Annotated in this window: 106 protein-coding genes, 2 tRNA genes and 5 pseudogenes (1 of these 113 running past the window's edge); 70 read left to right on the forward strand and 43 right to left on the reverse strand. The window is 57.7% G+C overall.

The window, feature by feature from the left end; genetic code table 11:
* Positions 1-833: pseudogene (locus THISIDRAFT_RS14760) on the forward strand (ATP-binding protein); the annotation flags it as partial.
* A gap of 70 nt (positions 834-903) precedes the next feature.
* On the opposite strand, the gene THISIDRAFT_RS06400 reads toward THISIDRAFT_RS14760, so the two are convergent.
* Positions 904-2,523, reverse strand: a complete 1,620-nt coding sequence (locus THISIDRAFT_RS06400; protein WP_006787413.1) for a bifunctional GNAT family N-acetyltransferase/carbon-nitrogen hydrolase family protein — start codon at positions 2,521-2,523, stop codon at positions 904-906.
* A gap of 145 nt (positions 2,524-2,668) precedes the next feature.
* Here THISIDRAFT_RS06400 and THISIDRAFT_RS06405 point away from each other — a divergent pair, with 145 nt between their 5' ends.
* The 3 genes from THISIDRAFT_RS06405 (at position 2,669) to THISIDRAFT_RS06415 (ending at position 5,079) form a co-directional block, all read left to right on the forward strand.
* The gene (locus tag THISIDRAFT_RS06405; protein WP_006787414.1) at positions 2,669-3,568 is read left to right on the forward strand and encodes a transglutaminase family protein; all 900 of its coding nucleotides are present in this window, start codon (positions 2,669-2,671) and stop codon (positions 3,566-3,568) included.
* A gap of 165 nt (positions 3,569-3,733) precedes the next feature.
* A tRNA-Arg gene (locus tag THISIDRAFT_RS06410) sits at positions 3,734-3,810 on the forward strand.
* Between the two features lie 75 nt (positions 3,811-3,885).
* Complete coding sequence (locus tag THISIDRAFT_RS06415) at positions 3,886-5,079, forward strand: O-succinylhomoserine sulfhydrylase (RefSeq protein WP_006787415.1); 1,194 nt, start codon at positions 3,886-3,888, stop codon at positions 5,077-5,079.
* Here THISIDRAFT_RS06415 and THISIDRAFT_RS06420 read toward each other — a convergent pair.
* On the reverse strand, positions 5,076-5,609 hold the full coding sequence (locus THISIDRAFT_RS06420) for an FKBP-type peptidyl-prolyl cis-trans isomerase (RefSeq protein WP_006787416.1): 534 nt from the start codon (positions 5,607-5,609) through the stop codon (positions 5,076-5,078). The genes THISIDRAFT_RS06415 and THISIDRAFT_RS06420 overlap by 4 nt on opposite strands.
* A 9-nt stretch (positions 5,610-5,618) precedes the next feature.
* Positions 5,619-6,275: a histidinol-phosphatase gene (locus THISIDRAFT_RS06425; protein ID WP_006787417.1), complete on the reverse strand. Its 657-nt coding sequence runs from the start codon at positions 6,273-6,275 to the stop codon at positions 5,619-5,621.
* 854 nt (positions 6,276-7,129) lie between these two features.
* Here THISIDRAFT_RS06425 and THISIDRAFT_RS06430 point away from each other — a divergent pair.
* The 10 genes from THISIDRAFT_RS06430 to THISIDRAFT_RS06475 all read left to right on the forward strand — a co-directional run bounded on the left by THISIDRAFT_RS06430 (position 7,130) and on the right by THISIDRAFT_RS06475 (position 20,723).
* Positions 7,130-7,552, forward strand: a complete 423-nt coding sequence (locus THISIDRAFT_RS06430; protein ID WP_006787418.1) for a type 2 periplasmic-binding domain-containing protein — start codon at positions 7,130-7,132, stop codon at positions 7,550-7,552.
* A complete protein-coding gene (locus tag THISIDRAFT_RS06435) occupies positions 7,549-8,781 on the forward strand; it encodes a TonB-dependent receptor (RefSeq protein ID WP_006787419.1) in 1,233 nt (410 codons plus the stop codon). Before THISIDRAFT_RS06430 ends, THISIDRAFT_RS06435 begins: the two co-directional genes overlap by 4 nt.
* Positions 8,782-11,700, forward strand: a complete 2,919-nt coding sequence (locus tag THISIDRAFT_RS06440; RefSeq protein ID WP_050984885.1) for a bifunctional diguanylate cyclase/phosphodiesterase — start codon at positions 8,782-8,784, stop codon at positions 11,698-11,700.
* A 438-nt stretch (positions 11,701-12,138) separates the two neighbouring features.
* Positions 12,139-12,780 (forward strand): 1-acyl-sn-glycerol-3-phosphate acyltransferase, encoded by a 642-nt coding sequence (locus THISIDRAFT_RS06445; protein ID WP_040852245.1) that lies wholly within the window; start codon positions 12,139-12,141, stop codon positions 12,778-12,780.
* A 209-nt stretch (positions 12,781-12,989) separates the two neighbouring features.
* Positions 12,990-14,579: a methyl-accepting chemotaxis protein gene (locus THISIDRAFT_RS06450; RefSeq protein ID WP_006787422.1), complete on the forward strand. Its 1,590-nt coding sequence runs from the start codon at positions 12,990-12,992 to the stop codon at positions 14,577-14,579.
* Positions 14,580-14,891: 312 nt separating this feature from the next.
* A complete protein-coding gene (locus THISIDRAFT_RS14765) occupies positions 14,892-17,078 on the forward strand; it encodes a methyl-accepting chemotaxis protein (RefSeq protein WP_006787423.1) in 2,187 nt (728 codons plus the stop codon).
* Positions 17,059-17,367, forward strand: a complete 309-nt coding sequence (locus tag THISIDRAFT_RS06460) for an STAS domain-containing protein (protein ID WP_006787424.1) — start codon at positions 17,059-17,061, stop codon at positions 17,365-17,367. Before THISIDRAFT_RS14765 ends, THISIDRAFT_RS06460 begins: the two co-directional genes overlap by 20 nt.
* Before the next feature lie 43 nt (positions 17,368-17,410).
* A complete protein-coding gene (locus tag THISIDRAFT_RS06465; protein ID WP_006787425.1) occupies positions 17,411-17,773 on the forward strand; it encodes a response regulator in 363 nt (120 codons plus the stop codon).
* Positions 17,774-17,843: 70 nt separating this feature from the next.
* Positions 17,844-20,180, forward strand: a complete 2,337-nt coding sequence (locus tag THISIDRAFT_RS06470) for a chemotaxis protein CheA (protein ID WP_040852247.1) — start codon at positions 17,844-17,846, stop codon at positions 20,178-20,180.
* Between the two features lie 15 nt (positions 20,181-20,195).
* On the forward strand, positions 20,196-20,723 hold the full coding sequence (locus THISIDRAFT_RS06475; protein WP_006787427.1) for a chemotaxis protein CheW: 528 nt from the start codon (positions 20,196-20,198) through the stop codon (positions 20,721-20,723).
* A gap of 41 nt (positions 20,724-20,764) precedes the next feature.
* On the opposite strand, the gene recD is transcribed toward THISIDRAFT_RS06475, so the two are convergent.
* Genes recD through rep form a run of 3 tightly spaced genes read right to left on the reverse strand, consistent with a single transcriptional unit; the run spans position 20,765 to position 25,477 of the window.
* Positions 20,765-22,777, reverse strand: coding sequence for an exodeoxyribonuclease V subunit alpha (gene recD / locus THISIDRAFT_RS06480; protein WP_006787428.1), 2,013 nt, complete (start codon positions 22,775-22,777; stop codon positions 20,765-20,767).
* Positions 22,778-22,787: 10 nt separating this feature from the next.
* Entirely contained in the window at positions 22,788-23,375 is a 588-nt protein-coding gene (gene plsY, locus THISIDRAFT_RS06485) for a glycerol-3-phosphate 1-O-acyltransferase PlsY (RefSeq protein ID WP_040852272.1), read from the reverse strand.
* A gap of 17 nt (positions 23,376-23,392) precedes the next feature.
* Positions 23,393-25,477, reverse strand: coding sequence for a DNA helicase Rep (rep, locus tag THISIDRAFT_RS06490; protein WP_083824607.1), 2,085 nt, complete (start codon positions 25,475-25,477; stop codon positions 23,393-23,395).
* 167 nt (positions 25,478-25,644) lie between these two features.
* On the opposite strand from rep, the gene gatC reads away from it, so the two are divergent.
* Genes gatC through THISIDRAFT_RS06505 form a run of 3 tightly spaced genes read left to right on the forward strand, consistent with a single transcriptional unit; the run spans position 25,645 to position 28,086 of the window.
* On the forward strand, positions 25,645-25,932 hold the full coding sequence (gene gatC, locus THISIDRAFT_RS06495; RefSeq protein WP_006787431.1) for an Asp-tRNA(Asn)/Glu-tRNA(Gln) amidotransferase subunit GatC: 288 nt from the start codon (positions 25,645-25,647) through the stop codon (positions 25,930-25,932).
* A 33-nt stretch (positions 25,933-25,965) separates the two neighbouring features.
* A complete protein-coding gene (locus THISIDRAFT_RS06500; RefSeq protein WP_006787432.1) occupies positions 25,966-27,072 on the forward strand; it encodes a hypothetical protein in 1,107 nt (368 codons plus the stop codon).
* Between the two features lie 6 nt (positions 27,073-27,078).
* Positions 27,079-28,086: a peptidoglycan -binding protein gene (locus tag THISIDRAFT_RS06505; protein ID WP_006787433.1), complete on the forward strand. Its 1,008-nt coding sequence runs from the start codon at positions 27,079-27,081 to the stop codon at positions 28,084-28,086.
* Between the two features lie 40 nt (positions 28,087-28,126).
* Here the strand turns inward: THISIDRAFT_RS06505 and dsbD are convergent, their stop codons facing one another.
* The 9 genes from dsbD to THISIDRAFT_RS06550 form a co-directional block, all read right to left on the reverse strand.
* Positions 28,127-29,938 (reverse strand): protein-disulfide reductase DsbD, encoded by a 1,812-nt coding sequence (gene dsbD / locus THISIDRAFT_RS06510; protein ID WP_006787434.1) that lies wholly within the window; start codon positions 29,936-29,938, stop codon positions 28,127-28,129.
* 141 nt (positions 29,939-30,079) lie between these two features.
* Complete coding sequence (locus tag THISIDRAFT_RS06515; RefSeq protein ID WP_006787435.1) at positions 30,080-30,784, reverse strand: DUF484 family protein; 705 nt, start codon at positions 30,782-30,784, stop codon at positions 30,080-30,082.
* Positions 30,778-31,614, reverse strand: coding sequence for a diaminopimelate epimerase (dapF, locus tag THISIDRAFT_RS06520; RefSeq protein ID WP_006787436.1), 837 nt, complete (start codon positions 31,612-31,614; stop codon positions 30,778-30,780). Before dapF ends, THISIDRAFT_RS06515 begins: the two co-directional genes overlap by 7 nt.
* Positions 31,615-31,640: 26 nt before the next feature.
* Positions 31,641-32,312, reverse strand: coding sequence for a class I SAM-dependent methyltransferase (locus THISIDRAFT_RS06525; protein WP_006787437.1), 672 nt, complete (start codon positions 32,310-32,312; stop codon positions 31,641-31,643).
* Positions 32,290-33,579, reverse strand: coding sequence for a diaminopimelate decarboxylase (gene lysA / locus THISIDRAFT_RS06530; protein WP_006787438.1), 1,290 nt, complete (start codon positions 33,577-33,579; stop codon positions 32,290-32,292). Before lysA ends, THISIDRAFT_RS06525 begins: the two co-directional genes overlap by 23 nt.
* Before the next feature lie 3 nt (positions 33,580-33,582).
* The gene (gene lptM / locus THISIDRAFT_RS14770; protein ID WP_006787439.1) at positions 33,583-33,717 is read right to left on the reverse strand and encodes an LPS translocon maturation chaperone LptM; all 135 of its coding nucleotides are present in this window, start codon (positions 33,715-33,717) and stop codon (positions 33,583-33,585) included.
* A 42-nt stretch (positions 33,718-33,759) separates the two neighbouring features.
* Positions 33,760-34,026: a glutaredoxin 3 gene (grxC, locus tag THISIDRAFT_RS06540; protein ID WP_006787440.1), complete on the reverse strand. Its 267-nt coding sequence runs from the start codon at positions 34,024-34,026 to the stop codon at positions 33,760-33,762.
* Between the two features lie 66 nt (positions 34,027-34,092).
* Positions 34,093-34,518: a rhodanese-like domain-containing protein gene (locus THISIDRAFT_RS06545; protein WP_006787441.1), complete on the reverse strand. Its 426-nt coding sequence runs from the start codon at positions 34,516-34,518 to the stop codon at positions 34,093-34,095.
* Positions 34,519-34,618: 100 nt separating this feature from the next.
* Entirely contained in the window at positions 34,619-34,909 is a 291-nt protein-coding gene (locus THISIDRAFT_RS06550) for an ArsR/SmtB family transcription factor (protein ID WP_174269470.1), read from the reverse strand.
* A gap of 260 nt (positions 34,910-35,169) precedes the next feature.
* Here THISIDRAFT_RS06550 and THISIDRAFT_RS06555 point away from each other — a divergent pair, with 260 nt between their 5' ends.
* The 7 genes from THISIDRAFT_RS06555 to THISIDRAFT_RS06585 all read left to right on the forward strand — a co-directional run bounded on the left by THISIDRAFT_RS06555 (position 35,170) and on the right by THISIDRAFT_RS06585 (position 44,185).
* The gene (locus THISIDRAFT_RS06555; RefSeq protein WP_006787443.1) at positions 35,170-36,327 is read left to right on the forward strand and encodes a murein hydrolase activator EnvC family protein; all 1,158 of its coding nucleotides are present in this window, start codon (positions 35,170-35,172) and stop codon (positions 36,325-36,327) included.
* 117 nt (positions 36,328-36,444) lie between these two features.
* The gene (locus tag THISIDRAFT_RS06560) at positions 36,445-37,746 is read left to right on the forward strand and encodes a S41 family peptidase (protein ID WP_006787444.1); all 1,302 of its coding nucleotides are present in this window, start codon (positions 36,445-36,447) and stop codon (positions 37,744-37,746) included.
* 691 nt (positions 37,747-38,437) lie between these two features.
* Positions 38,438-38,974, forward strand: coding sequence for an inorganic diphosphatase (gene ppa / locus THISIDRAFT_RS06565; protein ID WP_006787445.1), 537 nt, complete (start codon positions 38,438-38,440; stop codon positions 38,972-38,974).
* A gap of 345 nt (positions 38,975-39,319) precedes the next feature.
* Entirely contained in the window at positions 39,320-41,170 is a 1,851-nt protein-coding gene (gene mrdA, locus THISIDRAFT_RS06570) for a penicillin-binding protein 2 (RefSeq protein WP_006787446.1), read from the forward strand.
* A 2-nt stretch (positions 41,171-41,172) separates the two neighbouring features.
* The gene (gene rodA, locus THISIDRAFT_RS06575) at positions 41,173-42,270 is read left to right on the forward strand and encodes a rod shape-determining protein RodA (RefSeq protein WP_006787447.1); all 1,098 of its coding nucleotides are present in this window, start codon (positions 41,173-41,175) and stop codon (positions 42,268-42,270) included.
* Entirely contained in the window at positions 42,267-43,325 is a 1,059-nt protein-coding gene (gene mltB / locus THISIDRAFT_RS06580; protein ID WP_006787448.1) for a lytic murein transglycosylase B, read from the forward strand. Before rodA ends, mltB begins: the two co-directional genes overlap by 4 nt.
* Positions 43,326-43,345: 20 nt before the next feature.
* Complete coding sequence (locus THISIDRAFT_RS06585) at positions 43,346-44,185, forward strand: septal ring lytic transglycosylase RlpA family protein (protein WP_006787449.1); 840 nt, start codon at positions 43,346-43,348, stop codon at positions 44,183-44,185.
* Position 44,186: 1 nt separating this feature from the next.
* On the opposite strand, the gene THISIDRAFT_RS06590 is transcribed toward THISIDRAFT_RS06585, so the two are convergent.
* The gene (locus tag THISIDRAFT_RS06590; protein ID WP_006787450.1) at positions 44,187-44,945 is read right to left on the reverse strand and encodes a hypothetical protein; all 759 of its coding nucleotides are present in this window, start codon (positions 44,943-44,945) and stop codon (positions 44,187-44,189) included.
* Complete coding sequence (msrB, locus tag THISIDRAFT_RS06595) at positions 44,938-45,342, reverse strand: peptide-methionine (R)-S-oxide reductase MsrB (protein WP_006787451.1); 405 nt, start codon at positions 45,340-45,342, stop codon at positions 44,938-44,940. Before msrB ends, THISIDRAFT_RS06590 begins: the two co-directional genes overlap by 8 nt.
* A gap of 873 nt (positions 45,343-46,215) precedes the next feature.
* Between msrB and pufB (THISIDRAFT_RS06600) the strand changes: the two genes are divergently transcribed.
* The 16 genes from pufB (THISIDRAFT_RS06600) to THISIDRAFT_RS06675 all read left to right on the forward strand — a co-directional run bounded on the left by pufB (THISIDRAFT_RS06600) (position 46,216) and on the right by THISIDRAFT_RS06675 (position 52,729).
* Positions 46,216-46,365, forward strand: a complete 150-nt coding sequence (gene pufB / locus THISIDRAFT_RS06600; protein ID WP_006787452.1) for a light-harvesting antenna LH1, beta subunit — start codon at positions 46,216-46,218, stop codon at positions 46,363-46,365.
* A 77-nt stretch (positions 46,366-46,442) separates the two neighbouring features.
* Positions 46,443-46,613: a light-harvesting antenna LH1, alpha subunit gene (gene pufA / locus THISIDRAFT_RS06605; RefSeq protein ID WP_006787453.1), complete on the forward strand. Its 171-nt coding sequence runs from the start codon at positions 46,443-46,445 to the stop codon at positions 46,611-46,613.
* Between the two features lie 55 nt (positions 46,614-46,668).
* Positions 46,669-46,809: a light-harvesting antenna LH1, beta subunit gene (gene pufB, locus THISIDRAFT_RS06610; protein WP_006787454.1), complete on the forward strand. Its 141-nt coding sequence runs from the start codon at positions 46,669-46,671 to the stop codon at positions 46,807-46,809.
* 59 nt (positions 46,810-46,868) lie between these two features.
* Complete coding sequence (gene pufA / locus THISIDRAFT_RS06615) at positions 46,869-47,045, forward strand: light-harvesting antenna LH1, alpha subunit (protein ID WP_006787455.1); 177 nt, start codon at positions 46,869-46,871, stop codon at positions 47,043-47,045.
* Positions 47,046-47,101: 56 nt separating this feature from the next.
* Complete coding sequence (pufB, locus tag THISIDRAFT_RS06620) at positions 47,102-47,266, forward strand: light-harvesting antenna LH1, beta subunit (RefSeq protein ID WP_221913968.1); 165 nt, start codon at positions 47,102-47,104, stop codon at positions 47,264-47,266.
* Between the two features lie 35 nt (positions 47,267-47,301).
* Entirely contained in the window at positions 47,302-47,478 is a 177-nt protein-coding gene (gene pufA / locus THISIDRAFT_RS06625; RefSeq protein ID WP_006787931.1) for a light-harvesting antenna LH1, alpha subunit, read from the forward strand.
* Positions 47,479-47,534: 56 nt separating this feature from the next.
* Positions 47,535-47,675 (forward strand): light-harvesting antenna LH1, beta subunit, encoded by a 141-nt coding sequence (gene pufB, locus THISIDRAFT_RS06630; RefSeq protein ID WP_006787454.1) that lies wholly within the window; start codon positions 47,535-47,537, stop codon positions 47,673-47,675.
* A 59-nt stretch (positions 47,676-47,734) separates the two neighbouring features.
* Positions 47,735-47,905 (forward strand): light-harvesting antenna LH1, alpha subunit, encoded by a 171-nt coding sequence (gene pufA, locus THISIDRAFT_RS06635; RefSeq protein ID WP_006787932.1) that lies wholly within the window; start codon positions 47,735-47,737, stop codon positions 47,903-47,905.
* Positions 47,906-47,978: 73 nt separating this feature from the next.
* Complete coding sequence (gene pufB / locus THISIDRAFT_RS06640) at positions 47,979-48,119, forward strand: light-harvesting antenna LH1, beta subunit (protein ID WP_006787933.1); 141 nt, start codon at positions 47,979-47,981, stop codon at positions 48,117-48,119.
* A 51-nt stretch (positions 48,120-48,170) separates the two neighbouring features.
* Positions 48,171-48,356: a light-harvesting antenna LH1, alpha subunit gene (gene pufA, locus THISIDRAFT_RS06645; protein ID WP_006787934.1), complete on the forward strand. Its 186-nt coding sequence runs from the start codon at positions 48,171-48,173 to the stop codon at positions 48,354-48,356.
* Between the two features lie 214 nt (positions 48,357-48,570).
* A complete protein-coding gene (gene gspG / locus THISIDRAFT_RS06650; protein ID WP_006787935.1) occupies positions 48,571-49,023 on the forward strand; it encodes a type II secretion system major pseudopilin GspG in 453 nt (150 codons plus the stop codon).
* A gap of 15 nt (positions 49,024-49,038) precedes the next feature.
* Positions 49,039-49,605, forward strand: a complete 567-nt coding sequence (gene gspH / locus THISIDRAFT_RS06655) for a type II secretion system minor pseudopilin GspH (RefSeq protein ID WP_159098527.1) — start codon at positions 49,039-49,041, stop codon at positions 49,603-49,605.
* A gap of 90 nt (positions 49,606-49,695) precedes the next feature.
* A complete protein-coding gene (gspI, locus tag THISIDRAFT_RS06660; protein WP_006787937.1) occupies positions 49,696-50,097 on the forward strand; it encodes a type II secretion system minor pseudopilin GspI in 402 nt (133 codons plus the stop codon).
* Entirely contained in the window at positions 50,094-50,738 is a 645-nt protein-coding gene (gspJ, locus tag THISIDRAFT_RS06665; protein ID WP_006787938.1) for a type II secretion system minor pseudopilin GspJ, read from the forward strand. The genes gspI and gspJ overlap by 4 nt, the downstream gene beginning before the upstream one ends.
* Positions 50,739-50,745: 7 nt before the next feature.
* A complete protein-coding gene (locus THISIDRAFT_RS06670; RefSeq protein WP_006787939.1) occupies positions 50,746-51,792 on the forward strand; it encodes a sensor histidine kinase in 1,047 nt (348 codons plus the stop codon).
* A gap of 283 nt (positions 51,793-52,075) precedes the next feature.
* Entirely contained in the window at positions 52,076-52,729 is a 654-nt protein-coding gene (locus THISIDRAFT_RS06675; protein ID WP_006787940.1) for an alpha/beta hydrolase, read from the forward strand.
* 6 nt (positions 52,730-52,735) lie between these two features.
* Here THISIDRAFT_RS06675 and THISIDRAFT_RS06680 read toward each other — a convergent pair whose 3' ends face one another.
* On the reverse strand, positions 52,736-54,085 hold the full coding sequence (locus tag THISIDRAFT_RS06680) for an adenosylmethionine--8-amino-7-oxononanoate transaminase (protein WP_006787941.1): 1,350 nt from the start codon (positions 54,083-54,085) through the stop codon (positions 52,736-52,738).
* Between the two features lie 26 nt (positions 54,086-54,111).
* On the opposite strand from THISIDRAFT_RS06680, the gene THISIDRAFT_RS06685 reads away from it, so the two are divergent.
* The gene (locus THISIDRAFT_RS06685) at positions 54,112-54,870 is read left to right on the forward strand and encodes a glycosyltransferase (protein ID WP_006787942.1); all 759 of its coding nucleotides are present in this window, start codon (positions 54,112-54,114) and stop codon (positions 54,868-54,870) included.
* A 101-nt stretch (positions 54,871-54,971) separates the two neighbouring features.
* On the opposite strand, the gene THISIDRAFT_RS06690 is transcribed toward THISIDRAFT_RS06685, so the two are convergent.
* The 12 genes and pseudogenes from THISIDRAFT_RS06690 to THISIDRAFT_RS06750 form a co-directional block, all read right to left on the reverse strand.
* A tRNA-Leu gene (locus tag THISIDRAFT_RS06690) sits at positions 54,972-55,058 on the reverse strand.
* Positions 55,059-55,313: 255 nt separating this feature from the next.
* Complete coding sequence (gene ppsA / locus THISIDRAFT_RS14775; protein ID WP_006787943.1) at positions 55,314-58,898, reverse strand: phosphoenolpyruvate synthase; 3,585 nt, start codon at positions 58,896-58,898, stop codon at positions 55,314-55,316.
* Positions 58,899-59,055: 157 nt separating this feature from the next.
* Entirely contained in the window at positions 59,056-59,235 is a 180-nt protein-coding gene (locus THISIDRAFT_RS06705; protein ID WP_006787944.1) for a hypothetical protein, read from the reverse strand.
* On the reverse strand, positions 59,235-59,822 hold the full coding sequence (locus THISIDRAFT_RS06710; RefSeq protein ID WP_006787945.1) for an electron transport complex protein RnfA: 588 nt from the start codon (positions 59,820-59,822) through the stop codon (positions 59,235-59,237). Before THISIDRAFT_RS06710 ends, THISIDRAFT_RS06705 begins: the two co-directional genes overlap by 1 nt.
* Positions 59,822-60,478, reverse strand: coding sequence for an electron transport complex subunit RsxE (rsxE, locus tag THISIDRAFT_RS06715; protein ID WP_006787946.1), 657 nt, complete (start codon positions 60,476-60,478; stop codon positions 59,822-59,824). The genes THISIDRAFT_RS06710 and rsxE overlap by 1 nt, the downstream gene beginning before the upstream one ends.
* 34 nt (positions 60,479-60,512) lie before the next feature.
* Entirely contained in the window at positions 60,513-61,565 is a 1,053-nt protein-coding gene (locus tag THISIDRAFT_RS06720) for an RNA-guided endonuclease InsQ/TnpB family protein (protein WP_246585341.1), read from the reverse strand.
* Between the two features lie 55 nt (positions 61,566-61,620).
* Positions 61,621-62,169 (reverse strand): annotated as a pseudogene (locus tag THISIDRAFT_RS06725) (IS607 family transposase); the annotation flags it as partial.
* A gap of 44 nt (positions 62,170-62,213) precedes the next feature.
* Positions 62,214-63,041 carry an RnfABCDGE type electron transport complex subunit G gene (locus THISIDRAFT_RS06730; RefSeq protein ID WP_006787949.1) on the reverse strand — a complete coding sequence of 276 codons (828 nt, stop codon included), beginning with the start codon at positions 63,039-63,041 and terminating at the stop codon, positions 62,214-62,216.
* A complete protein-coding gene (locus tag THISIDRAFT_RS06735; RefSeq protein WP_006787950.1) occupies positions 63,038-64,135 on the reverse strand; it encodes an RnfABCDGE type electron transport complex subunit D in 1,098 nt (365 codons plus the stop codon). Before THISIDRAFT_RS06735 ends, THISIDRAFT_RS06730 begins: the two co-directional genes overlap by 4 nt.
* Before the next feature lie 102 nt (positions 64,136-64,237).
* On the reverse strand, positions 64,238-65,584 hold the full coding sequence (gene rsxC, locus THISIDRAFT_RS06740; protein WP_006787951.1) for an electron transport complex subunit RsxC: 1,347 nt from the start codon (positions 65,582-65,584) through the stop codon (positions 64,238-64,240).
* A gap of 154 nt (positions 65,585-65,738) precedes the next feature.
* Entirely contained in the window at positions 65,739-70,679 is a 4,941-nt protein-coding gene (locus THISIDRAFT_RS06745) for a 2-oxoacid:acceptor oxidoreductase family protein (protein WP_006787952.1), read from the reverse strand.
* Between the two features lie 140 nt (positions 70,680-70,819).
* A complete protein-coding gene (locus THISIDRAFT_RS06750) occupies positions 70,820-71,713 on the reverse strand; it encodes an RnfABCDGE type electron transport complex subunit B (protein ID WP_006787953.1) in 894 nt (297 codons plus the stop codon).
* Positions 71,714-72,140: 427 nt separating this feature from the next.
* Here THISIDRAFT_RS06750 and THISIDRAFT_RS06755 point away from each other — a divergent pair, with 427 nt between their 5' ends.
* The 3 genes from THISIDRAFT_RS06755 (at position 72,141) to THISIDRAFT_RS15325 (ending at position 76,691) form a co-directional block, all read left to right on the forward strand.
* Positions 72,141-73,139, forward strand: a complete 999-nt coding sequence (locus THISIDRAFT_RS06755; protein WP_006787954.1) for a TAXI family TRAP transporter solute-binding subunit — start codon at positions 72,141-72,143, stop codon at positions 73,137-73,139.
* A gap of 131 nt (positions 73,140-73,270) precedes the next feature.
* Positions 73,271-75,424, forward strand: coding sequence for a TRAP transporter permease (locus THISIDRAFT_RS06760; protein WP_006787955.1), 2,154 nt, complete (start codon positions 73,271-73,273; stop codon positions 75,422-75,424).
* 1,000 nt (positions 75,425-76,424) lie between these two features.
* Positions 76,425-76,691 carry an IS1/IS1595 family N-terminal zinc-binding domain-containing protein gene (locus THISIDRAFT_RS15325; RefSeq protein ID WP_418896125.1) on the forward strand — a complete coding sequence of 89 codons (267 nt, stop codon included), beginning with the start codon at positions 76,425-76,427 and terminating at the stop codon, positions 76,689-76,691.
* Here THISIDRAFT_RS15325 and THISIDRAFT_RS15330 read toward each other — a convergent pair.
* From THISIDRAFT_RS15330 to prmB, 6 genes and pseudogenes are all read right to left on the reverse strand, one after another.
* A pseudogene (locus tag THISIDRAFT_RS15330) lies at positions 76,619-77,182 on the reverse strand (transposase family protein); the annotation flags it as partial. The gene THISIDRAFT_RS15325 and the pseudogene THISIDRAFT_RS15330 overlap by 73 nt on opposite strands.
* Positions 77,183-77,191: 9 nt before the next feature.
* A protein-coding gene (locus tag THISIDRAFT_RS06775; RefSeq protein WP_221913969.1) for an IS5 family transposase occupies positions 77,192-77,969 on the reverse strand; the annotation gives its coding sequence in 2 pieces (ribosomal slippage) (positions 77,192-77,738 and positions 77,737-77,969; 780 coding nt in all).
* Positions 77,970-78,011: 42 nt separating this feature from the next.
* Complete coding sequence (locus THISIDRAFT_RS06780) at positions 78,012-78,233, reverse strand: DUF2835 domain-containing protein (RefSeq protein ID WP_006787795.1); 222 nt, start codon at positions 78,231-78,233, stop codon at positions 78,012-78,014.
* 17 nt (positions 78,234-78,250) lie between these two features.
* On the reverse strand, positions 78,251-80,317 hold the full coding sequence (gene ligA / locus THISIDRAFT_RS06785) for an NAD-dependent DNA ligase LigA (RefSeq protein ID WP_083824628.1): 2,067 nt from the start codon (positions 80,315-80,317) through the stop codon (positions 78,251-78,253).
* A 75-nt stretch (positions 80,318-80,392) separates the two neighbouring features.
* Complete coding sequence (locus THISIDRAFT_RS06790; protein ID WP_006787793.1) at positions 80,393-81,130, reverse strand: YebC/PmpR family DNA-binding transcriptional regulator; 738 nt, start codon at positions 81,128-81,130, stop codon at positions 80,393-80,395.
* A gap of 49 nt (positions 81,131-81,179) precedes the next feature.
* Positions 81,180-82,088: a 50S ribosomal protein L3 N(5)-glutamine methyltransferase gene (gene prmB, locus THISIDRAFT_RS06795; protein WP_006787792.1), complete on the reverse strand. Its 909-nt coding sequence runs from the start codon at positions 82,086-82,088 to the stop codon at positions 81,180-81,182.
* Between the two features lie 136 nt (positions 82,089-82,224).
* Here prmB and asd point away from each other — a divergent pair, with 136 nt between their 5' ends.
* The 3 genes from asd (at position 82,225) to THISIDRAFT_RS06810 (ending at position 85,166) form a co-directional block, all read left to right on the forward strand.
* Positions 82,225-83,100, forward strand: a complete 876-nt coding sequence (gene asd / locus THISIDRAFT_RS06800) for an archaetidylserine decarboxylase (RefSeq protein ID WP_006787791.1) — start codon at positions 82,225-82,227, stop codon at positions 83,098-83,100.
* A gap of 31 nt (positions 83,101-83,131) precedes the next feature.
* A complete protein-coding gene (locus THISIDRAFT_RS06805; RefSeq protein ID WP_006787790.1) occupies positions 83,132-83,731 on the forward strand; it encodes a TlpA family protein disulfide reductase in 600 nt (199 codons plus the stop codon).
* 73 nt (positions 83,732-83,804) lie between these two features.
* The gene (locus tag THISIDRAFT_RS06810; protein WP_006787789.1) at positions 83,805-85,166 is read left to right on the forward strand and encodes a sigma-54-dependent transcriptional regulator; all 1,362 of its coding nucleotides are present in this window, start codon (positions 83,805-83,807) and stop codon (positions 85,164-85,166) included.
* Between the two features lie 13 nt (positions 85,167-85,179).
* Here THISIDRAFT_RS06810 and THISIDRAFT_RS06815 read toward each other — a convergent pair whose 3' ends face one another.
* Together THISIDRAFT_RS06815 and THISIDRAFT_RS06820 are read right to left on the reverse strand one after the other, a co-directional pair.
* Entirely contained in the window at positions 85,180-85,617 is a 438-nt protein-coding gene (locus tag THISIDRAFT_RS06815) for an SEL1-like repeat protein (protein ID WP_006787788.1), read from the reverse strand.
* A gap of 43 nt (positions 85,618-85,660) precedes the next feature.
* Positions 85,661-86,971, reverse strand: coding sequence for a M48 family metalloprotease (locus tag THISIDRAFT_RS06820; RefSeq protein ID WP_246585342.1), 1,311 nt, complete (start codon positions 86,969-86,971; stop codon positions 85,661-85,663).
* 308 nt (positions 86,972-87,279) lie between these two features.
* Between THISIDRAFT_RS06820 and THISIDRAFT_RS06825 the strand changes: the two genes are divergently transcribed.
* The 11 genes from THISIDRAFT_RS06825 to THISIDRAFT_RS06875 all read left to right on the forward strand — a co-directional run bounded on the left by THISIDRAFT_RS06825 (position 87,280) and on the right by THISIDRAFT_RS06875 (position 98,279).
* Positions 87,280-88,062: an inositol monophosphatase family protein gene (locus THISIDRAFT_RS06825; protein ID WP_006787786.1), complete on the forward strand. Its 783-nt coding sequence runs from the start codon at positions 87,280-87,282 to the stop codon at positions 88,060-88,062.
* Positions 88,063-88,089: 27 nt separating this feature from the next.
* Positions 88,090-89,055 carry a LysR family transcriptional regulator gene (locus THISIDRAFT_RS06830; RefSeq protein WP_006787785.1) on the forward strand — a complete coding sequence of 322 codons (966 nt, stop codon included), beginning with the start codon at positions 88,090-88,092 and terminating at the stop codon, positions 89,053-89,055.
* Positions 89,056-89,126: 71 nt separating this feature from the next.
* Entirely contained in the window at positions 89,127-91,166 is a 2,040-nt protein-coding gene (metG, locus tag THISIDRAFT_RS06835) for a methionine--tRNA ligase (protein WP_006787784.1), read from the forward strand.
* A gap of 111 nt (positions 91,167-91,277) precedes the next feature.
* Entirely contained in the window at positions 91,278-92,249 is a 972-nt protein-coding gene (gene cysB, locus THISIDRAFT_RS06840; RefSeq protein WP_006787783.1) for an HTH-type transcriptional regulator CysB, read from the forward strand.
* A 10-nt stretch (positions 92,250-92,259) separates the two neighbouring features.
* On the forward strand, positions 92,260-92,943 hold the full coding sequence (gene mtnC, locus THISIDRAFT_RS06845) for an acireductone synthase (protein WP_006787782.1): 684 nt from the start codon (positions 92,260-92,262) through the stop codon (positions 92,941-92,943).
* Between the two features lie 45 nt (positions 92,944-92,988).
* Positions 92,989-94,005 (forward strand): CAF17-like 4Fe-4S cluster assembly/insertion protein YgfZ, encoded by a 1,017-nt coding sequence (gene ygfZ, locus THISIDRAFT_RS06850; RefSeq protein ID WP_006787781.1) that lies wholly within the window; start codon positions 92,989-92,991, stop codon positions 94,003-94,005.
* Positions 94,006-94,258: 253 nt separating this feature from the next.
* Positions 94,259-94,972 (forward strand): metal-dependent hydrolase, encoded by a 714-nt coding sequence (locus THISIDRAFT_RS06855; RefSeq protein ID WP_006787779.1) that lies wholly within the window; start codon positions 94,259-94,261, stop codon positions 94,970-94,972.
* A gap of 40 nt (positions 94,973-95,012) precedes the next feature.
* Entirely contained in the window at positions 95,013-96,113 is a 1,101-nt protein-coding gene (locus THISIDRAFT_RS06860; RefSeq protein ID WP_006787778.1) for a RuBisCO large subunit C-terminal-like domain-containing protein, read from the forward strand.
* Positions 96,114-96,158: 45 nt separating this feature from the next.
* Positions 96,159-96,668 carry a cupin domain-containing protein gene (locus tag THISIDRAFT_RS06865; protein ID WP_006787777.1) on the forward strand — a complete coding sequence of 170 codons (510 nt, stop codon included), beginning with the start codon at positions 96,159-96,161 and terminating at the stop codon, positions 96,666-96,668.
* A gap of 36 nt (positions 96,669-96,704) precedes the next feature.
* On the forward strand, positions 96,705-97,727 hold the full coding sequence (locus THISIDRAFT_RS06870; protein ID WP_006787776.1) for a GGDEF domain-containing protein: 1,023 nt from the start codon (positions 96,705-96,707) through the stop codon (positions 97,725-97,727).
* A gap of 45 nt (positions 97,728-97,772) precedes the next feature.
* Complete coding sequence (locus THISIDRAFT_RS06875; protein WP_006787775.1) at positions 97,773-98,279, forward strand: CIA30 family protein; 507 nt, start codon at positions 97,773-97,775, stop codon at positions 98,277-98,279.
* A gap of 269 nt (positions 98,280-98,548) precedes the next feature.
* On the opposite strand, the gene katG is transcribed toward THISIDRAFT_RS06875, so the two are convergent.
* On the reverse strand, positions 98,549-100,729 hold the full coding sequence (katG, locus tag THISIDRAFT_RS06880) for a catalase/peroxidase HPI (RefSeq protein ID WP_006787774.1): 2,181 nt from the start codon (positions 100,727-100,729) through the stop codon (positions 98,549-98,551).
* A 225-nt stretch (positions 100,730-100,954) separates the two neighbouring features.
* Between katG and THISIDRAFT_RS06885 the strand changes: the two genes are divergently transcribed.
* Complete coding sequence (locus THISIDRAFT_RS06885) at positions 100,955-101,653, forward strand: endonuclease III domain-containing protein (protein ID WP_006787772.1); 699 nt, start codon at positions 100,955-100,957, stop codon at positions 101,651-101,653.
* Between the two features lie 322 nt (positions 101,654-101,975).
* The gene (locus tag THISIDRAFT_RS06890; RefSeq protein WP_006787771.1) at positions 101,976-102,599 is read left to right on the forward strand and encodes a hypothetical protein; all 624 of its coding nucleotides are present in this window, start codon (positions 101,976-101,978) and stop codon (positions 102,597-102,599) included.
* A 31-nt stretch (positions 102,600-102,630) separates the two neighbouring features.
* Here THISIDRAFT_RS06890 and mpl read toward each other — a convergent pair whose 3' ends face one another.
* From mpl to THISIDRAFT_RS15340, 4 genes and pseudogenes are all read right to left on the reverse strand, one after another.
* Positions 102,631-104,019 carry a UDP-N-acetylmuramate:L-alanyl-gamma-D-glutamyl-meso-diaminopimelate ligase gene (mpl, locus tag THISIDRAFT_RS06895; protein WP_006787770.1) on the reverse strand — a complete coding sequence of 463 codons (1,389 nt, stop codon included), beginning with the start codon at positions 104,017-104,019 and terminating at the stop codon, positions 102,631-102,633.
* A complete protein-coding gene (locus THISIDRAFT_RS06900; RefSeq protein ID WP_006787769.1) occupies positions 104,019-104,546 on the reverse strand; it encodes a hypothetical protein in 528 nt (175 codons plus the stop codon). The genes mpl and THISIDRAFT_RS06900 overlap by 1 nt, the downstream gene beginning before the upstream one ends.
* Positions 104,547-104,666: 120 nt before the next feature.
* Entirely contained in the window at positions 104,667-104,861 is a 195-nt protein-coding gene (locus THISIDRAFT_RS15335) for a hypothetical protein (RefSeq protein WP_418896128.1), read from the reverse strand.
* A 13-nt stretch (positions 104,862-104,874) separates the two neighbouring features.
* Positions 104,875-105,145, reverse strand: a pseudogene (locus THISIDRAFT_RS15340) (transposase); the annotation flags it as partial.
* A gap of 462 nt (positions 105,146-105,607) precedes the next feature.
* On the opposite strand from THISIDRAFT_RS15340, the pseudogene THISIDRAFT_RS15345 reads away from it, so the two are divergent.
* From THISIDRAFT_RS15345 to der, 10 genes and pseudogenes are all read left to right on the forward strand, one after another.
* Positions 105,608-106,670 (forward strand): annotated as a pseudogene (locus tag THISIDRAFT_RS15345) (ISAs1 family transposase).
* 162 nt (positions 106,671-106,832) lie between these two features.
* Positions 106,833-107,882 (forward strand): ISAs1 family transposase, encoded by a 1,050-nt coding sequence (locus THISIDRAFT_RS06920; RefSeq protein ID WP_246585343.1) that lies wholly within the window; start codon positions 106,833-106,835, stop codon positions 107,880-107,882.
* 177 nt (positions 107,883-108,059) lie between these two features.
* Entirely contained in the window at positions 108,060-108,491 is a 432-nt protein-coding gene (gene ndk / locus THISIDRAFT_RS06925; protein WP_006786761.1) for a nucleoside-diphosphate kinase, read from the forward strand.
* Between the two features lie 54 nt (positions 108,492-108,545).
* Positions 108,546-109,685, forward strand: a complete 1,140-nt coding sequence (gene rlmN, locus THISIDRAFT_RS06930) for a dual-specificity RNA methyltransferase RlmN (protein ID WP_418896141.1) — start codon at positions 108,546-108,548, stop codon at positions 109,683-109,685.
* Positions 109,686-110,453: a type IV pilus biogenesis/stability protein PilW gene (pilW, locus tag THISIDRAFT_RS06935; protein WP_006786763.1), complete on the forward strand. Its 768-nt coding sequence runs from the start codon at positions 109,686-109,688 to the stop codon at positions 110,451-110,453. It abuts the gene before it with no gap.
* Positions 110,443-111,483: a helix-turn-helix domain-containing protein gene (locus THISIDRAFT_RS06940; protein WP_006786765.1), complete on the forward strand. Its 1,041-nt coding sequence runs from the start codon at positions 110,443-110,445 to the stop codon at positions 111,481-111,483. Before pilW ends, THISIDRAFT_RS06940 begins: the two co-directional genes overlap by 11 nt.
* A 3-nt stretch (positions 111,484-111,486) precedes the next feature.
* A complete protein-coding gene (gene hisS, locus THISIDRAFT_RS06945; RefSeq protein WP_006786767.1) occupies positions 111,487-112,758 on the forward strand; it encodes a histidine--tRNA ligase in 1,272 nt (423 codons plus the stop codon).
* A 62-nt stretch (positions 112,759-112,820) separates the two neighbouring features.
* Complete coding sequence (locus THISIDRAFT_RS06950; RefSeq protein WP_246585344.1) at positions 112,821-113,573, forward strand: YfgM family protein; 753 nt, start codon at positions 112,821-112,823, stop codon at positions 113,571-113,573.
* Between the two features lie 6 nt (positions 113,574-113,579).
* Positions 113,580-114,737 (forward strand): outer membrane protein assembly factor BamB, encoded by a 1,158-nt coding sequence (gene bamB / locus THISIDRAFT_RS06955; RefSeq protein ID WP_006786771.1) that lies wholly within the window; start codon positions 113,580-113,582, stop codon positions 114,735-114,737.
* Between the two features lie 378 nt (positions 114,738-115,115).
* Positions 115,116-115,343, forward strand: partial view of a ribosome biogenesis GTPase Der gene (gene der / locus THISIDRAFT_RS06960; RefSeq protein WP_006786773.1) — the start only. Its footprint extends 1,176 nt past the window's final position; only the first 228 of its 1,404 coding nucleotides appear in the window; the start codon lies at positions 115,116-115,118; its stop codon lies off the right edge, out of view.

The following is a 115,343-nucleotide window of genomic DNA, read 5'->3' on the forward strand; positions in this document are numbered from 1 at the left end:
CCCAAGGCCAGCCGTGGCTGGTCAATGCTCTGGCCTATCGGGCCACCTTTAAGATTCGTGCCGGGCGGGATCGCGCACAGCCCATCACCGTGGAACGGATTGAGCAGGCCAAGGAGGCCATGATTGTGGAACGGGTGACCCATTTGGATCAACTGGCGCATAAACTCCAGGAACCCAGGGTGCGCCGGGTGATTGAGCCGATGCTGGCGGGAACGGCGTTGGGCAACGTCCCCGAAGATGATATCCAGTATCTGCTGGATTTAGGCTTGTTGCGCCGGGATCGTAGCGGGGGCATGAATGTGGCCAACCCGATTTATCGGGAAGTGTTGCCACGGGCGCTGGCATTTACGCCGGAAGCTGGACTGCCGCAAATCCAGCCCAGCTGGCTGAACAGCGATCACAGCCTTAACCCAGAAAAACTGCTGGCGGCTTTTCTCAGTTTCTGGCGACAACACGGTGAACCGATGTTGAAAAGCGCGCCCTATCATGAAATCGCCCCCCATCTGGTGTTGATGGCCTTTTTGCATCGGGTGGTCAATGGCGGTGGGAGTTTGGAGCGCGAATATGCCATTGGCTCAGGGCGGATGGATTTGTGTCTGCGCTATGGGGATGTGACCTTAGGCATTGAGCTTAAAGTCTGGCGCGATACCCGCCCTGATCCTTTGATGGAAGGCTTGGAACAACTGGATGGGTATCTCTCGGGCTTGGGCCTGGACAGCGGCTGGCTGGTGATTTTTGATCGCCGCTCAGATCAGCCCGCCATTGAAACCCGCACCTCCTGTGAAACCCATACCAGCCCGCAGGGGCGGGCTGTGCAGGTGGTGCGGGCGTGAATTTGGGAACACTTCCCGGGAGCGCGCTGCTTGGCCTTATTGATGGTTGCTTTTAAAAAATGCATGACGACTATTTACCCATCCATTTGACCTGGTACAGGTCGTGGCGGCGGTCGCGCAGGTTTTGCACGGTGCCACTGCTGCGCGCCATCATCAGCGTTTCGGGGCGTAAATCGGCAATTGCGACGGTTTCGACATTCGGCGTGGTGTCTGCGGCGACGCCATCGCGGGCGAAGGGGAAGTCACAGGGAGTAAGGATGCAGCTTTGTGCGTATTGAATGTCCATATTTGAGACATTGGGCAGATTGCCGACATTGCCAGACATCACCACATAAAACTGATTTTCCACCGCCCGCGCCTGACAGCAATAGCGCACCCGTAAATACGACTGGCGTTCATCGGTGCAAAAAGGCACAAACAGGATATGAATCCCCTGATCTGCCAGATGGCGGGTCAGCTCCGGAAATTCCGAGTCATAGCAGATCAAGACCCCAATCGGCCCACAGTCGGTATCAATCGCGCTTAAGGTGCTGCCGCCTTCAATGTTCCACCAGTAGACCTCATTGGGGGTCGGGTGGATTTTAGGCTGCTCATGCACACTGCCGTCGCGCAGGAAGATATGGGCGATATTTTCCACGCGCCCGTTGGGCATACGCGTAGGATGCGAGCCGCCGATGATATTGATGTTATAGCGCAAAGCCATATCGCGCAGCGCCTCACGAAAGCGCGGAGTATATTTGGTCAAAGCCTCGATGGATTGCGCCGGGGAGAGCTGCTGATCTTCAATGGAGAGCAGTTGCAGGGTGAACATCTCGGGAAATACCACAAAATCCCCGCGATAATCGGCCACCACATCGACAAAATATTCCACAATCCCCAAAAATTCCTCAAAAGTGCGCACCCGCCGCTGCATATATTGCACCGTGCCCACGCGGATGGTATCCGTCAGGCGCCCGCCATAGCGCTTGGTTTTGCTTTGATCTTCTTTTTGTGGGAGCTTGGGGTTGTACCAGCGCAGATGCACCCCGTAGCCCAGAGATTCGCGATCGGCGGGCAGATAGTCCGGGATAATCCCCTGAATCTCAAAGCCATTGCGCAACTGAAACGACAATACCGGGTCACGTTCCTTTTTTTGCTGAATCTGCTCCACATAGGCTTGCGCGCTGGGATAACGCTTGATGCGTCGCGCCAGCGTCGGCAGACGGCCGGCAAAGACAATGCCTTTGAGGCCCAGCGACTGACACAGGCGCTTGCGTTCGTTATACAGGCGCTGGCCGATGCGATAGCCACGCAGCTCAGGATCGACACAGACCTCCATGCCATATAACCATTCGCCATTGGGATCATGGCGGCTGGCGTAACCATTGCCGGTGATCTCATTCCAGCTATGCGGCCTGTCGATCAAATCCTCCGTGATTCGGAATGTAGCGCAGTAGCCGACAATGCGCTTATCCACCGTGGCGACAAATTGACCTTCCGGAAAATGATTGATCTGGCCATTGAGATTGCCCTCGGTATAGCCGTGCATCCCGGTTCCCTGATAGGCCCGGGCAGTCAATGCCATCAACGCGGGCACATCGGCATGGGTGGCATTGCGCACCTCCAGACGGCTGCGCGGATGACTCAGGGCGTGGGGTTGTTCTGAGGCAGAATTGGTCTTTGACGATGAAGCAGGGTTGGTTGAATTCACAATAATCCTTCGACGCAAGCGGTTAGATACAGGATCGGGCGATGGGTTGACGGATGGATTTGCACAAAGTATAGCAACATGCCACGCTTGCTGCGCAGCCCGTGTGGTTTTATCCTTGCGGCTTAAAATCCCAAAACCATTCGCCATGCGCTATCACGTCCGCCATCTGACCACATATCACTACAGTACGCCGGTATCGTTATGCCATAACGAATTGCATCTGATGCCGCGCAGCCATGCCGGGCAACGCTGTCTACATAGCGCACTGCATATCCAGCCTGCTCCCCGCTACCGCCAGGATCGTCATGATTTTTTCGGTAATCCGGTGAGCTTTGTCACCATTGAACAGACGCACAGCCGTTTGGAGCTGGTCGTTGAAGCCACGCTTGAACGCATCACCCATGAAAACCCGTCTGCATGGGGGCAGGCGCCGTGGGAACAGGCGGTGCTGAAACAGCGCCATGAGCTCGACGCACAGTGGCCACTGGCACATCAATTCTGCTATCCCTCACCGCTAATCCCGCCGCTGTCCGCCTTGCGCGACTATGTTCAAGGCTTTTTCCCGCCCGGACGCGATTTATACACAGCGGTAAGCGCCTTGATGGAAGGCATTTATACGCAGTTTCAATACACGCCGGGCTTTACCACCGTCAGCACCCCGCTCAGTGAGGTACTGGCGCATCAGCGCGGCGTGTGTCAAGACTTCGCCCATCTGGCCATCGGATGCCTGCGCGCCCTGGGGCTGGCGGCGCGCTATGTCAGTGGCTATCTGGAAACGCTCCCGCCCCCTGGTCAGACCCGGCTACAAGGGGCCGATGCCTCACATGCCTGGTTTGCCGTGCTTGATCCGGCCGCCGGCTGGCTGGATTTTGATCCGACCAATAATCTCAGCCCCGGATCTTCGCATCTGACCTTGGCCTGGGGGCGGGATTACAGCGATGTCACCCCGCTCAAAGGCGTGGTCTTTGGTGGCGGCGAACACCAGCTCAGTGTCTCGGTTGATGTCATCCGCGAAACTGCGCCATCGACCCTACCGACACGCTAAAACGTGGCGATGCCTGGCCCTTCGAGCAGGCTTTGTGCCGATGGGTCAGGTGAAACTCGGCGCGCCATCAATCATGCTTAATCGAAGCGGGAAGCAGCATCTGGACGGTAGGAATGCGTCTGGGCAGGGTGTGGATTCTTTGCTATCATCAAGGGCATGCGCCCTGCCCCGGTAGCTCAGATGGATAGAGCGTCCCCCTCCTAAGGGGAAGGTCCCACGTTCGAATCGTGGTCGGGGCACCACACATTTCATCGCCCGGCTCAAGCACCGCTGACGCGCCGTGGATCAGATCGATCAACCTTTTACCCCCGCAGCCCATGACTGACACTGATACCCATCCTGATGATTACGCCTTTGCAACCCTGGCAGTGCGCTCCGGGCAGCGCCGTTTTGGCGAGATGGAACACGCCGAGCCGATTTTCACCACCTCAAGCTTTGTCTTTGCCAATGCCGCCCAGGCTGCCGCCCGTTTTGCGGGAACGGAGGAGGGCAACATCTACAGCCGCTTTACCAATCCCACGGTGCGCACCTTTCAGGAACGCCTGGCAGCCCTGGAGGGGGCGCAGGCCTGTGTGGCAACAGCCTCGGGGATGTCGGCCATTTTGTCGGTGTGTCTGGCGCTGCTCAAGGCGGGTGAGCATGTTCTGGCCTCGCGCTCGGTCTTTGGTTCGACCACGGCACTGTTTGATAACTATCTGACGCGCTTTGGGATTCAGGTCAGCCATGTGCCGTTGCATGATCTGGATGCCTGGGAAGCGGCGATTCGCCCGAACACCCGCTTTTTATTTGCGGAAACGCCCTCCAACCCGCTCACCGAGCTGGTCGATCTGCAGGCGTTAGCCGCTCTGGCGCATCGACATGATTGCCTGCTGGTGGTGGATAACTGTTTTTGTACCCCGGCCTTGATGCGCCCCTTGGAATTAGGCGCCGATATCGTGGTGCATTCAGCGACCAAATATCTGGACGGTCAGGGGCGGTGTGTGGGGGGGGCGGTACTGGGCAGTGAGGCGCTGGTGGGCAAGGAGGTGTTTGGCTTTTTGCGCACCGCCGGGCCGACCATGAGCCCCTTCAATGCGTGGGTATTTCTCAAAGGACTGGAGACCTTGAAGCTGCGGATGCGGGCACATAGCGAATCGGCCCTGCAACTGGCGCAGTGGCTGGAACAGCAGCCCGGCGTGTTGCGGGTTCACTATCCGGGCCTGCCCTCCCACCCCCAACATGCCCTGGCCGCCCGGCAACAACGCCACTTCGGCGGCATTCTCGCCTTTGAAGTGGACGGCGGACGCGAGGCCGCCTGGCGGGTCATTGATGCCACACGGCTATTGTCCATCACCGCCAATCTGGGCGATGCCAAGACCACCATTACCCATCCAGCCACCACCACGCATGGACGCCTAAAGCCCGAACAGCGCGAGCAGCAAGGCATTCGCGAGGGGTTGATTCGCATTGCCGTAGGGCTTGAGGATATTGCCGATATTCAGGCCGATCTGGCGCGGGGTCTGCGGGTTTAGAAGTCAGACACCGCCGGCACCGGCTGCGGCGGGGCTTCGATATTTAATAATTCCAGCTCAAATACCAGCGTTTCCGCCGGACCAATGGTTTTTCCCGCCCCAGCCTCGCCATAGGCCAGCCAATAGGGCAAGACCAGGCGCACGATAGAGCCTTCCGGCATCATCATCAGCGCCTCGCGCCAGCCGGGAATGGTCATACGCACCGGCACGGTGGCGGCCTCGCCGCGCCGGTAAGAGTTTTCAAACTCGCGCCCATCCAGATGAAAGCCGCGATAATGCACCCGCACCATCGTATCCTCAGCGGGAATCTGCCCCTCACCGACCTGAAGCAGCTCCAATTGCAAACCGCTGGGCAGGGTGAGCACGCCTTCCCGCCGGGCCTGTTGATCACGAAATTGCTCGCCCGCCTCGCGATTAAGCTCCGCCAGCAGCAAGCGATCCTGCACCGCCTGGGAATCCGGGCCGCAGCGATTCAGCAATATCACCACCAGCAGCAAAGCCAGCAAACTCAATCCAATGACACGCAGCATGTTGGTCTCTTAGCGCAGCGACAGCGTGCGCCAGCCCATGTGCTGGGCGTGTGCTAACAAGGTTGGATCCGCATCCACCACAACGGGATGCGCCACCTCAGAGAGCAGGGGCAGATCATTGTGCGAATCGCTATAAAACCAGCTGCCCCGCAGATCATGCGCCGGATGTTGTGCCAGCCACTGCTGCAGGCGCTGCACCTTGCCGTGCTGAAAACAGGGAATCCCATCCAGCTCACCGGTATAGCGCCCGTCTTTAATCTCTGGCTCGGTGGCCAGCAGATGATCGACGCCCAGTTTGGCCGCAATCGGCTCGGTGACAAAGCGGTTGGTCGCGGTGATAATCAACAAGGTATCACCCCGCGCCCGATGTTGCGCCAATAAATCATCCGCTGCGGGTAAAAGCAAAGGCTCGATGTGTTTTTGCACAAAACGCGCCCGCCAGGCTAATAAGGTAGGCAACTCATGCGCAGCCAACACCGCAAAACTGAAGCGGCAAAACTCCGCAATGTCCAGCGTACCTTCTCGATATTGCTGATAAAAGCGTTCATTTGCGGCCTCATAGACTGAGGCATCGACAATGCCCTGCTGTATCAGAAAGCGCCCCCATTCATGGTCGCTATCTCCACCGATCAAGGTGTTATCTAAATCGAAAATCGCCAAGGCCACGCCTAAAAATCTCCTTTAACCATGCATCATCAATGCAAAAGTGGGCAGTTTAGAGTGTAAGTCTTTACAGGGCAATGACAGTAACGCCATCGTGGAATACGCCAAGCGTCAAGGCATGCAAATTATGATTATCCCGCGCAAGTAGGATAGACTGGACGGCGCGGGAATCCCCTTGCGGGGATTTGCATGGCGCCGCTATACTGGCCACGTTCCTGGAACCTGCGGTCGAGTGGGCCTTAGCTGACGCCTGTCAGAGCAAAAAAAAGTTCTTGATTTTTCTTCATTGTGTATCAGAATTCTCCATTGTAGATAGGTTATCTACAAGCGCGAAGGTTTCGCGTTCTATGGTCGGGGTCGAAGTCGAATCGCAAAGTTGTTCTCTGTTCAGGATGAACGCCGAGGCCACTTTTATGGCGCAAGCTGGGTTTCGACGGCTGAAACCGCCCATGTTGCCGGTGTTGACCGGCCATTCGGTTGGGACTGCTCAACCAGGACTCCAGTTGCTCGCCCGCAAGGGTGTTATCAACGGAGAGCGAAGTGCCTAAAAATCGCATAAGCAACTTTGCTTAGGTTTTTAGGAGCAGACGAAAGATGTGAGTCCCAGGGCGCATGGGTGGGTTCACTGCCGTAAACGCTCCGCGATAGGCCGTCTTTTGATCGTGTGTTAATACGTTGCCAATGTTCACCTGCTATCCTTTGGGGTGGGTTTCCCGCAAATTGATAAAAGACCGGAGAGCCTGCTCTACCAATCCGGCCCAAGTGACTTAAACCAAATGCCGATGGATCAGCCGTTATCCTCGCAGCACAGACACCGTCCACCTCGCCGCGCGGTTTTTGCAAGCGTCTGCCGGTGGATGCTTCCTGCATTACTTCCCCCACTGTTTTGGCTTTGGGCCAGCCTGTTTAGCAGCGTGCATGCGCAGGTGGTGATCATGCACTATGAGACGACGCAATGGACTATCTCGCGTGACAGCCTGCGTGCCATCTTCAGTATGCGTTTGCAAAATCTGGAGCCCCGCATCCCGTTGACGGTGTTTGTGCTGCACAGTGGTCATCCCGTGCATGATGAATTCAGTAAAAATGTTTTGGGGGTTTTTCCGTATCAATTACAGCGTTCCTGGGATCGCGGCGTGTTTTCCGGCACGGGGCGCGCGCCGATTGTGGTGCGCTCGGAAGAAGAGATGCTGCAACGGGTAGCGCAAACGCCGGGAGCGATTGGCTATGTATCCAGTGTGAATGAGTATGCCGGCATTCGCGTCGTGGAATTGCTGCCATGAGCGTGTTCGTGGCGTACAAGGGACGGCAGCTGGTCTTTTGGCTGGCACTGATCGCCTATCCCATCACGGCGAGCGGTATCGAGTTTCTCGGCCCGGATACCCAGCTCAATGGTTTTGTCAGTCAGGCCTTTATTCAATCCGAACACCATAATTTTTATGGCAACAGCACCCAGGGCAGTTTTGGCCTGACAGAAATCGGGGCCAATGTACACCATCGTTTTCATCCGCAGCTTAGCGGTTCGGTGCAGGTCATCAGCCGGCGTGCTGGGGAGATGGACGATGGCACGCCGCGTCTGGACTATGCCTTGCTGGATTATCGCTATCATTCCACCATGAACGGCTTTGCCGGAATCCGTCTGGGGCGGGTTAAATTACCGGTCGGCTTATACAACGACACCCGTGATGTGGCCATTACCCGTCCGGGCATCATGGTGCCACAATCGGTGTATCTGGAAGGGCTGGCGCTGCGTGATTTTTTTCTCTCCGCCGATGGTGCGCTGGCTTATGCGCACTGGTTTGGGGCCAGCAATCACGCGCTGCAAATAGAAGGCGGGCTGGCGGTGCCCACGCGCCTGTCTGCACAGACCCGCGATGCTTTTCTTCTGGACATGCCGGTCAACGGCTCCCTGCGCATGGATTCAGGCCAGGCGGTGCGAGCACTGTATGAATGGGGCGGCGGGCAGATACGCCTGGGCGCGACGGGTGTGCAGGTGCGCAATCGTTATCATCCGCAGGCGGGGGATTTTATTGCCGATGGGCGCATTGATCTGGATGTCTTGATTCTCAGCGGCGAATGGAACCGCGAACGCTTCACGCTGACCGGGGAGGGCGTATACCGGCGTCTGGCGGCGCAGGACTTTGGCCCTTTGCCGAACCGGATTAACCACCAAAACGGTTATTATCTTCAGGGGAGCTACCGTTTTCATCCCGGCTGGGAGGCTTTTATCCGCCATGATATCCACTGGATGGATCGCCGTGACCGCAGTGGTAAAGCCCAGGCGCAGGCCAGCGCCTTGCTGGGACGGCCTGCGCCTGAACATGCCTTTTTTCAGCGCCATCATGTCGTGGGGCTAGGCTGGCGCTTCCAGCCGCAGTGGTTGCTGCGCACGGAATGGCATGATATTGAGGGTACGGCGCTGACCCCGTGGCAGGATAATCCGCAGTTTTCCACTGAGCGCGGCAAAGCCAACTGGGGTCTTTTTGCCGTACAACTGTCGTATAGTTTTTAGATGATGCCTCCTCTTTTTCAGCAAGACCGCAAACCCCACTTGATCAGTCTGAAATGGAAAGCCTTTTGGTTATTTGGCGCGTTTTTCAGTGGCTTGTTTTTATTCTATATCCACTTCAATCACCAAAACCTCAAACAAAGCTATGCGATGCAGCGCGCCAGTACGCAACAGCATGTGCAGCTGGCGCTGACTGGGCTGGTGGATCTTTCGCAGAATAATTTATTGAATCTGGCGCAGTTGATTCCGGCGCTCAGTGGCCTGCGTGAGACGCTGGAGCAAGAAGATACGGATGCCCTGCATGCCCTGTTTGCACCGCATTGGGCGAGTTTGCAGCTAGATAGCGACATTGCCCTGGCCTTATTTGCCAATGCCAGCGGGAAAACCCTGGCCAGCTGGCATACCCTGGCCTCGCAACCGCTGCCCCTTGAGAGCATTGAGCGCGCGGTGGCGCAGGTGCTGGATTCTGAATTGCCACGTAATTTTGTGGACTGTCGGCCTGAATGCCTGTTGCTCAGTGCGGTGCCGGTGCTTTCCGAGGGGGAGACGCGCGGGGCGCTGGTGATGGGGCGTCCCCTGTTTACCCTGGTGCAGGATTTTCAGCAGATTGCACAGGCCGATATTGTCCTGCTGGCCCCGCCTTCGGGGGATGATGAGGCCATCACGGTGCAACATCCTGCGCTGTGTCCCCGTGAGGTGATCGGCATCACCGGCGCCGCCCGCGTCTTGCCTCTGCTCAAGGCCTTTCAGACCCAGCAACCAAAGCCATTGGCACCGCATCGCTGGCAGCTGTCCCATCAGCAGCAGCACTATGAAATCATCGTCCAACCCTTGATTCAGCTCCCTTCCCAGGGCGCGATTTGCGCCTTGATCATCACCGATGTCGGCGAGGCGCTGCAGCATATCTCCCGTTCATTTTATCGCAATATTTTGCTGGGACTTGGGGCCTTTGGGCTGTTGCAAGTATTGCTGTTCGGGCTGGCGCATTCTTCCTTGTCACGTCTGAGTCGGGTGGCGGCGGTGCTGCCTGGGCTGGCAGAGCAGCGCTTTGGCGAGGTACGCGATACCCTCGCGCTGACGCCGCATCATTGGCCGGATGAGCTGGATACCCTGGAACACACCACGCTGACACTGACCGAGCGTCTGGAAAGCCTGGAGCAGAATATTCAGCAATACACCTGCTCGCTGGCGCAAAAGATGCAGGAGCTGTCGGTGGAGCGTGAACGCTACGAGCTGGCCGTCGCCGGGGCCAATGATGGCATCTGGGACTGGAATTTGACCACGGATCGGGTGTTTTTCTCGCCGCGCTGGCAGAACATTCTCGGCTATGCCGATGTCAGCCATGAAGATTCACCGGATCACTGGCTGGATTGCGTGCATAACGAGGATCTGGAAAAGTTGCAGCGGGATTTGCAGCATCACCTGGAAGGCGCCACGCCCTGGCTGGAAAATGAACACCGCCTGCGCCACACCGATGGCGCCTATCGCTGGGTATTGTGTCGGGCGATGGCCGTGCGCAATGCCTCGGGCTATGCCTACCGGCTAGCGGGGTCTATTTCCGACATCACCCAGCGGCGACGCATTGAGGAGCAGCTGAGCCATGATGCCTTGCACGATTTATTAACCGGTCTGCCCAACCGCAATCTGTTTCTGGATCGGCTGGAACAGGCCATTTACCGTCTGCAGCGTAATCCTGGCAGTGGTTTTGCAGTGTTGCTGCTGGATCTGGATAATTTTAAAACCATCAACGACGGCTTTGGGCATCATTTTGGCGATCAGGTGCTGGTGGAGGTCGCCAACCGTCTGCACAGCTGCCTGCGCACCGGGGACAGTCTGGCCCGTCTGGGCGGGGATGAATTCAGCATTTTGCTGGATGAGGCGCGCACCCTGGAACAGGCCGAGCCGCTGGTGTTGCGGATTCGCGCCGCTTTTACCCTACCGATCACCGTCTCGGGCTATGAGGTGTTCACCAGTTTCAGCGTGGGCATTGTCATTGGCGCAGATCACGACATCCGTCCGGCGGAATTGCTGCGCAATGCCGATACTGCGATGTATCACGCCAAGGCCAAAAGCAAAGGCGGGCTGATCCTCTTTCAGGAAAGCATGCACACCAGCGCCATGCATCGCATCACCCTGGAAACCGCGCTGCGTTATGCCATTGAGCGTGAGGAATTCAGTCTGTTTTATCAGCCGATTGTGGCCTTGGAGAGCGGCCAGCTAACCGGCTTTGAGGCCCTGATTCGCTGGCAAAAAGCCAATGACCAGATTGTTTCTCCGGCCGATTTCATTCCACTGGCCGAGGAGACTGGCCTGATCATCCCCCTGGGCCGCTGGATCATCAACGAGGCGATAGCCAAGGCCGCCGCCTGGTATCATCAGCAGCTCGAAGGGCGCCCCTTACCGATTAACATCAACGTCTCCGGACGCCAGATCAAAGATGCCGGACTGCTGCCGGAGTTGCGCAAGGCCTTACAAACACACCAGTTGCCGCCAGAATGGATCAAGATTGAACTCACGGAAAGCGCGGTGATTGATGACCCGGATCATGCCCTGGCCATCTTGGAACAGATCAAGGACATGGGGCTGGGTCTATGTATGGATGATTTTGGTACCGGCTACTCCTCCCTAAGCCAGCTGCATACCCTGCCCTTTGATGTGGTCAAGATCGACGGCTCATTTATCCGGCGCATGGATAAAAATATTCACGACACCGGCATGATCAACGCCATCATCACCATGACCCATAAACTGGGCAAAACGGTGGTGGCCGAATGTGTCGAATCCTGGTGGCAGGTCGAGGTCTTGCGCAAGATGCATTGCCAAGGGGGACAGGGCTATGTCTTCTCGCCACCGGTCAACGCCGCCAAGGCAGATACCCTGGTGCAGCAAGGCACTTCCTGGAAAAACCCGGAGGGTGCTTAGGTTCTGCTGACATTTCATCCAAGTTATTGATTTATAAAATCTATGGAGAGTTCCATAAGCTTGGCCGCCAGTATGGGATGATAATGCCCCCCACCCAACACCCGAAAAAGCCGTCAACTGCCCTGGCCTAAAGGCAGGAGGGTCAGGATCATGCAGGCGTTAGGTAAAGCGTCGAACCTGCCTGCTGCGACACACGCGGCGCAGGCAGGGGCTAGCCGGTTGTACAGTACACACATTGGCGGGGGAGCGACCACGCCGTGAGGCGTTGTCCGTCACCAGGCCCTTACGGGCAGAGCCTCACGGTCCGGCAGGTGGATGGTCTGCACTTATTTTCGGCGGCTGCGAGGTCGTAGCTGCTATCCCTCCCCGGCATCAAGGCCGGGGTTTCTCGCGGAGAAACTGATGAGCAATTGGTTAATACGCAGGATTGCGGGGGTGATGCCCTGGCTGATACAGCGCAGTCTGCGGCGGGGTTTGCATGCGGTTTATCTGCGCACGGATGGTCAGGCACTGGCGGCTACGGCGCTGCTGACGGCGAATCATCACAGTTGGTGGGATGGCTATCTGGTGTGGTTATTGCGTGAGCGGCTGCAGGCGCGGATGGGACTGATTATGCGGGCGGCGCAGCTTGATCGCTTTCGCTTTTTTCGGCCCATGGGGGTGTTTAGTGATCGCGAGGTGCGCCAGGCGATTCACCGCCTCAAGCATGGCGAGAGCGTGGTCATTTTTGCGGAAGGGAAATTATGTCCGCCCGGTGTGGTGCGTGAGATTCGCCCTGGGAGTGCCTTTTTGGCGCGCAAGGCGCAAGTGCCCATTCAGCCTTTGGCGCTGCGGGTGGTGGTGCGCGGTGCCCAACATCCGGAGGCCTTTATTTCGCTGGGGCCGGTGCTACCTGCTACGGCCTCTGCCGAGCAGATCGTGGCGGCGATTAACCATGAGTTAGCGCAGATTGAGCAGAGCATTGCGCACAGTGACCCCGAACAGATGCCGCCGGGCTATACCTGCTGGGTTGCGGGGGCGCAGGGCCTGCATGAGCGCATGGGCTGGATTGACCGGCTGTGGCAAGGCAGGGCTAAGTAGGGTATCGCCGGGCATGGTTAAATGATTGCGCTGAACGGTAAAGCAGTTCATTATCAAGCAAGGGTTCGCGTATACGTTTCGGGATTCCGGCGCGCTTTTTGCTTTATCCATGCCTTGGGCGAACAGTGCAACGCTTCGCTGCGTATTGTGGTTTGTGCATGACCATCCCTATACATCCATGCTGCTCTTGCTGTCACGGTGAAACTTAGATGAAAAAAAATCTGCCCGTCACCCAAAGGGATATTTCCTTTGGTGAGGATCAGGTGTTGGTTTCAATGACCGATACCAAAGGGATTATCAAAAGTGCCAATGATGCCTTTATTGCCATTTCTGGATTTACCCAAGAAGAGCTGATTGGCCATGCACATAACATGGTACGTCACCCTGATGTGCCCCCGGCGGTCTTTGAGGATTTATGGAAAAGCTTGAAAGCAGAGAAAATCTGGGTGGGGGTGATTAAAAACCGCGCTAAAAACGGCGATCACTACTGGGTGGAGGCTTTTGTCAGTCCCTTGTATGAAGGCCGCCGTTTGGTGGGCTATCAGTCGGTGCGGGTCAAACCGCGCCCTGAAGACGTGAAACGCGCCGAGCAGATGTATCAGGCGCTGTCGCAGGGCAAGACCAACATCTTGGCATGGTATGACCCGCATCGCTGGAGCGTGACACAGCGCCTGTTTATCGGGTTGCTGGTGGCGTTATTGATCAGCTGGGGGATGTTTGTGGGGATTTTGGCGTGGCTTTCTCAGCCGCTGTGGCCCAGTCTGTTGTTGTTGGGCATAGGACTCCCCGCGATCGGGCTGATGAGCAGTTTGTTTACCCGCAATATCCGTGCATTTTGCCGACAATCGCGGCAATTTATCCATAATCCCCTGATGCAGCAGGTGTTTACCGGCAGTCTGGATGAATTCGGGCAACTGGAGTTTGAGACCCGAGTGCTCAAGGCGCGCAATCGTACCGCCTTGGGGCGTTTGGGTGAATATGCCAAGGAGGTGGATGGCTATGCCCAGAAAAATGCCCGGCATACCGGCGAGATGGCGCGTGAGGTGGAGCATCAGCAGGCAGAAACCGAGATGGTTGCCACGGCGATGAATGAGATGACGACCACCATTCATGAGGTGGCGCGCAATACCAGTGATACCTCGAATGCCGCCAGTTCGGCGGTGCAAAATGTGGAGCAGTCCTCGCGTGATGTGGAGTCCATTTTGCGCCAGATTCAGGGTCTGGCTCAGGATATCAGCCAGACCGCTGAGGTGATCAAAAATTTGACACAATACAGCGCGCAAATCGCCAATATTTTGGAGCAGGTGAAGGGCATTTCCGATCAGACCAATTTGCTGGCGCTGAATGCGGCGATTGAGGCGGCGCGGGCCGGTGAGGCAGGGCGAGGTTTTGCGGTGGTGGCCGATGAGGTGCGTCAATTATCGCAACGCACCCAGGAGTATTCCAAGGAAATCGGCACCATGGTGGGTAAGTTACAAGAGGCCACGGAGAAGGCGGTACACGCGATGGAAGGCAGCCAGGAAACCGCCAGCGAGGTCGCGCAAAAATCGACCCTGATTGGCGAAAATATCCACTCAATCGGCCACGATGTGCAAAATATCAACGATATTGCCTTGCAGGTCGCCTCAGCGGTTGAAGAGCAGGCGGCGGTGGCTGAGGAAATCAACCGCAATATCACCAATCTCAATGATGTCGGCCTGAAGAACACCCAAATTGCCGAGTCCCTCCAGCAAAGCGGCGAGCATTTGCAACAGATGGCGGTGAGCCTGTCGGATATGGTACGCCAGTTCAAACTGTAGTCACCGCACCACGGCGGCAAGCCCTTGCCGTTCTTTAGAAGAACCGCCCGCACGGCGCGGGTGTACGGGGTGGCGCGATCTGCACAGATGTCGCCACCGCAGGGCTTATACGCAACACGCGCTGACGACATCACTTCAATCTACGCTAACCCAGCGACGCACTTTGGCCAGATCTTGCCAGCGGCTGCATGAAACAGCGCCCACCGCCCGTCCTTGATCTTTAGGCATAACTTTTGCTTTAAATCGCATTAAGTTAACGTAGCTTCTATACATTCAAGCCTAACAGCTTGCATACGCTAAGGGGATTGGGTCATGTTAAGCATGTTCAAGCATTTAAAATTGGGGCTAAAACTGGGTTTGGGTTTTGGTCTGGTGCTGGTCTTAACCGCGATTATCGCCGTGATCGGTTATAGCGGCATTGAAAAACTTTTGTATCGGGCGCAAACCGAGGACCGCATCGCGCAACTGGGGTTTTTGACCCTGGAGGCGCGCCAGCATGAGAAGAATTTCATCATCCGTGGCGAGGCACGCTACATTGATGAGGTCAAGCAGCGCGCTGATGGGGTGATTGCCACAGCCACCGAGGCACGGGAGCGTTTTTATGACCCCGCCGATCAGGCCGCCATGGACCAGGTGGTACGCTATGCGCAGAGCTATTTCACCGCTTTTCAAAGCTATGTGAATGCGGTAGAGCGGCAAAATGCCGCCGGTACAGAGATGCAAGATCAGAGTCGGGCGATGGAGGCGATGGTTGAATCCCTGCTGCAAATTGAGCGGCAACGCTTCAGTGCCTGGGAGCAGTCGCGCAACACCCAGCGTAGCGAGGCCGATGTCTTTGCCAGTGCTCATGCCGAGCCGCTGGATTTTGAGCAGCTCAACGCCAACCGTACCGAAACCAATCGCCTGATGCGTTTGCTGTTGAGTGCGCAGGTTGATGAAAAGAACTATGCCCTGCGTCCGAGCGCCTCAGCCATCCAGGATTTTCGCATGGAACTTGCTGAGATGCGCAATACCCTGGACGCGCTGAAATCCCGCCAGCGTGATGCCTCCTATATCGCCACCCTCAATGAGGTCCATGCGATGCTGGGACGCTATGAGGAGAGCTTTATACGCTTTACCCGCCTGGAGGATGAAAAAGCCGCCGCTGAACAGCAAATGATTGAAATTGCCCGTGATTTACTCGTTGAGGCCAACCGGGTGGCTGCCCTGCAACAGGAGCGTATGCACAGTGAAGGGATTCGCGCCGAGGTGATTATGGCTATCTCGGCGCTGGTGGCGATTTTGTTGGGAATTCTGGCGGCCTTCTTTATCACGCGCCTGATTACGGTACCGGTGAGTCATGCGGTGACGGGTCTGAAACAGATCGCCGAGGGGGATTTGAATATGCAGATCAGCGCCGACAGTCGCGATGAAATCGGCCAGCTGATGGAGGCATTGGTCTTGATGCAGGACAATTTGCGGCGCATTGTCAGTGAGGTGCGCTCGGCCTCGGAAATGGTGTATAGCGCGGCAGGTGAGATCTCGGCGGGCAATGCCGATCTGAGCCAGCGCACCGAAGAGCAGGCTTCCAGCCTTGAAGAAACCGCGTCCAGCATGGAGCAGATGACGGCAACGGTCAAGCAGAATGCCGATAATGCCCAGCAAGCCAATCAGCTGGCCCTTCGCGCCCGCGATACGGCTGAACAGGGTGGGCAGGTGGTGGCTAATACCGTCGCCGCCATGACAGAAATCAATCACTCTAGCAGCAAGATTGCCGATATTATCAGCGTGATTGATGAAATTGCCTTCCAGACCAATTTGCTCGCCTTGAATGCTGCCGTGGAGGCTGCGCGGGCCGGTGAACAGGGACGCGGTTTTGCGGTGGTCGCCGGTGAGGTGCGCAATCTGGCCCAGCGCAGTGCTGAGGCCGCCAAAGAGATCAAGAAATTGATTCAAGATAGCGTGGCCAAGGTGGAGCAAGGTTCGGATCTGGTGAATGAGTCTGGCACCCGTCTGGAAGAGATTGTGCAGGCGGTTAAGAAAGTCACCGATATTGTCTCCGAGATTGCCGCCGCCAGTCAGGAACAGGCCACTGGGGTTGAGCAGGTCAATAAGGCGGTGATGCAGATGGATACCGTGACCCAGCAAAATGCAGCGCTGGTGGAAGAAGCGGCCTCCGCCAGCCGTTCGCTGGCAGATCAGTCGGCCAAATTGCGCGAAACCATGGAGTTCTTTAAGCTAGAGACCGGGCAGCATACGGCAACCGCCGCACCCAGCCTGACGCAAGCCAAGGCAACATCAGGCAGCGGCGCATCCGCCCACAGCAAAGCGCCCACGGTGAGCAGGCCCGGCGCCGCAAAACCTGCTGCCAAAACCTCGGTGCCTGCGGTCAAAGCCAAAGCGCCTGCAGTTGCCGCCAAACCCCCGGCCCCCAAGGCGGCCCCCACGTCTAAACCGGTAGCCAAAGCTGCCCCTGCCAAGCATACGCTGGAGGATGATGATGAGTGGACCGAATTCTAACGCGCATCAACTGGTGTTGCCTGAGGTGCTGGATATTACCCAGGTCAATGAGTTGCGCGCCGATTTAATGATGGCCCTCGGGCAAACGGAGATTCATCTGTTAGCCAATGAGGTGGTGCGGGTGGATACCGCAGGTTTGCAGTTATTGGTGGCGCTGGTGCAAGAAGCGCAACGGCGTCAGCTTAGTCTGATCATTGACTCACCTGCACCAGTGTTGCAGGATGCGGCAAGCCGATTAGGGCTTGCTGATCTGCTGGCGCCCGTGATGATTGCGGATGCGCCATCCTGATTGAACGTACTGAACACGATTTATTTATTTGTAAGGAGCAACCGTGGCCAAGATTCTTGCAGTCGATGATTCCACCTCATTGCGTCAAATGGTGGTATTTACCCTTAAACAGGCAGGCTATCAGGTCGTTGAGGCCGTAGATGGTCAAGATGCCCTGCAAAAAGCCAAGGCGACGCAGGTGGATTTAGTGCTCTCGGATGTGAATATGCCGGTGATGGACGGGATTACCTTGGTGAAAGAGCTGCGCAAGTTGCCAGCCTATAAATTTACCCCAATCCTCATGCTCACCACCGAGTCCGGAGACGATAAAAAACAACAGGGTAAGGCTGCCGGCGCCACCGGCTGGCTGGTCAAGCCCTTTAACCCGGATCAATTGCTGGCAACGGTCAAACGGGTGCTGGGTTAGCTCCCAACCGGTGACTGAAGGCGCGTATGCGCACAGCAACTCTCAACGCCACTGCGGCGGGGTGAACGGCGTGAATATTGATATTAACCAATTCGTGCAAAGCTTCCTTGAGGAAAGCTTTGAGGGACTTGAAATCATGGAGTCCCAGCTGCTGGGCCTGAAAGATGATGCGGATACCGAGACGATCAATACCATCTTCAGGGCCATCCATTCCATCAAAGGCGGGGCTGGAACCTTCGGCTTTCGTGAGGTTGCCGAATTTGCCCACGGCGTTGAGACGCTGCTTGATCAAATGCGCGCCCACAAGCGCAGCGTCAACCCGGAGCTGGTCAAGCTGTTATTGGAGGCCAATGACTGCATCCGGGATCTGCTGATTGCCTCACGCGACGGGGTTTCTCTAAATGCCCAGCATATCGACCGGGTGCGCGAGAGCATTGATGAGCTGCTGCAGGGGCCGGCGAGTGCGGATAAAGCCGCGCCTGCACCGGTAGCGCCGGCGGCGGTTGCCACAGCGGTTGCCGTCAGCAACGCGGCAGAAGCAGCGCCGGAGCCGGAGGCAGAAGCAAGCCCTGCTCCTGGAGCAGTCACCGGATTTCGCATTCATTTCGTGCCAGAACATGGCATCTTGCGCACGGGTAATGACCCGCTGCGCATTTTTAACGCCCTGGCTGATCTCGGTGAGCTGAGCGCACACTGTGAACTGGATCAATTAGTGCCACTGGATGCGCTGGAACCGGAGGAATGCCTGCTGTCGTGGCAGTTGGTGCTCAAAACCGAGGCCCCTGAAGCCAAGGTCAGGGAATTATTTGAGTGGGTTGAGGATGAATGCGAGCTGGTCATCGAAGCCCTTGCCGCCGTCCCTTCTGCAGACACCGTGGACGCATTGGCGGAGCCTGCTGCATCGGCAGAAGAGCGCCTTGATGCGCCTGAAGATACGGGCGTGGCCGATGTGCATCCCGACACGGTATCGGATGATGGCCCTACTCAAGATGAGATACCCGCGCCAAAGCCCGCCGACACGCGGGCTACCCCTGTGGCGGAAACAGCTGAAACCGCAGCGGATACGCCGACTGCCCCTGAGCATGTCGCCTCCTCGGCAAAGCGCCCTCCTGCGGATACTCCCAAGCCGGATTTAGGGCAGGCCCGTAGCACAGAGCGCAGAGGCGGCGGGGAATCCGGCTCGATTCGTGTCAATACCGACAAGATTGACGCCCTGATCAATCTGGTGGGCGAGCTGGTGATTACCCAGTCCATGCTCAGCCAGATCGGCGAGAAGATGCAAAATCAGGAAAATGATGCCTGTCTGGAAAAGCTCTTTGAAGGGCTGACCCAACTGGAACGTAACACCCGCGAATTGCAGGAAAACGTGATGAGCATTCGCATGTTGCCGATCAGCTTTGCCTTCAACCGCTTTCCCCGGATGGTGCATGATTTAAGCGCGCAACTGGGCAAGCAGGTGGAGCTGCGCCTGTCTGGTGAGCAAACCGAGCTGGACAAGACGGTCATGGAAAAAATCGGCGATCCGCTGGTACATCTGGTGCGCAATGCGGTGGATCATGGCATTGAGCCGCCGGAGGCGCGCAGTCAAGCGGGTAAGTCGCCCGTCGGCGTGGTGCATCTCAACGCCTACCACAAAGGCGGCAATATCATGATTGAGATCAGTGACGACGGCTGGGGCCTCAATCGCGACAAAATTCTGAAAAAAGCCGTAGAGAAGGGCGTGGTTGCTGCGGATCAGCACCTCAGTGATGAACAGATCTTTGATCTGGTGTTTGCCCCCGGATTTTCCACCGCTGATCAGGTCAGCGATGTCTCCGGGCGCGGCGTGGGGATGGACGTGGTGCGCCGCAATATCAAGTCCCTGGGCGGCAGCGTTGAGGTGCGCACCGCACCCGGCAAGGGCAGCACCTTCAGTATTCGCCTGCCGCTGACCTTGGCGATTCTCGACGGCCAATTATTACAGGTCGGCGGCGAGACCTACATCGTGCCGCTGGTGTCCATTGTCGAGTCGCTGCAGGTGCGCGCCAATCTGGTGAAATCCGTGGCCGAACATAATCTGATGTATCGCCTGCGCGATGAATACATCCCGATTTTATTTCTCAATGAACTGCTCGGCGTTCCCGGCACCCGTGCCAAGCTGCATGAGGCGCTGCTGGTGGTGGTGGAAACCGAAGGACAAAAAGCGGCCCTGGTGGTTGATGACCTGCTGGGTCAGCAACAGGTGGTGATCAAAGCGCTGGAAACCAACTACCGCCGGGTCGAAGGGCTATCCGGTGCGACCATCCTGGGTGATGGCTCGGTGGCCCTGATTCTTGATGTCGCCGGATTGATTGTGCTGGGTCGCCAGCATTCCGAGCGTCACCATCAACAAAAAGATGCCGCCACGGCACACACCGAAGCGGCCTAAGCGGGGGATTTACCTATGACCATGGGACAACAGGCACACGCCGAACATCTGGAAAACGATCTGCTGCTGGCCAGTGGCGATGGCGATCAGTTTCTGACCTTCATCCTGGCCGGGGAAGAATACGGCATTGACATCCTGCGCGTGGAAGAAATTCGCGGCTGGAGCAAGACCACACCCATTCCCAACGCACCCTCCTATCTTAAAGGGGTCATCAACCTGCGCGGCACCATCGTCCCGATTGTCGATCTGCGCGAGCGCTTCCATCTGGAGCATCTGGACTACGGCCCAACCACCGTGGTCATTGTCGTGCGCGTGCAAACCGAACGCCAGGGACGGGTGATGGGCATTGTCGTTGATGCCGTCTCCGATGTGTACAAATTCAAAAGCATTGAATGCCAGGCCCCGCCGGAAATGGGCAGCAACGTTGACGCCCGTTTCGTGCAAGGTCTGGCCACCGTAGATGACAAAATGGTGATTCTTCTGGACATTGACCGACTGCTCAACATGGAAGCACTGACGGAAATATTATCCAGCAATGCCTGAAGGTGTGTGCCGTACGGGTGTGCGCTGCTGCAGCGGGTGCTTTATGGCGCAACGATCAGGCTGAAATGGCGTTTGGCGCGGGTGATGGCGGTGTATAACAGCCCCGGCGGCAAGGTTTCCAAGGGGGCTTGGGTGGATAGGCACAGGGCGACGTGGGTGTATTCGGAGCCTTGTGCTTTATGGACGGTCAGGGCGTAGGCACTTTCGACGGGGGGGAGTTGGCGCGGGGGGATGAGGCGCACGGTGGTTTCGCCGTCGGCGGTCTGGGTCATGAAGGCGACGTGCAAGCCGCTGCGGGCGGTGCTGGTGTCGCTAGTCCCGCTATCTGGCAGGCTGAGGGTGATGCCGACATCGCCGTTCATGAGGTTTAGGTGATAGTCGTTGCGGGTGACCATCACCGGTCGTCCGGGATACCAGCCCTGTGCCTGCGGGATCAGCCCCAGTTGAGCGAGAGCCTGCGGGATGCGCTGATTCAGGTGTCGCGTGCCCAGACTTCCCCAGTGGGTGCTGCACAGCAGCTGAAATTGCTGATAGGCCTGTAAGACGCCCTGCGCCCACGCCTGTATCGCTGTATCATCGGCGCTACGGGGTTTGGTTTCATGCATCCCTTGCAGATAGGCCCTATACCCCAGGGCGGTCTTGTGCGGGCCGTTGATGATCCAGCCCAGCCCGCGCAGATCCTGCGCATCACTCAGCGCCAGATAATTCAGATCCTCGGTATTCGGATCGGCGCACAGGCGCTGCACTTTGGCGATGTCGAGTGATGCGCTGCGTACCAGGCGGCTGAGTTGAGCAATGCCGCTGTGGGCGGTGAAGCGATAGCTGTGGCGCAAATGCACACGCTGTTCGCAAAAGGGGGCCGCGTGATCTACAGCGTCACCCGTTTCCGGTAATTCCTCACCGCTGGCCTGCTCCAGCCAGGTGGTCAGCTCAGACCCATAGCTTCCCTCGCCGATCTGCTGGCAGAGGGTATTAAATACTGCACCGGCCTCCACGGAGGGCAGTTGGTCGGGATCTCCCAAGAGAATCAGCCGCGCATGATCCGGCAGGGCGCTGAGCGTTTTGGCCATCATTTCGCTGTCCACCATTGAGGCCTCATCAATGACCAGCACATCCAGCGCCAGCTTGCGTTGGGCATCGTAGCGCATCTGGCGGCTATCCGGACGGCTGCCGAGCAGGCGATGCAGGGTGGCCGCCCGCACAGGGATGGCCTGGCGAACCGCCTGGCCTTCGGCATCCTCCGTGAGGGGTAAGTCGCTCAGGGCGCTCATGATGGCCTCACCCAGACGGGCGGCGGCTTTGCCGGTGGGCGCGGCCAAGGCAATACGCAGCGCCTGCCCAGGGCCATCTGGCGGATACAAAGCCAGCCATTGCAATACCGCCAGCAGACGCACGACGGTGGTGGTTTTGCCGGTTCCCGGCCCGCCGGTAATCATGCAAAAACCTTGACGCAAGGCCAGCGCACAGGCGATTTTCTGCCAGTCGGGTGAGGGCGCGGCGATGGCAGCGGCGGGCTGGGCAAAGAGCTGAGTTAGACGTGCGCGGATCACTTCTGTGGGGACGGCTGGGCCGGGGCATCGCAAACGCTGGCTAAGGGCGGTGTCAATCTGGCGTTCATACTGCCAGTACCGGCGTAAATAAAGGCGCTCGCCGGCAAGCACGAAGGGGCTGAGGTCAGCATCACCGGCAAACAGCTCCGGGGCCTGTTGCAGGGCCTCATGCCACTGTGCTTGGCTTAGCGGCGCAACAAGATCGGCAGGAGTGATGAGATCCTGGGCCGTCGCCTCCTCGGCTTGCTCGACCAGCATTTGCGCAAAGAGGCGCTGGGGCTGGGCCACCGCTGCCGCCAGATCCAGATAGGTGCGCCCGCGTCCGAGCTGTTCGCTGGCCAGTGCTATGGCGAGTAATGCCAGCGGCGGTGTCGCGGGGCTTTGTTCATGGAAAAAGCGCGCCACCGCCAGATCCAGCGGACGCAGCCAGCCTTGCCTGACCCAGGCAGACAGCAACGCCAGCAGTGTTGTAGGACAGCTTAGGGCCGATGTTGCCACGCGCATGGCCCCCCTTTCAGGATGAGGCCTTTTTGCCAATGCGCGGCTCGGTCCCGGCCAACAGATTGGCGATATTGCGCCGATGGCGGATAAATACCAAGACGCTCATGATGACAGCGGTGCCGGTGAGCCACGGGTCATGGGTGGTCAGATAGACATACAGCGGGGCTAACAAGGCCGCCAGCAGCGCTGACAGTGAGGAATAACGGGTGAGTGCGGCACTGAGCAGCCAGGTCAGCAACACCAGCAGACCCGTCAGCCAATGCAGTGCTAGCAACACCCCCAGCGCGGTGGCCACACCTTTGCCACCCTTGAAGCCGTGATACAGCGGGAACAGATGGCCTAAAAAGGCGGCCAGCGCGACCAGCGCCAACCACAGACCCGATATGCCGGCAAGCTGTGCCAGCAATACCGGCGCCAGACCTTTGAGCACATCTCCCAGCAAGGTAATGATGGCTGCTTTTTTGCTGCCACTGCGCAGCACATTGGTGGCCCCCGGATTGCCGGAACCCAGGGAGCGCGGGTCTTGCAGGCCCATCAGGCGGCAGGTGAGAATCGCGCTGGAAATCGAGCCTATCAGATAGGCGGCCAGCACCCAACTCATCGCAAATAGCACCTCAATCACGACACACCTTCCTTCAAAACAGGATTGCTTAAAATACTTTTCATCTTGGCAATATGCGCCTTGGCGGTCAAACGCGACTCTTGGGGATCAGGTGGGCGCAAATCCGGCCAGTCCAGGTGCTCGGGTGGCAACTCCTGCAAAAAGCGCGAGGGTTCACATTCCACCAGCTCTCCCCCCCGGCTGCGCCGTTTGGCAAAGCTCAGTGTGAGCGTCTGCTGGGCGCGGGTAATCCCCACATAGGCCAGCCGCCGTTCTTCTTCCAGACCATTTTCCTCAAGGCTGGTGCGGTGCGGCAGTAATTGTTCTTCCATGCCCACCAAAAACACATGCGGAAATTCCAGCCCCTTGGCGGCATGTAAGGTCATCAACTGCACCCCGTCGCTTTGCTTGTCGTCCTCGGCCCGATCCAGAATATCCATCAAAGTCATGTGGGCGACAATATCGCTGATGTTTTTGCCCTGTTCCAGATCGTCTTTGGCCAGGCGCGCCATCCAGTTCAGCACTTCTTGCACATTATTCATGCGCTTGGCGGCGGCCTTGGGGTCACGCGATTGCTCCAAAAGCCAGCTTTCATAATCAATGTCTGCGATCAATTCGCGGGCCACCGTGGCCGGGTTTTCTTCCAGCGCCCGGCGGGTATAGGCGCCGATCCACTCGGCAAAGCTGTGCAGGCGGGTCAGCGCCTTGGCGGACAGGCGTTCACTCAGGCCATATTCAAAGCAGGCGGTATACAGGCTGATATGTCGTTCGATGGCATATTCCCCCAGCTTTTCCAGGGTTGAGGGGCCAATCTCGCGGCGCGGCACATTGACGATGCGCAAAAACGCGGCATCGTCATCGGGGTTGGCCAGCAGGCGCAGATAGGACACCACATCCTTGACCTCGGCGCGCTCAAAAAACGATTGCCCGCCGCTGACTTTGTAGGGGATGCTCTGTTCGCGCAACAGCCGCTCAAACACCCGCGCCTGATGGTTGCCCCGGTATAAAATCGCATAATCGCGATACTGAGCGGCGTGTTTGAAACGGTGTTTCATGATCTCACCGACGATCCGGGCGGCCTCACGGTCGCCATCCTCGCAGCTTAAGACCCGAATCCGTTCGCCGTGCCCCAGGCTGCTCCACAGCCGTTTTTCAAAGACGTGCGGATTGTTGGCGATCAAATGGTTGGCGGTTTGCAGGATGCGATCGGTTGAGCGGTAATTTTGCTCCAGCTTGATCAGGTTCAGACGCGGAAAATCTTCACGCAGGCGCACCAGGTTTTCCGGACGGGCGCCGCGCCAGGCATAGATCGACTGATCATCATCGCCCACCGCAGTCAGCGAACCGCACACCCCGGTGAGCAAACGCACCAGCTGATACTGGCAGGCGTTGGTGTCCTGATATTCGTCCACCAGCAGATGGCGGGTGCGATTCTGCCAGTATTCGCGCACCTCGGGATTGTCCTGCAACAGGCGCACCGGATGCACAATCAGGTCATCAAAGTCCACCGCGTTGTAGGCTTTGAGGGCACGCTGGTAGGCGGCATACAGCTGTGCCCAGCTGCGTTGCTGCTCATCTTCGGCGCTCTGATGGGCCTGTTCAATGGTGATCAGGTCGTTTTTCCACTGGCTGATCTGATGGCGTGCGGCTTCAACGGCGGCGGTATCGGCATCACTGCGATGGGTTAGCTCTTTTAACAGTGCCAGACTGTCGGCACTGTCAAAAATCGAAAAATGGCTTTTAAAGCCCAGCACGCGGTGTTCGCGGCGGATAAAATCCAGGCCCAGGCGATGAAAGGTAGAAACCGTCAGCCCTCGGCTCTCTTTGCCCTGTAACAAGGCGGTGGCCCGCGATTTCATCTCCCGGGCGGCCTTGTTGGTAAAGGTTATGGCGACAATGTGTTTGGGATCAACGCCGTGGCGGCGGATCAGGTGCGCCATTTTGTGGGTGATTACCCGGGTTTTACCACTCCCGGCCCCGGCCAGCACCAATAACGGCCCGTCGGTATACTCCACAGCGGCCTGCTGCTGTGGATTCAAGGGCGGTGATTTTGCGTTAATATGTCTATCCTCTGGGTCATGCCATGCGTGAACACGGTACATACGCCGTGTCTTTTCGGCGGCTATAATATGCCCGATCCAAGCAACATACAAATCACGTCTTGCCAGTGCCAAATCAAGCCTTTAGCCGAAAAAGCCCGGCAAGATCCCAAACCAACCCAAGGCCAGCGCCATCTTGCTGCGCCGCGACGATAAAACGAATCCAGCCCATGTCATTAAATAAAGACGACGTTGTAAAAATTGCCCACCTCGCCCGTTTGGCGATTGATGAACAAAGCATCCCGGCCTATGCGCAGAATCTGTCAGACATTCTGGCCTTTGTGGAGCAGATGGATCGGGTCGAGGTCGGCGGAACCCTGCCGATGGCCCATCCGCTGGATATGGCGCAGCGCCTGCGTGCTGATGAGGTCAGCGAAAGCGACCAACGGGCCTTGCTGCAACAAGGTGCTCCCGCCGTTGAGGCGGGGCTGTATCTGGTACCCAAAGTCATTGATTAACCATCCACCGCATGTGTCGGGGTACGATCCGCCGTGAGATATTCGGGCAGTACATTGTTATGGATTTTGGGCTTTTTATTGGTCAGCGCGGCGGTTGTGGCGGCGCTGTGGGAGCCGCTTAGCCTGGCCTTTTTGGCCAATCCGGTCTTCAACAGCCTGATTATCGGGGTGTTGCTTATCGGCATTCTGATCAATCTGCGCCAGGTGTTGATGCTGGTCCCCGATGCCGCCTGGGTGCGGGCCTATCGCGCCAGCCAGGCTTCTTTGCGCTTGCCGCGTTCCAGCGTGATTACTTCACTGGTGCGCCTGCTCACAGAGAACAAGGCGAAAAACCTGCGCCTGTCGGCAATGAGCACCCAGGCGCTGCTTGACGGGATTCGCTCGCGCCTGGATGAATCCCGTGAATTATCACGCTATATCATCGGTTTATTGATCTTTTTGGGGCTGCTGGGGACCTTCTGGGGGCTGCTGGATACCTTGGGCGCGATTGGGCGGGTGATCCGCGATCTGGAAATCAGCGCCACCGAGGCGACCGCCATCTTTGATGAACTGCGCAGCGGCCTTGAGGCCCCCTTGGCGGGCATGGGAACGGCCTTTAGTTCTTCGCTGTTTGGTCTGGCGGGTGCCCTGATTCTGGGCTTTGTCGATTTGCAGACAGGCCATGCGCAAAACCGTTTTTATAATGATATTGAAGAATGGCTGTCCGGGTTGACGCATTATTCCAGCGGCGGGCTGAGTAGTGCCGACGATGGCACATCCTCAATTCCGGTGTATATCCAGGCCCTGCTGGAACAAACCGCTGACAGTCTGGATCGCCTGCAACGGGCGCTGGCGCGCAGTGAAGAAGAGCGCCGGGCGGCCGATCAGCGTATCGTGGCGCTGGCTGAACAAGTCACCAGTCTCAGTGAACAGGCCCGCAGCGAGCAAAAAAGCGTGCTCAATCTGGTGCGCGGTCAGGCCGATCTGCAGCCGGTTCTGGCGCGTCTGGCAGAATCTTTGCAGAACCAGCGACCGCAGGAATTGCGCGCCATCTTGCAGCAGTTACAGGAACTGTTGCTGCAGATGCAGCAGGAACGCAGCTCGGTGGCCAGTGAGATTCGCGGTCTGGTGCATGTGCTGCACCAGGAAATCAAGCGGTAAGCGCGGATGTTTAATCACCATCGCCGCGCCCGGCACAGCAGCACCAATATCTGGCCGGGCTATGTTGACGCCCTGGCCACGCTGATCTTGCTGTTTGTGTTCATGCTGTCTGTGTTCATGATCGCACAAACCGTTCTCACCGATGCCTTATCCGGGCGAGATGAGGCCCTGTCGCGCCTGGAGCGGCAACTGGCTGAAATGGGCAACTGGCTGGCCATGGAGCGGCGCTCGCGTGAGGAACTGGAAGCCCAGTTGAGCATCACCGTGTTTGAGCGGGATGATCTGCGCCGTGATCTGGGCAAGCTTGAGCTCAGTTTGCAGGAACGTGAACAGGCCCTGCAGCAAGCCCGCGCCGAACTGGGCCAATCCCATGAACACGCCAGCGATGCGCAGCTGCGCATTGAACGCCTGCTACACGATGTCAACGCGCTGCGTGAACAATTACGGCGTATCGCCGCCGCGCTGGATCTGGCGCAAACTGAGTTGAGCGAGCGCGATGTCCACATCGAAGAACTCACCAGCCGCCTTAATGTGCTGCTGGCTGAACGGGTGCAGGAGTTGTCACGCTATCGCTCGGAGTTTTTTGGACGCTTGCGCGAGGTCTTGGGTGAGCGCGAGGATATCCGCATCGTCGGTGATCGCTTCCTGTTTCAATCCGAGCTGTTTTTTGCCTCCGGATCGGCGCATTTAGGGGCTGCTGGCCGGGCACAGCTGGATCAGGTGGCGCAAACCCTGCTGGAAATCACGCCGCACATCCCTGCGGATCTGCAATGGATTTTGCAGGTGGAAGGGCATACGGATCATCGCCCGATCAACACCCCGGAGTTTCCCTCAAACTGGCAACTGTCCACCGCCCGCGCCCAATCCATTGTGGATCACCTCATCTTGCGTGGTGTCCCGCCACAGCGCCTCTCCGCTGCCGGTCTGGCGGAATACCACCCGCTTGATCCCGGCGACAACCCCGAGGCACTACGCCGCAACCGCCGCATCGAACTACGCCTGACGCAACGCTAAATCACGGCAGTGCAAAAGCGCCGTGCAGCCCGTATCGACTTTAGTTGGCGAGGATTTGCAGGTGGGTTCGCAGGCGTTGGGGGCTGATGTAGCCCACAAGGCGCAGGTGGGGCATTTCCCGTCCTTCGCGGTTATAAAACAGCAGGGCGGGGGGGCCGAAGAGGGTGAAGCTTTGTAATAATTCGCGCTGTGGGGGGCCGTGTTGGGTGATGTCGGCCTGGATCAGGTAGAACGCACTTAAGGCGCTGGCTACGGCGCTGTCGGTGAAGGTGGTGCGTTTCATGCGCACGCAATCGACGCACCAGTCGGCATAAAAATCAACCAGCACCGGCTGTTGGCGCGCCTGGGCCTGCTGCAAATGGGTGTTGAGTTCGGCCAGGGTGGTGACGCGATGAAATTGCAGTGTCGGGTTGGGGCTGTCGGTCTGCGGGCCGGTGTTTGCCGATGATCCGGTGCTATAGGAAATCGCGGCCAGGGGACGCAGGGGGTCCTGGGCACCGCTGCTGGCACCAATCAGCAGCAATACCCCATAGATCAGTAATACCACGCCCAGCCCGCGCCAGACGCTGCGCAGTCCGCTGGCGCCCTGCGGCAGTGCCTGCAAGGCACCCATCGCTACGGCGCTAATGATGCACAACATGGCCCACAGCCACAGTGTCAGCGCCGGTGAGAAGATGCGCTCCAGTAACCAAATCCCCAGGGCCAGAATCAGCACCCCAAACACCGCTTTGACCTGCTCCATCCAGGCGCCCGCCTTGGGTAAGAGGGTGGCCGCTGAGGTGCCGATCAACAGCAGCGGCAAGCCCATTCCCAGACTCAGGCTAAACAGCGCCAGACCACCGAGCAGGGCATCGCCGCTTTGACTGATGTAGAGCAGCGCGCCGAGCAAGGGGGCGGTAGTGCAGGGGCTGACCAGCAGAGCTGAAAAAATGCCCATGATGGCCGCGCCGATAAAGCTGCCGCTGCGTTGTGTGCCGCTGAGCCGGGCGATACGGGTTTGCAGGGCGGAGGGCAGGCGCAGTTCGTAAAAACCAAACAGCGATAAGGCCAGCAGGCCGAGCACCCCCACAAAGGCGCCGATGACCCAGGGGTTTTGCATTGCCGCTTGCAGGCTGGCACCGGCCAAAGCAGCCGCTACACCCGCCAGGGTATAGGTCAGGGCCATCGCCATGACAAAGCTCAGTGAGATGGCAAAGGCGCGGCCCGAGGTGAGGCTTTTTTCTCCCAGAATGATGTTTGACAGAATCGGGATCATCGGAAAGACGCAGGGCGTAAACGCTAACAGTAACCCCAGACCAAAAAAGACCAGCAGCGTCCATAGCAGTTTGCCGGAACCCAGTTGGGCGGCGAGACGGTCTTGCGCATTCTGCGGGGCAACGGCCTCGGTGGTGTTAAAGCCCGTGGTGCTTAAGCGGGCAGGCAGTGTGGGTGTGAGCGTGATGCGCAGTTCCTGGGTAAGCGGCGGATAGCAGATACCGGCATCGGCACAGCCCTGATAATGCGCGATCAGGGTAAATTGCGTCAGGTCTGGGTCATGCACCACAAAGGGAATCAGCGCCTGCACCTGCTGGCGGTGAATCTCGACCCGCCCAAAAAACTCATCTTCAATGATATGGCCGCGTTCACGCTGTATCTCGCCCAGGCTCACTGCGTCCGCCTCAACCACCTCAAAGCGCAGTTGTTCATGGTAGAGGTAATAACCACGGCTGATGTCCCAGCGGGCGATCAGCGCCTCCTGGCTCAGGGCGTCGAGGTGTACCTTAAACGCCTGCTCCGGGCGCAATAGCTCTTGGGAGGCGCAGGATTGCAATAAGGGCAATAACAGCAGTAACAGGGCAAAATATCGTTTCATGGCAGTGTAAAAAGCGTTTGTATTTTGGGTCACGCGAAGCCGCGAAGGGCGCGAAGGATAAAACATGATTTTTTATATTTTTCGCGGCTTCGCGTGAGATCAGCCCTTCAGGACATGACGTGTGGCACAGCGCAAAAATGTCTACGGCGTCTGCAGACGGTGGGCAAGGGCATGAGAGATAATCTCACCCAGATAATCAAGAAACAAGGTGCCCATGCCGGGCTGAAAGCGGGTTTCATCGCGACTGCCCAAGGCCAGCAGCCCCAGGGTGCGTTCCTGGTGGAGCAGAGGGACTACCACCGAGGTGGCGACGGTGAGCGCATCCTCTGCACCAAACAATAATTCCAGACGTGTCTGCGGGAGTCTGCCGCATTGCGACTGACGGCTGCTAAACAGGCTGGCAAAGTGTTGCAGCAGCGGATCATCCTGACTCAGCACAAAAGCGGTGGGCAGTTTGGGCAGGTCAAGCAGGCGCAAGGTGATATAGTCGGCGCGAAATTCATTGCGCAATTGCTCGTGTATGAGCTGTAGCAGGGCCTCCAGGGTGTCGGCCTGCATCATGTGCAAGGCGAGGCGGTGCATGCGGTGACTGAGTGCCTGATTTTCTCGCGCCAGAGCCAGAAGTGCCAGCAGCTTGCGTTCAAGTTCGTGGTTTTTTTCTTTGAGCCAGTGTACTTGTCGCTGGATCAGGGAAATCGCCCCGCCGGTGGCGTGCGGGATCTGGATGAATTCAAGGATTTCCGGATGCTGCTCAAAAAAATCCGGATGCGCCTGTAAATATTCCAGCACCTGGGCGGCATCCAGTGCATCAGGGGGGCGGGCCATGTGATCTGCGTTGTTTACCATGCAATGACTCCGCTAAAGACTGAGGTTGCAGGCCCGGTCATGATGACATGATCGGCGGGGTCCCCTGACCAGTGAATGTCCAATGCCCCGCCGGGCAAGACCACCCGAACCTGTTCATCCAGCAGCCCCTGCAGCTGTCCCACCACCACCGCCGCACACGCGCCAGTGCCGCAGGCCAGGGTTTCACCCACCCCGCGTTCATACACCCGCAGGCGGATCTCCTGGGGAGATACCAATTCCATAAAACCCACATTGACCTGTCGCGGGAAGCGCGGATGGCGCTCAATCAGTGGGCCAAGACGGGCCAGCGGCGCCGTGGCGACCTGCTCCACGCGCAACACGGCATGGGGATTGCCCATCGACACAACGCCGACTTCATGGCTATGCCCTTCCACATCCAGCAGGTAAGCGGTTCTGGCGCGGGGGGCATCGAAGGGGATTTGCCACGGTTCCAGCGCGGGCGGCCCCATATTGACCGTCACCTGATCGTCGTCTTCCAGCTGCAACTGGATCAAGCCGGCAAGGGTTTCCACCACAAGGGTGGCCTCATCGCTTAAGCCGCGTTGGCGTACAAAGACTGCAAAGCAGCGCGCACCGTTACCGCATTGCTCAACCTCCTGGCCATCGGCATTGAAGATGCGATAACGAAAGGCCGCGCCACTATCCGAGGTGGGGCGCTCAACCAGCAAGACCTGATCACAGCCCACGCCAAAGCGGCGGTCCGCCAGATGACGCACCTGTTCGGGCGTCAGCGTCACGCACTGGTTGATGGCATCAATGACCACAAAATCATTGCCCAGCCCGTGCATTTTGGTAAATTCGATGTTCATCCGGGGGTTCGCCTGGCGTGGGTGTTTCAATGGCTGTTGGGCAGATAGCCGTAGGCAATCAGATGGCGGTCACTGACGACCTCAATCTGTAACTCCAGTTTGGCCTGTTGCAGCTGTTGCGCAATCTCATCAGGGCGAAAAGCCGCCAGCAGTGAATGATAAAAATCGCGCTGCAATACCTCAGGCTCATTGCCGCTGCAGCGTTGCACCAGCTCGCGGGCAATGGCCTCGGTCGGGGGGCGCATGAGATCCATGACAAACACAAAAGCCCCCGGCTTGGCGTAGCGTTTAATCGCTTCCCACAGAATCTGCGGCTGATGCAGATGATGCAGCAAGCTGTTGGAGATGATGCCCTCATAGTGGGGGCGGGGCGGCGCATCCTCGGGTAAGCGGGCATAACTGAGTTTGACCCGCTGGGCCAGTCCGGAAGCGGCCACCAACGGAGCACCGGCCTCCAGCATCGCCTGGGCGCCGTCAATGCCATCAATCTGACACTGTGCAAAGGCCCTGGCAAAGCGCACCGAAATATCCCCTGGACCACAGCCTAAATCCAGAATCGCGCCACTGGGCTCAAGCCCCGGAAAAGACTGCTGAAATAATTCGATGAAGTAGCTGTGCGGAGCCTCAAAATCCGCCTGGGCATAAGCGTGTGCCTGCTGCGGATCGAGCATCAATTCAGGTTCTGGGCTGCGTTGCATGGGCGTCCTCTATGGGCTGAAGATCAATAAGACATTCACGGGCAAGCATTTCATCAAGGGTTTCACGGCGGGTGATCAAGTGGGTCTGCGCGCCACTGATCATGACCTCGGCCGGTCGGGTGCGGGAGTTGTAATTGGAGCTCATGCAATAGCCATAGGCACCGGCGCTGCAAATCGCTAACAGATCCCCCTCGTGGAGGCTGAGGCTGCGCTGTTTGCCAAGAAAATCGGCGCTTTCACACACCGGCCCGACGATATCAAACAGGGTTTTTGCCGGGGTGGCGTGCTCCACCACCGGGATGATCTCCTGCCAGGCGTCATATAAGGCCGGGCGCAGCAATTCGCTCATCGAGGCATCGACAATGGCAAACTGCTTGTCCGGGGCCTGCTTGAGGTACTCTACCCGGGTGAGCAAAATACCGGCATTGCCGACAATCGCCCGGCCCGGTTCGAGCAGGATTTCATACGGCAGCGGGGCTAATTCCGCGAGCAAGGCCCGGCCATAATCGTGCGGTGTCGGCGGGGTTTCGTGGCGATAGCGAATCCCCAGACCGCCGCCAAGATCAAGATGTTGCAGCGTGATGCCGATCTGCGCCAATGCCTGGGTCAGCGTCAGGACCCGCTGCAAGGCATCCAGAAACGGTGCCAGCGAGGTCAATTGTGAGCCGATATGACAGGCCAGCCCTTTGATCTCCAGATGCGCCAGCGTGGCCGCTTGGCGATAAAGCGATACGGCCTCATCAATATCCACGCCGAACTTGTTTTCTTTCAAGCCGGTGGAGATATACGGGTGTGTGCCGGCATCCACATCGGGATTGACGCGCAGGGCAATGGGGGCTTTTAGCCCCATCTCACCGGCCAGTGCATTGAGGCGATACAGCTCTGCGCTGGATTCCACATTAAAGCAGCGAATCCCGGCAGTGAGGGCGGCGCGCATCTCATCGTGACGCTTGCCAACGCCGGAAAACACCACCTTGGCCGGATCGCCCCCGGCACGTATCACCCGCGCCAGCTCGCCCCCTGAGACAATATCAAAACCAGAGCCCAGGCGTGCCAGTTGTTGCAGGATGGCCAGGCTGGAATTGGCCTTGACCGCGTAGCAGATCAGGTGCGGATGTTCGCCCAGCGCCTGATCAAAGGCCTGCCAGTTGGCGGTCAACTGTGCCTGTGAGTAGACATAACAGGGGGTGTTATATTGAGCGGCGACAGTGCGCAGGTCCACCCCTTCAAGATGCAGCCGCCCATCCAGATAATGCAGTGTGTCCATGATTTACTGCCCTGCATCCGCCGCTGGCGGATCGGGAAGATATAACGGCCCTTTTTGGCCGCAGCTTGCCAGCATGGAAGCCACGCCCAAGGCGATGACCACCGCGATCATCAACAGATTTGACCAGCATATACGCATCTAAGAGGCCTCGCGAAAAGGGTAGAGGGATAGGAGGTGCGCTTAACTGGCGAGCAATTTATCCAGTTCACCCTGCTGATCCAGGGCCTGCATATCGGTAAATCCGCCGACATGCACCTCACCGATAAAGATTTGCGGCACCGAGGTACGCCCGGCGCGGCGCTCCATGATCGGGCGCTGTTCTGGGTGTTGATCCACACGGATATCTTCAAACGCCACCCCTTTCCTGGACAGCAGTTTACGCGCCATCACACAATAAGGGCAGGCGGCGGTGGAATACATGATGACTTTGGTGGTCGCTATACTCATAAAAAAATCAGGTATTTTTTTGTTATATGACAGGGTTTACGCACACCTTAAGGCTAAGGCGATGAATTATTTTTTGCTGACCGGCAAACTGGCGGCTTGCCAGGCCGTAATGCCGCCGCGCAGATTGGCGACTTTGGCAAACTCGGCCTTGGTCAGCATACCGCAGGCCTGCGTAGAACGGGCGCCGCTTTGGCAATAAACAATGACCAGCTTGTTTTTGTGCTTTTCAAGCTCATGAATGCGCTGTTTGAACGCGCTCATCGGGATATGCCTGGCATTGGCGATGCGTCCGCTTTGCAGTTCAGCGGTTTCACGCACATCCAGCAACACCGCATCTTCCTGGTTCATGCTGCGCACCGCATCCTGCGGGGAAAGATTTTGATATTTACGGGTCAGGCGCTGCACTTCGGCAAAAATGATCAAACCGATGACCGTGGCCAGCAAGGCAAATAAAACGGGGTTGTTTCCGATAAACTCAAGGTATTGGTCCATAGTGGCAAACTTCCGGAAAGTTTAAGCAAAACGAGGGTGGATTAAACCTGTAGCGTATACGCCAGGCTTGATACAAAACGATAGGGGCGCGGGCTTGGCACTAGCTGGGGTGGCAAAAGACCTCCTGCATCATGCTGATCAAGCGCAAGGTTCTGGCATCGCCCACGCGATAGTATACGCGGTTGGCCTCTTTGCGTGAGGCGAGAATGCCCTTGTCGCGCAAAATGGCCAGATGCTGGGAGATATTGCTTTGTGAGGTTCCCACCCGTTCGACAATATCTTGTACGCTCACCTCCTCGTCGCCGAGGATGCATAAAATCTTTAGCCGTAAAGGGTGTGACATCGCCTTTAAGGAGCGGGATGCGCGCTCAATATCTTCGTCCCGTGTCATAAGTTCTGCGGTCATGTTATCTTTTAGCCCTACCAAATCAAGACCAGCGCCAGTGGCATCTGCCATGCATGATCGTTACGCCCCGGCATGATGAAAAGTGACTGACATGGCATCGTCAGGCCGATTTTGAAAAAAAACGGGCTACAGTTTATAAGTAAATCACCACATTTAACAGATGATTTTAGATTTTGATGGGCGTCGCGGGAAGGTTTTTTAGGGCGTATTCAAGGCCGCATACGCCGCATTTCAGGCCCTGGCGGATGGGGGTGTATGCGCTGGTGCTGTGCGTGCCGCTGCTCTGTGCGCCAGTGCGCGCCGAGGATGCCGCAGCCTTGACACGTCAGCTGGACGCGGTGCAAAACGACATCCTGCGCACCCAGCAGCAGCTTAGTCAGGCACGCGGTCGCTCCGGTCAGCTGGAGCGGGAGCTGCGTGATGTGGAGCTGGCCTTGGCGCAGGCGCATCAGGATCTGGCCCGCACGCAAGCCACACTGGAGAAGCTGGGCCAAAACGTGCAAACCTTGACACAGCAGCAACGCCAGCAGACCCAGGCGCTGCATACCCAGCGCGCCCAGTTGGCACAACAGCTGGAGCGCAGTTATCTGTTGCAGCGCGAGCACCGCCTCAAGCTGCTATTGCAACAGCAAGACCCGCAGCGCATGGCGCGCCTGTTGGCCTATTATGATTATTTTCATCAGGCACGCATGGCCCAGATGGCACGCAGCCAAAGCCTGTTACGCGAACTGGAACAGACCCTGACGGCCCTTGAGCAGACCTTGAGCGCCCGGCAAGAACAGCTCCAGATCGAGACGGCGCTACATCAACGCCTGTCAACGCAGCGGACACAGCGCACCCAGGTATTGGCCGAGCTGCGCCAGGAAATCCAACACAGCGGTCAGCAGCTGCGCCGTTTGCAAGACAATGAACGCCATCTGGAGCGTCTCTTGCGCGAACTTGAGCAGGTGCTGGCCGATATTCCTGCCGATGTCAGTGTAGGCACAGCCTTTGCTAAACTTAAGGGCAGGCTGCCGTGGCCAGTGGCTGGGCCGATGCGCAGCGCCTTTGGTGCTTCCCGGCAGGAAGGCATCACCTTATCGGCACAGGGCGTGGTGCTGGATGTGCCCACAGGGACGGCGGTGCGCGCCATCCATGCAGGGCGCGTGGCCTTTGCGCAATGGATGCACGGCTTTGGTTTGTTGCTGATTCTGGATCATGGTGAGGGGTATATGAGTTTATATGCGCATAACCACCGTCTGGAACATGACACCGGGGCCTGGGTGCAGGCCGGCGAGGTGATCACCCACAGTGGCGATACTGGCGGTCTGGGCAGTCCGGGGCTGTATTTTGAGATTCGCCACCAAGGGCGTCCAGTGAACCCGGCGCAGTGGTGTCACTCTAACCCGGATTCCAGGCGATAACAGGATATTGCTTCAGCCAGTCCACGGATACTCTATTATTTTTGCTTAACCCATCACTACACAGGAGGCACAGCGCCGCATGAGCACCTGACTCAGCGGGGTTGCGTAAACAAGCGTATGCACAAAAAAACCCGTATGGGCACCGGCATTGTCATTGGTGCGGTACTTGGACTGGCCCTGAGTTTGTCCTTTGGCGTCTTTGCCAATCGAGCCGATAACGTGGACGCCATCCCGCTGGAGGATTTGCGCGCCTTTACGGACGTATTTGTCCGCATCAAGCGCAACTATGTGGAGGAAGTGGATAACTCACAGCTTTTGGAAAACGCCATTCGCGGGATGCTCTCGGGGCTGGATCCTCATTCGGCCTATCTGGGAGAGCGTGAATTTCGTGACCTGCAAATCGGCACCAGTGGCGAGTTTGGCGGTCTGGGCATCGAGGTTGGTATGGAAGATGGCTTTGTCAAGGTGATTGCGCCTATTGATGACACGCCTGCCAGCCGTGCCGGGGTGCGTCCTGGGGATCTGATCATCCGTCTGGATGATACGCCGGTCAAAGGCATGTCCTTAACCGATGCCGTCAATACCATGCGCGGCCCCAAAGGCACCGACATCACCCTGACCATTGTGCGCGAAGGGACGGAGCGTCCGCTGAAGCTGACCCTGACCCGCGACACTATCCGGGTGCGCAGTGTGCGCACCGAGATGCTGGAGCCAGGCTTTGCCTATCTGCGCATTACCAACTTCCAGGCCAAAACCGGCGAAAATCTGCTGGAGGCGGTTGCCGCCCTGCAAGCGGAAAGTGGCGGACTCAAGGGGCTGGTATTGGATCTGCGCAACAACCCCGGCGGCGTGCTCAACAGTGCGGTCAGTGTCTCCGATGCCTTTTTGGAAGAGGGGCTGATTGTCTACACCGAAGGACGGGTGCCGGATGCCCAGTTTCGCTATACCGCCTCACGCGGTGATGTACTCCGGGGCGCGCCTATCGTGGTGTTAGTGAATGAAGGCTCGGCCTCTGCTTCAGAAATCGTCGCCGGGGCTTTGCAGGATCATCAGCGGGCGGTGGTGATGGGCAGTAATACCTTTGGCAAGGGTTCCGTGCAGACCATTTTGCCGCTGCGTCAGGAAACCGCACTCAAGCTGACGACGGCGCGCTATTACACCCCGGCGGGGCGTTCTATTCAGGCAGAAGGCATTACCCCCGACATCGTGCTGGAAAAACTCAGCGTCGCGCAGGCCGGTGAGGAATCGCTGCAGCCCGTGATCGAAGCGCAGTTATCACGGCATCTGGAAAGTGCGCGTCAGGCGGGACAGGAAACCCAAGATAATGAGGCCGAAGAGTCCTTGGCACAGCGCGACACGCAGATCTATGAAGCCTTGAACCTGCTCAAAGGCTTGCATATCCTGCAAGCCCGCCGCTGAGCCAGCGCGCCTAAGCCTCGCCGCTGCTGTTGTGTCGCCGGTCGAAATGGCACTGCGAGCGTGATAGAATGCTGCCGGATTCACCCCCGTGCGCGCCGCATCTGTGCCGCGCACCCTTTAAAAAACCCTTTTACCTTAACGGAGAAGGCTGTCATGCAACACACGATGCGCGCTGTGGTGGTCTGCGCTAAGGCCGCCCGCCCGCGTATTCGGGATGTGAAGACGTGTAGCCAAGTACATTCTTGTCAACTACCCCGCCCTAAAGGGCGGAGCTTGCCCGCCTGCCGCGACGCACCTGCCTGCGCCGCGTGCGTCGCGGCAGGCAGGCGCGGCGCAGACAGGTGAAAGCAAGCTAGGTTGACCAGCCTAAGCCCTGTTAAAGGGGCTACGTGTACAACAGGTCGTTAAGACTCACCGGCGGATGCTTCCTCAGTCTGCCGCTCTGAAAGATCAGGATCATGCTGACGCAAGGTAAAACGTCGAAGGTTTTGATCGCCGTGCAAGCGGGAGCCGGTTGTACACATTGGCGAGGGGAGCGACGATGCCGCAAGGTGTCGTCCGTCACCAGGCCCTTACGGGCAGAGCCTCACGGCCCAGCAGGTGGAAGGCCTGCACTTATTTCCGGCGGCTGCGAGGTCGTAGCCGCTATCCCTCCCCAGCCTGAAGGCCGGGGTTTCTCGCGGAGAAACTGATGAATCTTGACAAGATACCTGCTGGCAACGACATTCCCAATGATTTCAATGTGGTGATCGAAATTCCTGCCCACGGATCGCCGGTCAAATATGAATTTGACAAAGAAAGCGGCGCGCTGTTTGTGGATCGTTTTATGAACGCCGCGATGTTTTATCCGTGCAGCTACGGTTTTGTCCCGCATACCCTGTCTGAAGACGGTGACCCGGTGGATGTGCTGGTGATCACGCCGGTACCGGTGATGAGTGGCAGCGTGGTGCCATGCCGTCCGGTGGGCATGTTGAAAATGACCGACGAATCCGGTCCGGATGCCAAGATTCTGGCCGTGCCCTTGTCCAAGCTGTACACCCAATACGAAAAGGTACAAGGCCCTGATGATCTGCCGCGTGAATTGCTGGCACAGATCAGCCACTTTTTCGAGCATTACAAAGAACTGGAGCCCAACAAGTGGGTTAAGGTCGATGCCTGGGTGGGCGTGGAAGAAGCCAAGGCAGAATTGGTGGCCAGCTACAAGCGCTATCAAAAAAGCAAGGTCTAAGGCCGCCGGCCTGAGTCCCTCCTTGACTCAGATTTTTCATTCGGCCCCTGATCGCCTGCCGCGTCACGGGCCGTTTTGCTCGTTCAGGCGATGGCCGCAACAGACATTGCCTCTATACCCTTCCCACGCACAAAGGCGACGACAGCGGTGATTGGTCCGGCGGATGTCTGTATGGTCTGCTATCATCCTGCGTTGAGTTTTAACCCGTCAAGCCACCCGATCTGCATGTATCCGCTGCCTACCACACCATGCCTTGTTGCACCTGGCGCTACAGTCCCTGCAGCGGCACTGTCGGCAGTCTTGGTGTCCAGCGTCTGGCCTGTGCGGTTTTTATTGGCCTAGCGTATGGCACAACATACCATCAAGGATGCCTTCACCGAACGGCGACTGTTTTTCAGTCGGGTGGTGGTGCTTGTGGTTTTTATTGTGCTGTTGTTTGGCATTTTGATCGTTCGCCTGAGCCATTTGCAGGTCGTCAATTACTCGCATTTCACCACCCTCTCGCAAAATAACCGGGTGCGCCTGGAGGCCCTGCCGCCCCCACGCGGCTTGATTTATGATCGCAACGGGGTGATTCTGGCAGAAAATCGACCGGCCTATCAGCTGGAAATCACCCTTGAGCAGGTGGAGGATTTACAGGAAACCCTGGAGCGGCTGGGGCGTATCGTCACCCTGGAAAACAGCGAAATCGAACGCTTTCGCCGTCTGTTGCGGCGCAAACGCCCCTTCCAGGCGGTACCGCTGAAACTTAATCTCAGTGATGAAGAGGTCGCCAATTTTGCAGTCGATCGCCATCGCTTTCCCGGTGTGGATATTCAGGCCCGGCTGGCGCGCCATTATCCGATGGGGGAGGAAATGGCGCATGTGGTTGGCTATGTAGGACGCATCGATGAGCGCGAACTGGCACGCATTGATACGCGCAATTACAGCGGTACCAGCCATATCGGTAAAATTGGCGTGGAACGCTACTATGAAGACGTGCTGCATGGGCAGGTCGGTTATCAGCGGGTTGAGGTTAATGCCCAGGGGCGCATGTTGCGCATCCTCGAACGCCAGCCGCCGGTGGCCGGGCGCGATATTGTCTTGAGTCTGGATGTGCGCCTGCAGGCCGCTGCCCGCCAGGCGCTCAATGGCTATACCGGCGCGATTGTGGCGATGGACCCACGCACCGGCGAGGTGCTGGCGATGGTCAGTATGCCCAGCTTTGACCCGAATCTGTTTGTGCATGGCATTCCGGCCTCTATCTATAACCAGTTGCGGGATCATCGCCGCCAGCCCTTGTTTAACCGCGCCCTGACCGGACAATATCCCCCCGGCTCGACCTTAAAGCCGGTGGTGGGGCTGGCCGGGCTTGAACACAATATCATCACCGCCAGTCGCACCATGTTTGCGGCGGGGTATTACCAGCTTCCCGGCCATGACCGGCGTTACCGCGACTGGCGCCGTCACGGTCATGGCTGGGTGAATCTGGACAAGGCCATTGCCCAGTCCTCGGATGTGTATTTTTACGATCTGGGCTATCGTCTGGGCATTGACCGCATGTCAGAATTTTTAGGGCTGTTTGGGTTAGGGCGTGTCACCGGCATTGATTCCACCGGGGAACGGGCCGGTATCTTGCCCAGCCGTGAATGGAAACAGGGCGCTTTGGGGACCGTCTGGTATCCCGGCGAAACCATTATCGCCGCCATTGGCCAGGGCTATATGCTCACCACGCCGCTGCAATTAGCCTCCGTGGCCAGCACCTTGGCGATGCGCGGCATCCGTATCCGTCCGCACCTGTTGCGCGGCATCATTAACTCCGACTCAGAGGAACTGGAGCTGGTCAGCCCTGAATATCTCAGCCCGGTGCGGGTGAGTCATCCGCAATACTGGGATCAGGTGCTCGATCCGATGGTGCATGTGGTGCATCAACCCAATGGCACCGCCTACAACTCCACCGGGCGCACTGCCGCCTATATCATTGCGGGCAAAACCGGCACCTCCCAGGTGTTTGGGCTGGGCCAGGATGAGGAATACGACGAGTCCCGCATCGCCAAGCATCTGCGTGACCATGCCCTGTTTATCGCCTACGCTCCGGCGGAAGATCCCCGTATCGCCATTGCCGTCATTGTGGAAAACGGCGGCAGTGGCTCGCGCACAGCGGCCCCCATTGCGCGCATGGTGATGGATCACTTTCTGCTGGAAATGGGAGGCTAGGCGTGCGTCGTTACGAACACAGCTTGCTGCTGCGGATTTTGCATCTGGACCTGCCCTTGCTGATGGGGCTGTTACTGCTCATGGGGCTGGGCTTTATTATTCTGTTCAGTGCCTCTGGAGAAGACACCGACACCTTGTTGCGCCAGGCGATGCGCATTGGCATTGCCTTTGGCATCATGTTTTTGCTGGCGCAGATTCCCAGCCATCATCTGCGCTTATGGAGCCCCTGGCTGTATGGGCTGGGCGTGATTTTGCTGGTCTTGGTGTTGCTGGTCGGGGATGTTGGCAAGGGCGCACAACGCTGGCTGGATCTGGGCTTTTTCCGCTTTCAGCCCTCGGAGCTGATGAAGCTGGTGGTGCCGATGCTGATTGCCTGGTATTTTGCAGATCGTCCGCTGCCGCCGCGTTTTCGTGAGGTCTTGGTTGCCGGTATCCTGGTGGCCGTCCCCGCCGTGCTGATTGTCGGCCAACCCGATCTGGGAACCGCCATTCTGGTCACCAGCTCAGGGCTTTTGGTGATTTTTCTGGCTGGTGTGCGCTGGCGTATCCTCATTGCCCTGGGCGCGTTGTTGCTCGCCATCGCCCCGTTTTTTTGGCATTTCATGCGCGATTACCAGCGCCAGCGCGTCCTGACCTTGCTCAATCCCGAAAGCGACCCGCTCGGCGCGGGCTATCACATCATCCAGTCCAAGATTGCCATCGGTTCGGGCGGGCTGTATGGCAAGGGCTGGCTTAATGGCACCCAGTCACAGCTGGCATTTTTGCCAGAACGCTCCACCGACTTCATCTTTGCCGTGTATGCTGAAGAATTCGGCCTGCTGGGTATTTTGCTGTTGTTAAGCATCTACCTTTTTCTGATTCTGCGCGGGCTTTATATTGCGGTGCGGGCGCAAGACACTTATGCTCGTTTACTGGCCGGCAGCATTAGCATGACCTTTTTTGTCTATGTGTTCGTTAATGCCGGCATGGTCAGCGGCTTATTACCTGTCGTGGGCATACCTTTACCGCTGGTCAGTTATGGTGGCACCTCCATGGTGACGATTCTGGCCGCATTCGGTATTCTCATGTCCATTCATTCTCATCGGAGGCTCATGGCTTGATTACCCCTGCTCGTTTTTCCCTTCGCGCCTGGCCGCGTGGGCTGTTGCTGGTTTTGGTATTTCTTCTCCCGGCCAGCGGCTGCGCCAATCCGCCCGCCCATGTCGCCCCGTATACCGCCGGCGATCCGCCCTATCTTGAGCGTGAAGAGGTGCAGCGCTTCATCAGCGAAATGGTTGAGGAAGGTTTTTCCCGCGATGAGCTCATCGCACTGTTTCGCAGCGCCAAGCCCCAGCAGCGCGTCATTGATTTGATGACACGCCCCGCCGAGGCGCGCCCGTGGTACAGCTACAGACCCATCTTTGTCAACGCCCGGCGCATTGAGGAAGGGGAGCGTTTCTGGCAGGAAAACGAAAGTCTGCTGTTGCGTGCCCAGGAAACCTTTCGCGTGAATGCCGAGATCATTGTCGCCATCATCGGTGTGGAAACCAATTATGGGCGCAATCAGGGCAGCTTCCCGGTATTCGATACCCTGGTGACCCTGGGCTTTGACTATCCCCCGCGCCAGACCTTTTTCCGCAGCGAGCTGGGCCATTTTTTACGCCTGGTGCGTGAAGAACCACACCTCGATCTGCGCGAGGTCAAGGGCTCTTATGCCGGGGCGATGGGACGCGGCCAATTTATCTCCTCAAGCTATCGGGCCTATGCGGTGGATTTTAGCGGCGATGGGCAGCGGGATCTGATCGGCTCCTGGCCGGATGCCATCGGCAGTGTCGCCAATTACTTCAAACAGCACGGCTGGGTGATGGGGGATGCGGTCGTGGTTCCGGCACGGGTCGAAGGCGAGGCCTACAAGGCGTTGCTGGGCGGGGGGTTTTTGCCACGCCACAGCCTTGAAGATCTGGCCCGCCACGGCGTCAGACCGGCGGCGAATGTGGCTCCCGATCAGCTATTTTCGCTGATTGAACTGCAAACCGAAGATGGCGTTGAGGTCTGGCTGGGATTGAATAATTTTTATGTGATCACCCGCTACAACCGCAGTCCCTTATACGCCATGGCCGTGCATCAGGTCTCCCAGGGCTTGATTCAGGCCAGACATTCATCGATCACCCGATAAAACCAACAAGGTAAGCCGGTATGCCATACATCTTGGGTGTCATTCGTGTTGTTGCTGTTATTGGCCTGCTTGTGCTACTGGCCGCCTGCGCCAGCAAGCCCATGTCGCCTGGCGACGGGCCGCCGAAAAAAGTCCCGGATCTCAGTGGGGTAGGTGATCCGACGCCGCGCTCAGAACCCTTGAGTCGCTATGGCAACCCGCCCACCTATGAGGTCTTTGGCCAGACCTATCACACCATGAACTCCGCCAAAGGCTATGTGGAACGCGGTATTGCCTCCTGGTATGGCACCAAGTTCCACGGCCAGCGCACCTCCAGCGGCGAACCCTACGACATGTACAGCATGACCGCCGCCCATACCCGCCTGCCCTTGCCGGTCTATGTACGGGTCACCAATCTGGAAAACGGGCGCAGCGTGATTGTGCGCGTCAATGATCGCGGCCCCTTTGTCAAAAACCGCCTGATTGACATGTCCTACGCCGCCGCCAAACGTCTGGGGATGCTGGAAAAAGGCACCGCCGTGGTGGAGGTGCGCGCCCTGGATGAAGGTCTTCCCTATCTGCCGGATACCCAGATCAGCGCCTTCCCCCGCGAATTGTTTCGTGATCCCCATGCCCCGGCCGAACGCGATATGTACCTGCAAATCGGCGCCTTTTCCAGCCGCTCCAATGCCGAATCCCTGCGCCAGCAGCTGTTGGCCAATGGCTTGAGTGGCATTGGCATTCATACCGCCAGCAATCACCGAGGACCGCCGGTCTATCGCGTCAAGGTCGGACCGCTGGCCAGTCTGGATGCAGCCCATCAGACCGTGCAAAAGCTTGATCAACTCGGCGTGCGCGATTATCGCGTGATTGTGGATTAGCCTAATCCAGCACCTGCACCTTCAGATCCACCGCCATGCTTTCGTGTGGATCATGGGTGCTCAGCCCCAGGCGCCGCTCACCCGATGTCAGGTCTTCATGACGCACAGCCCCGCCCAGGCTGATCCACTCATCCGGGCGGGCGGTGATGGTGGTGCTCAGGGCCTGGCGCTCGGCCAGTCGGGTAAAGCGGCTGCTTTCCGGGCGCAATTTTTCATAAAACTGCTCCACCTCCAGCAATATACGCCCATCCGGCAACAGCAAGGGCCGCACCCCAAATCCGCGCTCAAAGACATCCCGCGAGCCGCCATGACTGACCTCTTGCCAAGGCATTAACAGCGGGACAGCAAGACTTTCGCCCGTTTTGATCAAAGCCGGCTGTCCTTCCAACACCCGCAGCTGATGCGTTTCGCCATCCCGGCGTGTGTGATACTGACGCATCACCGGCTGCCCTTCCTGCCAGGGTGATGCCTGCGTCTGCGGTCGCGAACCGCGCCGTACCACCAGCAACAGATTACGCGCCGGACGATCCAGGGCCGCAATGCTTTCGCGCAAGGCGCTGATCGTGCCAGGATGCGCCCGGATCAATAGCTGAAAATCCCGCCCCGAAATCACCTCCTGCGGCCCCAGCAAAGGCTCCAGCACAGGAATCAGCTCACTGGCCAGGCGATGCTGCAAAGGAATCACCTCCAGCACCTCCCGCGCCTGCACCGCACCGCTACACAACACCCACAGCAGTAACCACAACATGAACCTAGGCATTGTCTGCATCCTCACCGGCATGAAATGACAGCGCCGCTGAATTGATGCAATAGCGCAAGCCCGTAGGCTTGGGCCCATCCTCAAACACATGCCCTAGATGCGCATCACACTGACTGCAACGCACTTCGGTGCGAATCATCCCATGACTCGCATCGCGCACCGACGTGAGCGCCGTCGCCGTCACCGGCTGCCAATAACTGGGCCAACCGGAACCGGAATCATATTTATGCACTGAACTGAACAACGGCGCATCACAGCAAATGCAGTGATACACCCCAGTGGCCTTATGCTGATAATACGCCCCACTAAAGGCCGGTTCCGTACCGCCTAGCCGCGCAACCCGGTACGCCTCATCACTGAGCAACGCACGCCACTGAGCATCGCTTTTCTTGGTCATCACTTACCCTCCTGCTAAAGTTATAAAGCGCCACGCACCCGCAAGGTATGCTTTTGCAGATCGCTCTGATTCACGGTGATCCCACGAATTCATCGCAGACCTCAAAGCCCGGCAGAGACACGCGCTTTGCCGACTGAAGCCTTGCCTCAGCATCTTATAATGATTCAACGGTGGCAACATAGCAGGACTTAGGCATTGAGGCAGCCTGAAATTGTGGATTAAGCGGTGTGGCAAGCGGTGCAGGAAAGCACATGGTAGGCTGGGTATTGCGTTCTGCGGCAGTGTTTTTGACAGCCACCCGGTGGTCTGAAGGTCGAGGCGTGTCTTGTCCCGAGACAATAGGCGGGTCCTTCAGCCTGTGAAATTGGGCAAAATCGAGCCTCTGACGACTTGTGAAAATCATGACCTACGTCAAAGGTCTATGCGAGAGAGGCGTTCAAGCAGGGCGCAAAAAGCGCAAAAAATCACGCAAAGCATTCGCGTTAGAGAAAAAAATTAAATTTAAGTTATTGATTTAAAAGGTTTATTTTTTATGTAATGCAATATTTCAGAATTTGTGAACCCGTGTCACCTTTTCTGGAGCGCTTGCTTGACATTCAATGCTGTAATGCTAGACTGACACCCACGAATCGCACACGGATTGCAGGGTCTTTGGCAAGCAAGCAGATACCGATAAAGCATACGCCAAATAACCCGTCTTAGTCAGGACAGGCTAGCTAGCATGCTAAATATTTAAAGCGCTTGAATGTTATGTTGTCTCAAGGGATGGAAAGGCAGGTATGGCGCTTTGAGTAGCCTTGAATTTAGAGGCTCAGATATTGTAAAACGAACCTTGTGTGTGACCAAACGATTGATTTTTTCGGAGGTGATTAGATGCCTGCACAGCAAACAGCAAGTGTTTCCGGTTTGACTGAACGTCAAGCAAAAGAGTTCCATGCGCAGTTCACAAAGACATATAGTGTGTTTGTAGTTTTAGCCGCGCTGGTTCATTTGTTGGTGTATGCCTACAAGCCCTGGTTCTAAATTCACAGCGCCAGTGAGCGCCATGATGCTAGGCCAGATTTTTTAGTTAGCGTTAATTTTCTTTTTAGGAGTCCTCCATGAGTGATGAAAGAGTCCCAAGCCCAAGCAACCCAGCCGACGATTGGAAGATGTGGTTGGTTGTAAATCCAGCAACTTGGTTGATGCCGATCCTGTTTGCTGTGTTGGCAACTGCTTTGGTTGTCCATATTTATGTAGCAAATGCTGGCATATTCTTTAACTTAGGCTGATTTTCTAAGTTTTAGTTTTTTTACATGTCTAAAAATCCTTAACGGAGAATATACAATGGCTGATGTAAGTCCTTCCGGTTTGACCGAACGTCAAGCAAAAGAATTCCACGCACAATTCACCAAGACCTACACCGTGTTTGTAGTGCTGGCTGCGCTGGTACACCTGCTGGTTTATGCATACAAGCCTTGGTTCTAAGCATTACTGCTGCTGACCATTAAGTCAAAACGAAAAGATCACATTCAGAGGAATATCCGATGAGCGACGAAAGAGTCCCAAGCCCAAGCAACCCAGCCGACGATTGGAAAATGTGGTTGGTAGTTAACCCAGCCAACTGGTTGATGCCGATCCTGTTCTCCCTGCTGGTGCTGGGCATTGCCATTCACTTCTATGTGTTCTCCATCCCAGGCATGGGCTGGACGCTGGCTAGCTAATTAAAGCTATCACACGCTGCACAATTTAACTAAAAATCCTTAACGGAGAATATACAATGGCTGATGTAAGTCCTTCCGGTTTGACCGAACGTCAAGCAAAAGAATTCCACGCACAATTCACCAAGACCTACACCGTGTTTGTAGTGCTGGCTGCGCTGGTACACCTGCTGGTTTATGCTATACAAGCCTTGGTTCTAAGCATTACTGCTGCTGACCATTAAGTCAAAACGAAAGATCACATTCAGAGGAATATCCGATGAGCGACGAAAGAGTCCCAAGCCCAAGCAACCCAGCCGACGATTGGAAAATGTGGTTGGTGGTTAACCCAGCTACCTGGTTGATGCCAATTCTGTTCTCCCTGCTGGTGCTGGGCATTGCCATTCACTTTTATGTGTTCTCCATCCCAGGCATGGGCTGGACGCTGGCTAGCTAATTAAAGCTATCACACGCTGCGCAATTTAACTAAAAATCCTTAACGGAGAATATACAATGGCTGATGTAAGTCCTTCCGGTTTGACCGAACGTCAAGCAAAAGAATTCCACGCACAATTCACCAAGACCTACACCGTGTTTGTAGTGCTGGCTGCGCTGGTACACCTGCTGGTTTATGCATACAAGCCTTGGTTCTAAGCATTACTGCTGCTGACCATTAAGTCAAAACGAAAAGATCACATTCAGAGGAATATCCGATGAGCGACGAAAGAGTCCCAAGCCCAAGCAACCCAGCCGACGATTGGAAAATGTGGTTGGTAGTTAACCCAGCTACCTGGTTGATGCCAATTCTGTTTGCTGTGCTGGCAACTGCTTTGGTTGTCCATATTTATGTAGCAAACGCTGGCGTATATTTTAATATTGCCTAATGCTTGGCCAGCTTTCTAGCTGATTTGCAAAGTGTAGCTTTAATCAAAAAACATCCTTAACGGAGAATATACAATGGCTGATGTAAGTCCTTCCGGTTTGACCGAACGTCAAGCAAAAGAATTCCACGCACAATTCACCAAGACCTACACCGTGTTTGTAGTGCTGGCTGCGCTGGTACACATGCTGGTTTATGCATACAAGCCTTGGTTCTAAAAAACCTTACGCTTTGCTCCATAAATCAACAAATACTAGAGGAAAATGGTAATGCCTACTGCGCCTAGCGAAAGAATTCGGCCACCAAGCAACCCTAGAGACGACTGGAAACTGTGGTTGGTTGTCAACCCTTCAACATGGTTGATCCCGATTCTGTTCTCCCTGTTCGTACTCGGTCTGGCGATTCATCTCTACGTCTTCTCCATCCCAGGCATGGGCTGGACGCTGGCTAGCTAATAGCTTCAGCCGTTGAGTGAATTCGGGAGATTAAAAAATCCCGAGCACGACAAAGCCGCCTATATAGGCGGCTTTGTCGTTTAAGCCCTGCCTGCTTTTACCTTTCAAATCATTTATCCCCGGCCCGGTCCACTGTTTTTGTCTGCGATAAACTGGCAAAATAAATTCTCAGACTATCTTCAATATTCGTCCATATTTTTGCAAAGAGAGCGTTATGTTGATTCTCCAGGCTAAGCCAAAGCAGGGCAAACAGCGTGGTTTTACGCTGATTGAAGTAATGGTGGTTGTGGTTATTCTGGGCATTCTTGCCGCGATTGTGGTGCCGCGTGTCATGGATCGTCCGGATGATGCCCGCATTACCAAAGCGCGTAATGACATCCGTGCGATTGAGAGCGCATTGAATTTATACCGTTTGGATAACTTTCAGTATCCCAGCAGTGATCAGGGGCTGCGTGCCTTGGTAGAGCGCCCTGCGGGTCAACCCGAGGCGCGCAATTGGCGCACGGGCGGTTATCTTGATCGTCTGCCGACCGATCCTTGGGGTAATCCTTATCAATATCTGCACCCCGGCACGCGTGGCCAGATAGATATCTACAGTTTTGGTGCGGATGGCCGCCCCGGTGGCGAGGGAATTAATGCCGAAATAGGCAATTGGCATCTGGAATAATCCCGGTTGCTCGCTTTGTCTTGTGACATCAGGATATGCCCGTTACGTCCAGGGCGTAGCGCGCATGGGTTTACCCTGCTGGAAATTCTGGTGGTGTTGGTGCTGGTCGCCATCATGGCGGGTTTTGCCGTCATTTCTCTGGGCGATGGCTCGCGTGATCGCACCATTGAGCAAGAAGGGCGTCGGCTGGTGGCGCTGCTGAACCTGCTACGGGACGAGGCCATTCTGGGCGGCGAGGTGCGGGCGGTGGGCTTTGCACCGCAAGCCTACCATTTTTTGCGCCTGTATCGCGTGGATGAACGCAGCTATGAATGGTTGCCCGATGAAGACGATCCGGTCTTGCGCTCACGCGATTTAGCGCCTCTGGGTGTGGATTTTTTGCTGTATCTGGATAATTTGCCGCAGGCGCTGAATCCACGTCTGAGGCATCCTCCGCCGCAGATATTTTTTAGTGATACGGGTGAAATGATGCCATTTGCGTTGCATTTGCGCGATGAACGCGAGCGGCGTGTATTATGGATTTTAGAAGGCCATGCCGACGGGCGGTTTGCATTGATGCGCGCAGCGGATGGCCTGCGTTAGCGCCTTATGCATGGTCGATGAATATCGATATCTTGAATGCCGGCTCAGCATGAATTTTTACGGGTTTGTTTTTCCTGCAAGCAAACGGCTATGCGACCTGTTTCATTAACACAGCGCGGTTTTACCTTGCTTGAGGTGTTGGTTGCCATCACCGTGTTGGCGCTGGCCTTGGGCTCCTTGATCAAGGCCGGGAGCCAGAATGCGCTCAATGCCGCCTATTTGCGCGACCGTAGCTACGCACATTGGGTGGCGCTGAACGAAGTCAATCGTTATCGCATCGGCGCACGCAGCATCACTGAAGGCCATGAACGTGGGAGCGCCGAAATGGCCGGGCGTGAATGGTACTGGCAAGCCACCATCCAACGCCATGAGCAAATACTCAGTGAAAATCTGAGCGTTGAGGCGTGGCGCATTGAAATCAATGTGCGGGATCGCAACGAGGTAGAACAAACGCCGCTGGCGACGCTCATTGCCTATCAACCGCTGCCATGACGGCCTATCCTTTTTTATCCGCATCGCAGCGTGGTTTTACCCTGCTTGAATTGCTCGTCGCTCTGGCGGTGTTTTCGGTGGTGTCGATGATGGCCTATGCCGGTTTACGGGTGGTACTGGATGCCCGCACACACACGGACCAGGCGGCGGCCCAGCTGGCTGAATTGCAGATTACATTGACCGTGTTAGCCCGCGATTTGGAGCAAGTGGTCGAGCGCTCAGTGCGTGATACCTACGGTGATCGACACGCCGTAATGCGCTACTCTCCCTATACCATACCAAGACGCCTGGAATTTGTGCGAACCAGGACACGCACCGGGCCACAAAAATCAGCATTACAGCGAGTGGCCTGGGAACTGCACGAAGGCGCGCTGGAACGCCTGAGTTGGGCCGTATTGGATGGTGCGGCTGAAGAATCAGTGGTTCGGGTGCCACTGCTTGGCCAGCGCGCAAGCGTCACCGTCACTACCTTTGAGGTGTATTTTTACCATCCAATGCTCGGCGAGCGCAGCGAAACCTGGCCACCGCTGGGTACAGGCGGTACGCAGTTTACAGGCTTACCCAGCGGGGTAGAAATTGAGCTGGAACTCGAAGGACTTGGACGCATCACCCGCCTGTTTGCCCTAAGCCCCTCATCCTGACTGCAACATGCCGAATTTTTGCCAAGGTCACTGGGTTTTACTGTTGGTACTGATTGCCCAGTTACTTGCCTTTGTGCTGACACTGGCTCCGCATAGCTTGCACCCGCATTCCTTTTGGGTGAGTCTGGGCCTGATCTCTTTGTTTGTGCAATGGGTGACCCTTGTCACCGCCCTGGTTTTGTGTGTTTTAAGGCCTTGGCTTGGCAAACTGGCCTTGGTGTGGCAATCGCTGATTGCATGGTTTCTGATTCAGGCAAGTACGGCCATCTGTTCTGTGCCGGCCTATCAACTGATCCAGCCGCATAGTGCGAATATGTCTGCGTCCCTGCACAGTGTGCATCACTTTTTGCTGCATAATTTACTGATCAGCGCCATCATCGGTGCGGTTGCGCTGCGCTATTTTTATGTGCAACAAAACTGGAAATTACAACTTCAGGCGGAAAGCCAGGCACGGATTCAGGCCTTGCAAGCCCGCATCCGGCCACATTTTTTATTCAATGCACTCAATACCATCGCCAGCTTGATCCGTACCCGTCCAGAGACTGCCGAGGTCGCCGTACTGGATCTGGCGGATATATTTCGAGCGACCTTGCATGAGCGGGTGTGGTCAACCCTGGCCGAGGAGCTGGAACTGGTGCGCCGCTATCTTCACACGGAAGAACTGCGCTTAGGCGCCCGCTTGCACGTTCAATGGCATATCGATCAGGGGATTGCACATAATACCGCCTTGCCAGCGCTGTTATTACAGCCTTTGGTGGAAAATGCCGTCTATCATGGCATTGAACCTTGCGCACACGGTGGTACAATCACCATTCGCCTGGTCCGTCATGCACATCACCTGATCATTGAAATCAACAATCCCCGCCTTGAGACCGATGAACGCACACACCAAAACGCAGGCAGCGGCCAGCAACTGGCTCTGGAAAACATTCGCCAACGCCTCGCCCTGTTATACGCACGCAATGCCCATTTAAATACTCAGGCAGGAGAGGGAGAGCAGGTGTATCAGGTTCGTTTGCATTTACCGTTGACACCCACTGCGCCTAAAGGCTGATGATTAGCCACACCTGATGTAAATCGGTTTTGCAGTAGCCGGATGGCTTGATTGAGGCAAGGCATTCAAGGTCAGCATGAAAGATAAAACAGCGCGTTGCGCGTATTATCCCATCGCGAAAGTTATAGGCCCGTTTCAGTTTTTAATCTGGATTTGTAAATATTCAACCATGAGATAGCCAAAGTAAGCGGAGGAAGCGAGAACAGGGTCGGTGTTGCGCCGACGTGCTATCCCTCTCCGGCATGAAGGCCGGGGTTTCTCGCGCAAAATGATGACCCGATTGATGACTGACAGCGTATGCGTTGATACCGCTGCGCAGCCACAGCATTGCGTTGTATGGCTACATGGCCTGGGAGCGGATGGACATGATTTTGAGCCGATCGTGCCGGAGTTAGCGATACCGGAACATCAGGCCGTGCGGTTTATCTTTCCGCATGCCCCGGTGCGTCCGGTGACCATTAACGGCGGGATGCAAATGCGTGCCTGGTATGATTTTTTAAGCCTCGCACCGGTACGCGGGGAGGATTATGCCCAGGTGCAGGAATCAGTGATCGCCTTGCAGCAGACCATCACCGCGCTGCGTCAGGAATATAGCAAGGTGGTGATCGGTGGCTTTTCGCAAGGCGGGGTGGTGGCGGGGACTGCCGCTTTGAGCGAAGGGGCAAGCCCGGATGGAGTTTTTGTGTTATCCGCCTATTTGCCGGATTTTCATCGTGCCGGGCTTACTCTGTCTGCGGAGGCGGCGGATTTGCCGGTATTTCAGGCGCATGGCGTGCACGATCCGGTGATCCCGGTGGCCTTTGGGCGCGCCGCCCGCGAGACCTTTGAGGAGGCAGGGACGGCGCTGGAATATGAGGAATACATGATGGAGCACAATGTTTGTCTGGAGGAAATCCGTGCGCTGCGTACCTGGCTGCTCAAGGTGCTGGCGGCCTGAGCGCATTCAATCAGCGGTGGCGAGGGTGATGCCCTCGCGCAGAATATCGGCCAGCCAGTGGATTTGTTCGGGGGTGATGATATACGGCGGCATCAGGTAGCTGACCGCCCCGAGCGGACGCAAGAGGGCACCGCGCTGCAAGGCATGGCGATAAATGCGCAAACCGCGCCGTTCTTGCCACGGATAGGGGATTTTGCGGGCCTTGTCCTTGACCAGCTCCACGGCGGCGATCATCCCGGTCTGACGCACCTCGGCGACATGCGGGTGATCCTGCAAGTCACGGAGGGCCTCGCCCATAACCTGGGCCAGATGGCGGTTATGCCCCAGCACATCCGTTTGGGCAAAGAGATCCAGCGTGGCTAAGGCGGCCCGGCAGGCCAGCGGATTGCCGGTGTATGAATGCGAATGCAGAAAGGCCGTGAGCTTTTGATACTCATCGTAAAAAGCGGCAAATATCGCCTCGGTGGTCATGACCACGGACAGCGGTAAATAGCCGCCGGTCAGGCCCTTGGACAGGCACAGATAATCCGGTGTCATCGCCGCCTGTTCACAGGCAAACAGGCTGCCGGTACGGCCAAAACCGACCGCAATCTCATCGGCAATCAGGTGAATATTGTAGCGATCACAGGCCTTTCGCAGGCGCGTTAGGTAAATGGGATCATACATGCGCATTCCGCCCGCGCATTGCACCAGCGGCTCAATGATCACCGCGCAGATCTGCTCGGCCTGAGTCGCCAGCACCTGCTCCATCGCCTCAAAGCGGCGCAGTGCGACTTCGGCGCAGGATTCGCCCGGCTCCCGGTCAAAGCAATCCGGCCCCGGTACGGTAATGGACTGCATCAACAGCGGTTGGTAGGTTTCTTTATACAGCGCGACATCGCCCACGGCCAGCGCGCCTAGGGTTTCACCGTGGTAGCTGTTTTGCAGACAGACAAAGCGGGTTTTTTGTGTCTGTCCCTGATTGCGGAAAAAGTGATAACTCATCTTCAGCGCGACTTCCACCGCCGATGAGCCATTATCCGCATAGAAACAGCGCGTCAGCCCTGGCGGTGCCAGCTTGACCAGGCGCTCAGAAAGCGCCACCACCGGCTCATGGGTAAAGCCCGCGAGGATGACATGCTCTAGCTGGCTTAGCTGCTCTTGCAGACAGGCGTTAATATAGGGATGTGCATGTCCAAACAGATTGACCCACCAGGAGCTGATGGCATCAAGGTAGCGATGCCCCTCAAAATCCTCAAGCCACACACCCTCGCCCCGGCGAATGGGAATCATGGGCAGGGATTCGTGGTCTTTCATCTGGGTGCAGGGATGCCAGACCACCGCGAGATCCCTTGAACTTAAGGCATTATTCGACATAACTTTTTATAAAGATAGGACTTTTTGTGCGCAGCGACCAACCGATTGCCGTGTCTGTGATTATTCCTGCCTGGAACGAGGCGCAATTCATTGCGAAAACCTTGCAAAACCTCCAGCAGGTTCTGGCCGAACTTGATGTTAACAGCGAGATCATTGTAGCGGATAACGACTCTACCGACGAGACTGCCGCCATTGCCACCGGCATGGGTGCGCGGGTGGTCCATGAATCAGAACGTCACATTGCCCGCGCCCGCAATACCGGCGCCGGGATTGCCCGTGGGCAGATGTTGTTTTTTGTCGATGCCGATACCTGGCCTGCGGCTGAGCATTTTCAGAAAGCCGTGGCACTGCTGCAAAGTGGCGAAATCTGCGGCGGCGGTGCGGCCATTGAGTTTGATGGCCTCAATCGTGGCCCCCATCGGGTCGGCGTGAGCATGTGGAATCGCATCTCCGTGCGCTTTAACGTCGCCGCCGGCTGCTTTTTCTTTTGCACCCGCGAGGCCTTTGATGCGGTAGGCGGCTTTAGCGCCAAACACTATGCCGGCGAAGAGGTGTATTTCTCCCATAGCCTCAAACGCTGGGGCAAAAAACACGGCAAGCGCTTTCAGGTCATCCCCAGCCCCTTAGTGCAAACCTCCGGGCGCAAGGTTGAATGGTTCAAACCCTGGGAGCACTTCATCGTCATTCTTATGGTGATGCTTTTCCCCTTTGTCCTGCGCTCACGCCGCTTGAGCTGGTTTTGGTACAAACGCCCCCAAAGCGCGCAATCGTCTACTCCTGAGTAAACAGGGTCAAAGCGGCATCTTCGGATGCCGCGATTTGCATCGGATTCTGCCCATAAAAAAAGCTCGCCAAAGCGAGCTTCATTTTTAGGCATTGATTTTATTGGTGCCTGGAGCCGGAATCGAACCGGCACGCCCGTAAGGGCGAGGGATTTTAAGTCCCTTGCGTCTACCAATTCCGCCACCCAGGCAAAACCGACGTATCGGAATCCTCAAAACCAAGGCGCGTATCATAGCATCCACTGCATGGCTTGGGTAGCGCAAATTCACCACATGGTAAAAGCAGAGACAGAGTTATGAGCGTGATACGGCCTTTCAGGTTTTACCGCCGGGAGCCTCAAGCGCCAGTGTGACTGAGTTTTGCCACACTGGTGCCTGAGCCTGCACCCATCCCCAAAGCGGAGGCTTTTGCGTTGCCCGCTTGGCAGATGCCAAGTTTCAGCGACTCAGCTGGATGGCGTGTTACCCGAGAGTTTGAGCCAGGTTTCCAGCACGGTGTCGGGGTTTAGGGAGATGCTTTCGATGCCTTGTTCCATCAGCCAGATGGCCAGGTCTGGGTAATCTGACGGACCCTGGCCGCAGATGCCGACGTATTTGTTGGCGCGGCGGGCGGCGTCGATGGCCATTTTGAGCATCTTTTTCACGGCGGGGTCGCGTTCGTCAAACAGGTGGGCGATCAGGCCCGAGTCACGATCCAGTCCCAGGGTGAGCTGGGTCATGTCGTTGGAGCCGATGGAGAAACCGTCGAAGTATTCCAGAAACTCATCGGCGAGCACGGCGTTGGAGGGAATCTCGCACATCATCAGTATTTTCAGGCCATTTTCACCCCGCTTAAGCCCCATTTCAGCCAGCAGTTCGATGACTGCACGGGCCTCGTCAAGGGTGCGCACGAAGGGTACCATGACCTGAATATTGGTCAGGCCCATGCCATCGCGTACCCGTTTGAGGGCGCGGCATTCCAGTTCAAAGCAGGCGCGGAAGTCGCTGGAGAGGTAGCGCGAGGTGCCGCGAAAGCCGATCATCGGGTTTTCTTCGTGGGGCTCGTAGCGCTCACCGGCGAAAAGATTGGCGTATTCGTTGGACTTGAAATCCGACAGGCGCACAATCACCGGGTTGGGATGAAAGGAGGCGCCCAGGGTGGCAATGCCTTCGACCAGCTTTTCTACATAGAAGCTTACTGGATCGGCATAGCCGGCGGTGCGCTGGGCAATGTCTTTTTGCAGTTCGGCGGGCAGGCGGTCATATTCCAGAAGTGCCTTGGGGTGGATGCCAATCATGGTGTTGATGATGAATTCCAGCCGCGCCAGCCCAACGCCGTGATTGGGGATGTTGCGAAAATGGAAAGCACGCCCCGGATTGCCGACGTTCATCATCACTTTCAGGCCGATTTCCGGCATTTCATCGGTGCGGGTGCGCATCACCTCAAAATCCAGCTGGCCGCGATATACCCGTCCTTCATCGCCTTCGGCGCAGGTCACGGTGACGGCCTGACCGTCTGCCAGGGTTTTGGTGGCATCACCGCAGCCGACTACGGCGGGAATGCCCAGCTCGCGGGCAATGATGGCGGCATGGCAGTTATTCACCAGCACCGGTGAGTAGCGTTCGGTAAATACGATGTAGTTATGGTGATCGGCGACCGTGATGTTGTATACCGGCTCAGCGGGGTTGTGTGTCTGCAGGCGTACTCTGGATTGACGGATATCCGAGTCCAGCAGGGTTTGTACGCGCTGTTGCTGGGCCGGGTCTTGGACTGTGGCCAGGGCCTTGTGGAGACCGCGTGCGGTGATCAGGTAGTTTTTGCGCATCCGGTGATTGACATCGGAGCCAACCGCTCCGGCAAAGAGCTGGCGCGCATTGAAAAAGCGGGTGCCCACGCGGCGGGTGTCGCGACAGTGAACGCGCTGGGTGTAGCGGCCAATATGATCAAGCTTTTCGACAAGCTGCAGGTTGTAGATCGTGCGATTGCGGGTCACCTGCGGCACGGTGCCCAGGCGCATACAGGCGACGATGGCGGCTTGCAGGGTTTCTTCGGTGCCGATATAGAGATTGACGCGGCCTTTGGCAAAGGTGCCATCACCGTCAATCAGACCGGCGAGGAAATGGGCGGCCAGTTCGGCATCGCTTTTAAGCAAGGTGGTGATGATGCTTTCCTGTTCGGCGTGCAGGGCCTCGGCAATGCCTTTGCTGTAGCAGCGATAGGCGTTCGCCTCACCCACCACCTGCATCCCGCGAATCATGCCAGATGAGGGCTTTTTGGCCGAGACCTTGAAGGTCTTGCCATCGTTAAGCTCCAGAGCGGCATTCATGCGCTCAATGAAGGCGGCTTTGAGCGCCGTGGGCTTTTGGACGAAGTTGACCTCGCCGTGGGTGGCGCTGAGGTGGATATGCCCGTCACTCATCAGACCGCCGAGCAGATAGGCCAGGGAGCGTTCTTTTTCCGTGGAACTGGACAAGGGCGGCAGATACTGGGCCAGCAGCACGGCTTCATCGGCAGCAAGCATATCCTGCATTTCGGTATCAACCAGCGCTGCATTGCGCAGATTGAGCATTTTGTGATCTGGCGTAAGAGTCAGGGTGTTGCCCTGCATACGCCCGGTTTGCGAGACCTCGACAGTCAGGGTGGGAGCGGTTTTTTGCATCACCGCCTCAACTGGCTTCCATTCTACGCGCAAGGTTTCACGGTTTAAGGCGGGGACGCTGATGCCCTCACAGCCTTGTTCATGGAGTTGGGCGAAGGAGATGAAACCGCGATTGGTCAGTAATTGCGTGTCTCCGGCAAAGCAGGTGCGGCCGCCACGATTGGTGACGATGGCGGCGGCGCGTTTCATGACCGGTTCCCAGTCGGGGTCGGTCATGTCGGTGACCAGGACATCGCCAGCGGCGACTTTATCCATGTCCTCAAGGTTGGCCACCACGCGCACCGTGCCCGCGCCGATTTTTTGCCCAATGGCGCGGCCGCTGGCCAGAACTTCGGTGCGGGGGGCGCGCAGGCGGTAGCGTTCGATCACCTGGGCATCGGCGCGGCTTTCCACCGTTTCCGGGCGGGCCTGAACGATGTAGATTTTGCCGTCCACGCCATCCAGCGCCCATTCCACGTCCATCGGGCGACCGTAATGCTTTTCGATGATGACCGCCTGCTGGGCCAGCTCCTGGAGTTGCGCTTCGGTGATGCAGAACTGCCGCCGCTCTGCGTCAGCAACTTCGACAGTGCGGGTGTTCTGGCCGTCTTCACCAAAGATCATCTTGATGGCCTTGGAGCCCAGATGGCGGCGCAGAATCGCCGGTTGGCCGGTGGCCAGGGCGGGTTTGTAGAGGTGGAATTCATCCGGGTTAACCGCCCCCTGCACCACCGTTTCACCTAGCCCCCAGGAGGCGGTGATGAACACCACGTCGCGGAAACCGGACTCGGTATCCAGGGTGAACATCACGCCGCTGGCGCCGATATCCGAGCGCACCATGCGCTGAATGCCTGCCGAGAGGGCGACATCGGCATGGGCAAAACCTTGATGCACGCGATAGGAGATGGCGCGATCGTTATATAGGGAGGCAAAGACCTCATGCACCGCCTTGAGCACGGCGGGCAGGCCGCGCACGTTCAAAAAGGTTTCCTGCTGTCCGGCAAAGGAGGCATCGGGCAGATCCTCGGCGGTGGCTGAAGAGCGCACCGCGACAGCAACCTCGCCGCCACTGGCAGCGGTCAGTTGCGCATAGGCCTCGGTAATCGCGGTCTGCAGCGCGGGCGGGAAGGGGGTTTCGACCATCCAGCGGCGAATCGTGCTGCCCGCCTCGCGCAGGGCGGTGATGTCGTTGACATCGAGCTGATTGAGCAGGGTGTTGATACGCTCGCCCAGCCCTTCATGCGACAAAAATTCACGGAAGGCATCGGCGGTGGTGGCAAAGCCACCCGGTACGCGAACTCCGGCATTGGCCAGCCCGCTGATCATTTCCCCCAGGGAGGCGTTTTTGCCACCCACGCGGGGGACATCGTGCATATTGAGCTGTTCAAACCAGATGATGTGTTGATTTTCCATACGTGTGCGTCTTTTCGTTGTCGTTATCGTCAAGGGTTGAGCGTTGTATCTTGCTTGGCATGTGGCGGTATCATCTTGATGCCGCTTTAAAACCGGCGACACCTGCCTGCCGCGACGCACGCGACGCACGCGGCGCAGGCAGGGAAGGTGCCGCCACTTAATCCGCCGATGAGCGGCAGCGCTGTTGACAGCCCAGACAGCCGCCGGCCTTGGGGGGCAGGTCGGTGCTGTCGTGGGGGTGTTTGCAGGCGATGCGTCGGGCCAGTTGGTCTACCAGCACCCACAGGGCAAAGGCGGCAAAGATAAACAGGATCGCCAGCAGGTAGTTCAGCATCATCAGTTAGCGCCTCCCAGTCCGGCAAAGCCCATAAAGGCCAGCGATAAAATCCCGGCGAGCATCAGACTCATGGCTGCACCCCGGCTGATGGAGGGCACGTCGGAGAGCTCCAGCTTTTCGCGCAACCCGGCCATCAGCAAGATGGCAAGAATGAAGCCTCCCCCCGCGCCCAGGCTGTAGATCAGCGATTGGCTGAGGTTGTATTCATTAAAGGTCTGAAACAGGGCCAGGCCGAGAATCGCGCAGTTGGTGGTAATCAGGGGCAAGAAAATCCCCAGCGCACGATACAACGCCGGACTGAATTTCTTCATGGTCATTTCCACCAGCTGTACCGCCGAGGCAATGATGGCGATATAGGCGATCAGGCGCAAAAATTCCAGATCCAGCAAGACCAGCAGGGCATTGATAAACCACGCAGACAGGGAGCTGATCAGCATCACAAAGGCAGTCGCCAGCCCCATGGAGAAGGCAGTTTGCAGTTTGCCCGAGACCCCCAGAAAGGGGCAGATGCCCAGAAACAGCGCCAGCACAAAGTTATTGATGATGGCGGCGTTTAAGAAGATATAGGCTAAGGAATCGGCTTCCATCACGCACCTGCCTGTACGGGGTTGGGTTGGGTCTTGCGTTGCATCTGGCGTTCTTTGATCCAGGCAAAGAGCAACAGCCACGCCCCCAGCACAAAAAAGCCGCCGGGCGGTAATAGCATGATGACCCACGGTTCAAAGGAGGGACCAAAGATGGGAATCCCCAATAAAGAGCCAGCACCCAGCAACTCACGCACCGACCCCAGGCACAGCAGCGCGATGGTAAATCCTGCGCCCATGCCGAGCGAATTGATCAGGGTTTTGCTCAGGCGATGGCGCGAGGCGTAGGATTCTGCCCGTCCCAGGATCATGCAGTTGGCAACAATCAATTGAATAAAAGCCCCCAGGGCGTGATAGATTTCCAGGCTGATCGCCTGAATCAGGTAATCCACCACGGTCACAAAGGTGGCAATGATAACGATGTACGCCGCAATGCGCACCTCTTTAGGGATATGGCGGCGCAGCAGTGAGACCATCACGCTGGAGCACAGCAGCACAAAAGTGGTGGCCAGACCCATCGCTAAGGCATTGATCACCGAGTTGGTGACGGCCAGCACCGGACACATGCCCAGCAGCATCACAAACACCGGATTTTCACGCCACAGGCCGCGCAGGAAGGTATCGGCGGTAATCGGTTTTTCGCCGGGTTTTAAAGCCATCTTAATCAACCTGATTCTGTTTCGTTAACATACGTTAGCGCGCACCCTCAATGAGGATGGGCGAATCCACCAAAGCCCGTAGGAAAATCCCACGGGCGCCATTCTCGTCGCGTTCCATTTCAATGCCGTTTGAGCGAATGACCTTTGCAGAACCGATGTTGACAATCTCACCTGTCCAGCTCGCTGTCTTTGATGTGTACGCCTCACAGACGCGCACCAGCTTCTTCCCGCGTTCGATGCACTTCTGCTCTAGCCGTTGGCCGAACCGATAGTGCGCGAACGAGAGGAGGCTGCGGACAGACTTGCGGCGGAGCTTTCGCCCAGCCTTTGACGTCATCTGCTTTGTTTCAAATGTTGGCAGAAGGATGACATCAAAGTTGTCCGTTAGAAAACGAGCGACTTTCCAATGGAGTTCGTCGATCAGTTGCTTGATCTTCAATCGGATAGCATCCGCCGCTTTCGTAAAAGACAGACGTTTGCGCTTCCCTTCCGCTTTATCACGACGAGACAAGAGACGATCCAGATGATGCGCCAAACGCACAATCCTCTGAAAATCATCTTGCCCTAGATGACCAACGTGCTGGTCGCTAAAGAATGTCTGGAAGGTTCTCACACCGGGGTCAAGGGCAACCAGACGGCCTTGGTTCTCGGCTGCATCTGGTTCTTTTAGAACCGGGAGGGAGACATACCACTTGTTGGCAAACTTTATGACACGACCATCACGCAGGTTCATCGGTAGAGCCTCTGCGAACTTCATTTCGCCCAAGGCTCTAACGTTGAACCCGCGCCGATCTTTTGACCACTGATCATTCCTGAGAAAGAACGACTGCTGCGCGTCCTTGCGCGATTTGAAGCGACACCGGCTGAACTCGCCCGTGCGCTTGAATTTCGCAATCGCCTGCTGCACGGTCTGGCAGGCTTCTGCCACCGCGCCATCACGAATCGCCCTCGGGCAATCCGTTGTCCAAGGGTATTCCTCAGCGAGATGGGGGATCAGGTACTTCTTGATGGCCATGAAGTTTGGCTGGACGATCCGCAGATTCAGCAGCCAAATTGTCTCGTTGTAGACGAACCGATAGACGCCCAACCACGAGTTCAGCCGCTTCTCTTGCGACCGCGTTGGTCGCATCCTGATTCTTTTTGCTCTGGTAATTTCTCCGTCCGTAGAGCCTGCAAGCGAAGCCATGAACGATGGCCAATAGGTCTTCGGCAAGTTCACGTTCGGGTTTTCTTTTATCTTCACTGAGAACCACGAGTTCGCTGCCGCACTCGTGGATAATCCACTCAATGAGTTCAAATCCGAAACGCACGAGTCGATCTTTGTGGGCAACCACAACCGTGAGCTTCTCGCCGCGCAGGCATCGTCCCAATATGGATTTAAGCCCTTTACGCTGATAGTTGAGGGCGGAGCCGACATCTTGGATGATCTCGGCGCCTGGGTAGCGCTCACGCAGGTATTGGGCTTGTCGCTCAAGGTCGGGCTTTTGGGCAGGTGAAGACACTCGGCAATAGCAGATGACAGAGGGTTTAGCCTGAATGGCATCCCCAAGATAGGCGTCGACATCGAACCTGCGCTGCCCGCTGGCAGTTCGGTAAGTGGCGATCCGCCCTTCATCGGCATATTTTCGAAGTGTGTTTGCATGGAGTCCGAGTATTTTAGCGGCTTCTCTGGATGGAACATACCTGGGCATGTGTGCTCCGCGTTTACTTAAGAATGTAAGCAAAAGTTAGTATACTAAAACCTAGATGTCAACTCGTGAGCGGGTTCAGGGGGCAGCGTGTCAGATTCTGCCGCAGGCATATTCACCATTCCCGGCGGACCGGGCACAATCTCTGCGGGAACGGGCTCATGTACCGGCGGCACAACGGCAAACAGTGGCCACTGATCGACCAGTTGGGGCAAGACGGTTGCCGCGCTGTCGTTGAGCATACGCCCGATGGCATTGGCAGAGATGGTGGCTCCGCTGATGCCGTCAATCTGCCAGGGGTGTTCCTTGGTATTGGGACGTACCGTGACGATGGCATTGGCCAGACGCTCCCGGGCGAGATCCAGGCGCGCATCCAGGGCCTCAAAATTGGCTAGAAAGCGCGCATCGGTTTCGATTTTATCGCCCAGCCCTGGGGTTTCCTTGCTCTCCAGTACCTTGATGCCGATGATGCACTGGCACTGCGGGTCATAGCCATACAGCACCCGGATGATGTCGGCATAGCCGCGTGCTGCCGCTTCCAGGGCAACGCCCTTAAACTGCCCCTCGGCATCATAACCGGCATAAATGCGCCGTGCCCCGCTGGGTACCGCCCCCTCCAGCACCGCCACACCATCGCTGCCGAGCACAAAATCATAGCGCTGGGTGGCCCCCGGAATCACTTGCAATACGGCGGCTTCCAGCGCCAGACGCTGGTTTTCCACAATATAGGGGCGGGTCAGCTCTACCACGCTGACCACCAAGAGCCCGGAAAACAGGGCAATCAAGCCCAGGGTGGCAATCAGCCTGCTGCTGGCGGTAGGGCTGGAGGCAGCCAGTGGGGCTTGTGGGGTTGAGGTCGTCGTATCGGAGCTCATGCCCCCTCCTTGCCAGGGGCGGCTGGGCGGCGGTCTTTGGGTTTAAGGCGCTGGCGCAACGCGCTCAACGCATCGCGCAGACGCGGCGGCGGGCGCTTGCCGTAGGGGCGCGGCTGGGTCAGGTGATCAATCAACGGTGAGGCGGCATTGCCCAATAAAATGGCATACATGATGCCCTCCGGCAGTCCACCAAACAGGCGGATGATCACCGTGAGAAAGCCGATCAGCAGGCCATAAATCCACACCCCCCAGGGCGTCACCGGTGAGGCGACCATATCGCTGGCCATGAAAAAGGCCCCGAGCATCAAGCCGCCGGATAACAAGACAAACCACGGCGAGGGGTAATAGGCCGGGTCCAGCAGATAAAATACGCCAGCGGTCAGAAAGGCCCCGCCCAGCACCGCTGCGGGCAGACGCCAGTTAATCAACCGCCGCACCACCAGATACATGCCGCACAGAAAAATCAACAGTGCCGAGGTTTCACCCACCGAGCCGGTGGTCAGCCCCAGGAGCAGATCCGTGGTTTCGGTAAACATCCCTTCAAATTTCCACTGCGCCAGCGGGGTTGCCCCGGTGTAGGCGTCCACCGATGGCGGGGTGGTAAAGGGCATGGTCAGGGTTGAGGGCAAGACCTCGGTAAAACGATCCGGATGACCGGGCACCGTCCAGGTGGAAATCGCCCCCGGAAAGGCCGCCTGGGCAAAGGCCCGCCCGACCAGCGCCGGGTTGAAGGCATTAAAGCCCATGCCACCGAACAGCACTTTCCCCAGGCTCATGCCGATAAAGGCCGAAACCGCCGCCATCCACAAGGGAAAAGCCGGTGGCAGGGTCAGCGCCAGAAGAATGCCGGTGATGATGGCGCTGTAATCCGACAGGGAATTTTCGCGCCGCCCAAGACGGTTAAACAGGTGTTCAGTGGCCACGCAGGTGAGCGTGGTGGTCAGAATCAACAGCAGCGCGCTCAGCCCGAAGTGATAGATCGAAAAGGCGCAGATCGGCAGCAGGGCATACACCACGTTGCGCATGATGTGCTCAACACTGCCCGCTTGCTTGAGATGCGGCGAGGTTTTTAGTTCGATGCGTAAAGGTTTCACAGGCTCAATGACAAAAGTGTATTAGATGTGGACGCGCTTCCGGGGGGCGGCATCATCCCGATGCCGCTTGAAAACCAGCGAACGCAAGAGGCGTGTGCTACATTACAGCAAGCGCTCGCGGTTGACCGATTTGGCAATCCGGAAATACTGCACCAGCGGGATATTCGAGGGGCAGACATAGCTGCAGCAGCCGCATTCAAAGCAGTCATGAAGATGAAAACGCGCCTGCATCATCGCATATTCGCGTTTAACCGCCAGGCGGCCCAGCTCGCAGGGGTTGAGATTGACCGGACAGGCTTCCAGGCAGCGTCCACAGCGAATGCACGGATGTGTCTTGCCTGCCGGTTTGCTTTGCGTGGCCAGTTCGGGCAAGACAATCACCCCCGAGACGCCTTTGGTCACCGGAACATCCAACGAGGCCACGGTATTGCCCATCATCGGTCCGCCGAGAATGATATGGCTGGCATCCCCGGCATAGCCGACCTGTTCGAGCAGATAGCGCAGCGGGGTGCCGATGGGTACCCGATAATTGCCGGGCTTTTTGACCCCCGGCCCGGCGACGGTTACCACGCGCTCAATGATCCCCTGACCGTTGGGCAACAACTCGCCCATCTGGCTTAAGGTACTAACGTTATTGACCACCACGCCGATCTGATAGGGATACCCCCCGGAGGGCACCTCGCGCTTTAACAGCGCCTTGATCAGCAGTTTTTCCGAGCCTTGCGGATATTTGGTGCGTACCGTCTGCACGCTGATCGGGTCATGGGGTGACAGGCAGGCACGCAGCGCTGCTACGGCATCGAGCTTGTTATCTTCCACCCCAATCACGGCGCGCTGGGCCTTGAGCGCCCGCATCGCCAGGCGGATGCCCAGCAACAGGGTCGCGGTGTGTTCCAGCATGATGCGGTGATCTGCGGTCAGATATGGCTCACATTCGCAGCCATTCACCACCAGGGTATCAATGGGATGGCCGGCCGGAACCTCCAGCTTTTTGTGGGTGGGAAAGGCCGCCCCACCGAGTCCCACTAATCCGGCGGCCTGTACCGCCTGAATGATCCCGGCGCTGGAGAGGCTGTTGACATCACGCGGCGTACCCCAGCGCACCACCTGGCTATCGGCGGCGAGGGTACGGATCACAATGGCCTCGCTTTTGGGGCCACGCGCCGTGGGCATTAACTGGATGCCCTCAACGGTGCCGGTGACCGGGGCATGCATCGCTACCGACAGATCTCCGTTAGCCACCGCAATGGGTTGGCCGCGCACCACTTCCTGCTGGGGGCGTACCAAGGGAATGGCCGGTTCGCCAAAATGCTGCTGCAAGGGGATGATCATGCGCGGCGCAAAGGGTAGCCGACGAATCGCCTGATCACGGGTTGCCTCCTTGAACTCCGGCGGATGTACGCCGTGCGGGAAGGTCAAGCTGCTCAGAAAAGAAAATAATCGGGTCATGAAAAAAGCCTATGGCCAGTGAATGCACATCGCCAAACGCATGGAGCGCCGCTCACCCGCGCGGCATGAAAAACATGCCACGCTAGTGCGTGACGCTCCCCAAAGCGACGGCTGCCTGCCTGCCGCAGGGAAGCCGCCGCCACGCGATGACCAATTACCACTTGGTACCGGGGTGGATACAGCTCACCGGACAACGATCCGCCGCCCGCTTGATCTGCTCATAGCTGGCGCCCTTGGGATTGATCACGACAATCTGCTGCTTGTTGTCGTAGGCAAAGACCCCAGGCGCAACCTCCAGGCAATCGCTACAGGCATTGCATTCCGGACTTTCCACCCACACCGCTTCATATTCCACCGCAGTGGCCGCAGCGCTCACGCTGGGGCTGGGGGCTACTGAAGCCGCGGGGATGGCCTGTTTGACTTTTCCCGGTTGCAATAAGGCGCCAAGCTCGGAACTGCTGCCGCTGGCCAGGGCCAACAGCGAGCTGGTCAGTTGCTGGGCCATATCCAGGCGGGTTTGCTGAGCCACCGCCTCGACATCCACCTGTGGCTGATCCAGCCCCAACAGCCCCTTGAGCTGACGCCAGAAGGCTTGACGCTCTTCGGTGGAGCGCACCAGTTCCTCAGACACCAGTACCCGCCCTAGCTGGTTTTGCTTGTCCACCACCCAGATGAAGGGGAAACGGCCAACGCGCTCGTCTTCAGACAGCCCCAAAAAGTCTGCCAGCGGGATCATGCGATCATCCCAGGTTTCCACCGGGGCCTTCTTGAAGTGCTTGCGGAAACGCCCTTCGGTGACGGCAAAGTCGGCAAAGGTCATGGGCACTTTCAGCTTGGCCTCGGTGCCATCCGCCTCCTGATAGTTCAGGGTGTACACCGGCCAATCCTTATCCAGCGAAGGATTGCCTTCCAGGGTGCAACACTCGCGGAAGGTCACGCCCTTGTCGGGGTTATAGCGGAACAAGGGATAGGCGCGGGACTCCACCGCCATACGCGACTGATTGAAGGCCACATCATCGCCCACGCCGTGCTCTGGCGGGCAGACCGCATAGACATTAAACAAGGCCGGACGGCGGCTGTTCAGCCCTTCGATATAGCTTTCCAGCAGATGCCCGACGTTGGAGATAGCGCCCTGCATCACATAGCTGGTGCGATGTGCCAGCCCGATCAGGCTGATCTCCTTGCGCACTTCTTCCTTGCCCTTCCAGGCCACCCCATAGGGGGCCATATCCGAGACCTGACTGATAAAGCCCGAGGTACAGGCCTGGCCACCGGTATTGGAATACACCTGGGTATCCAGCACCATCACCTTGATCGGCATTCCCGACATCAGGGCCCGTGAGAGATTCTGGAAACCGATGTCATACATCGCGCCGTCACCGCCCACACTGACCACCGGCGGACACAGCAGGAATTCCTCATCGGAGAACTGCTCCCAGTTAAACTGGGCAAAGAAGGGCTCATGCTCTGCCGGGTTGTAGCGCCCACTCAGCTCAAGCTCAGCCATGCGCACTGCCTTGAAGCCCTCGGCCATCTTGGCCATGTGTCCTTCAAAAATCCCCATCGCCACCGACGGGCTGTCCTGGAACAAATGGCTGCTCCACGGGAAGGGATAAGGGTTGAAGGGGAAGGTGCCGCCCCATACCGAGGTACAGCCGGTGGCATTGATCACGCCCATGTCCGAACGGCCACGCCCGGTGGGGCCTTCACGATAGCGCCATTGCAGATCCTTGAGCGCGCTCAATACGCCGGTGATCCACTGCAACCAGTCCGGATCGACCGGCTCGGCGGCCTGGTTCTTTTCCAGCTCCGTCGTCAGTCGCGCCAGGGTCAGATCCTTGTCGGCATGTTCCTTGATCGCCTGGGTCAGCGCCTGGGTATCGGACAGGTTCATGCCATTGGCCAGCTTCAGGCGGATATGCTGCTCCAGCCGCTCAATGAGCTGTGCCAGCTGGCTCAGATGCTTTTCCACCCGCGACTGCATCAGTGCCGTGACGGTGGCGGTGAACAGGTGCATGGCGGTTTTTTCACCGCAGCCCAGACAGGCGCTATCCCCGCAGTTCATCGAGCTGTACGCGCGCTTGTCCAGCAACAGGGTTTCCAGCGCGCCGATGCCCTGATCCAGGTCTTTGACGCGGATATAATCCGGGCGCGTGGTGGGCAGATCCTGCCAGAAGGCCCAATCCGTGCGCAGTTTTTCCACCCGCTCCGGGGTCTGCTCGACCACTTCGAGGGCATCAAATTCACAGGCACTGACGCATTCCATACAGCCTTTGCAGGTGTAGGGATTTACTGTCAGCGAAAACAGACCGCCGCTGCCCTTGGCGCGTTTTTCCAGGGCATGGAAATACGGCTTGGCCACGGCAAACTTAAAGCCGCCGAGGTTTTCCTTAAACCAGCCAAATTCGGTTTCCAGCGCGACCTTGTCTTCACCGGTCAAGGGACTGTCCGCCAAGACCTGCGCCATCGCCAGCTCAAGCTCGGTGTTGACATCGGCATGTTGGCCGCCTTCGACCAGGGCCGGACGCAGACGTTTTTCCAAATCACGCACCGCCCGACGCAGCTGGCGGGTGACCCGGCCGGTGTTTTCGATGCGACGGATAACCGTCTCAAAGACCTCGCCGACGGTGTTGACCAGGCCGGGAATGGCGCTGTCTGGGCAGATCGCGTAGCAATCACCGCAGGCAGTACACTTGTCGGCCAGCCAGTTGGGATATTCAAAGCGAATCTGGGTCATATCGCGATACACGCCGGTGGAGGCAGGAATCAGCGACAAGCCCATGAAGGGGTCTACCAGATTGTCATTGCCCTGGCCCGACAGATAAAAGCTGCCGGTTTGCTCCCAGAAACGGTGAATATCGGACAGCGGAGCCTGCGACTGTGGCAGACGCTTGAGCATGGTCGGCAGGGCCGGTGCACTGATCGCCGCCGTAATCAGGGCGGTGGTATTGAGGGGCTTGTCAACGATTTCGACCGTTTCCTCAAAGCCCCGACGCACCACCCGCAGATTGTCCTCGACCACACGCGCGCCCTTGGCTCCGAATTTTTCCTGCAACTGGTCTTCAATCGCCCTGAACAGGCTGTCTTCATCCAGATTCTTTTTCGCCATCACTGGTGAGGTGGCAAAAAACGCGCCCTGGAAGGCAATGCCCTGCATCCGGAATTGCAGGTCAGAATCGGAAGCCTCATCACGGGCAATGCGGAAAGCGTCGATATAAAAGACGCGGATTGCGTTGTCCACAATGTAGCGCTGCGCACTCGGTGGAAAGCTCGCCCACACCGCCTCGGGGGATTCCAGCGATGCCTGGATGACAAACACCCCGCCTTTGGACAGACCGGCCAAGGGATTGGAATGCTCAAAGACATTGGGATCGGGGGAGAGCACTACATCAACATGCTTTAATTCGCTGTTGACGCGGATCGGTTCGGGGGCGGCGGCGAGATAATAGGTGGTGGGCTGGCCCTTTTTCTCAGAGCCATATTTGGGGTTAGCCTTGATGTGATAATCCAGCAGATCAAACAAGGTCATGGCCAGATTTTTGCCGGTGGTCATGGCGCCCCAGCCACCGACCGAATGCAGGCGCAAGGCAATGGTGCCCTCCGGCATCAGCGGTGGATTTTCCGAGCCGCGCACCGCCATCTCACGAATATGCGGATAAGCCTCCAGCAGGGTCTGCTGTTGCAATTCCTGCTTGGGCGAGGCGGGGGTATCACGGATAAATTCCACCGACAGATAGAAAAAGCGCCGCTTGGCCCCATCGTCGAGCATATTTTCCACTGCACCGATCAAGGCCTCGGCCTGCATATCGCGTGAGCCCAGACCATATACCCCGGAATACAGACGCGGCATGTCGCTCATGCGATAACTGGCATACTCCGGATACGGCAGTGCCGAGTGGCCGTTTTGCTTGGCAGTGCGATCTTTGCTCTCAGCCGCAATGCCGTTTTCCAGACACTTGCTCAATGTGGCCCGTGTCTCGCGCATCAAGGGCAGATCCTCGGCCAGCGGCTGATCGGTGCGCTCCAGTACCGCAACGCCCTTGCGCCCTTTGAGCGCCGCGCCCAGCAAATCCCCCGGGAAGGGACGGAACATGGTCAGACCCACCACGCCGACCTTGAGCTTGCGGGTGGCACGCAGATGATCCGCCACCGCCTCTGCCATGGCAATCATGCTGCCTTGACCGACAATCACATACTCTGCATCGTCCATCAGGTACTGCTGGATGCGCCCATAGCGCCGTCCGGTGAGTTCGTAATACTCCTGCGCGCACTGGTCAAACAGGGCCTTGATATGCGCAAAGAAATACGGACGCTGGGCCGCCACCTGCTGCATGTAGGCATCCTGGTTTTGCAAAGACCCCGACAGCATCGGATTATCCACGTCCCAGATGGCGGGAATACGGCGGCGCTTCTCGCCATAGAGCATCTTTTGCGCCGGTGTCGGGGTGTCAATCAGGTCATCCGGACGGCCCAGAAACTGCGCAATGAGCTCGCGTTCCGGCAACGACACCGACTCCACCAAATGGGTGGTTAAAAAGCCATCCTGCCCCACAATGCCGGGATTAAGCGCCAGTTCGGCGACCTTGTGCGCAATCAGGTTGAGATCCGCCGCTTCCTGGGCATTTTTCGCCATCACCTGGAAAAAGCCGGTGTCATCGACGCAGTGATAATCATCATGGCTGGCGTGGACGTTAAGCGAGGCCTTGGTAATCGCCCGGCAGCCGATATTGAGGATATAGGGCAGGCGCTTGCCGGTGGCGGCATACAGCGACTCATGCATGAAGGCCACGCCCTGGGCCGAGGAGAAGTTGATCGCCCGCAGGCCGGTCATCGCCAGTCCGGCCGTCACCGCCGCTGCGGCATGTTCGGATTCCGGCTCAATAAATACCAGCGAACGTCCGGAGATATTGATATGACCGCGTGAGACCTCCTCTGCCCACAGCTCCCCCATCTGCGTCGATGGAGTAATCGGATACGCACCAGCCGCATCCGAGGCCTCACGTTCGCAATGAATGATGGCGGTATTGCCATCGACTGCCGCACGAATGCCGGTATATTTAAAAGTCTTTTGCAATGGAGTGCGCTTTTGCAACATGTCGTTGATCTCCGGCCCTGTGGAGGGCTTATTTTGGTTTTAAGCGGCTCATCCCAAAGCCGGTTTTAGTGTAGAACAGGCCGCAGCACGCCTTGGGTGTGGCACGCTGTGGCAACATCGCAAACAACTCGCCGCTGTACTCAGGCACGCGGTAAAGGCTCCATACGCGGCAAAGGTTCTTTGCGGGTCACTTTCCGGGCGCGCACCCCTTTGTCAGGACGCGCACCTTCCAGCCAGACAATGGCGCCGGTGGGGCAGCGTTGTATCGCCACCCGCGAGGCCAGTGCATTCTTGCCATAATCAATGACCGCGAGATTGGCCTGCATGGTAATCAGGCCCTCCGGGGCATCAACGGCACATCGTCCACAGGCAGTACATACCACCTCGCAATGTGCCTGCGCCTCGTCCTGGGGATCCTGATTTTTGCAGTTGATCCACAGACGGTGGCTTTCTGGCTGGATTGAAAACAAATCTTTGGGGCAGATATCCACACAATCGCCACAGGCGGTGCATTTGTCGATGTCCACCTTGGGCAGGCCGTAGCGATCCAGGGTGATGGCATCAAAGCTGCACACCACCTCACAATCGCCCAGCCCCAGACAGCCCCAGGTACAGCCTTTGCCACCGCCAGAGACCAGCGCGGCAGCGCGACAGGATTTCAATCCCTTATACAGCGCCCGCGTCGCCGCCACATGCGAGCCTCCCGCGCAGGCCAGACGGGCCAGCTGACGCTCCCGCCGGGTGAGTTTTACCCCCAGCAAATCGGCAATCGTCCGGTTCATCTCCACCGCATTGACGGTGCAGCGCGAGGGTTCTGTGCTGCCTTGAATCAGGGCCTCGGCAAAAGGCCGACAGCCCGGTGAACCGCAGGCCCCGCAGTTGGCCTTGGGGAGCAAATCTTCGATCTGGTCAATGCGCGGGTCTTCATAGACATACAAACGCCGGTTAGCCAGGGCCAGCACCATCGCCAGCATGACCCCCAGCAAGGCCATAAAGCCGCTGGCCAGGGCAATGTTTAACAGGGAATCAGACATAAATTTTGCCCTTGCAAAAAATACAGGGAGGTATTTTGTCCCCCAGACCGTTGACAGCGCGCTGTAATGCGCCATCCCGTCTCGAGGGCGTATTAAAAAGACCCGCACTGTGAAGCGATGTGTGCCGTGATAAATCCGTTTTATAGTGCAGTGCATCATTTTTATTGATCGAAGTCTATGCGTCAATAAAGCATTTGATCCAACAATTATTTCAATCCTTAATATTGAATTTAATAATAGTTAAATATTCGCAGGTGTTCACACAGCGCACCGATTCACGCGTGAAAAGCTTGTATTGCGCGCCTAAAAGGCGGTAATGTGCGTCTTGCAATTTGCGTGTTATAAAAACGAAAACAAACCCCTGTGCCGGTACGCAGGCAGCAGCAGGTTTGTCTCAACCTAACCCCATTGCAGGAGAAGCTTGATAATGATGCAAAGATTTCTACGCGGCCTATTGATTGGCCTTGCCGCCAGCGCACTGGCTGTCGGCAGTGTCCAGGCCCAGGATCGCACCGGCTGGCCCAACTCGGCCAAGATCGGCACCGCTTCCCAGGGCGGCACCTTTTTTATTTACGGGGCTGGCTGGGGGGGGCTGGTACAGCAGTCTACCGGTGTGAACATGACCGCCGAGGTCACCGGCGGCCCGGCGCAGAATATGGTGCTGGTGCATACCGGCGAGCTGCAGTTTGGCATGACCACGATGGGCCCGGCCTATGCGGCCTGGACGGGGACGCTGGAAGTAGCCCCTGGTCTGAAAACCGATAATGTGCGGGCAATGTTTCCGATGTACATGACGCCCTTTCAGGTCGTCGCGCTGAAAAGCTCCGGAATCGCCTCCATGGCCGATTTAAACGGCAAGCGGGTTGGCGTTGGGCCACAGGGTGGCACTGCCAGTGTCTACTGGCCGAAGTTTTTCCAGGATCTGGGTATCCGGGTACGCCCCCAGTTTGGTGGGGCCTCTGACCAGGTCGGCCAGGTGCAAGATGGTCTGATTGATGCCTTTGCCTTTGCCGCCGGAGTACCGATCTCCGCCTTCAGTCAGATTGAGGCACAGCAGGCAGTTAACATCTTCTCCTTTAGCGAAGAAGAACTGCAGACCATTCTGAGCAAAAATCCCTCGGTGAGTCGCTTTGATGTGCCCGCTGGCACCTACCGCAGCGTGGCCGAGCCGCAAAGCACGGTCGCCATGTGGAATTTCACCGTCGCCAACAAGAATATGCCGGCCGACTTCGTGTATGAAGTCATGAAGACGGTGCTGGATAACAACGAGCAGATGCTGCGCGTTCACAGTTCGGCCAGCGAAACCCTGAGCCAGAACATGGTGAACAACACCTTCATGTGGTTCCATCCGGGTGCTGTTCGCTATTACAAGGAAAAAGGCATTGAGGTGCCAGAGCACCTGATTCCGCCGGAATATCAAGACTGATCCATCCCCGCCAACGCGCTTTGCAAGCTCCCCCTTCAAGGCGCGTTGGCATTTTTGTCCCTGACTGACCAGCCGCCTGCAAGGCATTGCGGGTCTGCTTATTTCCCAGAACCTGATGAAGGCGCAAACAGATGACGAGTTCATCCGATAGCGGACGCATTGAAATCTCAGGGATTGACAAAGAAGAAACCTACACCGCACAACGTCAATTGACACACTGGCAGGGCGCACTGTTATTCGCCGTCTGCGTGGCCTTTACCCTGTTTCATCTCGGGGTCCTCAATATTGTCCCGCTGGAAACCTGGACCTTCCGCATTATCCACGTCGCTGGAGCCTTGTTTATCGGCTTTGCCCTGGTGGCGGTCTGCGCCCCGGTACCCCGCAGCCTTGCCCGTTCAGTGTTTTGGCTGGAACTTGGGCCATTGCTGATCGGCGTGGCCCTGATGCTATACGCCACAGGGCTGATCGTCAGCGCCTATGTGATGCGCCATCTCTATGCACTGCACAACCCCCCGGCCTGGATGTTTGAGCACTTTGGCCCGGTATTATGCGCCGCAGTGGTCATTGCCATCCTCTCGGCCTGGACCTTTCGCCCACGCAACCACCGCATCGGCTGGTATGACTGGATTTTAATGATCGCCAGCCTGTGCGTCGCCGCCTATCTGATCTTCAACCTCAATCTGCTGCAATTTCGCGCTGGCGTCATGCCCACCAGTGCCGATTTCTGGGTCAGCGTCGCCGGCATCCTGCTGATTTTGGAGCTGACCCGACGGGTGGCCGGTCTGGCCCTGGTCATCATTGCCGCCGTATTCATCCTCTATGGCTTTGTGGGACCTTACCTGCCCGGCTTTCTGGAACACAGCGGCTATCGCATGGAGCGCTTTTTTACCTACCTCTACACCGTCAACGGCATTCTCGGCCCGACCACCGCCGTCTCTTCCACCTACATCGTCTTGTTCATCACCTTCGCCGCCTTCCTGCAAGCCTCGCGCGTAGGCGATTATTTTGTGAATTTCGCCTTTGCCGTGGCGGGACGGGCGCGGGGTGGTCCGGCCAAAGTCGCGGTATTTGCCAGTGGCCTGATGGGCATGATCAATGGCACCTCCGCAGGCAATGTGGTGGCCACCGGCTCGCTAACCATTCCCTTGATGAAGCGCGTCGGCTACAAACCGCGCAGCGCCGGGGCCATTGAAGCCGCCGCCTCAACCGGTGGTCAGATCATGCCGCCAGTGATGGGCGCCGGGGCCTTTATCATGGCGGAAGTCACCGGCATTCCCTACACCGAATTGATCATCGCCGCCCTGATTCCAGCCATTTTGTATTTCGCTTCGGTCTATTTCATGGTGGACATGGAGGCCTCGCGCACCGGAATGCGCGGCCTGCCCGCCAATGAATTGCCCAAAGTCGCCGAACTGATGCGCCAGATCTTTTTGTTCTTGCCGATCATCATCCTCATCGGCGCTTTGTTCATGGGCTACTCGGTGATTCGCGCCGGAACCCTGGCCCTGGTCAGTGCGGCCGTGGTCAGCTGGTTTACCCCCTATCGCATGGGGCTTAGAAGCACGCTGGGCGCACTCAACCAGGCGGCGCGCATGTCCATTCAGCTCATCGCCGTGTGCGCCTGCGCAGGCATTATCGTCGGCGTCATCAGCCTTACCGGCGTGGGATTGCGCTTCTCCTCCATGCTGCTGACGGTTGCGGCCAACAGCCAGTTGCTGGCCTTGCTGTTTGCGATGGCCATCTCGATACTGCTCGGCATGGGCATGCCCACCACCGCCGCCTACGCCGTCGCCGCCTCCGTCGTTGCACCCGGCCTAATCCACATGGGCGTAGAACCGCTGGTCGCCCACTTCTTCGTCTTCTATTACGCCGTGATCTCCGCCATCACCCCGCCAGTAGCCCTCGCCGCCTATGCGGGTGCCGCCATTGCCGGGGCAGAACCGATGCGCACCTCGATCACCGCCTTCAAGATCGGCCTGGCAGCATTTATCGTGCCCTTCATGTTCTTCTACCATCCCTCGCTGCTGATGATCGGAGAATGGAGCATCATCGGACTCAACCTCGCCACCGCCTTACTGGGCGTGTTCATGCTCGCCGCTGCAGCACAAGGCTGGTTCTTCGGCAAAGCCGCCGTGCTGACCCGAATCTTATTATTCGGCGCGGCCTTGCTCATGATCTCCGGCGACCTGCTCACCGACGCCCTGGGCATCGGGCTTGGCGCGCTGCTACTGCTTTCTCAACGCAAATCCAACCCCCGCGTCCCCGACACGGTAAAATCCCCCTAAAACCCAAGCGGCGGCTACCGGGAGCGCGGAGCACTCGCTCCGCACCAGGGTGGGAGCGCCGAGTTGCACTCGGCGAGTCGGGACAAGGAGTTAAAAATAAGCCGAGTACAACTCGGCGATCCAGATAAACACCCCGGCGCTACGCGCCACCCCTCCTTAAAAAGGAGGGGAGTTTTTGACTTGGCGGCGGCTTCCCTGCCTGCGCCGCGCGCGTCGCAGCAGGCAGCCGTCGCTTTTTTATGCGGCATCAGGATGATGCCGCTACGTTGGCCAGATTATTACTGATCGAGTTTCGCTAACAAACGTTAGCGCGCACCCTCAAGTGAGGATGGGCCGATCCGCCAAAGCCAGATGAATAAACATCTAGCGCTAAGTTCTTGAGTACGCTTTAGGTTTTACATCTGAGACTTGCCCAGATAACCGCAAACCTAAACTCATTAAAGAACTAGAACAGCCCTTGGTTCTCGGGCTAAGGCCATAGCAGGGTATGCTAAAGCGTATGTAAACCCTATTTCTAACTGAACTTTCTAGGAGGGTTTGTCTGTAAATGTTAGCGAATCGAAACCTAGGTATAAGCTCTATGTCCCAAGCCTTCAACTGCTTCATAACTTGACATCCTCCCCGCCCTACCTGCCTGCGCCGCGTGCGTCGCGGCAGGCAGGAAGGACGGGGATTCCCGGCATTGCTGCTGAGCGCTTTCTGCTTCGCCGAGACCTGCCAAATGCCTCAAAGAGACACCGGACTTACAGTTTCTCCACAGACTAACCCGCCAGCCCGGCGGTTAAAATGAAGATAGCATCCATGTATAAAGAGAGCCAGCTACCAAAGAGGAGGTCTCGGAAACAGGAGCACGCTTTGCGTGCTGCGCTATCCCTCCCCGGCCTTGCGGCCGGGGTTTCCCGCGCAAACTGATGAAGATTTAAAATTTAGGTAGTCCTGCAAATGGTAGTGTTGAATGTGGTAAGATGTAGAGGTGATGGGTTCTAAAGAGTAAAAAACCATGCAGTGTCCTTCGTGTCATTCAGAGAATGTGATTAAAAATGGCCGTATCCATAACCACAAGCCGAAATTCGCGTGCAAGGCGTGTGGTCGGCAATTTATCGAGAATCCTCAGATAGGACTTACGCAATGTCAACCCAATTCAGAAATGTCCCCTTTTGTGCAAAGCAGAACTGTCCCCAGTAGAATGCGTGGTTATGGTGTTTGGGCTGGTGCCGGAGTGATGTTGCCCCGGCCTCTCCAAGGGTGGTCCGGCGCCGGTTTGTAGGTTAGCTTGGCGGTCTGTCTTGCCTTGGCCTGGTCGACGCGGTAGTGGACGCTTTTTTCATCATCAAGCGGTGTGGGCGGTTCGCCCTCGGCCAATAGCCGGTAGGGTATGGCCTGTCCCTTGTGCAGGAGGGTAATGGTGCCGTCGAAGGCCTCACAGACAGTAAGGGTGGCGCCCCGCAGGCGATAGCCCTTGCCCTGTCCCTGGAGCGGATATTCCCGGTTCTTGAACGGGAGGCAAAGGTTCTTGGAGCGCTTGCGGGCATGGTGCCGGCAAAGGATGAGTGCCTGTTCCTCGGGGCTGTGCAGCCCCGGTCGGTGGGCATCCTGAGGGCTTTGTGGCGCGATGGCGAAGCGGGCGTTGTCGTCGGCCATGAAGATGGGGAGGAAGGCGTTGGCGGCGTCGATGTCCGAGATCTCACGCAGGCGCAGCGCCTTGACCAAACGGTCTTGCAGGGTCTGGTTGGCCCGCTCCACACGCCCCTTGGCCTGAGAACCTGTTCAAAGTCTCTTAAGAAGTCTCTTAAGCAAGATGCCCAGGAAGGCCAGGTGAATAAATGGTAAGCTCGTGTTGAGCGTGCGCTCAGCGTTTTTCCAAAGTCGCCGGTGCTTTTCCAGCCAGGCGAAGCTGCGCTCTACCACCCAGCGCGTGGGGATGACCTTGAAGGTATGCAATTCGCTGCGCTTGGCAATTTGTACGGTCACGTGCTCGCCCAGGGTCTTTTGCACCGGCTCAGCAAAGGGTCGGCCGGGATAGCCACCGTCGGCCAGCACGCTTGGCACACAACCCAACCCCGTCTTGCAGCGCGCCAAGGCTTGCACGGCGCCTTGGCGATCTGTGACCTCGGCTGTTGTCACCGCCACGGCATGGGGTAGACCTTGTGTATCCACCGCCACAGGGCGTTTGATGCCTGAAACCTTCTTGCCCGCATCATAACCTTTGTGTTCTGCGGTGTCTGCGTTCTTGACGCTTTGTGCGTCCACGATTAACCGCGTGGGACTGGCATTGCGCCCCTGTTTTTTGCGGGCTGCGCTCACCTGATTTTTTTAAAGCCTGCTCCAGCAGGCTGCCGCCTTCGCGCGGCTCACTCCAGATCGTGAAAGAGTGATGCACTGTGCGCCATTTCGGAGCGTCGCTTGGCAAGGCTCGCCACTGACAACCCGTACGTAGCAGATACAGCACCGCACAGAACACGTCCTTCTTGCGACCACTTTCCAGTAATCCACGGATATGCTCGAACGGCTCTCGACGGAGGTCACTGGGATAGGTATGTCTCATCTTGCTATTGTCGGCTATTTTTAGAAGACTTTGAACAGGTTCTTAGTTCATGCGTTCCAGGGAGATCATGCGGTTGTTGTGGTCGATGGTCATGCAGAATTTTCCGTGGATGCCGTTGATGGCGACGAATTTGCGCAGGTGGCGGGCGGGGAAGGAGAGGCGTTGGCCGTTGTGGGTGTAGACCAGGACTTTGGCGGCTTCGCCACGGTAGTAGCGCAGGTATTCATCGGCGCTGATGCTGAGGCTGAAGTAATAACGCTGCATCTGAGTCAATCCGGGCGCTATTGGCGGGGTGATGACACGGAGTTTTGCAGCAGGGCAAGCAGGGCTGCTTCGTCGAGGATCGGGATGCCCAGGGCCTCGGCTTTGCTTAGCTTGCTACCCGCCGCCTCACCGGCAATGACGGCGTGGGTTTTTTTGGAGACGCTGTTGCTGACGGTGGCGCCGCGTTGCCGCAGCGCCTCTCCGGCTTGTTCGCGGGTCATGGATTGAAGGGTGCCGGTGAGAACGTAGCTTTGGCCTTGCAGGGGTAGTGCGTTTGCTGCAGCAAGGGCGGGTGCAGCGGGTGCCTGATCCCAGTGGATGCCCGCCTGACGCAGACGCTCGATGATCTGCAGGTGATGCGGCTGGCGGAAAAACTGGTGGATGTGTTGGGCGACCACCGGGCCGATGTCGGGGATTTGCTGGAGTTCTTCGACGCTGGCCTGCATCAGCGTGTCCAGATCGGGGTAATGTTGGGCCAACAAGCGTGCGGTGGCTTCGCCCACTTCGCGAATCCCCAGGGCGAAGAGAAAGCGCGCCAGGGTGGTGTGTTTGCTGCGATCCAGGGCATCGAGCAGATTTTGCGCAGACTTTGGCCCCATCCGCGCCAGGGCACTGAGTGGCGCCAGGTGCAGCTGGTAAAGTTCGTCAACGGTGCGTACCAGCCCCTGCTCCAACAGTTGTTCCACCAGTTTATCGCCCAGCCCTTCAATGTCCATCGCCCGGCGGGCGGCAAAATGCTTGATGGCTTCACGCCGCTGCGCCGGGCAATACAGACCGCCGGAACAGCGCGCCACGGCTTCACCGGGAAGGGTTATGACCTCGGCCTGACATTCCGGGCATTGTGTGGGCAGGCTGATGGTTTGGGCATGCGGCGGACGCTGTTCCAGCACCACGCCGACCACCTCGGGGATGACCTCACCGGCGCGGCGCACCCAGACAGTATCGCCGATGCGCACATCTTTGCGGCGCAGTTCGTCCATATTGTGCAAGGTGGCATTGCTAACGGTGGCACCACCGACAAACACCGGTGCCAACCGCGCTACCGGGGTGAGCGCACCGGTGCGGCCTACCTGAAATTGCACATCCAGCAGGGTGGTGGTTTGTTCCTGGGCGGCGTATTTGTGGGCGATGGCCCAGCGGGGGGCGCGCGAGGCGCTGCCGAGTTGCTGTTGCTGATCGAGCTGGTTGACTTTGTAGACCACGCCGTCGATTTCATAGGGCAGGGCGTCGCGGCGGGCACCGATGGCCTGATAGTAGGCCAGACAACCCGCCAGATCAGCGGCCGTCGCCCGCTCAGGACATACCGGCAGACCCCATTGCGCCAGTTGCTCCAGGATGGCGCTGTGGGTATCGGGCAGGAGGGCAGGCTCACAGGCGCCCACGCCATAGGCGAAAAAGCTCAGTGGGCGGCGGGCGGTAAGGCGTGCATCCAGTTGGCGCAGACTGCCAGCGGCGGCATTGCGCGCATTGACAAAGACCCGTTCACCCTGAGCGGCGGCCTGGGCATTGAATTGTGCAAAGGCGGCTTTTTCCATGTACACCTCACCGCGCACCTCCAGGTGTGCCGGGTGCTGCGCACCGCTAAGCCGCCAGGGAATGACGCGGATGGTGCGGATGTTTTGCGTGACCTCTTCACCGGTTTGGCCATCGCCTCGGGTAGCGGCGCGGACCAGTTCGCCGTGTGCATACAGCAGGCTGACGGCCAGACCGTCGAGCTTGGGTTCTACGGCATAGCCCGCGCGCAACGTCGCTTCACCGTGTTTGCGCAGGCGTTCATGCACCCGCCGGTCAAAGGCCTCGGCCTCGGCCTCGCTGAAGGCGTTTTCCAAAGACAGCATGGGTACACGATGCACCGCCGGGGCGAAAGCCTTGAGCGGGGCAAAACCGGCGGTCTGGGTGGGTGAGTCGGGGGTAAGCAGCTCCGGGTGGGCGGTTTCCAGCGCCTGTAATTCGCGCAGCAGGGCGTCGAACTGGGCATCGCTGATCAGCGGTGCATCCAGCACATGATAGCGGTAATTGTGCTCGTTGATCTGCGTGCGCAGCTGCTGCACACGCTGGCGGGGCTCATCAGGCATTGTGCTCAGCATCCTCCTCTTGCGGATAAGGCTTTTCAACCACCCCGGCGCGATGCGCCACCCCTCCTTGCACAGGCGGGGAGTTTAAGACAGCGCCTCATCGGGGAAATCGGCATTGGTGTAGACGTTTTGCACGTCATCGAGATCATCCAGCATCTCCAATAACTTGAGCACGGTCGGAGCTTGCTCCAGCTCGACCGGACTGCTGGTGCTGGCGCGCATGGTCAGTTCGCTGTGTTCGGGTTTGAGCCCGGCCTGCAACATCGCGGCGCGTACATTTTCGTAATCATCCGGGCCGGTGAGTACTTCCAGCGAGCCATCATCATTGACGACCACATCCTGAGCGCCCGCCTCTAAAGCCGCTTCCATCACCTGCTCTTCATGAGTGCCGGCGGGGTAGTTCAGCACGCCGAGGGCTTCAAACAGGTAGGCCACTGAGCCATCCGTGCCCAGATTGCCGCCGCATTTGCTGAAGGCATGGCGCACTTCCGAGACGGTGCGGTTGCGGTTATCGGTCATGCAATCGACCATGATGGCGACCCCGCCGGGGCCGTAGCCTTCATAGCGGATGTCTTCATAATTCACTCCATCAAGCTCCCCGGCACCGCGCTTGGTGGCCCGCTCGATGGTGTCTTTGGTCATGTTGGCATCCAGGGCCTTGTCCACCGCCTGGCGCAGACGCGGGTTGGCATTGATGTCTGAGCCTCCCATGCGCGCTGCTACGGTGATTTCCTTGATCAATTTGGTAAACAATTTGCCGCGTTTGGCATCCTGGGCGTTTTTACGATGCTGGATATTGGCCCATTTACTGTGTCCGGCCATAAGCTTTGATCTCTATAATAGGCTTTAAAAATCAATAAAATATATAAGGTCAGTCAATCACACACTGCGCCAGCTGCCGGGCTTCGATGATAAACACCCCGTGTCCGCCACGGGCAAATTCCAGCCAGGTAAACGGTACATCCGGCAGGCGCTGCACCAAAGCCTCGGCGCTGTTGCCGACTTCGCCGATCAGCACCCCGTGCGGGCTGAGATGCGCACAGGCCCCTTTGAGAATGCGTAAAATCACCGCCAGCCCATCGTCCCCGGCGGCCAGCCCCAGCACCGGCTCATAGCGAAACTCTTCACTGAGGGCGGCCATATCGTGGGCATCCACATACGGGGGGTTGGTGATGATCAGATCATACATCGCCTTACCCAGTGTGCTGTAAACATCCGATTGACAGGCCCGGACGCGGTGGGCGAGCTGGTGGCGCTGGATGTTTTTCTCTGCCACGGCCAGGGCATCAGGAGAGATGTCCACCAGATCGACCTGGGCGTGGGGGAAGGCATAGGCGCAGGCAATGCCAATGCAGCCACTGCCGGTGCCAATATCTGCAATGCGCTGCACCTGCTCGGGCTTGACCCAGCTCTCCAGACCCTGCTCAATGAACTCGGCCAGCGGCGAGCGGGGGATCAATACCCGTTCATCCACATAAAAAGACAGGTTGGCAAAATAGGCCTCATGTGTAATATAGGCCACCGGCTTGCGCGTGTGGATGCGCAGCAGCAGCCGATCCATCACCAAACGGCGCTCGGCACTGCTGAGGCGACAATCCAGCCAGGCCCCGTCAAGGTCTGTGGGCAGGTGCAGGGTATGCAATACCAGCCAGGCGGCCTCATCCAGGGCGTTATCGGTACCATGCCCATAGCACAGCCCGGCCTCGGTGAAGCGGCTGGTGCCCCAGCGGATAAAATCACGCACGGTCAGCAGGTCTTGGGTTACATTAAGATAGGTCAATGAAGCACTCTCGACAAGTCGTTGTATCGTGTCCCGCTGGATTGCCAGCGCAGCCGGTTAACACCGTGCCAAGCGGTTTTGCACGCGTGCAAACCGCTACGCACGCCCCCAATCATAACGTCTAATAGCCATTCGCATGACTGAAAACAAAGCAAGTTTTTTGGATTATCTGAAAGCGTGGCCCTTGTATCTTCTGCCACAGCATCTGATCTCCCGCCTGGTCTACCGGCTGACACGCTGGCGCACCCGGCTCAAAGACCCCGTGGTACGCTGGTTTATCCGCCGTTATCAGGTGGAGATGAGCGAGGCCATGCAGCCCAACCCGGCGGCCTATCAAAGTTTTAATGAGTTTTTTACCCGGGCGCTGAAACACGGTGCCCGCCCGGTGGTCAAGCGCCTCAATGCCCTGGCCTGTCCGGCAGATAGCGCCGTCAGCCAGTTCGGGCGCATTCAAGAGGGGCGTATCATACAGGCAAAAGGGCATGATTACAGCGTCCTGGAGCTTTTGGGCGGCGATGAGCAGCGCGCTCAAGCCTTCCATAATGGCCATTTTATCAATCTCTACTTGTCACCACGCGATTATCACCGCATTCATGCCCCCTGGGATGTGCGCCTGCTGGAAACCGTTTATATTCCAGGGCGGCTGTTTTCCGTGGCCCCGCATACGACCCGCGCCATTCCGCGTCTGTTTGCCCGCAATGAACGTCTGGTGTGCCTGTTTGAGAGCAGTCTGGGGCCCCTGGCCGTGGTCCTGGTGGGGGCGATTAACGTCGGCAGCATCGAAACCGTCTGGGGCGGCGAAGAAACCCCGCGCAAACCGCGTGCCTTGAGCGTCAAAAATCACCGCACCCAGCGCATCAGTCTGCGCAAAGGGGCCGAGCTTGGGCGTTTCAATCTGGGTTCGACGGTGATCCTGCTTTTGCCGGATGTGCCCTTTCACTGGGCGCATTCACTGGAAAACGGCCAAAAGCTGCGCATGGGCGCAGAGATTGGCCTGTTGGACAAACATTGATTTTCTGGATTCTTTGCCAAAGGTGTCTCCCTTGAAGAAAAAACCTTTATATCTGTTTGTACTTGGCCTGGGCGCGTTATGGCTGGCCGGTTGTTCGCCCAATGTCATCGAAAGTGGCGAATTTTATACCCAGTGGGATCGCCAGGGCGGCTGTCAATCCGGAGATACCACCCCCTGGGGGCCTGCCGTGACCGGAGAGCCGGTCAGCGCCTGTCAGTTTCCGGGGCAGTATGTGTGGGTCTTCTATGGCGCCAAATGGTGTACCAGCAGCAACCGGCAAACCCCGGCGTTTGTGCGCTTCACTAAAGAGGCCGCAGAAAACACGGTCTATCTGAGTGTCGTCACCGGTGGACCGAAAGTGTTTACCCAGCCCACTCAGGAAGACATTGCCTCCTGGGCCAGGCATTACGGCCTGCCGCCGGAGCGGGTGGTTGCCGAGCTGTCGGATTACACCATCCCCGGCACCAATTACCAGCCGGGCCGGGTGGTACCGCAACACGCCTTGATCGGTCCACAGGGCAACACCTTGTTTCGTTATTTAGGGCGGCTTTCACAGGAGGAAATGCGCGACATTCTCGCCGATTTCCAGCAAGGTCGGCGCACGCCCACCCTGGCCAGTCCCAGTACCTGAACGGATGCGGCGAACCCTTGGCGTTTAGCGGTTCGCCGCCCGTGGCCCCGCTTTGATTAAAAGGATCCCCGTTGTGACGCCTTCTCAGCCCATTCCCTGTATTCTGGTGGTGGATGACGAACCTGATATCCGCGAGCTTTTGGAAATCACCCTGCAGCGCATGGGCCTGCATACGCTGTCTGCCGGCACCCTGCGCGAGGCCCACGCCCTGCTGGCGCAGCAGTCCTTTAACCTGTGTCTGACCGATATGCGCCTGCCCGATGGTGATGGCATTGAACTGGTTGAGCACATCCAGCGTCACTGGCCCTATCTGCCTGTGGCCGTGATCACCGCCTATGGCAGCGTTGATACGGCGGTGCAGGCGCTCAAGGCCGGAGCCTTTGATTTCATCTCCAAACCGGTAGAGCTGGGCATGTTACGCGACCTGATCAGCGGGGCCTTGAGTCTGGGCCTGCCGGAGGATAAAGGCAACACGGCGGCCGAGGATGCGGATGCCACGCATCCCCAAGGGCTTTTGGGGGAATCAGCCTGCATGCAAAAGCTCAAGCAGATGCTGTACAAACTGGCGCGCAGTCAAGCGCCGGTGTGCATTCTGGGGGAGTCAGGCTGTGGCAAGGAGCGCGTCGCTCGCGAGATCCACCGTCTCGGCCCACGGGCCAAACATCCCTTCGTGCCGGTCAACTGTGGTGCCATCCCCACAGAACTGATGGAAAGTGAATTTTTCGGACATCGCAAAGGCAGTTTTAGCGGTGCGCTGAGCGACAAGCCCGGCCTGTTTCAGGCCGCCCACGGCGGCACCCTGTTTTTAGATGAAATCGCCGAGCTGCCCTTGCACATGCAGGTCAAATTACTGCGGGCGATTCAGGAGCGTGCCGTCAAACCCATTGGCGCTGCCACCGAGGTGGCGGTCGATGTGCGCCTGCTGTCGGCGACCCACAAAGACCTTGGCGAATTAGTGACGCAGGGGCGCTTTCGGCAGGATTTATACTATCGTATCAATGTCATTGAACTGCATGTGCCGCCCTTGCGCGAACGGCTCGAAGACCTGCCCCTGCTGGCCCAGCATATCCTGCAGCGCATCGCCACCCGCGGCCAGGATCGCCGCAAAGGCCTCAGCGAGGCCGCACTCTTGCAGCTGCAAAGCTATCGCTACCCCGGCAATGTCCGCGAACTTGAAAACATCCTGGAGCGCGCCTGCGCCCTGTCTGACGATGCCCTCATCCGCCCCACTGACCTGCAGCTCCCGGAACGCCTCAATGTCCCCCTGTCAGCCAAAGAACCCAGCCTGGATGCACAGCTCGACGCCGTAGAAAAACACAGCCTGCTAAACGCCTTAAGCCAGCACAACGGCAACCATGCGCTGGCTGCCCAAAGCCTGGGCCTTAGCCCCCGCCAGTTCGCCTACCGCCTGCAGCGTTTTAAGCTCAACGCCTGAGGGCTGACCGGTCCTACAGATTCAGCGCGGTCATTTGTTGCTGGGCAATAAAATGGCCGTCTCTGGCGGCGCGGCAAATCCATGATAATCCCAGATGTTCGTCCTGGGGCAGGGCGTGACCTGCGATATAGCCGCGTCCCAGCCAGTACATGGCATCCGTACAGCCCAGATCGGCGGCAGATTGCAGCCAGGGTAAGGCCCGCTCAGCGTGCTGATAGCCCATAAACAGCAAGGCCACCTCGTGTTGCGCCTCCGCTTCGCCTTGATCTGCCCGCAGAATTGATGCGATATCTGTTGCACTCAGCGGCACCGGAATATCCTTGAGCACCAGCTCCAGGGCAATCCGGTTGCGGTGCGGGCTTTTGAGGGCACCTTGAGCAATCCGTCGCCACAGGGTACGTCGGCTCAAACCGGTCAGACGCTGTGCGCTATGGAAGGTGATCAGGTGCATTCACTATCCGGCCTGCCCAGATGGCCTTGCCCGAAGGCGGGTTTTAACGCCACTGTTGCAGGCGCTGGCGGGCGTATTGTGCCTGTGGTGTACCGCTGGCCAGTTGCAGATAGCGGGCATAGTAATCGCTGGCCGCCCGGGCATTTTGCATACTTTCATGCGCGACCCCTTGTAAAAACAGCGTATTGGGGTTGCCGGGCAAGACCCGTGCGTAGCGGTTAAACTCTGCCAGGGCGGACTCAGGGCGGTTGAGCGCCAGTTGATTGATGCCGCTTAAATGCAGGGCCTTACCTTCTTCAGGATAAGCCGTCTTGGCGCGCTCCAGAAAAGACTGCGCCTCGCGGTGTTTGCCTTGCGCCGCCAGCGCCTGCGCCATCAGCACCAGGCCTGGATAATCATTGGGCGCATGACGTAAAGACTGGGCAAATTTTTGCTCGGCCGGGGCATAACGATTGCGCGCCATATCCGATTCCCCTGACTGCTGTGCCTTGATGGCCGGTTTAAGGCGACGCAGGTTGGCTGTGTGATCCATATAGCGCTCTTGCGAGGTACGCCGGTTCAGGTGATCGCCATAGCGGCTGCGGGTTTCGCGCTGCGCGGTCTGAAAGCGTTCGCTGCTCATCGGATGCGTGGAAAACATCAGCTCCAGGGCATTGGGATCGCGCTCAGACAGGCCCTGCAGCATGGCCATCAAATCCACCATGCCTTGCGGGTTATGACCGGCATTGACCATATATTCAAGCCCAAGGGCATCCGCCTCGCGTTCATTGGCGCGGCTGTAACTGGCCAACAGCGCGGTGGCCCCCACCGCGCCCAAGCCGTAGATCATATTGCTATAACCCGACAGGCGCTCTGATTGCGCGGCGGCAATAGCGACACCGCCCAGCACCAGCGAGGCGATCATCGCCTGCGTCTGACGGCGGGCGGTATGGCGGGCATTGACATGCCCAGCCTCATGCCCCAACAGACCCGCCAACGCGGCCTCGTTGTCCATATCCACCAGAATGCCGCGAGTACAGGCCATGGTGCCACCGGGAAAGGTATAGGCGTTGACATGATTGGCATTGACCGCATGAAAGGCATAGGGCATGTGCGGGCGATGCGAAACCCGGGTAATGTCATTGCCAACCTGGGTTAAATAACGCTGCAGGCCATCATCCCGCACCCGCCCATAGTCATTGGAAAACTGATGCGGGGCATGTTGTTTATCAATCGCAATCTCATCGGCCTCCGACATCAGCATGACACGCTGCTGTCCGGTCACCGGATCAGTGGCGCAGCCTGCAAGCGTGCCGCTTAGGGTGGTCGTCGCTGTGGTTGCGCTGACCAACCAGATAAAATCACGGCGGCTCATGCGCCGTTTCCAGATACCATCGTGCATTGCACACCTCACGTCCGATCAAGCCAATCATGGCATCTTAGCCCTCACCCCGGCTTTTTTCCAGACGCATCGGCATTTTGGCATTACATGGAGAATCACGGTGGCCTTGAACGCGCCGGGATGCGGCGTTAAACCCCATCGTGGGCGAGGCGTCAATCCATGCAGCAGCGGGTGATGGCACTGTTTTGCTACGCTTTTTGCTGAAATATCATGAATAATTGTGTATCTTGCGCAGTTTCCTACAGGTTTTTGTCTGTCAATAAAGGCTAACGTCGTTTCCCATGCATCCTATGCTCAATATCGCGGTGAAAGCCGCACGCGCCGCCGGGCAAGTGATTGTCCGCCATGTGGGGCGCATTGATACGCTGACCATCACGAATAAGCGCCCGAATGATTTTGTCACCGAGGTCGATCGCATGGCCGAGGCAGAGATTATCCGCGTGTTGCAACGCGCCTATCCTGATCATGCCTTTATGGCAGAAGAAAGCGGTATTCACGGGGATAACCGGGAATATGTGTGGATCATTGACCCGCTGGATGGCACCACGAATTTTTTGCATGATCTATCGCATTTTGCGGTGTCCATTGCCCTGCGTTATCGCGACCGGATTGATCAGGCGGTGGTGTATGATCCAGTCCGGGAGGAATTATTCACCGCCTCACGCGGTGGCGGGGCGATGCTCAATAACCGGCGTATTCGCGTCAGCCCGCGCAAGGAGTTGCAGGCCGCGCTGCTGGGCACCGGGATTCCCTTTCGTGCTGATCAAGACCTTGAGTATTATTTGAAGACGCTGGGCGCCTTGTTGCCGGAAACCGCCGGGGTGCGCCGCTGTGGCTGTGCGGCGCTGGATCTGGCCTATGTCGCCGCCGGGCGGCTGGATGGTTTTTGGGAGATGGGGCTGCGCGAGTGGGATATGGCCGCCGGGGTGTTGCTGGTGCAGGAAGCCGGCGGGCTGGTGGGTGATCTGCAGGGCGGTGAGCATCATTTCAAGACCGGCAATGTGGTGGCCGCTAATCCCAAGCTGTTTAAGGCGATGTTGCAACGCCTGCACAGTGTAAGCTAAGAGTGCGACTTATGCGGCATCAAGAGGATGCCACCACACGGTGATGATCATGTGAGCAATCCGGCGAATATTTATTACAAGCAGAACCGGCTCAAGCAGCTGCGCGCCTTTTGCCGGACGGCACGCTTTGGCAGTATTTCCCTGGCGGCGGAGTCGTTGTTTTTAAGCCAGCCGTCGGTGTCTTTGCAGATTCAGGCTCTGGAGCGTGAGTTTGGCATTTCCCTGTTTGAGCGGCGTGGGCCGATGATCAAGCTGACCCCGGAGGGCGAGGCGCTGTATAAGCTGGCCGATCCTTTGGTTGAGGGGGTGGACAAGCTGCATGAGACCTTTGCGGCGCGGTTTGGGCGTCTGGAGTCGGGGGAGATCAATATTGCCGCCGGGGAATCGACCATTTTGTATGTGCTGCCTGCGCCGGTGCGCAGCTTTTGCCAGACCTATCCGGGGATTAAGCTCAAATTGCACAATGTCACCGGGCGCGATGGTCTGGCGATGGTGCATCGTGATGAGGTGGATTTTGCGGTGGGGTCGATGCTGGAGATCCCCGACGGGATTTTTTACAAACCGGTGGTGACCTATAACCCGACCCTGATCACCCCGCTCAATCATCCGCTGGCGGCCAAGGGTCTGAATGTCACGCTGGATGATATCAGCCCCTATGGCCTGATCCTGCCGCCCCGGCATTTGTCCACCTGGCGGATTGTGGATTTGGTGTTTAATCAGAATAAGGCCAGCTATCGGGTTTCTTTGGAAGCGGGGGGCTGGGAGGTCATCAAGAAATATGTCGAACTGGGTCTGGGCATTTCCATTGTCACCGATGTCTGTCTGACCGGCAATGAGGCGCTGTGTCGCATCCCGCTCAATCGCTTTTTCCCCCAGCGCAGTTATGGCATCGTCATGCGTCAGGGACGCCACCTGTCACCGCAGGCCAAGCGCTTTATCGCCATTTTAGAGATGGCCTACGACGCCGAAGCGCATACCGGCCTGGTGGATTGACGGCTTTTATGTGGTGAACGCAGCTTGCGTTCGCTGAAGCGACATTTTTCCCTATGTTAGGATTTTAATCTGTGAGTACTTCTTCGCGTGATATGTTGGTCACCAGTGCCCTGCCGTATGCCAACGGCTCGATTCATCTGGGGCATCTGGTGGAATATATTCAAACCGATATCTGGGTGCGTTTTCAGCGGCTGCGCGGTCATCGCTGTATCTATGTCTGCGCCGACGATGCCCATGGTACGCCCATCATGCTTAAGGCGCGCGCCGAGGGAATCAGCCCAGAGGCCCTGATTGAGCGCATCGGGGTGGAGCATCGTGCCGATTTTGCCGATTTTCATATCGAATTTGATCAATATCACAGCACCCATTCCACCGAAAACCAATATTTTGCCGAGCTGATTTATACCCGTCTGCAAGACGGCGGCCATATCGCCAAGCGCACCATTTCCCAGGCCTATGACCCCAAGGCCGAGATGTTTTTGCCGGATCGCTTTATCAAAGGCGAGTGTCCCAAATGCGGCGCGCCGGATCAGTACGGGGATTCCTGCGAGGTCTGCGGGGCGACTTATGCGCCCACCGATCTGAAAAATCCGATCTCGGCGATTTCCGGCGCAACGCCCATTGCCAAGGATTCCGAGCATTATTTTTTCAAACTGGCGGATTTTCAGCCGATGCTGACGCAATGGACGCAATCTGACAGCCTGCAAGCCGAGATTCGCAACAAACTGGCTGAATGGTTCAAGGCCGGTCTGGCCGATTGGGACATCTCCCGCGATGCGCCTTACTGGGGTTTTGAGATTCCGGATGCGCCGGGCAAGTTTTTTTATGTGTGGCTGGATGCGCCGATTGGCTATATGGCCAGCTTTAAGCACTATTGCGAGCGCCAGGATCTGGATTTTGAGGCGTGGTGGTCGCCGCATTCGCCCACCGAGCTTTATCACTTCATCGGCAAAGACATTGCCTATTTTCATACCCTGTTTTGGCCGGCGATGCTGCATGGCGCCGGTTTTCGTACCCCCACGGCGGTGTTTTGTCATGGCTTTCTGACGGTCAATGGCCAGAAGATGTCGAAATCACGCGGCACCTTTATCCGCGCCCGCACCTATCTGGATCATCTGGACCCGGAATACCTGCGCTATTATTTTGCCGCCAAGCTGGGCTCCGGGATCGAAGATATCGACCTGAATCTGGACGATTTCATGGCACGGGTAAATAGCGATCTGGTGGGCAAGGTGGTCAATATTGCCTCGCGCTGTGCCGGCTTCATTCACAAAGGCTTTGCCGGAATGCTGGCGACCGAGTTACCGGCACCGTCCCTGTATGCGCACTTTGTAGACACCGGGGAGCGCATTGCCCAGCTGTATGAACGGCGCGAATTTGCCCAAGCGATGCGCGAGATCATGGCCTTGGCGGATCAGGCCAATCAATACATCGACGAGCAAAAGCCCTGGATATTGGCCAAGCAGCCCGCGCGAGCCACCGAGGTGCAGGCGGTATGTACGCAGGGGCTTAATCTTTTTGCCCTGTTGATGACCTATCTCAAGCCGGTTTTACCGGCGATGGCACAACGGGCCGAGGCCTTTTTAAACCTGGAAGATGCCGGGCTGGATTTTGTTACCCTGCACCGCCCCTTGCTGGGACGCACCATCAACGCCTTTACGCCGCTGCTGACCCGCATTCAGCCGGAGGTCATTGAAGCGGTGCTGGCAGCCTCGCGGGAAAGTCTTGCACCGACTGCCGCCACGCCAGCGGCGGCAAAAAGCGCACAGGCCGAACCCATCAGCGCCGAGATCAGCTATGAAGACTTTGCCCGCATTGATTTGCGCATTGCCCGCATTGTCGATGCCCAGCCCGTGGAGGGGGCGGATAAACTCTTGCGTCTGACCCTGGATCTGGGCGGCGAACACCGTCAGGTACTGGCGGGTATAAAATCCGCCTATGCCCCCGAAAGTTTGCCAGGGAAACTGACGGTGATGGTCGCCAATCTGGCACCGCGTAAAATGAAATTCGGCGTCTCGGAGGGGATGGTGCTGGCGGCTGGGCCGGGCGGTGATGCGCTGTTTTTGCTTGAACCAGATGCCGGTGCCACGCCGGGAATGCGGGTTAAATAGCGATCCGGCAGGCCGCCCCATCCCCTGCCGATCCGCCTCAAGCGCCACCGTTGTGGTGGCCTGTATTTCTTCCCCGGAAGCATGCCGGGGTGTTGCGGGATCTCTTTAAAAATGAAATTACAACAACTGCGCTATCTGAAAGCGATTGCCGATAATAACCTCAATATTTCCGAGGCGGCGCAACGCATGGAGACGTCTCAGCCAGGCGTTAGCAAACAGATTCGCCTGCTCGAAGAGGAGTTGGGCGTGCGCCTGTTTCACCGCAATGGCAAGCATTTAAGTGCGCTCACCCCGATTGGTCAGCAGGTTCTGGCACGGGTGGAGCGCATCTTAAGTGAGGTGAGCAACATCGAACACCTCACCGGGGAGGCCCGTCATGAAAACATCGGCCAGTTGCGCATCTCCACCACGCATACTCAGGCGCGCTATGTGCTCCCCGCCGTGATTGATCTATTTCGCCAGCGCTACCCCGAGGTGCGCCTGCAACTGCATCAAGGCACCCCGCGCCAGATTGTGGATATTGCCCAATCCGGGGCGGTGGACTTTATCATTGCCACGGAGGCGCCCACCTTTCCGGGGCAGTTTGTGATGTTACCGGCGTATCGCTGGGCGCATTGCGTGATCATGCCCAAAGATCATCCGCTGGCGACACAGACGCCGTTGAGCTTGGCGGAGCTGGCCACCTATCCGATCGTCACCTATCTGGAAGGCTTTACCGGCCGGGGTCGCCTGGATGATGATTTCAAGCGGCATGGACTGAGCCCGGATATCGTCTTGACCGCCGCCGACGCCGATGTCATCAAGACCTATGTGCGCCACGGCCTGGGGCTTGGCATCATCGCGCACATGGCCTTTGATCCCCAGGAAGATCATGACCTGGTGAAATGTCCGGTGGAGCCGGCCTTTAGCGGCAGCATCACCCGCATTGGTTTTCGCCAGGATGCGTGGCTACGCAGCTATATGTATGCCTTTTTAGAGCTGTTTGCACCGCATCTGACCCGTGCGCGGGTGGATGCAGCGGCAGCGGCCCCGGCTGAACAGATTGACGAGGTTTTTGCGTCGGTTCGTGTGCCGACTCACTGAGTTTTCCCCCATGATTAAGTCCATCCTGACTGATATTGAAGGCACGACCTCCAGTCTGGCCTTCATTCGTGACGAGTTAGCGCCCTACTCATACCTGCATCTGCGCCGCTTTGTCCAACAGCACCGCGAAGATCCCGACATCAAGCGGCTGTTGGCCGATATTCGTGCCTATGCCGGGCGCGAGCTTAGCGATGAGGCCTTGGTAGCGCGGATGCTGGCCTGGATTGAGGCCGATCAACGCATCACCCCGCTCAAGGCGCTGGAGGCGCTGATCTGGGAGGAAGGCTATCGCTGTGGCGATCTGCAGGGGCATGTGTATGCAGACGCCGCTCACCATTTGCAAGCCTGGCATGACCAGGGCATCGCCTTGTATGTCTTTTCCAGCGGCTCGGTACATGGCCAGGGCCTGCTGTTTCGCCATACCCCCTTTGGGGATTTGCGCCGCGTCTTTCGCGAGCATTTCGACACCCGCATCGGCGGCAAAAAGGATGTCGGGGCCTATAAAAGCATCCTGATGCATACGGCGACCAATCCCGAGGAGATGCTGTTTATCTCGGCGGGCTGCAAAGAGCTCGACGCGGCCGCCAGCGCGGGCATGCACACGCTGGCCATTGCCCGTGATCCCCAGGCCGGGCCGTTTGGCAGCCATCGGGTGATCCAGTCTTTTGATGAGATTTCCTTGCCGATTGATTGAACCATCCTGCCCCGGTCGCTGCCGGGCACGCTGCGGAGGAAGAACATGAACGCACAATGGCAGTCCTTTTTAACCCATGCCGGCGCCGAATGGACGGATGCGCAGGTGGCGCATTTTGGTAATCCCGAGCAGGAGCAGCAGATTGTCGGTAATACCGAAACCCTCTGCGACCTGTCGCAGTATGGCCTGCTGGCGGTTGAGGGGCACGATGCCTTGAGCTTTTTGCAGGCGCAATTGACCCAGGATCTGCGCGATCTGGAGTCAGGCCAAAGCCGCCTCAGTGCGTATTGCAATGCCAAAGGGCAGGTCTTGGCAATCTTTCGGGTATGGCATCACGCCGATGGCGGGTATCTGTGGATGCCCCGCTCCCTGCTGGAGAGCGTGCAGCAAACCCTGAGCCGCTATATCCTGCGCGCCGCAGTGCGGCTGCATATCCCGCAGGAAGGCGTTACGATGGGCTTCGCCGGGACCAAGGCCGCACAACAGTTAACCCAGTGTCTCGGCGTATCCCTCCCGGCCCTCGAGGGTCTGATACAGCACGAGGCATTCACCGTGCTGGCCCTGCCGGGAATATTGCCGCGCTATGTGATACACGGCCCCGTACCGGCCATGCAAAGCCTGTGGCAAAGCTTGCTTGTCAATGCCGTGCCGGTGGGGGCCAATGGCTGGCGCTTGCTGGATATACGCAGCGCGCAGCCGTGGATTTATCCCGATACCAGCGGCGTCTTCCTCGCCCAGATGTTGAACCTGCACAGCCTCAATGCCATCAGCTTTACCAAGGGCTGCTATCCGGGGCAGGAGATCATTGCGCGGCTACAGTATCGCGGTACGCTCAAACAGCAGCTCTATCGCATACACCTTGACACCCAGGCAGCGGTGATGCCCGGCAGCTTGATCTTTGCCGCTAAAGCGGCTCAGAATAGCGGCCAGATCATTGAGGCGGCACCCAGTCCTGACGGCGGGGTGGTAGCTTTAGCGGTGATGGACACCAAAGCGGCCGAACAGCCGCTGACACTGCACGAGGCACACGGGCCGCGCATTCATCAGCTTGAGGCCGTGTAACTGTCAAACCACGACACACGCCCGGCGCCGCCGATCCCATTTCACCACGTCGGGCATGCAAGCCCAGCAGGGCCCTATCATGCGATTTTTGTTTTTTCTCTTCGTGATCATTTTACTGTCGCTATGGGCGGCCTTTTACAGCCGCCCCTATCGACGGACCTTATCGAATTGGCTGTATGCAATTGCAGCCGTGATGAGCCTGTTATTTATCGCCGGCTATTTGCGTTTTGTCTAATCTCAACCGAGCATCCCCATGGCAGACTTTAATACCCATGTCGTTGTCGCTGCGGCGGCGAGCGGTCTTGCGACGACCTTGCTGGTCATCAGCGGTATCGCCTCTCCCGGCATTGTGGTGACCTGTTTTATCCTTGGGGTTGCCGGGGGGCTGTTACCCGATATCGACTCACCCACCTCGGTGCCCATTCGCATTGCCTTTGCGCTGGTGTCGGTGATCACAGGCTTTGCGATTGTCTTTACCTTCGGCCATCAATATTCCTTGCTTGAATTGATCTTGCTGTGGATTGGCAGCTTCGTGCTGATTCGCGGCCTGTTTGGCCTGATCAACCGCTTCAGCGTCCATCGCGGCCTGATCCACTCCATTCCTGCCGGGGTGATTTTTGGCTTGCTGACCACGGTGTTTATGTTTTACGGCCTCAAGCTCTCCGCGGTAGAAGCCTGGCTGTGCGGCCTGTTTTTAATCATGGGTTTTCTGGTGCATCTGCTGCTGGATGAACTCTACAGCGTCAACTTATACGGCAAACACCTGCGCTTTAAACGCTCCTTTGGCACTGCGTTCAAGGCCGGCAAACTCAACCGCCCCTATTCCACGGTGGCCTTATATCTGATAGTGATTGGCCTGCTGGTCTTAAGCCCCTCACCCAAGCCCCTGGCAGACACCGTATTCAACGGCGATGTCTACCGCCAGATCCAGCAGCGCCTGATCCCCTATCAAATGTCGGGCCTTTGATCCCGCCGCTCAAACACCACCACCGCCGCAGCAGACGCCTATGCAACGATTTCGGGTGAGGTATCAGGTCAAGGCCAGTGCCGCCAACATTGAAGCGCGGGCGCAAGCGCTTGCCATTGAACAAAGCGTCGAAATGCCGCTGTCGGCCATTCACGACGCCGAGCTTATGCACACCGTCGTCGGGCGGGTGGAAACGATTGCGCCCACAGATGCGCAGCATTTTGCCGTCACCCTCAGTCTGGCGCCGGAAACCACCGGCTTTGAGATTGGCCAGTTGCTGAATATGCTGTTTGGCAACAGCGCCTTGCATGAAGACCTCCGGCTGGAGGACATCGAACTGCCCGAGGCGATGCTGGCGCGGTTTCCCGGCCCGGCCTGTGGGATTGCCGGACTGCGGGAACAGCTCAACGCTCCCCAGCGCCCGCTGACCTGTACCGCACTCAAGCCCCAGGGGCTGCCTCCGCAGGCCCTTGCCCAACTGGCGGCGCGCTTTGCGCAGGCGGGCATTGATCTGATCAAAGACGACCACGGTATCGCCGAACAGCACTTTGCCCCCTTTGCCCAACGTGTCCCCCTGATTCAAGCGGCGGTGGCACAGGCCAATGAGCGCCACGGCACCCGCAGCCTGTATGTGCCGAATCTCACTGGAGGGCCTGCACACCTGTTGGAGCAGATGCGCATTGCAAAGGATGTGGGCATCAAGGCCGTCATGGTGGCCCCGATGATCAGCGGCATCAGTGTGCTGTCCACCCTTCGCGAACACGGCTTTATCGTCCTCGCTCACCCGGCGCTGCTCGGCATTGCCCGCATGGATCCGGCCTTAGTGCTGGGCAAACTGTTTCGCTTAGCGGGCGCGGATGCCGTGATTTATCCTAACCACGGTGGCCGTTTTGGCTTTTCTCCGGCCTGCTGTCAGCGCATCGCCACCTTCGCCCGCGCACCCTGGGGACTGCATAAAGCCATCTGCCCGGTGCCCGCCGGGGGCATGCATCCTGACAGACTCGCCGAGGTGATCGCCTTTTACGGCCCTGATGTGATGCTGCTGATCGGTGGCGCCTTGCTGGATGCGCCTGATATGGATCGTGCGGCGACCGATTTTGTCCAGCGGGCCGCACACCTAAGCCCGGCATACACGCCTTAAACCTCCCACGCCCTGTTTCCTTAAATCATCCAGGACCATTCACCCATGAGCACCGTTTGCGCACAGCTCCAGCAAGGCTCCGGCCAGTTTCACAAACACCATCCGCACCCGTGCAGCGGAGACGGAGAAACCGTATTTCATCAAAGCTGGGAGGGCATTGAGCGACTGGCCTACAAACAGGAAGGCAGCGCCCCCTTTCGGGACATCACCCGCCAGCTCCTGTTTCGCCGCCCAGGGCTTGACTGTGAACTGCGCTATTTCGAGATTCAGCCCGAAGGGCATTCCACCTTGGAGCGCCACGAACACGAACACGCCGTGATGATTCTCTCGGGGCGGGGCATGTGCCTGATTGAGCGCACGCTGTATACCGTCGCCCCCTTTGACCTGATTCATGTTCCAGCCCATGCCTGGCATCAGTTTCGCGCCATCTGCGGCCACCATCTGGGCTTTTTGTGCATGGTCAACACCGAACGTGACCGCCCCCAGTTGCCCGATGCCCAGGCCCTGGCCATACTGCGCACTGACCCCGAGATTGCCGCATTCATCCGGGCGTAAAACGCCCTCAACCCTCTGGCCCTGTACAATGCATCTATGAAATATCAGGATCATAAAAAGCGCAGTGCTGAACTGCTCCGTCTGGTCATCCCCAAGATGTCCCAGCATGATGCACCGTTTGATCCGATCAGCTACGCTGTCTGGTATGAGTATTGTGCCGGTCATAACAAAGGCCTGACGGATGCCCTTGATGACCTGTTAAACCAGCATGAGATATTAAGCGCCGAACAGATCGAAAACCTGTTTCGCCGTCATATCTATGACTGCGACATCGACGCCATGCGCCTGCTGCAAGAGCGCATGCGCCAGGTCGTGCGCGATGTGATTGGCAATACCAGCCAGACCACTCAGCACGCCAGCGGCTTTTCGGCGGTTTTAAAATCGCACACCAGCCAGCTGGATGCCCACATCTCCCCCGAGGCCCTCAAAGGCATTGTCAATGCCGTGCTGGATGAAACCCAGCAGATGTCGATGGCCATTGACAGCCTGCAACACCGCCTGCACAGCAATGCCCAGGAGATTGAGCAGTTGCGCATGGAACTGCGCCGGGTACGCGAAGAATCCATGCGCGATGCCCTGACCGGTCTGGTCAATCGGGGCGGCTTTGATAAGTCCCTGGACGAGGCCATGCGTGACAGCGACCACCACCAAACACCGCTGGTACTGGCTTTGATTGATATTGATTTTTTCAAGAAAATCAACGATACCCACGGACATATTCTCGGCGACCGGGTGATTCGCCACATTGCCGGCATCATCCGCCAGCAGGTGCGCGAAACCGACACCGCCGCCCGCTATGGCGGCGAGGAATTTGCCCTCCTGCTGCCGCATACCGCGCTTCCTGAGGCCGAGGCGCTGGCGCAAAAAATCCGCAGCGTGGTTGAACACACCCGCCTCAAACGTTTGGATAATCACGCCGAGATCGGGCGCATCACCCTCTCCGCCGGACTGGCCCTCTACCAAAACGGCGAAACCGCCCGCGATCTGTTACAACATGCCGACGAGGCCCTGTACCAATCCAAACGCACCGGCCGAAACAAAGTCACGGTTTATCAATAAAGCTAGCCGCCGCTTCCACAGACTGCCCTGGAATCCACAACGCTCATGCACGACCATTCTTTATTTGATTTTCAACAGGCCAAGGCCCTGCACACCTTTCGCCCGATTCATGATGTCGTCATGGGCGGCCTGTCCGAGGGTGGCCTACAAGACAGCGACGCCCAGACGGCCATATTTCAGGGCACCGTATCCCTGGAAAACGGCGGCGGTTTTGCCTCGGTGCGCGCACCGCTGGAAACCATCGACCTCAGCGCCTGGCAAGGTCTGCGCCTCAAGGTCTGCGGCGACGGTAAACGCTACAAATGCACCCTGAAAACCGACGCCGCCTTTGATGGCCTGGTCTATCAAGCCGCCTTCACCCCAGCCGCGCAGCAATGGAGTGAACACTGGCTGCCCTTTGACGCCTTTCAACCCACCTTCAGGGGCCGTGTACAAACACATGCCCCCGCACTCAACCGCCAGCACATCCACAGCCTGGGCCTGATGATCTCGGAAAAACAAGCCGGTCCCTTCCGCCTGGAAATCGCCCACATCCTCGCCAGCAACCCATAGCCGCCTGGGAGCGCGGAGCACCCGCCCCGCATCATGGAGCGCCGCTCTATGTATCAACGCCAAGTATCTCTGCGGCCTGTTTGGTTGAGAGGCGTGTGCGCATAGGCCTGACATTTTTAGCGCGTTCGCAAAAACGTTAGGCTTTTGAAATGTCGCTAAGCGATGTTGGCGCTAAATGAAAGCACCATCTGGCAGTAACGCAACAAAGCCGGGGAGTGCCCGGCTTTGTTGGTTTGAGGGTGAGGGCGTGCCCTCACGGCATGGGGGGATTATTTCAGATCAAAACGATCAGCGTTCATCACCTTGACCCAGGCTTTGACGAAATCATGCACGAATTTCTCGCGGTTATCGTCCTGGGCATAGACCTCGGCATAGGCGCGCAGGATGGAGTTGGAGCCAAAGACCAAGTCCACGCGGGTAGCGGTCCATTTCACGGTATTGCTGCCACGCTCGACGATCTCGTAGAGATTTTTGCCGACCGGTTTCCAGGTGTAGCGCATGTCGGTTAGATTGACAAAGAAGTCATTGCTTAACACGCCCACGCGGTCAGTGAACACGCCATGTTGGGTGCCGCCGTGATTGGTGCCCAGAACACGCATCCCGCCGATGAGCACGGCCATCTCCGGCGCGGTCAGGCCCATCAACTGGGTACGATCCAGCAGCATCTCCTCGGGAGTCACCACATAGTCTTTTTTCTGCCAGTTGCGGTAGCCATCGTGCAGCGGTTCGAGAACCTCAAAGGACTCGGCATCGGTCATCTCGGCGGTGGCATCGCCCCGACCGGGGGCAAAGGGAACGGTGATATTCACACCGGCATCGCGTGCGGCCTTTTCTACCGCCGCAGTGCCGCCCAGCACAATCAGATCAGCCAGGCTGACTTTCTTGCTCAAGCCGGCCTGAATGCCTTCCAGCACGCTCAATACTTTTTGCAGGCGTTGTGGCTCGTTGCCTTCCCAGTCTTTCATCGGGCTTAGGCGAATGCGCGCACCATTGGCTCCCCCGCGACAATCCGAACCCCGGAAGGTGCGGGCGCTGTCCCAGGCGGTGCTGATCAGCTCGGCAACGCTCAGACCGCTGCCCAACAGCTTGGTCTTGAGATCGGCAATCTCCGCCTCCGTCAGGGTGTAATCCACACGCGGGATGGGATCTTGCCAGATCAGGTCTTCTTGCGGGACATCCGCCCCCAGATAGCGGGTTTTCGGCCCCAGATCGCGGTGGGTCAGCTTAAACCAGGCGCGTGCAAAAACCTCGTTGAAATACTCGGGATCTTTATAGAAGCGCTCGGAAATCTGCCGGTAAACCGGGTCTTTGATCATCGCCATATCGGCGTCGGTCATGATCGGGTTGTAGCGGATGCTGGGGTCTTCCACATCCACCGGCTTGTCTTCTTCCTTGATGTTGATCGGCTCCCACTGCCAGGCCCCGGCTGGGCTTTTGCGCAATTCCCATTCATGCTCAAACAGCATCTTGAAGTAGCCGTTATCCCATTTCGTCGGATAGGTGGTCCAGGCGCCTTCAATGCCGCTGGTTACGGTCTCGCGCCCACAGCCCTTGCCCTGCGGATTGTGCCAGCCCAGGCCCTGCGCCTCGACACCCGCGGCTTCAGGATCGGGACCCAGCTTGGAGGCATCGCCGTTACCGTGACATTTGCCGACAGTATGTCCCCCGGCAGTCAGCGCCACAGTTTCTTCATCATTCATCGCCATGCGGGCAAAGGTAATGCGCACATCATGGGCGGTTTTCAGCGGATCGGGATTGCCGTCCACGCCTTCGGGATTGACATAAATCAGCCCCATCATCACCGCCGCCAGCGGGTTTTCCAGATCGCGCTCACCGGAATAGCGGCTGCCTTCACTGCCAGACTTGGCCAGCCATTCTTTTTCAGAACCCCAGTAGATGTCCTTCTCCGGGTGCCAGATATCGGCGCGGCCACCAGCAAAACCAAAGGTCTTCAGCCCCATGGATTCATAAGCCATATTCCCGGCAAGAATGATCAGATCGGCCCAGGAGAGCTTATTGCCGTATTTTTTCTTGATCGGCCACAACAGGCGGCGCGCCTTGTCCAGATTGACATTATCCGGCCAGCTATTGAGCGGCGCAAAGCGTTGGTTACCGGTGCCCGCACCGCCGCGTCCATCGGCGATACGATAGGTCCCGGCAGCGTGCCAGGCCATGCGGATCATCAGACCGCCATAATGCCCCCAATCCGCCGGCCACCAGTCCTGACTGTCGGTCATCAGGGCGCGTACATCGTTTTTCACCGCTTCCAGGTCGAGCGTTTTAAAGGCCTCGGCATAGTCAAAGTCCTCAGCCAGCGGATCAGTCTTGCGATCGTGCTGGTGTAAAATGTCCAGATTCAGGGCATTGGGCCACCATTCCATATGGCTGTTGCTCACGGCGGTATTGCCACCATGCATCACTGGGCACTTGCCCCCACTGTGTTCGCTCATTTTATGACTCCATAGACGTTGATTTAACGAAGTTGCTGGGCGGATCGAGCATGAAAGGCGCTTTTCGCCAGATGTCCCAATTGAGATTAGCCTTTGATTTTTTATTGATTTTGAAAAATTTATTGTTAAAGGCACAAAAATCATAGGTGATTAAGCCCTAAAAAACAATTCTATTATTTCAATAGATTTGATAGTTTTAGGCTATTACTTCCTTCAAGGTGATTTATGTCAAACAATGCCTCTGCCTTGTTTTTGGTCTACGAGCGATTATTCGCCCATTATGGTCCACAACATTGGTGGCCGGCGCAAACGCCTTTTGAGGTGATGGTGGGCGCGGTGCTGACGCAAAATACCGCATGGAGTCGGGTCGAGCGGGCAATCGCGGCGCTTCGACAGCATGGCAGCCTGAGCGCAGAGGCGCTGTTGGCGCTGGAACCACAAACCTTGGGCGAGTTGATTCGCCCAGCCGGGTATTACACGATCAAAACCCGGCGTTTACAGGCATTATGCCAGTGGTATCTGGCGCAGGGCGGCTTTGCTGCGCTGCAAGGCTGGGAGACCCCGCGACTGCGGACGGAATTGCTGGCGATTCACGGCGTTGGCCCGGAAACGGCAGATGATATCCTGTTATATGCCTTTGAGCGTCCAGTGTTTGTGATTGATGCCTATACCCGACGCATCGGCTCACGCCTGGGCCTCCTTGAGGCCAAGGCACCCTATGAAACCTTGCGCCAACAGTTCGAGCAGGCGCTGGGGCTGGATACGGTGTTGTTCAAAGAATACCATGCCTTGATCGTGGCCCATGCCAAGGCCTTTTGTCGGGTGCGTCCACGCTGTCAGGGGTGTATGCTGGTGCAATATTGCGCTGTTTTATGTCACTGTGGTGAGCGACCCCTCGGCGAAGCCGGAGCAGCGATTGATTAGCCGTGAGCTTACACCTAGGTTTCGATTCGCTAACATTTACAGACAAAAACTCCTAAAAAGTTCAGTTAAAAATAGGGTTTACATACGCTTTAGCATACCCTACTATGGCCTTAGCCCGAGAACCAAGGGCTGTTCTAGTTCTTTAATGAGTTTAGGTTTGCGGTTATCTGGGCAAGTCTCAGATGTAAAACCTAAAGCGTACTCAAGAACTTAGCGCCAGATGTTTGTTCATCTGGCTTTGGCGGATCGGCCCATCCTCACTTGAGGGTGCGCGCTAGCGTTTGTTAGCGAAACTCGATCAGTATTCCTTGATAATCCGCGCATGACTGATTCTTTTTCTACGGCATCACAGCGCACGGTACGGTTGCGCATGTATTTTGGTTTCGGGCTTACGCTGATGGCGATGCTTGTGGCCATGCCTGTTCAGGCACACCGCGTTATCCTTTCTGTCTGGACCGAAGGTGAGCAGATTGTCGGCGAGGTGATGTTTTCGACCGGCGCTCCTGCCCCGCCAGATACGCTGATTGAGATCTCCGCCCCCGATCAAAGCCCGTTGGGACAGACGCATGTAGCGCAGGAGGGGCTCTTTCGCCTTACTCCCGAACAGGCGCTGGATCATCATTTTTTTGTCGATTTAGGTGCCGGTCATGTGGCCCGGACAACCCTGGCTACCTCGGCTTTGCCGCCCCGCCTGGGGTATGGCGTGTCCACAGCGGCCGCAGATACCGCCACTCATGCCTTGCCAGAAAGTACAGCCGAGTTGCAGATTCTGCTGGCCGAGACGTTGCGCCGGGAATTGCAACCCCTGCAGCAACGTCTTGCCGAGTATCAACAGCAAACCACCCTGCATCTCACGCTGGGGGCGATTGGCTATATCGTCGGTATTTTTGGGCTGCTGTTTTATCTACGGGCGCGCCAGCAGCTTAAACACGCTGGTCCACGCTAAACGGCGCGGTGATTAAAGAGCCCGCCCGTTGTCAGCCAGCGGCGGACTGCGCCAAGGCGTTGAGCACGCGTTGATGCAGTCCGCCAAAGCCACCGTTGCTCATGATGAGGAAATGATCGCCGGGTTGCGCAAGCCTGAGCAGATGCTGCACCAGTGCCTCCAGGTCTTCTTTGGCCTGGGCTTTGTCTCCTAGGCGCTGGATCACCGGGGTAATATCCCAGCCCAGCTCTGGCGGTGTGTAGATCAATACCCGATCGGCCTCTGCCAGTGAGTTAGCAAGGCTTTCCTGGTGAATCCCCATGCGCATGGTATTGGAGCGCGGTTCCAGGATGGCGATGATACGGGCAGTGGGGCCAACGCGGGCGCGCAAGGCTTGGAGAGTCAGGGCGATGGCGGTGGGGTGATGGGCAAAATCATCATAGACCGTGATGCCAGCGACACAGCCACGCACCTCCATGCGCCGCTTGACCCCGCGAAACTGCGCCAGGGCCTCCAAGGCCACCGCGACTGGGACACCCACATGCTGTGCGGCAGCGAGCGCTGCCAGGGCATTGGCCACGTTATGCCGTCCATACTGTGACCACTGGCATTCCCCGCTGGGGGTGCCGTCAATGCTGAGTGCAAACTGCTGGCCATCGGCACGCAACAGGCGGGCTGCAAACCCCTCGCTCGCTGCCTTATCCTGATCCTGAGAAAAATACTTCACGGGCGTCCAGCAACCTTTGGCCAACACCCGCGCCAGCGCCTCATCATTGCGATTACAGACAATCAGGCCCTGACTGGGCACGGTGCGCACCAGATGATGAAGTTGCTGCTCAATTGCCGCCAGATCGGGGAAAATATCGGCATGATCGTATTCAAGATTATTCAGAATCAGGGTGCGCGGCCGGTAGTGTACACATTTGGAGCGCTTGTCAAAAAAGGCGGTATCGTATTCATCCGCCTCAATGACAAAAAACGGGCTGTTGCCCAGCCGGGCCGATACCCCAAAATTTTCAGGAACCCCACCGATCAGAAAGCCGGGTTCCAGCCCGGCATATTCCAGAATCCAGGCCAGCAGGCTGGCGGTCGTGGTCTTGCCGTGCGTGCCCGCCACCGCCAGCACCCAGCGGTCTGCCAAAATGTTTTCATAGAGCCACTGTGGCCCGGAGGTATAGCGCAAGCCCTGATTAAGCACCTGCTCCACCGCAGGATGTCCGCGCCGCATCACATTGCCCACCACCACCGTATCCGGCGGCGGCTTCAGATAGGCTGCCTCATGTCCGGGCCAGATGACAATGCCCTGACTTTCCAGCAGAGTGCTCATCGGTGGATAGACCTGCTCATCACTGCCGGTCACACGATAGCCCGCTGCCCGCGCCAGCAAGGCCAGCCCGCCCATAAAGGTGCCACATATGCCCAGAATATGCAGATGCTTCATCAGCGCGCCATCCCGATAATCACCAGCTCTGAAGCCGCTGCTGACAAAATGATCAGGACAATGGCCAAGGCCACACCCGGCGCCAGCCCTTGAAAATTCATCGCATGGCGCAGGATATGCCCATAAACCCCGAGTAACCAGCCTAAAATCAGCAGATAGGTCAAACTGGCCAGCGCCGGGATCTGTTCGGTGCTACGCGCCTCCGCCCCCAGCAGCGAATACACCAGGGGCAATGTCAGCAGCCCAAGCAACACCCCCGCCCCGCTAAATGCCGTCAAGGTTTGGGTAAAGCGTGCCGCCATGCCGCGCAGGCGCAGCAAAAGCCACACCAGCAAGGCCAGCAGACTGACCTCCAGCACGCTTTGTACGATCGCCTGCTGCAAACCATAAAACGGCGAGGCAATCACAATTCCCAACAAGATATACAGCAATAAACACAGGGCTAGCAAAGCCCTGGATGCGGGTAAATCCTGTGGCCCCTGGCGTAGAAAAATGATCTCGAAAAAAGGTCTGATTAAGGCAGTCATCGCGTTAAGGAACTTCTGATTAAGTGATCTCGGGTGGCTGGCGAATGCACATCAAGGACGACATGTCGTTTACTCGGTCAATTGGGGTCTGGATTTCCAGTTCTTTTGAACGATTCGGGCCTATTCACGGCCCACGGCGTAGCGCCCCTTGGTATATCCAAACTGGCGCTTGATGACCCGAAACGGGTGCTCCACGCGTGCCCGAGGCGGGGACAGGCGATGATTGATCTCGTGCGTGTCCTCGGGCCGTTCCCGGCCCTCACGCGCTTGAACGGGAAACACCACCAGCGGAGTGCTGGCCGGATCACTCGCCAAGCGGTTGCGCTCCCGCCCTTGTCCCCATGTACTTGCTGCTCCTCGCCGTGCAGCAGGGGAGCGGTGAGCTTGACGTCCGGCACCTTCGCTGCCGTGCCCACCACCGTGTGCACCAGGCCATGGGCCGTATCCACACCCATAGGGGCCTTCATGCCCAAGTACCACGGCTTGCCCTTCTTCGTCGAACGCATCTGCGGATCGCGCTCGCCCTTGGCGTTGTTCGTGGAGCTCGGGGCAGCCATCCGGGTGGCATCAACCCTTGTGCCCTGGCGCAAGATCAGGCCGCGCTCGCCCAAAAGTCCGTATGACGTGGATGCGCCGCATCCTCTCAAGCCCGATCGGGCGGCGTCCATTGCCTGCCTTGGGAGAGTCGGGATCGATCAAGGCCACCCGCCCGGACCGGGCACCACCTCGTTCATCTCGGCCAGAAACGGTGCCTTGCGGGTCTTCTTGGCGTGCTTTACAAAGCCCGAATCGTTCAAGCCCAACTGTTTCATCGTGTGCTCTGTTGCTCCGTGAGGTGGGTTCAGTGTTTATCCCAGGCGGCGGGACTTAATCAGAGGTTCCTTAATATTCGGTTGGTTTTGCCTGAGTGCTGCATAAAATAGCCGCGCAAGTGTAGCAAACCGCCAAGCAAATGGCCATGCAAGGCCCGCCATCACAGGGCGATCGCGCTATCAGGGTATTGACAATCATCAGTTGAGCAGGTGATCGAGGTGCCTTTTGTCGCGATGCCTGAGCTGCCGATGTCTCCGAAATTGTCAGATCCCCGTGCGTACTTTGCTGATCTTGCCGATCCACGTCGCAAGACGCGCAACACGTTGCACGCCCTGCACGACATACTGATGATTGTGCGGTGTGCCGTCCTCAGCGGCATCGAGGACTGGGTGGGCATGGAAACCTTTGGCAAGGAGAAGGAAGCGTGGTTGCGCACCTTTCTCACGCTGGCCAACAAAATTCCCTCGCACGATACCTTGAGCGATGTGATCGGTCGACTCAACCCGGACACCTTTGCCGAGGCGTTCCAGGCCTGGGCCACAGCAGCCCTGGCTGGGTTGTCCGGTGAGCCGGTGTGTGTGGATGGCAAGACGTTGCGTGGCAGTCGCGATGGGGCAACGCCTGGCGTGCACCTCATCAGTGCCTTCACGAGCCGTACCCGTTGGGTGTTGGCCCAGCAAAAGGTCGGAGAGAAAACCCATGAAATCACGGCGATTCCGGATCTCCTCGGGCTCCTGGATCTACACGGAGCGACCGTGAGCCTGGATGCCATGGGCTGCCAAAAAGCGATTGCCCGCACCCTCGTGCAAGGTGGGGCCGACTACGTCCTGGCGTTGAAAGATAACCATCCGAGGCTGCACGCGGAAGTGACGCAGTGGCTCGATCATGAAACGGCTCGTCCTCAGCGAGCGCATTGAATGGCTTGAGGAGCGCGCCGCGTGGGCCGGACTCAAGGCGGAGGGACGGGTGGAGTCCACCCGCCTTATCGGCGATCACTCCAGCACCGAAACATGCGAATTCCTCTGCGCATTCACGGATCTGCCGCGCTTCGCCGCCGCGGTGCGCCAGCATTGGAGTATCGAGAATCAACCGCATTGGATCCTGGATGTCCAGTTTGGCGAAGAGGCCTGTCGCACCCGCCGCGACCATAGCCCCGAGAATCTGGCCCTGCTGCGTCGTATGGCGCTCAACCTCTTGAGCCACAATGGGCCACCGAAGGACAGTCTGCGCCAGCGAAAACTGCGCGCCGCGCTCAACGACAACTACCGGCTGGAGCTACTGCTCGGCGAACACAATAGGGAAACTACATAGCCCGATCGCCCTGATATTAACCCCAGGGCGAGCGCGTATAAAAGTTTGCAAATAGATGCAGTTGCGGCAATCTATCGAGAAACAACCGCAGGAGTTTCTCATGGCGGCCCGTTTGACAGAGTGCTTTGCCGGTCTGCGCGACCCCGGGTGGAGCGCAACCGATTGTATCCTCTCATGGAAATTTTGCTGCGGGTGATTTGTGCAACGTTGAGCGGTGCACAAGGCTGGGAAGCGATGGAGGACTTTGGCAAAGCGAAGCTTGATGGGTTACGCAAGTTCGCGCCCTTTGCCAACGGCATTCTCTCGCATGATCGCATCGCCCCTGTGATGTCGCGCTTGAATCCCAAAGCCTTTCAACAGGTGTTTCTCACGTGGACCCAAGCGGTCACTGAGGCCACCGAGGGCGATGTCATTGCCGTCGATGGTAAGCGCGTGCGCGGGTCTGGAGATCGGCGCAAAGGCAAAGCGGCGCTGCACAGGGTCAGTGCTTGGAGCCATCGCAACCGCTGGGTGCTGGGCCAAGAAGCCACCGAGGAGAAATCCAATGAAATCACAGCCATTCCCAAACTGCTGGAATTGTTGGCGCTGAAAGGCTGCATTGTGACCCTCGATGCGATGGGCTGTCAGACCAAGATCGCTGAGCAGATCATTGATCAGGGCGGCGATGATGTTCTCGGACTCAAGGGCAATCAGAGCACGCTGCACGAGGAGGTCAAAGACTTCTTCGAGACCGCACGCGCCGGGGAGTTTGCCCATGTTCCCCATGACTTCATTGAGGAGATCGACAAGGATCATGGGCGTCTTGAGGTGCGCCGTTATTGGATCACCGAAGAATTGGGCACGCTCTCACAGACCGAACGTTGGAAGGGGCTACGCAGTATCGGCAGGGTGGAGCGGGAATGCTGGATCGAGGAACGCCACAGCATCGAACGGCGGTTTTTCATCACGTCCATCCCGGCCCAGGCCGAGCGCTTCGCCCACGCCGTGCGCGGGCACTGGGGCGTGGAGAATCTCCTGCACTGGCGCTTGGATGTGGTGTTTCGCGAAGACGCGACCCGCATCCGCAAAGGCAACGCCCCGGCCATCCTGACCTCCATCCGACATCTCTGCATGAACCTGTTGGAACGAGATCCTTCCACGCTGCGTATGTCCAAGAAACGCCGCAAGGCCACCTGGGATGATGACTACCGCGCTAAGGTTCTATTTGGCTAAGGATTTATACGCGCTCGCCGTGCGAGCGGATGGGCAGTCGCTTATCCACTGGGCTATGTTATGATAAGCGGCTGTATTTTCGTGATGCGGGTGTATAGATTAACCGCTGTCTGCGGTGTTACTGGTGCGGCCCGTGTCTGATTAATGTCTTGATAATTAAATTTTTGGAGTGATTGCATGTCTGTTGAACGTACCTTGTCCATCATCAAGCCCGATGCTGTGGCTAAAAATGTGATCGGTCAGATTTATAGCCGTTTTGAGCAGGCCGGTTTGCAGGTGGTGGCTGCCAGGATGATGCATTTGAGCCGGGAGCAGGCTGAGGGTTTTTATGCGGTGCATCGTGAGCGTCCTTTTTTTAAGGATTTGGTGGATTTCATGATCACCGGGCCGGTGATGGTGCAGGTGCTTGAAGGTGAGGGGGCGATTGCCAAAAACCGTGAGTTGATGGGCGCGACCAATCCCAAAGAGGCCGCTCCAGGTACTATTCGTGCCGATTTTGCCGCCAGTATTGATGAAAATGCGGTGCATGGTTCCGATGCGGTCGAAACGGCGCAGCAGGAAATTGCTTTTTTCTTCAAGCCTGAAGAGCTGTGCCCGCGCACCCGCTGAGTTTGCGTGGCTAGCGACGTGATGGCGATGAGCCACGGCGAGATGGCACCTGCGCTGGCGGCAGAGACTGAGCCGACTGTGAATCTGTTGGGGATGACCCAGGCAGAGCTGGGCGCTTTTTTCCAGTCGCTGGAGGAAAAGCCGTTTCGGGCAGTGCAGGTGATGAAGTGGATTCATCAGCGCGGTTGCGATGATCCGGCGCAGATGACGGATCTGGCCAAGACCTTGCGGGCGCGCTTGCCGCAGGTGGCCTGTATCCGTGCGCCCGAGGTGTTGCTGGCGCAAACGGCCAGGGATGGTACGCGCAAGTGGCTGTTGGGGCTGGCGGATGGCAATGCGGTGGAGATGGTGTTCATCCCTGAGCAGGGGCGCGGCACCTTATGTGTGTCCACTCAGGTGGGATGCGCTTTGCAATGCAGTTTTTGCGCCACTGCCCGGCAGGGCTTTAACCGCAATCTCAGCAGCGCCGAGATCATCGCCCAGCTATGGCTGGCCAGTCGGGTCTTGCAGCCTGAGGGTGGCCAAAGCCGGGTCATCAGTAATGTGGTGTTGATGGGGATGGGCGAGCCTTTGCTGAATTTTGAGGCCAGTGTGGCGGCGATGGAGCTGATGCTGCATGATCACGCCTATGGTCTGAGCAAGCGCCGCGTTACCGTGAGCACGGCAGGGGTGGTACCGGCCATTGATCGGCTGCGTGACACGCTGGATGTCTCTTTGGCCATCAGTCTGCACGCCCCGGATGATGCCTTGCGTGATCAGCTAGTGCCGCTCAATCGTAAATACCCGATTCGTGAATTACTGGCGGCCTGCAAGCGTTATGTGCGTGAGGGACGCCATCATCAGCGCATCACGGTGGAATATGCCCTGATCAACGGGGTTAATGATGCCCCGCAGCAGGCGCAGGCTTTGGCCAGGTTATTGCGCGATCTGCCCTGTAAGCTCAATCTGATCCCCTTTAATCCCTTTGCGCAAAGCCCTTATGCCGCCCCCACCGAGGCTGCCGTGGCGCGTTTTCAGGATGTTTTAACGCAGGCGGGTTATACCACGGTGATCCGGCGTACCCGAGGCGATGAGATTGATGCCGCCTGTGGGCAATTGGTCGGCAAGGTGATGCCACGGCTTGCCAGAAGGCATGAGGCTGCCCTCAAAGGCCCGGTGAGGCCGGCAGATATGCCATCCAGGGAGGCGATATAGGTGTCTGCAGGCTATCTTTACAGCGCGGCCATCAGTTTTTTTATGCTGATTGGGCTGGGGGGCTGTGCGAGTATCCCAGGGAATGTCTCCAGTCGTGATCAAAGCGCCGCCGAGGTTTATGTGAACCTGGGTCAGGCTTATTTGCAGCGTAATAATCTGCGCGAGGCCAGGACGGCGCTGGAGCGTGCCCTGTCGCTGAACCCCCACAATTCCACGGCCCATCTGCTGTATGCTATTTTGCAAGAGCGTATTGAACAGCCGCAGATGGCGGATCAAAGTTATCGCCAGGCGGTGCGTCTAGCCCCAGAGGAGGGCGAGATCCGCAATGCCTATGGCGCTTTTTTATGCCGTCAGCAACGCTTCAGTGAGGCCGATCAGAGCTTTGAAAAAGCCTATCGCAATCCCTTCTATGAAGCCCCCGAGCGTGCCCTGACCAATGCCGGGGTCTGTGCCCAGGAAGCGGGTGATCAAACACGAGCCGAGCAGTTATTTCGCCGCGCCCTGGAGCGCAATCCGCAGTATGCCCCGGCGCTGTTTGAGATGGCCGAGTTAAGCCTGATGCAAAAAAATTATCTGGCCACCCGCGCCTACCTGCAACGCTTTACGGCGATTGCGCCACACACCCCGGAAACGCTCTGGATGTGTTATGAGGCGGAACGTGCGCTAAATCATCACGCGGGCTTTACCCACTGCGCAATGCGTCTTAAAAATGATTTTCCGACGGCTTCGCAAACCGTTCGACTGCTGGAGATTGAGCGTGTTGAATAAAAATGAACCCTTCAACCCGGAAGGCGATTTACCTAAATCGGCAAGCGGTGCAGCGGCAGGCTTTGGCACGTTGCTGCGCGAGGCACGCGAAAAGGCGGGAATCAGTCAGGCCGATTTATCCAACCGTCTGCATCTGCGCATGGATGTTGTGCGCGCCCTGGAAGCGGAGCGTCTTGCAGATTTACCTGAGCCGACCTATGTGCGTGGCTATTTACGCGCCTGTGCGCGGGTTTTTGAGATCAGCCCACAGGCTTTCTTAGAGGCCTTTGAACGGCAAACCTCGACAGCGGCACCCACGCCGGTGATACCTGTCCCGACAACGCCAGCCGCCGAGACGCTAAAACCCGCCCCCCCAGCGGCGGCCAAGCCAGTGCCTGCGGTGGCAGAGAAAGCCCCGCCTGCAGAAACTGCTCCTGGCCCCTCACCGAGCCTGAAGATTCGCAAAGAATGGCGCATCAATCCGTATCTGATCGGCGCGGTGCTGTTGCTGGCGATTATTGTGCTGGTGATCTTTGGTTTTTCTGGAAAAAGCGAGCCGCCAGACAGCGTGCTTGATACTCCGGAAGCGACGGCTGATGAGGCGGAACGGCCTGCACCGCTGGCTTTACCCTCGCCCGGTATCGGTGTAGCTCCGTCGCTGCCAGCGCTGCCTACGCCAGCCCCTGCACCGGTGGCGCCAGCGCCCACTGCCAGTCCAGAAGCACCCCCAGCGGCAGCGCCAGCCACAGAGGCGGTGACCCCAACACCCGCACCCGCCGCTGCAACGCCAGGCCCGGCACCAGGACAGGCGCGGATTCGTTTACGGTTTAGTGAGGATTCCTGGGTGGAGATTCGTGATTCCGCCGGTAACCGGGTTTTGGTCGGTTTGATGCGTGCCGGTCAGGAACGCAATCTTGAAGCAGCCTTGCCCTTGCGTTTTGTGCTGGGCAATACCCCTGGGGTACAGATGGAACTCAATGGCAAAGCCTATGATCTCGCCCCGCATCGTCGCAGTGGCGATAGCGTCGCCCGTTTTACCCTGGAGCGTTGATGGATGGCTAAGGGCATTCAATCCATTCGTGGTATGCACGATATCCTTCCCAGTGAAGCCCCGGCCTGGCAGTGGCTGGAGATGCACATTGCCGGGCTGTTGCAGCGCTACGGGTATCAGCAGATCCGCTTGCCCATTGTGGAACGCACCGAGCTGTTTGCCCGCTCCATCGGTGAGGTCACCGATATTGTGGAAAAGGAGATGTACACCTTTGAGGATCGCAACGGCGACAGCCTGACGCTGCGTCCTGAAGGCACCGCCGGTTGTGTGCGTGCCGGCATTGAGCACGGCCTGCTGCATCATCAGCAACAACGGCTGTGGTATAGCGGCCCGATGTTTCGCCATGAGCGCCCACAAAAAGGCCGTTACCGCCAGTTTCACCAAATCGGCGTGGAGAGCTTTGGCATGGATGGCCCGGATATTGATGCCGAGCTGATCATCATCACCGCCCGCCTGTGGCGCCTGTTGGGTCTAACTGATGTGCGTCTGGAGATCAACACGCTAGGCTCTGCTGAGGCACGCGCTCAGTACCGCGAGGTCTTGGTGGCCTATTTCAAGGCCCATCTTGCCGATCTGGATGAGGATGCCCGGCGCCGTTTGGACAGCAATCCGCTGCGTATTCTCGACAGTAAAAATCCGGCCATGCAGGCCGTGATTGCGCAGGCCCCCAGTTTTATGGACTATCTGGACGCGGATTCACAGGCGCATTTTCAGACCTTGCAGACGCTGCTGGATGCCGCCGGAATTGCCTATCAGATCAATCCGCGTCTGGTGCGTGGGCTGGATTATTACGGTCGCACGGTATTTGAATGGATCACCGATTCGCTAGGCGCACAAGGCACGATCTGCGCCGGGGGGCGCTATGATGCCCTGGTCAGTCAACTGGGAGGACAGGCCACCCCGGCGGCCGGTTTTGCCTTGGGCGTGGAGCGGCTGCTGGCCTTGCTGGAAGCACAGGCAAAACTCCCGCCGCCGCCGCTGCCCCAGGTCTATCTGGTACTGGCCGGTGAGGCGGTGCAATCCGCCGGGTTGGCCCTGGCCGAGCGCCTGCGTGAACAACTGCCGCACATGGCCCTGGTGGTCAACTGTGGTGGTGGCAGTCTGAAGGCACAGATGAAACGTGCCGATCGCAGCGGGGCAGCCTGGGCCTTGATTCTGGGTGAGCAGGAATGCGACCGCCAGAGCGTACAGATCAAATCCCTGCGCGATACCCAGAGCGCGCAACAGTGCGTACCCTGGGAGCAACTGGCCGCACATCTGGCCCCCTTGCTGTAACCGCTGGATTTAATTGATTCGGCGCACGCATGGCGTGTGCCTTTGCTTTGAGGAATGTTGGGTTGAGTACCTATAGCACTGATGAAGAACGCGTGGAGGCCATCCGCCGCTGGTGGCATGCCAACGGTGCGGCTGTTATTGTGGGACTGCTGCTGGGGATTTCGGCGCTGGTGGGCTGGAAACTCTGGACCGATTATCGTCAGGCCCGTGCAGAAAATGCCTCACAGATTTACATGGCAATGGTTCAGGCCACTACCCAGGAGCAGGCGGAGCGCGCCGAAGGCTATGCCCGCCAGTTACTGGAAGAATACCGCAACACCCCGTATGCCGCCTCTGCCGCCTTTGAATTGGCGCGCCAAGCCGTGGTCAACGATGATCTGCCAGTGGCCCAGGCGCATTTAAACTGGGTTTTGGCCCAGGCCAAACGCCCGGATACCCAACAGATTGCCCGTCTGCGTCTGGCGCGAGTGCTGATTGCCTCTGGCGATGGCACCCAAGCCCTGTCGGTATTGAGCAGCGACTTTGATCGCGGTTTTAGCGCGCTGGTCGAAGAACTGCGCGGCGATGCCTATCGCCAGCTAGGGCAGCTGGAACAGGCCCGGGCGGCTTACGACCGGGCGATTGCGGCGCATTTCGGCATTGCTGATTTTGTGCAGATGAAACGTGATGCCCTGCATCTTGCCAGCAGCACCACTGACGCAGCCTCTCCGGTAGAAGCAGAAAGCAGCGCCCCAGCCGAGTCACCAGCGCCTGCATTACCTGCAGAAACGAGCGCGGCTGATGTCAACGATCCTAACCCCGTCATTACAGAATAGCCCTCTATGAAACCCCAGGCCCTCTTGCTTGCCGTTTTGCTCGCCCTGCTGCTGAGCGGCTGTGGCTTGTGGAATCGCGATACCAGCGAATCCCCGGCGCTGCTGCCAGAAATCACGGCGACCCAGCCCATGAAGACCCTCTGGGAGCGCAACACCGGAGGCGGCAGCGGACGCTTTTATGTGCAGCTCAAGCCCTTTCTGGATGGCGAGGCCATCTATGTCGCGCAGGCGGATGGTGGGGTCAGCGCCTATGCCCTGGCCGATGGGGCACCGCGCTGGGCCGTGCGGCTGGGCGAGCCGTTGACCGGCGGTGTGAATGGGGGCGGCGAGATTGCGGTCGTGGGGACTGCCAATGGTGAGGCGGTGGCCTTGCTCAAAGACTCCGGCGGTGAACTCTGGCGCACGCGCCTAAGCAGCGAGGTCATGGCCTTTTCCAACGCCAGCCGTGACCTTGTGGTCGCTCGTACCCACGACGGACGCCTGCATGCCCTAGATACCCAGACCGGCGCGATGTTGTGGGTCATCTCGCGTACCACGCCGCCATTGAGTTTGCGCGGTGTCAATGCGCCCTTATTACTGCCTGGGCGCGTGCTGGCTGGTTTTGATAATGGCCGGGTGGCGATGTTTAGCGTGGCGCGTGGCCAGCTTTTATGGGAAACCTCGCTGGCCATACCCTCCGGGCGCACGGAACTGGAACGCATGGTCGATGTGGACGGCTGGATGATCGCCACCCCACAAGCCATTTTTGCTGTGAGTTATCAGGGACGGGTAGCCGCACTCAATACCAACGATGGGCGGCTCTTCTGGGAACGTCCCTTTTCCTCTTATCGCGGTCTGGATGCTGCCGGGCGTGAACTCTATCTGACGGATGCCTTCGGACATCTGTGGGCCTTGGATGCCCAAAACGGCGCTACCCTCTGGCAGCAGGACGCCTTACGGCTGCGTCGTGCCACCGCCCCGGTGGTCTGGGGTAATTATGTCGCCGTGGGTGATTATCAAGGCTATATCCATCTGCTGGATCGGGAAGATGGCAGCCTGCAAGGACAGATCCGCGCCGATTCTCGCGGAATTGAGGCCCGCCCGGTCGTGCATGAAGATATCTTATATGTGCTGGGCAAAAGCGGGCGTCTCAGTGCCATTGCCCAGCCAGAGCTACGGCCCTAAAACATCCATGTTTTTCTGATCGAGTTTCGCTAACAAACGTTAGCGCGCACCCTCAAGTGAGGATGGGCCGATCCGCCAAAGCCAGATGAACAAACATCTAGCGCTAAGTTCTTGAGTACGCTTTAGGTTTTACATCTGAGACTTGCCCAGATAACCGCAAACCTAACTTATTAAAGAACGAAAACAGCCCTTGGTTCTCGGGCTAAGGCCATAGTAGGGTATGCTAAAGCGTATGTAAACCCTATTTCTAACTGAACTGTCTAGGAGGGTTTGTCTGTAAATGTTAGCGAATCGAAACCTAGGTGTAAGCTCTGTTACGCATCGCCGCTCATTGACCTGTCCGCTACGGGCAGGGTGGGTCGGCCCAGGAGTTTACCAGTGAGTGCCGTCATTGCCCTCGTGGGCCGTCCCAATGTGGGCAAATCCACCCTATTCAATCAATTAACCCGCTCTCGCGATGCCCTGGTCGCCGACTTACCGGGCCTGACCCGGGATCGTCAATATGGCATCGGCAAGGTCGGTGATTTTCCCTACATGGTGGTCGATACCGGCGGGCTTTCCGGTGAGGCCGAGGTCATGGATCAGCTCATGGCGGCACAGACTCGT

This window comes from Thiorhodospira sibirica ATCC 700588, from assembly GCF_000227725.2.
In the GTDB taxonomy this organism is placed as follows: Bacteria; Pseudomonadota; Gammaproteobacteria; order Ectothiorhodospirales; family Ectothiorhodospiraceae; genus Thiorhodospira; species Thiorhodospira sibirica.

Coding starts and splice junctions, on each gene's coding strand:
- pufA (WP_006787455.1), top strand. CDS start 46,869: ATGAGCGACGAAAGAGTCCCAAGCCCAAGCAACCCAGCCGACGATTGG.
- THISIDRAFT_RS06755 (WP_006787954.1), top strand. CDS start 72,141: ATGATGCAAAGATTTCTACGCGGCCTATTGATTGGCCTTGCCGCCAGC.
- THISIDRAFT_RS06440 (WP_050984885.1), top strand. CDS start 8,782: ATGATGCCTCCTCTTTTTCAGCAAGACCGCAAACCCCACTTGATCAGT.
- cysB (WP_006787783.1), top strand. CDS start 91,278: ATGAAATTACAACAACTGCGCTATCTGAAAGCGATTGCCGATAATAAC.
- THISIDRAFT_RS06830 (WP_006787785.1), top strand. CDS start 88,090: ATGCCACCACACGGTGATGATCATGTGAGCAATCCGGCGAATATTTAT.
- grxC (WP_006787440.1), bottom strand. CDS start 34,026: ATGAGTATAGCGACCACCAAAGTCATCATGTATTCCACCGCCGCCTGC.
- THISIDRAFT_RS06675 (WP_006787940.1), top strand. CDS start 52,076: ATGACTGACAGCGTATGCGTTGATACCGCTGCGCAGCCACAGCATTGC.
- gspG (WP_006787935.1), top strand. CDS start 48,571: ATGTTGATTCTCCAGGCTAAGCCAAAGCAGGGCAAACAGCGTGGTTTT.
- THISIDRAFT_RS06430 (WP_006787418.1), top strand. CDS start 7,130: ATGCTTCCTGCATTACTTCCCCCACTGTTTTGGCTTTGGGCCAGCCTG.
- pufB (WP_006787454.1), top strand. CDS start 46,669: ATGGCTGATGTAAGTCCTTCCGGTTTGACCGAACGTCAAGCAAAAGAA.
- dsbD (WP_006787434.1), bottom strand. CDS start 29,938: ATGAAACGATATTTTGCCCTGTTACTGCTGTTATTGCCCTTATTGCAA.
- gspI (WP_006787937.1), top strand. CDS start 49,696: ATGCGACCTGTTTCATTAACACAGCGCGGTTTTACCTTGCTTGAGGTG.
- katG (WP_006787774.1), bottom strand. CDS start 100,729: ATGAGCGAACACAGTGGGGGCAAGTGCCCAGTGATGCATGGTGGCAAT.
- pufB (WP_006787454.1), top strand. CDS start 47,535: ATGGCTGATGTAAGTCCTTCCGGTTTGACCGAACGTCAAGCAAAAGAA.
- THISIDRAFT_RS06790 (WP_006787793.1), bottom strand. CDS start 81,130: ATGGCCGGACACAGTAAATGGGCCAATATCCAGCATCGTAAAAACGCC.
- rep (WP_083824607.1), bottom strand. CDS start 25,477: ATGTACCGTGTTCACGCATGGCATGACCCAGAGGATAGACATATTAAC.
- THISIDRAFT_RS06750 (WP_006787953.1), bottom strand. CDS start 71,713: ATGTCTGATTCCCTGTTAAACATTGCCCTGGCCAGCGGCTTTATGGCC.
- THISIDRAFT_RS06670 (WP_006787939.1), top strand. CDS start 50,746: ATGCCGAATTTTTGCCAAGGTCACTGGGTTTTACTGTTGGTACTGATT.
- THISIDRAFT_RS06855 (WP_006787779.1), top strand. CDS start 94,259: ATGGCAGACTTTAATACCCATGTCGTTGTCGCTGCGGCGGCGAGCGGT.
- THISIDRAFT_RS06875 (WP_006787775.1), top strand. CDS start 97,773: ATGCACGACCATTCTTTATTTGATTTTCAACAGGCCAAGGCCCTGCAC.
- gspJ (WP_006787938.1), top strand. CDS start 50,094: ATGACGGCCTATCCTTTTTTATCCGCATCGCAGCGTGGTTTTACCCTG.
- recD (WP_006787428.1), bottom strand. CDS start 22,777: ATGCGCGTGGCAACATCGGCCCTAAGCTGTCCTACAACACTGCTGGCG.
- gatC (WP_006787431.1), top strand. CDS start 25,645: ATGTCATTAAATAAAGACGACGTTGTAAAAATTGCCCACCTCGCCCGT.
- THISIDRAFT_RS06445 (WP_040852245.1), top strand. CDS start 12,139: ATGCCCTGGCTGATACAGCGCAGTCTGCGGCGGGGTTTGCATGCGGTT.
- THISIDRAFT_RS06560 (WP_006787444.1), top strand. CDS start 36,445: ATGCACAAAAAAACCCGTATGGGCACCGGCATTGTCATTGGTGCGGTA.
- THISIDRAFT_RS06680 (WP_006787941.1), bottom strand. CDS start 54,085: ATGTCGAATAATGCCTTAAGTTCAAGGGATCTCGCGGTGGTCTGGCAT.
- pufB (WP_221913968.1), top strand. CDS start 47,102: ATGGCTGATGTAAGTCCTTCCGGTTTGACCGAACGTCAAGCAAAAGAA.
- THISIDRAFT_RS06815 (WP_006787788.1), bottom strand. CDS start 85,617: ATGCACCTGATCACCTTCCATAGCGCACAGCGTCTGACCGGTTTGAGC.
- THISIDRAFT_RS06450 (WP_006787422.1), top strand. CDS start 12,990: ATGAAAAAAAATCTGCCCGTCACCCAAAGGGATATTTCCTTTGGTGAG.
- pufA (WP_006787932.1), top strand. CDS start 47,735: ATGAGCGACGAAAGAGTCCCAAGCCCAAGCAACCCAGCCGACGATTGG.
- THISIDRAFT_RS06820 (WP_246585342.1), bottom strand. CDS start 86,971: ATGAGCCGCCGTGATTTTATCTGGTTGGTCAGCGCAACCACAGCGACG.
- THISIDRAFT_RS06730 (WP_006787949.1), bottom strand. CDS start 63,041: ATGAGCTCCGATACGACGACCTCAACCCCACAAGCCCCACTGGCTGCC.
- THISIDRAFT_RS06550 (WP_174269470.1), bottom strand. CDS start 34,909: ATGACACGGGACGAAGATATTGAGCGCGCATCCCGCTCCTTAAAGGCG.
- THISIDRAFT_RS14765 (WP_006787423.1), top strand. CDS start 14,892: ATGTTAAGCATGTTCAAGCATTTAAAATTGGGGCTAAAACTGGGTTTG.
- pufB (WP_006787933.1), top strand. CDS start 47,979: ATGGCTGATGTAAGTCCTTCCGGTTTGACCGAACGTCAAGCAAAAGAA.
- THISIDRAFT_RS15325 (WP_418896125.1), top strand. CDS start 76,425: ATGCAGTGTCCTTCGTGTCATTCAGAGAATGTGATTAAAAATGGCCGT.
- THISIDRAFT_RS06710 (WP_006787945.1), bottom strand. CDS start 59,822: ATGGAAGCCGATTCCTTAGCCTATATCTTCTTAAACGCCGCCATCATC.
- THISIDRAFT_RS06405 (WP_006787414.1), top strand. CDS start 2,669: ATGCGCTATCACGTCCGCCATCTGACCACATATCACTACAGTACGCCG.
- dapF (WP_006787436.1), bottom strand. CDS start 31,614: ATGAACATCGAATTTACCAAAATGCACGGGCTGGGCAATGATTTTGTG.
- THISIDRAFT_RS06435 (WP_006787419.1), top strand. CDS start 7,549: ATGAGCGTGTTCGTGGCGTACAAGGGACGGCAGCTGGTCTTTTGGCTG.
- THISIDRAFT_RS06420 (WP_006787416.1), bottom strand. CDS start 5,609: ATGCTGCGTGTCATTGGATTGAGTTTGCTGGCTTTGCTGCTGGTGGTG.
- pufA (WP_006787931.1), top strand. CDS start 47,302: ATGAGCGACGAAAGAGTCCCAAGCCCAAGCAACCCAGCCGACGATTGG.
- THISIDRAFT_RS06865 (WP_006787777.1), top strand. CDS start 96,159: ATGAGCACCGTTTGCGCACAGCTCCAGCAAGGCTCCGGCCAGTTTCAC.
- THISIDRAFT_RS06585 (WP_006787449.1), top strand. CDS start 43,346: ATGCCATACATCTTGGGTGTCATTCGTGTTGTTGCTGTTATTGGCCTG.
- THISIDRAFT_RS06860 (WP_006787778.1), top strand. CDS start 95,013: ATGCAACGATTTCGGGTGAGGTATCAGGTCAAGGCCAGTGCCGCCAAC.
- THISIDRAFT_RS06885 (WP_006787772.1), top strand. CDS start 100,955: ATGTCAAACAATGCCTCTGCCTTGTTTTTGGTCTACGAGCGATTATTC.
- mpl (WP_006787770.1), bottom strand. CDS start 104,019: ATGAAGCATCTGCATATTCTGGGCATATGTGGCACCTTTATGGGCGGG.
- THISIDRAFT_RS06780 (WP_006787795.1), bottom strand. CDS start 78,233: ATGCAGCGTTATTACTTCAGCCTCAGCATCAGCGCCGATGAATACCTG.
- lptM (WP_006787439.1), bottom strand. CDS start 33,717: ATGCGTATATGCTGGTCAAATCTGTTGATGATCGCGGTGGTCATCGCC.
- THISIDRAFT_RS06900 (WP_006787769.1), bottom strand. CDS start 104,546: ATGACTGCCTTAATCAGACCTTTTTTCGAGATCATTTTTCTACGCCAG.
- THISIDRAFT_RS06890 (WP_006787771.1), top strand. CDS start 101,976: ATGACTGATTCTTTTTCTACGGCATCACAGCGCACGGTACGGTTGCGC.
- THISIDRAFT_RS06760 (WP_006787955.1), top strand. CDS start 73,271: ATGACGAGTTCATCCGATAGCGGACGCATTGAAATCTCAGGGATTGAC.
- THISIDRAFT_RS06745 (WP_006787952.1), bottom strand. CDS start 70,679: ATGTTGCAAAAGCGCACTCCATTGCAAAAGACTTTTAAATATACCGGC.
- ppa (WP_006787445.1), top strand. CDS start 38,438: ATGAATCTTGACAAGATACCTGCTGGCAACGACATTCCCAATGATTTC.
- pufB (WP_006787452.1), top strand. CDS start 46,216: ATGCCTGCACAGCAAACAGCAAGTGTTTCCGGTTTGACTGAACGTCAA.
- hisS (WP_006786767.1), top strand. CDS start 111,487: ATGGCTAAGGGCATTCAATCCATTCGTGGTATGCACGATATCCTTCCC.
- plsY (WP_040852272.1), bottom strand. CDS start 23,375: ATGAGTTGGGTGCTGGCCGCCTATCTGATAGGCTCGATTTCCAGCGCG.
- ppsA (WP_006787943.1), bottom strand. CDS start 58,898: ATGGAAAATCAACACATCATCTGGTTTGAACAGCTCAATATGCACGAT.
- THISIDRAFT_RS06515 (WP_006787435.1), bottom strand. CDS start 30,784: ATGGTAAACAACGCAGATCACATGGCCCGCCCCCCTGATGCACTGGAT.
- THISIDRAFT_RS06505 (WP_006787433.1), top strand. CDS start 27,079: ATGTTTAATCACCATCGCCGCGCCCGGCACAGCAGCACCAATATCTGG.
- THISIDRAFT_RS06590 (WP_006787450.1), bottom strand. CDS start 44,945: ATGCCTAGGTTCATGTTGTGGTTACTGCTGTGGGTGTTGTGTAGCGGT.
- pufA (WP_006787934.1), top strand. CDS start 48,171: ATGCCTACTGCGCCTAGCGAAAGAATTCGGCCACCAAGCAACCCTAGA.
- rsxC (WP_006787951.1), bottom strand. CDS start 65,584: ATGACCCGATTATTTTCTTTTCTGAGCAGCTTGACCTTCCCGCACGGC.
- mtnC (WP_006787782.1), top strand. CDS start 92,260: ATGATTAAGTCCATCCTGACTGATATTGAAGGCACGACCTCCAGTCTG.
- THISIDRAFT_RS06870 (WP_006787776.1), top strand. CDS start 96,705: ATGAAATATCAGGATCATAAAAAGCGCAGTGCTGAACTGCTCCGTCTG.
- lysA (WP_006787438.1), bottom strand. CDS start 33,579: ATGGACACACTGCATTATCTGGATGGGCGGCTGCATCTTGAAGGGGTG.
- THISIDRAFT_RS06415 (WP_006787415.1), top strand. CDS start 3,886: ATGACTGACACTGATACCCATCCTGATGATTACGCCTTTGCAACCCTG.
- ygfZ (WP_006787781.1), top strand. CDS start 92,989: ATGAACGCACAATGGCAGTCCTTTTTAACCCATGCCGGCGCCGAATGG.
- asd (WP_006787791.1), top strand. CDS start 82,225: ATGACTGAAAACAAAGCAAGTTTTTTGGATTATCTGAAAGCGTGGCCC.
- msrB (WP_006787451.1), bottom strand. CDS start 45,342: ATGACCAAGAAAAGCGATGCTCAGTGGCGTGCGTTGCTCAGTGATGAG.
- THISIDRAFT_RS06545 (WP_006787441.1), bottom strand. CDS start 34,518: ATGGACCAATACCTTGAGTTTATCGGAAACAACCCCGTTTTATTTGCC.
- rsxE (WP_006787946.1), bottom strand. CDS start 60,478: ATGGCTTTAAAACCCGGCGAAAAACCGATTACCGCCGATACCTTCCTG.
- THISIDRAFT_RS06825 (WP_006787786.1), top strand. CDS start 87,280: ATGCATCCTATGCTCAATATCGCGGTGAAAGCCGCACGCGCCGCCGGG.
- ndk (WP_006786761.1), top strand. CDS start 108,060: ATGTCTGTTGAACGTACCTTGTCCATCATCAAGCCCGATGCTGTGGCT.
- THISIDRAFT_RS06475 (WP_006787427.1), top strand. CDS start 20,196: ATGACCATGGGACAACAGGCACACGCCGAACATCTGGAAAACGATCTG.
- THISIDRAFT_RS06525 (WP_006787437.1), bottom strand. CDS start 32,312: ATGCAACGCAGCCCAGAACCTGAATTGATGCTCGATCCGCAGCAGGCA.
- pufA (WP_006787453.1), top strand. CDS start 46,443: ATGAGTGATGAAAGAGTCCCAAGCCCAAGCAACCCAGCCGACGATTGG.
- THISIDRAFT_RS06705 (WP_006787944.1), bottom strand. CDS start 59,235: ATGATGCTGAACTACCTGCTGGCGATCCTGTTTATCTTTGCCGCCTTT.
- THISIDRAFT_RS06460 (WP_006787424.1), top strand. CDS start 17,059: ATGAGTGGACCGAATTCTAACGCGCATCAACTGGTGTTGCCTGAGGTG.
- THISIDRAFT_RS06555 (WP_006787443.1), top strand. CDS start 35,170: ATGGGGGTGTATGCGCTGGTGCTGTGCGTGCCGCTGCTCTGTGCGCCA.
- bamB (WP_006786771.1), top strand. CDS start 113,580: ATGAAACCCCAGGCCCTCTTGCTTGCCGTTTTGCTCGCCCTGCTGCTG.
- mrdA (WP_006787446.1), top strand. CDS start 39,320: ATGGCACAACATACCATCAAGGATGCCTTCACCGAACGGCGACTGTTT.